The organism is Spirillospora sp. NPDC052269, from assembly GCF_040679435.1.
Lineage (GTDB): Bacteria > Actinomycetota > Actinomycetes > Streptosporangiales > Streptosporangiaceae > Spirillospora.
Genome location: NZ_JBFAUU010000028.1, coordinates 1 through 93389 on the forward strand (window position 1 = coordinate 1; position 93389 = coordinate 93389).

Annotated in this window: 79 protein-coding genes, 1 tRNA gene and 1 pseudogene; 46 read left to right on the plus strand and 35 right to left on the minus strand. The window is 71.5% G+C overall.

What is annotated here, in order from left to right; all coding sequences use genetic code 11:
• Positions 1-230: 230 nt before the first annotated feature.
• Positions 231-1592 (plus strand): SMI1/KNR4 family protein, encoded by a 1362-nt coding sequence (locus AB0L06_RS39715; RefSeq protein ID WP_500236486.1) that lies wholly within the window; start codon positions 231-233, stop codon positions 1590-1592.
• A 180-nt stretch (positions 1593-1772) separates the two neighbouring features.
• Here AB0L06_RS39715 and AB0L06_RS39720 read toward each other — a convergent pair whose 3' ends face one another.
• Positions 1773-2369 (minus strand): DUF1707 SHOCT-like domain-containing protein, encoded by a 597-nt coding sequence (locus AB0L06_RS39720; RefSeq protein ID WP_500236487.1) that lies wholly within the window; start codon positions 2367-2369, stop codon positions 1773-1775.
• 220 nt (positions 2370-2589) lie between these two features.
• Here AB0L06_RS39720 and AB0L06_RS39725 point away from each other — a divergent pair, with 220 nt between their 5' ends.
• Positions 2590-3846 carry an MFS transporter gene (locus AB0L06_RS39725; protein WP_500236488.1) on the plus strand — a complete coding sequence of 419 codons (1257 nt, stop codon included), beginning with the start codon at positions 2590-2592 and terminating at the stop codon, positions 3844-3846.
• Positions 3847-4268: 422 nt separating this feature from the next.
• Here the strand turns inward: AB0L06_RS39725 and AB0L06_RS39730 are convergent, their stop codons facing one another.
• Complete coding sequence (locus AB0L06_RS39730; RefSeq protein WP_500236489.1) at positions 4269-4499, minus strand: hypothetical protein; 231 nt, start codon at positions 4497-4499, stop codon at positions 4269-4271.
• A gap of 96 nt (positions 4500-4595) precedes the next feature.
• The gene (locus tag AB0L06_RS39735) at positions 4596-6245 is read right to left on the minus strand and encodes an aminotransferase-like domain-containing protein (RefSeq protein ID WP_500236491.1); all 1650 of its coding nucleotides are present in this window, start codon (positions 6243-6245) and stop codon (positions 4596-4598) included.
• Between the two features lie 143 nt (positions 6246-6388).
• On the opposite strand from AB0L06_RS39735, the gene AB0L06_RS39740 reads away from it, so the two are divergent.
• The 4 genes from AB0L06_RS39740 (at position 6389) to AB0L06_RS39755 (ending at position 12374) form a co-directional block, all read left to right on the plus strand.
• A complete protein-coding gene (locus tag AB0L06_RS39740; RefSeq protein ID WP_500236493.1) occupies positions 6389-7573 on the plus strand; it encodes a DMT family transporter in 1185 nt (394 codons plus the stop codon).
• Positions 7574-7608: 35 nt separating this feature from the next.
• A complete protein-coding gene (locus AB0L06_RS39745; RefSeq protein WP_500236494.1) occupies positions 7609-9249 on the plus strand; it encodes a fumarate hydratase in 1641 nt (546 codons plus the stop codon).
• A 299-nt stretch (positions 9250-9548) separates the two neighbouring features.
• A complete protein-coding gene (locus AB0L06_RS39750; RefSeq protein WP_500236496.1) occupies positions 9549-10844 on the plus strand; it encodes a serine/threonine-protein kinase in 1296 nt (431 codons plus the stop codon).
• Positions 10845-10982: 138 nt separating this feature from the next.
• Complete coding sequence (locus AB0L06_RS39755; RefSeq protein ID WP_500236497.1) at positions 10983-12374, plus strand: class II fumarate hydratase; 1392 nt, start codon at positions 10983-10985, stop codon at positions 12372-12374.
• A gap of 61 nt (positions 12375-12435) precedes the next feature.
• Here the strand turns inward: AB0L06_RS39755 and AB0L06_RS39760 are convergent, their stop codons facing one another.
• Positions 12436-12723: an antibiotic biosynthesis monooxygenase family protein gene (locus tag AB0L06_RS39760; protein ID WP_500236499.1), complete on the minus strand. Its 288-nt coding sequence runs from the start codon at positions 12721-12723 to the stop codon at positions 12436-12438.
• Positions 12724-12956: 233 nt separating this feature from the next.
• Here AB0L06_RS39760 and AB0L06_RS39765 point away from each other — a divergent pair, with 233 nt between their 5' ends.
• From AB0L06_RS39765 to AB0L06_RS39775, 3 genes are all read left to right on the plus strand, one after another.
• Positions 12957-14138 carry a helix-turn-helix domain-containing protein gene (locus AB0L06_RS39765; protein WP_500236500.1) on the plus strand — a complete coding sequence of 394 codons (1182 nt, stop codon included), beginning with the start codon at positions 12957-12959 and terminating at the stop codon, positions 14136-14138.
• Between the two features lie 351 nt (positions 14139-14489).
• Complete coding sequence (locus AB0L06_RS39770; RefSeq protein WP_500236501.1) at positions 14490-14957, plus strand: glycine-rich domain-containing protein; 468 nt, start codon at positions 14490-14492, stop codon at positions 14955-14957.
• Between the two features lie 12 nt (positions 14958-14969).
• On the plus strand, positions 14970-15773 hold the full coding sequence (locus AB0L06_RS39775; RefSeq protein WP_500236503.1) for a phosphotransferase: 804 nt from the start codon (positions 14970-14972) through the stop codon (positions 15771-15773).
• A 117-nt stretch (positions 15774-15890) separates the two neighbouring features.
• On the opposite strand, the gene AB0L06_RS39780 is transcribed toward AB0L06_RS39775, so the two are convergent.
• The 4 genes from AB0L06_RS39780 to AB0L06_RS39795 all read right to left on the minus strand — a co-directional run bounded on the left by AB0L06_RS39780 (position 15891) and on the right by AB0L06_RS39795 (position 19294).
• A complete protein-coding gene (locus AB0L06_RS39780) occupies positions 15891-16358 on the minus strand; it encodes an ATP-binding protein (protein ID WP_500236504.1) in 468 nt (155 codons plus the stop codon).
• A 73-nt stretch (positions 16359-16431) separates the two neighbouring features.
• Entirely contained in the window at positions 16432-16770 is a 339-nt protein-coding gene (locus AB0L06_RS39785; RefSeq protein WP_500236505.1) for a hypothetical protein, read from the minus strand.
• Between the two features lie 85 nt (positions 16771-16855).
• Positions 16856-18016: a helix-turn-helix domain-containing protein gene (locus tag AB0L06_RS39790; RefSeq protein WP_500236507.1), complete on the minus strand. Its 1161-nt coding sequence runs from the start codon at positions 18014-18016 to the stop codon at positions 16856-16858.
• Positions 18017-18187: 171 nt separating this feature from the next.
• Positions 18188-19294 carry a methyltransferase domain-containing protein gene (locus AB0L06_RS39795; RefSeq protein WP_500236508.1) on the minus strand — a complete coding sequence of 369 codons (1107 nt, stop codon included), beginning with the start codon at positions 19292-19294 and terminating at the stop codon, positions 18188-18190.
• Between the two features lie 290 nt (positions 19295-19584).
• Between AB0L06_RS39795 and AB0L06_RS39800 the strand changes: the two genes are divergently transcribed.
• Both AB0L06_RS39800 and AB0L06_RS39805 read left to right on the plus strand, forming a co-directional pair.
• Positions 19585-20673 (plus strand): methyltransferase domain-containing protein, encoded by a 1089-nt coding sequence (locus tag AB0L06_RS39800; protein ID WP_500236510.1) that lies wholly within the window; start codon positions 19585-19587, stop codon positions 20671-20673.
• Positions 20674-20809: 136 nt separating this feature from the next.
• The gene (locus AB0L06_RS39805; RefSeq protein WP_500236512.1) at positions 20810-21100 is read left to right on the plus strand and encodes an NUDIX domain-containing protein; all 291 of its coding nucleotides are present in this window, start codon (positions 20810-20812) and stop codon (positions 21098-21100) included.
• Positions 21101-21215: 115 nt separating this feature from the next.
• On the opposite strand, the gene AB0L06_RS39810 is transcribed toward AB0L06_RS39805, so the two are convergent.
• From AB0L06_RS39810 to abmR, 7 genes are all read right to left on the minus strand, one after another.
• On the minus strand, positions 21216-22016 hold the full coding sequence (locus AB0L06_RS39810; protein ID WP_500236514.1) for an aggregation-promoting factor C-terminal-like domain-containing protein: 801 nt from the start codon (positions 22014-22016) through the stop codon (positions 21216-21218).
• Positions 22017-22251: 235 nt separating this feature from the next.
• Entirely contained in the window at positions 22252-22707 is a 456-nt protein-coding gene (locus AB0L06_RS39815) for an aggregation-promoting factor C-terminal-like domain-containing protein (protein ID WP_500236515.1), read from the minus strand.
• Positions 22708-23121: 414 nt separating this feature from the next.
• A complete protein-coding gene (locus tag AB0L06_RS39820; RefSeq protein WP_500236517.1) occupies positions 23122-24108 on the minus strand; it encodes an aggregation-promoting factor C-terminal-like domain-containing protein in 987 nt (328 codons plus the stop codon).
• A gap of 581 nt (positions 24109-24689) precedes the next feature.
• Positions 24690-25931, minus strand: a complete 1242-nt coding sequence (gene phoH2, locus AB0L06_RS39825) for an RNA 5'-3' helicase PhoH2 (RefSeq protein ID WP_500236607.1) — start codon at positions 25929-25931, stop codon at positions 24690-24692.
• Positions 25932-26381: 450 nt separating this feature from the next.
• Entirely contained in the window at positions 26382-27143 is a 762-nt protein-coding gene (locus AB0L06_RS39830; protein ID WP_500236609.1) for an isoprenyl transferase, read from the minus strand.
• Positions 27144-27301: 158 nt separating this feature from the next.
• Positions 27302-27880: a hypothetical protein gene (locus AB0L06_RS39835; protein ID WP_500236519.1), complete on the minus strand. Its 579-nt coding sequence runs from the start codon at positions 27878-27880 to the stop codon at positions 27302-27304.
• A gap of 209 nt (positions 27881-28089) precedes the next feature.
• On the minus strand, positions 28090-28611 hold the full coding sequence (abmR, locus tag AB0L06_RS39840) for an ATP-binding transcription factor AbmR (RefSeq protein WP_500236521.1): 522 nt from the start codon (positions 28609-28611) through the stop codon (positions 28090-28092).
• A 116-nt stretch (positions 28612-28727) separates the two neighbouring features.
• Between abmR and AB0L06_RS39845 the strand changes: the two genes are divergently transcribed.
• Both AB0L06_RS39845 and AB0L06_RS39850 read left to right on the plus strand, forming a co-directional pair.
• Complete coding sequence (locus AB0L06_RS39845; protein ID WP_500236523.1) at positions 28728-30239, plus strand: DHA2 family efflux MFS transporter permease subunit; 1512 nt, start codon at positions 28728-28730, stop codon at positions 30237-30239.
• Positions 30220-30861: an acyl-CoA-like ligand-binding transcription factor gene (locus AB0L06_RS39850; RefSeq protein ID WP_500236524.1), complete on the plus strand. Its 642-nt coding sequence runs from the start codon at positions 30220-30222 to the stop codon at positions 30859-30861. Before AB0L06_RS39845 ends, AB0L06_RS39850 begins: the two co-directional genes overlap by 20 nt.
• 34 nt (positions 30862-30895) lie before the next feature.
• On the opposite strand, the gene AB0L06_RS39855 is transcribed toward AB0L06_RS39850, so the two are convergent.
• Both AB0L06_RS39855 and AB0L06_RS39860 read right to left on the minus strand, forming a co-directional pair.
• Positions 30896-32065, minus strand: a complete 1170-nt coding sequence (locus AB0L06_RS39855; RefSeq protein WP_500236526.1) for a C40 family peptidase — start codon at positions 32063-32065, stop codon at positions 30896-30898.
• 214 nt (positions 32066-32279) lie between these two features.
• Positions 32280-34283 (minus strand): annotated as a pseudogene (locus tag AB0L06_RS39860) (thioredoxin domain-containing protein).
• Between the two features lie 85 nt (positions 34284-34368).
• Here AB0L06_RS39860 and AB0L06_RS39865 point away from each other — a divergent pair.
• The 7 genes from AB0L06_RS39865 (at position 34369) to AB0L06_RS39895 (ending at position 41448) form a co-directional block, all read left to right on the plus strand.
• Positions 34369-35874, plus strand: a complete 1506-nt coding sequence (locus tag AB0L06_RS39865) for a recombinase family protein (protein ID WP_500236528.1) — start codon at positions 34369-34371, stop codon at positions 35872-35874.
• A 70-nt stretch (positions 35875-35944) separates the two neighbouring features.
• The gene (locus AB0L06_RS39870) at positions 35945-36502 is read left to right on the plus strand and encodes an RNA polymerase sigma factor (protein ID WP_500236529.1); all 558 of its coding nucleotides are present in this window, start codon (positions 35945-35947) and stop codon (positions 36500-36502) included.
• Between the two features lie 75 nt (positions 36503-36577).
• Positions 36578-37489: a hypothetical protein gene (locus tag AB0L06_RS39875; protein ID WP_500236530.1), complete on the plus strand. Its 912-nt coding sequence runs from the start codon at positions 36578-36580 to the stop codon at positions 37487-37489.
• A gap of 12 nt (positions 37490-37501) precedes the next feature.
• Positions 37502-38374 carry an ABC transporter ATP-binding protein gene (locus AB0L06_RS39880; RefSeq protein ID WP_500236532.1) on the plus strand — a complete coding sequence of 291 codons (873 nt, stop codon included), beginning with the start codon at positions 37502-37504 and terminating at the stop codon, positions 38372-38374.
• A complete protein-coding gene (locus AB0L06_RS39885) occupies positions 38371-39975 on the plus strand; it encodes a hypothetical protein (RefSeq protein ID WP_500236533.1) in 1605 nt (534 codons plus the stop codon). Before AB0L06_RS39880 ends, AB0L06_RS39885 begins: the two co-directional genes overlap by 4 nt.
• 119 nt (positions 39976-40094) lie before the next feature.
• The gene (locus AB0L06_RS39890; protein ID WP_500236535.1) at positions 40095-40736 is read left to right on the plus strand and encodes a hypothetical protein; all 642 of its coding nucleotides are present in this window, start codon (positions 40095-40097) and stop codon (positions 40734-40736) included.
• Between the two features lie 46 nt (positions 40737-40782).
• Positions 40783-41448: a 3-keto-5-aminohexanoate cleavage protein gene (locus AB0L06_RS39895; protein ID WP_500236537.1), complete on the plus strand. Its 666-nt coding sequence runs from the start codon at positions 40783-40785 to the stop codon at positions 41446-41448.
• Here the strand turns inward: AB0L06_RS39895 and AB0L06_RS39900 are convergent.
• The 3 genes from AB0L06_RS39900 to AB0L06_RS39910 form a co-directional block, all read right to left on the minus strand.
• Positions 41441-42799: a dihydrolipoyl dehydrogenase family protein gene (locus AB0L06_RS39900; RefSeq protein ID WP_500236539.1), complete on the minus strand. Its 1359-nt coding sequence runs from the start codon at positions 42797-42799 to the stop codon at positions 41441-41443. The two genes, AB0L06_RS39895 and AB0L06_RS39900, sit on opposite strands and share 8 nt — an antisense overlap.
• A gap of 49 nt (positions 42800-42848) precedes the next feature.
• Positions 42849-43700 carry a glycoside hydrolase family 16 protein gene (locus tag AB0L06_RS39905; protein ID WP_500236542.1) on the minus strand — a complete coding sequence of 284 codons (852 nt, stop codon included), beginning with the start codon at positions 43698-43700 and terminating at the stop codon, positions 42849-42851.
• Between the two features lie 85 nt (positions 43701-43785).
• Positions 43786-44730: a ribonuclease Z gene (locus AB0L06_RS39910; protein WP_500236543.1), complete on the minus strand. Its 945-nt coding sequence runs from the start codon at positions 44728-44730 to the stop codon at positions 43786-43788.
• A gap of 84 nt (positions 44731-44814) precedes the next feature.
• Between AB0L06_RS39910 and AB0L06_RS39915 the strand changes: the two genes are divergently transcribed.
• Complete coding sequence (locus AB0L06_RS39915) at positions 44815-45291, plus strand: pyridoxamine 5'-phosphate oxidase family protein (protein ID WP_500236545.1); 477 nt, start codon at positions 44815-44817, stop codon at positions 45289-45291.
• A gap of 24 nt (positions 45292-45315) precedes the next feature.
• Here AB0L06_RS39915 and AB0L06_RS39920 read toward each other — a convergent pair whose 3' ends face one another.
• Genes AB0L06_RS39920 through mca form a run of 3 tightly spaced genes read right to left on the minus strand, consistent with a single transcriptional unit; the run spans position 45316 to position 47817 of the window.
• Complete coding sequence (locus AB0L06_RS39920; protein ID WP_500236547.1) at positions 45316-46665, minus strand: low temperature requirement protein A; 1350 nt, start codon at positions 46663-46665, stop codon at positions 45316-45318.
• 13 nt (positions 46666-46678) lie between these two features.
• On the minus strand, positions 46679-46960 hold the full coding sequence (locus tag AB0L06_RS39925) for a hypothetical protein (RefSeq protein WP_500236549.1): 282 nt from the start codon (positions 46958-46960) through the stop codon (positions 46679-46681).
• Positions 46960-47817 (minus strand): mycothiol conjugate amidase Mca, encoded by an 858-nt coding sequence (mca, locus tag AB0L06_RS39930; protein WP_500236612.1) that lies wholly within the window; start codon positions 47815-47817, stop codon positions 46960-46962. Before mca ends, AB0L06_RS39925 begins: the two co-directional genes overlap by 1 nt.
• 186 nt (positions 47818-48003) lie before the next feature.
• Here mca and AB0L06_RS39935 point away from each other — a divergent pair, with 186 nt between their 5' ends.
• Both AB0L06_RS39935 and greA read left to right on the plus strand, forming a co-directional pair.
• Positions 48004-48534, plus strand: coding sequence for a DUF4307 domain-containing protein (locus AB0L06_RS39935; RefSeq protein ID WP_500236551.1), 531 nt, complete (start codon positions 48004-48006; stop codon positions 48532-48534).
• 224 nt (positions 48535-48758) lie between these two features.
• Positions 48759-49259, plus strand: a complete 501-nt coding sequence (greA, locus tag AB0L06_RS39940; protein WP_122194588.1) for a transcription elongation factor GreA — start codon at positions 48759-48761, stop codon at positions 49257-49259.
• 174 nt (positions 49260-49433) lie between these two features.
• Here the strand turns inward: greA and AB0L06_RS39945 are convergent, their stop codons facing one another.
• Positions 49434-50804 (minus strand): helix-turn-helix domain-containing protein, encoded by a 1371-nt coding sequence (locus AB0L06_RS39945; protein WP_500236553.1) that lies wholly within the window; start codon positions 50802-50804, stop codon positions 49434-49436.
• A gap of 213 nt (positions 50805-51017) precedes the next feature.
• On the opposite strand from AB0L06_RS39945, the gene AB0L06_RS39950 reads away from it, so the two are divergent.
• The 3 genes from AB0L06_RS39950 to AB0L06_RS39960 all read left to right on the plus strand — a co-directional run bounded on the left by AB0L06_RS39950 (position 51018) and on the right by AB0L06_RS39960 (position 53446).
• Positions 51018-51413 carry an ATP-binding protein gene (locus tag AB0L06_RS39950; RefSeq protein ID WP_500236555.1) on the plus strand — a complete coding sequence of 132 codons (396 nt, stop codon included), beginning with the start codon at positions 51018-51020 and terminating at the stop codon, positions 51411-51413.
• A gap of 150 nt (positions 51414-51563) precedes the next feature.
• On the plus strand, positions 51564-52811 hold the full coding sequence (locus AB0L06_RS39955; RefSeq protein WP_500236557.1) for a sensor histidine kinase: 1248 nt from the start codon (positions 51564-51566) through the stop codon (positions 52809-52811).
• Positions 52799-53446 (plus strand): response regulator transcription factor, encoded by a 648-nt coding sequence (locus AB0L06_RS39960; RefSeq protein WP_500236558.1) that lies wholly within the window; start codon positions 52799-52801, stop codon positions 53444-53446. The genes AB0L06_RS39955 and AB0L06_RS39960 overlap by 13 nt, the downstream gene beginning before the upstream one ends.
• A gap of 25 nt (positions 53447-53471) precedes the next feature.
• Here the strand turns inward: AB0L06_RS39960 and AB0L06_RS39965 are convergent, their stop codons facing one another.
• A complete protein-coding gene (locus AB0L06_RS39965; RefSeq protein ID WP_500236560.1) occupies positions 53472-53939 on the minus strand; it encodes an Lrp/AsnC family transcriptional regulator in 468 nt (155 codons plus the stop codon).
• Between the two features lie 116 nt (positions 53940-54055).
• Between AB0L06_RS39965 and hppD the strand changes: the two genes are divergently transcribed.
• The 9 genes from hppD (at position 54056) to AB0L06_RS40010 (ending at position 65034) form a co-directional block, all read left to right on the plus strand.
• Positions 54056-55147, plus strand: a complete 1092-nt coding sequence (hppD, locus tag AB0L06_RS39970; protein ID WP_500236561.1) for a 4-hydroxyphenylpyruvate dioxygenase — start codon at positions 54056-54058, stop codon at positions 55145-55147.
• A gap of 287 nt (positions 55148-55434) precedes the next feature.
• Positions 55435-55980: a DUF4190 domain-containing protein gene (locus tag AB0L06_RS39975; protein WP_500236563.1), complete on the plus strand. Its 546-nt coding sequence runs from the start codon at positions 55435-55437 to the stop codon at positions 55978-55980.
• An 82-nt stretch (positions 55981-56062) separates the two neighbouring features.
• A complete protein-coding gene (locus AB0L06_RS39980) occupies positions 56063-56815 on the plus strand; it encodes an RDD family protein (protein WP_500236564.1) in 753 nt (250 codons plus the stop codon).
• Positions 56816-56921: 106 nt separating this feature from the next.
• A complete protein-coding gene (locus AB0L06_RS39985) occupies positions 56922-58574 on the plus strand; it encodes a M1 family metallopeptidase (RefSeq protein ID WP_500236566.1) in 1653 nt (550 codons plus the stop codon).
• Between the two features lie 126 nt (positions 58575-58700).
• Positions 58701-60122, plus strand: a complete 1422-nt coding sequence (locus AB0L06_RS39990) for a M1 family metallopeptidase (RefSeq protein ID WP_500236568.1) — start codon at positions 58701-58703, stop codon at positions 60120-60122.
• Positions 60119-61624, plus strand: a complete 1506-nt coding sequence (locus tag AB0L06_RS39995; protein WP_500236569.1) for a M1 family metallopeptidase — start codon at positions 60119-60121, stop codon at positions 61622-61624. Before AB0L06_RS39990 ends, AB0L06_RS39995 begins: the two co-directional genes overlap by 4 nt.
• 77 nt (positions 61625-61701) lie before the next feature.
• On the plus strand, positions 61702-63132 hold the full coding sequence (locus AB0L06_RS40000; RefSeq protein ID WP_500236571.1) for a M1 family metallopeptidase: 1431 nt from the start codon (positions 61702-61704) through the stop codon (positions 63130-63132).
• A 142-nt stretch (positions 63133-63274) separates the two neighbouring features.
• Positions 63275-64261 carry an ATP-binding cassette domain-containing protein gene (locus AB0L06_RS40005; RefSeq protein ID WP_500236572.1) on the plus strand — a complete coding sequence of 329 codons (987 nt, stop codon included), beginning with the start codon at positions 63275-63277 and terminating at the stop codon, positions 64259-64261.
• Positions 64258-65034: an ABC transporter permease gene (locus AB0L06_RS40010; protein ID WP_500236573.1), complete on the plus strand. Its 777-nt coding sequence runs from the start codon at positions 64258-64260 to the stop codon at positions 65032-65034. The genes AB0L06_RS40005 and AB0L06_RS40010 overlap by 4 nt, the downstream gene beginning before the upstream one ends.
• 90 nt (positions 65035-65124) lie before the next feature.
• Here the strand turns inward: AB0L06_RS40010 and ilvA are convergent, their stop codons facing one another.
• The 3 genes from ilvA to AB0L06_RS40025 all read right to left on the minus strand — a co-directional run bounded on the left by ilvA (position 65125) and on the right by AB0L06_RS40025 (position 68807).
• On the minus strand, positions 65125-66402 hold the full coding sequence (gene ilvA / locus AB0L06_RS40015) for a threonine ammonia-lyase (RefSeq protein ID WP_500236575.1): 1278 nt from the start codon (positions 66400-66402) through the stop codon (positions 65125-65127).
• Between the two features lie 189 nt (positions 66403-66591).
• The gene (locus AB0L06_RS40020; RefSeq protein ID WP_500236577.1) at positions 66592-67644 is read right to left on the minus strand and encodes an ROK family protein; all 1053 of its coding nucleotides are present in this window, start codon (positions 67642-67644) and stop codon (positions 66592-66594) included.
• Positions 67641-68807: an FIST signal transduction protein gene (locus AB0L06_RS40025; protein ID WP_500236578.1), complete on the minus strand. Its 1167-nt coding sequence runs from the start codon at positions 68805-68807 to the stop codon at positions 67641-67643. The genes AB0L06_RS40020 and AB0L06_RS40025 overlap by 4 nt, the downstream gene beginning before the upstream one ends.
• Before the next feature lie 151 nt (positions 68808-68958).
• On the opposite strand from AB0L06_RS40025, the gene AB0L06_RS40030 reads away from it, so the two are divergent.
• From AB0L06_RS40030 to AB0L06_RS40045, 4 genes are all read left to right on the plus strand, one after another.
• Positions 68959-70347 (plus strand): sigma 54-interacting transcriptional regulator, encoded by a 1389-nt coding sequence (locus AB0L06_RS40030; RefSeq protein WP_500236579.1) that lies wholly within the window; start codon positions 68959-68961, stop codon positions 70345-70347.
• A gap of 29 nt (positions 70348-70376) precedes the next feature.
• Positions 70377-72410, plus strand: a complete 2034-nt coding sequence (locus AB0L06_RS40035; protein WP_500236581.1) for a vWA domain-containing protein — start codon at positions 70377-70379, stop codon at positions 72408-72410.
• Positions 72411-72530: 120 nt separating this feature from the next.
• Complete coding sequence (locus AB0L06_RS40040) at positions 72531-72800, plus strand: hypothetical protein (RefSeq protein WP_500236583.1); 270 nt, start codon at positions 72531-72533, stop codon at positions 72798-72800.
• 133 nt (positions 72801-72933) lie between these two features.
• Positions 72934-73419, plus strand: coding sequence for a hypothetical protein (locus tag AB0L06_RS40045; protein WP_500236585.1), 486 nt, complete (start codon positions 72934-72936; stop codon positions 73417-73419).
• A 64-nt stretch (positions 73420-73483) separates the two neighbouring features.
• On the opposite strand, the gene AB0L06_RS40050 is transcribed toward AB0L06_RS40045, so the two are convergent.
• Positions 73484-74593, minus strand: coding sequence for an alpha/beta hydrolase (locus AB0L06_RS40050; RefSeq protein WP_500236586.1), 1110 nt, complete (start codon positions 74591-74593; stop codon positions 73484-73486).
• Between the two features lie 133 nt (positions 74594-74726).
• Positions 74727-75893: a cystathionine gamma-synthase gene (locus AB0L06_RS40055; protein WP_500236588.1), complete on the minus strand. Its 1167-nt coding sequence runs from the start codon at positions 75891-75893 to the stop codon at positions 74727-74729.
• Positions 75894-76055: 162 nt separating this feature from the next.
• Between AB0L06_RS40055 and AB0L06_RS40060 the strand changes: the two genes are divergently transcribed.
• Complete coding sequence (locus AB0L06_RS40060) at positions 76056-78221, plus strand: MMPL family transporter (RefSeq protein WP_500236589.1); 2166 nt, start codon at positions 76056-76058, stop codon at positions 78219-78221.
• Positions 78222-78462: 241 nt separating this feature from the next.
• Here the strand turns inward: AB0L06_RS40060 and AB0L06_RS40065 are convergent, their stop codons facing one another.
• Complete coding sequence (locus tag AB0L06_RS40065; RefSeq protein WP_500236591.1) at positions 78463-79845, minus strand: cystathionine beta-synthase; 1383 nt, start codon at positions 79843-79845, stop codon at positions 78463-78465.
• Between the two features lie 186 nt (positions 79846-80031).
• On the opposite strand from AB0L06_RS40065, the gene AB0L06_RS40070 reads away from it, so the two are divergent.
• The 4 genes from AB0L06_RS40070 to AB0L06_RS40085 all read left to right on the plus strand — a co-directional run bounded on the left by AB0L06_RS40070 (position 80032) and on the right by AB0L06_RS40085 (position 84799).
• Positions 80032-81045 (plus strand): SGNH/GDSL hydrolase family protein, encoded by a 1014-nt coding sequence (locus AB0L06_RS40070; RefSeq protein ID WP_500236593.1) that lies wholly within the window; start codon positions 80032-80034, stop codon positions 81043-81045.
• A 404-nt stretch (positions 81046-81449) separates the two neighbouring features.
• Positions 81450-82913, plus strand: a complete 1464-nt coding sequence (locus AB0L06_RS40075) for a PQQ-binding-like beta-propeller repeat protein (RefSeq protein ID WP_500236595.1) — start codon at positions 81450-81452, stop codon at positions 82911-82913.
• Positions 82914-83123: 210 nt separating this feature from the next.
• Positions 83124-84341, plus strand: coding sequence for an acetyl-CoA C-acetyltransferase (locus AB0L06_RS40080; RefSeq protein WP_500236597.1), 1218 nt, complete (start codon positions 83124-83126; stop codon positions 84339-84341).
• A gap of 230 nt (positions 84342-84571) precedes the next feature.
• The gene (locus tag AB0L06_RS40085; RefSeq protein WP_500236598.1) at positions 84572-84799 is read left to right on the plus strand and encodes a DUF4287 domain-containing protein; all 228 of its coding nucleotides are present in this window, start codon (positions 84572-84574) and stop codon (positions 84797-84799) included.
• 383 nt (positions 84800-85182) lie between these two features.
• On the opposite strand, the gene AB0L06_RS40090 is transcribed toward AB0L06_RS40085, so the two are convergent.
• The 3 genes from AB0L06_RS40090 to AB0L06_RS40100 all read right to left on the minus strand — a co-directional run bounded on the left by AB0L06_RS40090 (position 85183) and on the right by AB0L06_RS40100 (position 88505).
• Positions 85183-85258, minus strand: a tRNA-Leu gene (locus tag AB0L06_RS40090).
• A gap of 363 nt (positions 85259-85621) precedes the next feature.
• Entirely contained in the window at positions 85622-86869 is a 1248-nt protein-coding gene (locus tag AB0L06_RS40095) for a class I SAM-dependent methyltransferase (RefSeq protein ID WP_500236600.1), read from the minus strand.
• A 265-nt stretch (positions 86870-87134) separates the two neighbouring features.
• Entirely contained in the window at positions 87135-88505 is a 1371-nt protein-coding gene (locus AB0L06_RS40100) for an NAD(P)/FAD-dependent oxidoreductase (protein ID WP_500236602.1), read from the minus strand.
• A gap of 205 nt (positions 88506-88710) precedes the next feature.
• Here AB0L06_RS40100 and AB0L06_RS40105 point away from each other — a divergent pair, with 205 nt between their 5' ends.
• A complete protein-coding gene (locus AB0L06_RS40105; RefSeq protein ID WP_500236603.1) occupies positions 88711-89364 on the plus strand; it encodes a DUF4232 domain-containing protein in 654 nt (217 codons plus the stop codon).
• Between the two features lie 1675 nt (positions 89365-91039).
• Here AB0L06_RS40105 and AB0L06_RS40110 read toward each other — a convergent pair.
• Complete coding sequence (locus AB0L06_RS40110) at positions 91040-91861, minus strand: uracil-DNA glycosylase (protein ID WP_500236604.1); 822 nt, start codon at positions 91859-91861, stop codon at positions 91040-91042.
• 638 nt (positions 91862-92499) lie between these two features.
• Between AB0L06_RS40110 and AB0L06_RS40115 the strand changes: the two genes are divergently transcribed.
• Positions 92500-93156 (plus strand): DUF2510 domain-containing protein, encoded by a 657-nt coding sequence (locus AB0L06_RS40115; RefSeq protein WP_500236605.1) that lies wholly within the window; start codon positions 92500-92502, stop codon positions 93154-93156.
• Positions 93157-93389 lie beyond the last annotated feature (233 nt).

Here is a 93389-nt window from a genome sequence, read left to right on the forward strand (position 1 = left end):
CCGCATCCGCAGCCAACGCCAGCAACGCTGGGGACGCCCACACCCCAAAGCCGCATGAACAAACCAGGCAAACGTATGTGGTCAGCGCACTAGCGAATCGTCGGTCACCGCCCGGCCGGCGCCGCGGACGCTGCCCGACCGACGCCGGGGCCCTCGGCGATCGTCCGGAATGTCGGGACGGGCGGGCACAATCAGCCCATCAAATGATCACTGATCCCGGAGGCCGTCCCATGCCCGCCCTCGAAGACTTCGCGACCTGGGAACCTCTGCTGCGGCTCATCCGGGACGGCATCGGCGCCGGGAAGAGCGGCCGGGCGGCCGGGGACATCGGCCGGCACAGCTGGAGCGTTCCGGTGCCGCGTCGGCCGCCCGCCCCCGGCCAGGCCTCAATGATCAACGACATGCAGGAGGAGTTGGACGCGGTCGAGCTGCTCCGGAACTCGCTCGGCGACCTCGACGGCATCTCGTTCGTCGTCGACATCGAGCCGGACGGACGGACCACGCTCCGCCTCATCGACACCGGCCCCGCCGCCGACCAGGCCATCGGGAGCCCCGGGCCCGGCGACCTCCGCTTCGTCGAGGGCGCCGTCCCGGAGCCGTGGCGCCGCCTCCCCGAACCGTCCCCCGACGCGACGCCCGCCCCCACGGCCGACGCGGCACTGCTGGAGCGGACGCTCCGCGAGCGCCTCCCGAACGCGATCGGCGCGACCGACGAGGAGATCGCCGCCGCCGAGGCCCGGCTCGGTCTTCCGCTTCCCGACGAACTCAAAGCGCTCTACCGCGTCACGCGCGCCCGGCTCGACGACCTGAACGGCGACGACGAGGCCATGGACGAGTACGAGGACGCCGTCCGCTGCGAACTCCTCCCGCTGGACTCCCTCTACATCGCGAACGCCGAGTCCCGTCCGACGCGGTGGAAGTTCGGGGCGGCCGAGGCGGTCGTGACGGGCCAGGAGTCCGCCGTCCAGAGGCTGGTCGGCTCGCCGGGTTGGATCGCGTTCGGCGACAACGGCGGCGGCGACCGCTACGCCATCGACCTGACGCCCGGCCCGAAAGGACACCTGGGCCAGATCATCATGATCGAACACGAGTGGAACATCGGCGCGATGCTCGTCGCCGACTCACTCACCGACATGATCGTCCACGACGAGTACGGCGACATCGTCCACGGCAGAGGTGTGTCCGGCGACCCGGCCAAGGCGGTGGCGTACCTCAACGACCCGAGCGTGGGGAGCGTCGAAGCCGCGGCGAACCCAGGCCTGGAGGTGCTGCGCATCGGCGTGTGGGAGGGTGAGCCGCTCAGCCTCGCACCGGTCTTCGACTGCCCGCGCCTGCGGACGCTGACCGCCGACCGCCACACGCTCGCCGACCCGCTGGAGATCAAGCGGCTCAAGCACCTGGAGTACCTCTCGCTGGCGCCAGAGGACTGGCGCGTCCTGCTCAACGCGGGGGCCGTCCCCCGAACCCTGCTCGCGGCCGGGTTCGAGGGCTACCAGCACGACCCGCTGGCCCTCGCGTCCCTCGCGAACGAACTGCTCGCGCTGCGCGAACGCCCGCTGATCACCGTAACCGTCCTCGAAGGCGTCCTCTAGAACCACCGCGCGAGACAGACGGGCGTATGCCGAGCAGCCGCGCCGGGCGGGCGCGGGCCGTCCTTTAGGAGCGGCGGCCGGACGCGGGCCGTTCCTAGGAGCAGCGGTCGGGCGCGGGCCGTTCCTAGGAGCGGCGGCGGCGTGTGTTGAGCGGCCACGGCGGTTGGGCGCGGGCCTTCCCTAGGAGCGGCGGCGGGGGAGGCGGGCTCGGGCTCGTTCGCGGAGGGTTCGTTTCGGGGCGCGGGCCGTCACGGAGCCGAAGATCAGGGTTCCGCTGATCTCGACGGTCGGGCCGTCCTGTTCGGGACGGGTGCGCAGGTCACGGGTGGTGAGCGCGGTGCGTCCGGTGACCGTGACGTGCACGCCGTCCGGGACGAGCAGGCGGACGCGCCCGGCCACAAGCAGCGAGTCGAGGACGATGTGGCGGCGTTGCAGCACGGCGTCGCGCAGGTCGAGTTCGACCGTGCCGAACAGCGCGACCAGCGGCAGCTTCACCGGGACGACCCACCGGCCCTCGCGGCGCGTCCGCCCGAAGACCACCGACACGGGACGATCGTCCACCAGGATCGGCTGGGACTCCTCGGGGCTCAGATCGGTCGTGATCCCGGTCAGCTCGCCCAGGGTGCGGGCGGCGTAGGCGCGAGAGGTGCGCTCGGCGTGCTCCTCCATCGTGATCCGGCCGTCGGCGAGCGCCTCGCCGAGGACCGCGACCACGCGCTCCCGGTCGGTGTCGGACGCGCGCAGATCACGCACGCGGGGCGGGCGGCTGCTGTCCACGCCGCCAGCGTATCCCGCCCGCCCCGCCACCCCCGAGGCCCGGACGCCCCGCCCGCTGGGTGGGGGTGTTCGTCCGGTGCGGGGGGCTGTGGCCGAAGAGCAACCTTTTCGCTATGTTCGCGGGCGTTGACCGCCGTGCGTCCGGCTCTCTACCCTCATGCGAAACTCTTTCATGTTTCGGCCGCCCGGACCCCGGATTCGCGGTTGAGGAGGGGCGGATATGCCAACGGAAGCCGCCACGGCAGGGGCAGGGGCCGTCACCGGCCGGGACCGCCAAGCCCGGCTCGCCGCGTACGCCGCGTTCGCCGTCCAGGGCCTGTGCTTCGCCACGCTGGTCGGACGGGTCAACCAGCTCCGCGACGCGCACCACATGACCGACGACCAGATCAACATCCTGGTGCTCTGCGTCCCGATCATCGCCGGTGTGGGCAGCGCGATCGCCGCCCCGCTGATGGGACGGTTCGGCAGCGGCCCGGTGCTGCGGATCTCGCAGCCGCTCGTCTGCCTGACCGTCCTCAGCGTCGGCCTCACCGGGGACGCCAACCTCCCGCTCTACGTGCTGATCGGGCTGTTCGGCCTGGCCGTCGGCGCGGTGGACGCGTCGATGAACGCGCAGGCCGTCCGCGCGGAGCGGGCGTACGGGGTCAGCATCCTCACCGGCTTCCACGCGCTGTGGAGCGCGGCGGCAGGGCTCGGCGCGGTCTGGGCGTGGGCGGCCAACGAGTACGTCTTCCCGCACTCGCTGACCAAGTCGCTCGCCGTCGGGTTCGCGATCCCGGCCGTCCTCGGGATCGCGGTGTCCGCGGCCACCGGGACGCGCCTGTACCGCCGTGCCGAGGAGGCCGCGAACGTCGCCGCGGAGGCGGTGAAGTCGGCGGCCAAGCTCGTCCCGTGGCGGCCCGTCCTGATCATCGGCATCGCGATGGCCTGCTTCTACATCGCCGACTCGATGCTGTCGAACTTCGGCACGCTGTTCTTCGACAAGGACCTGCACAGCAAGTCCGTCGCGCCGCTCGGCCTCGCCGCCTACCAGGTGATGATGGTCGCCAGCCGCGCCGTCGCCGACCTCGGCGTCCGCCGCTTCGGCGCGACCAAGGTCGTCCGGGCCGGGACGGTCGTGGGCGCGCTCGGTCTCATCCTGGTCTTCGCCGCGCAGAACGCCCCGATGGCGATCGCGGGCTTCGCCGTCACCGGCCTCGGCCTGTGCGTGGTCGCCCCGATCTCGTTCTCGGCGGCCGGCAAGGTGGACGCCAGCGGACTCGGCATCGCGGTCGCGCGCGTCAACATCTTCAACTACGTCGGGTTCGTGGTCGGCGCGGTCATCGTGCTGATCGTCCAGCCGATGTCCAGCTACCAGACCAGCTACATCGTGCCCGCCGTGCTCACGCTCGTGATCATCGCGCTGGCGCGCGGGTTCGAGCCCGCCGGATCCGCGAACGAGCCCGCTCCCGTGGCGGCCGAACGCCCCGTGGCCTGAGCCCTCACTCCGCCCGGCGGTCTGAACATCCGGTGGTCTGAGCCTCGTCCGCCCGGCGTCCGAACGCCCGGTGGCCTGAACGCCCGGCACCTGAACGCCCGGCGGGCTGAGGGCTGGGTGGGCTGAGCGCTGGGTGGTTTGGGGCTCTCGCTCCGCCCGGCACCCTGTGCGCTCGGTGGCTCGAGTCCTCACTCCGCCCGGTGGGCTGAGCGCCCGGCGGCCTGAGCGCGGGGTGGGCTGAGCGCGGGGTGGCTTGGGGCACTTGCTCCGCCTGGCACCTTGAGCGCTTGTCTCGTCCGGTGGCCTTGGCCCGCCCCGTGTCCGTCGCGCACGATCCCCGCTCCGTGCGCGACGGACGTGGTCTATGCGGGGTGGGCCTGATCAGAGGGGCTTGTTCGGAGTGGGGTCGACGTGGTCGGGGGTCAGTCCTTGCCGATGGCCATGATCGCCTTCTCGCCCGCGTCGCGCGCCTCGTCCGGGCTCATGTCCTCCGAGGCCCGGTCGAGCGCCGTGATCGTCGCGTCTATCGCCGCGCGGGCGGTGACCGCGTTCTCCTGCGCGCGGTCGAGGTCGCCGAGGCCGATCAGGTCGAACGACACCTGTGCGTCGTGGACGGCCATCTTCAGCTGCCGCGCGGCCTCGTCCAGAGTCATCTGTACCTCCTATGACGGGAACCCCGTACCTACCCTCGACCTCCCCCGGTAACCGTCCGGTGAGCGCCGTCACCCCCGCGTGACGGGCCGGCGCCGTCAGGTTCGGGCGTCGGCCACGGCGGTGCCGAGGATGCGTGCGGCCTCGTGCAGGCGGGTTTCGGTGAGGGCCGCGTACCCGAGGACGAGCGCCGGACGGCGTTGATCCGTGCTCCACATCTCACTGGCGCCCGAGACGCGGACACCTGACTCGGCCGCCACCTCGACCACGGTGGTCTCGGACGCCCCCAGGGGCAACTCCAGGTACAGGTGGACGCCCGCGGAGATGCCTCGGACCACGGCGTCCGGGATGTGCTCGTGGAGCGCCTCGACCAGGGCGTCCCGCCGGGCCCGGTAGCGGCGTCGCATGGCCCGCAGGTGCCGGTCGTACGCGCCGTCCGCGAGCAGGCGCGCGAAGGCGTACTGGTCCAGGACGGGCCCGCCAAGGTCGCTCAACTCACGATGTTCGCGCAGTTCAGAGGCTATCCAGGACGGCGCGACCGCCCAGCCGAGCCGCATCCCGGGAGCGAGCGCCTTGCTGACCGAGCCGAGCAGGACGGTCCGCTCGGGCGCGACGCCCTGGAGGCATCCCACCGGGTCGCCGTCGTAGCGGAACTCGGCGTCGTAGTCGTCCTCGACGATCACCGCGTCGGCGGCGCGCGCCCAGTCCACCAGGGCCGCGCGGCGCTCGGGGGCGAGGACGACGCCGGTCGGGTACTGGTGCGCGGGGGTCACGAGCGCGGCGTCCGCGCCGGTCCGGGCGAGCGCCGCGACGTCCAGGCCGTCCGCGTCGACGGGCACCCGGACGATCCGCGCGCCCGTCGCCAGCAGCATCGGGAGCTGGCGCTCGCTGGTCGGATCCTCCAGGGCGAGCGTCGTGCGCCCGGCCGCGACCAGCGCCCGGACGGCCGAGGACAGCCCCAGCGCCACCCCGTTCATGATCACGACCTGAGCGGCGTCCGCGTGCGCGGCCCGGACCCGTCCCAGATACGCCGCCAGCTCGGCCCGCAGCTCCGGAACGCCACCGGGATCGGGATAGGTCAACGCCTGGTGCGGGACGGCCTGCAACGCCGCCCGATAGGCCGTCAACCAGCGAGAACGCGGAAACGCCGACAGGTCGGGCCGTCCAGGCGTCAGATCGAACCGCACCGTGCGCGGAGCGGTCCCGGTCCGTCCGTCCCGCGCGGCGGTCCCGGTCCGTCCGTCCTGCGGGGCCGCCCCGGTCCATCCGCTCAGCGCGACGGCCTCGGTCCGTCCGTTCAGCGCGGCCGTCTCCGCCCGGCCACCCTCTGGCCCGTTGATCTTTGTTCGCCTGTCCGGGCCACCGGCTCGCGTCTGTGCGCCCTGCTCGGCTCCCCCTCTCTGCCCGTTCTGAAGGGTGGTGGGCTTCGCACGGTCGGGTCGGCTGGCTCGCGGGTGCCCGTCCGGCTCGGCGGGAGTCGGGGCCGGACTCGAGACGGGACGGGCGTTGGGAGCGACGCGGGTGCCGTCGCCCCGGCGCGCGACGAGGAAGCCCTCGGCGATCAGCTGCTCGTACGCGGTGACCACCACACCCCGGGAGATCCCCAGGTCACGGGCGAGATCACGACTGGAGGGCAGGCGCGTGCCCGCCACGAGGCGTCCTGTCCTGATCGCGTCCCGGCAGTCCGCCGCCAGTTGCGCCGCGAGGTGCCCGGCCGAGCGGTCGAGGCTGAGGTACAGGTCCGTCACGGCTTCGCCCCCGGGGAGGTCGGAAGGCTCATCCACGGGGAGGTCGGGGGGCTGATCCTCGGAGAGGTCAAGGGCGTGGTCCTCGGAAAGGTAAGGGGATTGGCCCTGTTTCGGGGACCAAAGCACTCTTAGCGTTCCATGTCATGACCTCTCCGGCCAACACCCGCGATATCTCGCAGGCCGCCATCGCGATGTCCCTCGTCGGGTCGCTCACCGCCGTCTCCGCGACGATCGCGAGCTTCCCCGTGTTCGGCGGGCAGGCCGTCCGCTACGCGGGCGCCGCCGCCCTGCTCTTCGCCGCCGCCCGCCTGGACGACCGCCGCAGAGCCCGGCGAGGCGGACGACCCCCACGGCCAGGCGCTCGACCGGACGCCCAGCCGGTCGCGCGGGCGAATGCTCGGTCGGACGCTCGGCCGGGCACTCGGCCCAACGCTCGGGCGGACGCGCGGCCGGGCGCTCGGCCCAACGCTCGGACAGGTGCTCGGCCCGACGCGCGGCCGGGCGCTCGGGCGGGTGGGGGTTTTCCGTCGGTGCGGGAGTTCGGGTTTCTGGTGGCCCTGGCGGCGACGGGGCTGGCGGCGTTCAACGTGTGCATCATCTTCGCCACGCGGGACACGAGCCCGGCGACGATCGGGACGGTCGTCGCGACCGTCCCGATCGTGCTGGCGCTGGTGGGGCCGCTGCTGTCCGGGCGGCGGCCCGCCGTGATGACCGTCTTGGCGGCGTGTGTGGTGACGGCCGGGGCGGGGCTGGCGAACGGGTTCGGCGGCGGGACGGTCCAAGGGCTGCTGCTGTCGCTGGGGGCGCTGGGCGGGGAGATCTGCTTCTCGCTGCTCGCCGTGCCCGTCCTGCCGCGACTGGGGCCGATCCGGACGTCGGCGTGGTCGGCGGCACTCGCGTCCCCGATGCTGCTGGTCACGGGCTTGATCACGGACGGACGGCACGTCCTGCGCCTCCCGACCGGGGCCGAGCTCGCCGGGCTGCTGTACCTCACGGTGATCGTGACCTGCGCCGCGTTCCTGCTCTGGTACGACGCCCTGGGACGCATGGGCGCCGACCGGGCGGGCCTGTTCGCCGGGATGATCCCGGTGAGCGCCGTCCTGACGACCATGGTCCTCGGCATCGCGACGCCCCGTCCGGCCGAGATCGCCGGGGCCGCGCTGGTGGCGGTCGGCGTCGTCCTCGGCCTGCGTCCCACGGGCCCGCCGCGACCGCTGCGACCCCTTCCAGAGCCCGGCGGACCCGGTGGACGCGGGCTCCGGGAGCCGCCGGCGGCCTCCGGGGAGCACTCCGAGCCGGAGGGTTCGGTGACAGGTCGTACCCTGTAGGGCGGCCCCACCCGGATACCTCCTGAGGATCTTCGATGCCTGAGTTCTCCTACACCGACCTGCTGCCGACCGGTCCGGACGAGACCGAGTACCGGCTGCTGACCACGGACGGCGTGTCCACGTTCGAGGCCGGCGGGCGGACCTTCCTCCAGGTCGATCCGGAGGCCCTGCGGCTGCTCACCGAGACCGCCATGCGGGACATCGCGCACCTGCTGCGGCCCACGCACCTGGCGCAGCTGCGGAAGATCCTGGACGACCCGGAGGCGTCCCCCAACGACCGGTTCGTGGCCCTGGACCTGCTGAAGAACGCGGGCATCGCGTCCGGCGGCGTCCTGCCGATGTGCCAGGACACCGGGACCGCGATCGTCATGGGCAAGCGCGGCCAGCACGTCCTGACGTCCGGGCGGGACGAGGAGGCCATCTCGCGCGGCGTGTACGACGCGTACACCAAGCTGAACCTGCGCTACTCGCAGATGGCCCCGGTCACCATGTGGGACGAGAAGAACACCGGCAACAACCTCCCCGCGCAGGTCGAGCTGTACGCGACCGACGGCGACGCCTACAAGTTCCTGTTCATGGCCAAGGGCGGCGGCAGCGCCAACAAGTCGTTCCTGTTCCAGGAGACCAAGGCCGTCCTGAACCCGAAGCGGATGATGTCCTTCCTGGAGGAGAAGATCCGCTCGCTCGGCACCGCCGCGTGCCCGCCGTACCACCTGGCGATCGTCGTCGGCGGGACGTCCGCCGAGTACGCCATGAAGACCGCGAAGTACGCCTCCGCGCACTACCTGGACACGATGCCGACCGAGGGCTCGCCGCTCGGCAACGGCTTCCGGGACGTGGAGCTGGAGCAGCAGGTGTTCGAGCTCACCCAGAAGCTCGGCATCGGCGCCCAGTTCGGCGGCAAGTACTTCTGCCACGACGTCCGCGTGATCCGGCTGCCGCGGCACGGCGCGTCCTGCCCGGTCGCGATCGCCGTGTCGTGCAGCGCCGACCGGCAGGTCCTCGGCAAGATCACCGCCGAGGGCGTGTTCCTGGAGAAGCTGGAGACCGACCCGGCCCGCTACCTCCCGGAGACCACCGACGAGCACCTGTCGGACGACGTCGTCCGGATCGACCTGAACCGTCCGATGGACGAGATCCGCGCCGAGCTGACCAAGTACCCGGTCAAGACCCGGCTGTCGCTGACCGGCCCGCTCGTCGTCGCCCGCGACATCGCGCACGCCAAGATCAAGGAGCGGCTGGACGCGGGCGAGCCCATGCCGCAGTACCTACGCGACCACGCCGTGTACTACGCGGGCCCCGCCAAGACCCCTGAGGGCTACGCGTCCGGCTCGTTCGGCCCCACCACCGCCGGACGCATGGACTCCTACGTCGAGCAGTTCCAGGCCGCGGGCGGCTCCCTGGTCATGCTCGCCAAGGGCAACCGGTCCCAGCAGGTCACCGACGCGTGCGGCGCGCACGGCGGCTTCTACCTCGGCTCCATCGGCGGCCCCGCCGCCCGCCTCGCCCAGGACTGCATCAAGAAGGTCGAGGTCCTGGAGTACCCCGAGCTGGGCATGGAGGCCGTCTGGAAGATCGAGGTCGAGGACTTCCCCGCCTTCATCGTCGTCGACGACAAGGGCCAGGACTTCTTCGCCGACACCACCGGCCCCGTCCTGACCATCGGACGGCGTTAGCCGACAAACCCACCGATCGACGGAAGGTCTCCGTCTCCGAGGACCCCTCGGAGACGGAGACCTTCCTGCTCTGCGGGGGGCGCGGGCGGCGTGTCCCCGGGCGGGTCGCGGGGGTGGGTCGCGGGGGTGGCGAGAGGTGACTTTCGCGGTTGATCCAGCGGGTTTGGGCGGGGTCGATCCTGGGACGGGAGGGTACTGGCCGGGCCTTTGGTGACAGAGCGGATACATTCGGCGGAAAATCCAAGTTGGTGCCTAGGTGTAGCCGCTCGGAACCTGGTCACTCCGGTATCTTTTCCGCCATGTCTCAGTCAGAGCGCCTCGTGCTGGCGACGCGCTACCGGCTGGTCTCGGAAATCGGTCAAGGCGCCAACGGAACCGTCTGGAGAGGCCACGACGACCTCCTCGATCGCGCGGTGGCGATCAAGGAACTGCGGCTGCCCGCGGACCTCTCCGAGGACGACCGGGTGGTGTTCTACCGCCGGACGCTGCGCGAGGCGCGCGCCCCGGCACAACTGCGCTCGACCTCGATCGTCGAGGTCTACGACGTGGTCATCGAGCAGGGCCGTCCGTGGATCGTGATGGAGCTGATCGAGTCCCCCAGCCTGGAGGACCTGATCGAGCGCGACGGCCCGCTCCCGCCCGAGCGCGTGGCGGACATCGGCCGCCAGCTCCTCACCGCGCTGGACGAGGCGCACCGGGCCGGCATCGTGCACCGCGACCTCAAGCCGTCCAACGTGCTGCTGGACGGCGACCGGGTGGTGCTGACCGACTTCGGCCTGGCGTTCTCGTCGGGTTCGGTGAAGCTCACCAAGACCGGTCACTTCATGGGCTCCCCCGCCTATGTCGCGCCCGAGGTCGCCGCCGGGGAGAAGGCGACGCCCCGCTCCGACCTGTGGTCCCTCGGCGCGACCCTGTACGCCGCGGTCGAGGGCAAGCCGCCGTTCGAGCGCGAGAACGTGATGGCGACGCTCAGCGCCCTGGCGAACGAGTCCCCGCCGCCGCCGCTGCGCGCCGGGCCGCTGGCCCCGGTGATCGACGGCCTGCTCGTGAAGAACCCCACGCGCAGGCTCACCCACGCCCGTGCCACCGACCGCCTGGAGCGCGCCCTGAACGGGCCGCGGTCGGCCCGGCGCGCGGCGCCCGCCACGCCCCGCCTGCGGCTCATGATCGTGATCGCGCTGGTCAGCGCGACCGTCGCGTCCTGCGGCATCGGCGCGGCCGCTCTGATCTTCGGGATGATGAAGGAGAAGTCCAGGCCGTCCTCCACCCAGCCCTCGCCCAAGTCCAACGGCGCGGGTTCGCCCTCCGACGTCCCGGCGGGTGCGGAGTCCGCGACCCTTCTCGTGCGCGCGCGCGAGGACGGCTGCAAGATCTTCGTCTCGGTGCCCGGTTCCAAGCTGACCGTCATCGCGGACGAGACGCTCTCCCAGGGCGACGCCCGCAAGTACAACCAGCCGAAGCTGACGGCCGTCGTGAGCAACGCGGCCGCCTGCGACGTCTGGGTCAACGGCGAGCACAAACCGGCGGGCCGTCCCGGCGAACGCCGCACCTACACCGTGGACCGCTTAGCGACCGACGGCGGCACCGGCGGCTGAGGCCTCGGCCCCCAACCGCTTGGGGGCCGGGGTGTCTGGTCGATCACGTCCGGGAATGGACGGGGCGCCCGGGAGGCTGCGAACCGACGAGAGTTAACGTCGGTTACAGGGGACGCGTCACAGCGGAGGTGGCTTTCCATGGACTACCGGATCGAGCACGATTCCATGGGCGAGGTTCGGGTCCCGGCCGAGGCGAAGTGGCGGGCGCAGACGCAGCGCGCCGTCGAGAACTTCCCGATCTCGGGACGCGGCCTCGAACCCACGCATATCGCCGCACTCGGCCAGATCAAGGCCGCCGCCGCGGCGGTGAACGCCGAGCTGGGCGTCCTGCAGAAGGACATGGCCGAGGCGATCCGGGAGGCGGCGCTCGAGGTCGCCGCCGGGAAGTGGGACGACCAGTTCCCGATCGACGTGTTCCAGACGGGCTCCGGAACGTCGTCCAACATGAACACCAACGAGGTCGTCGCGACCCTCGCCACCGAGCGCCTCGGACGGGACGTCCACCCGAACGACCACGTCAACGCGTCGCAGTCGTCGAACGACGTGTTCCCGTCGTCCATCCACATCGCCGCGACGGGCGCGGTGCTCAACGACCTGATCCCGGCGCTGCGCCACCTGGAGGCGTCCCTCGCGCGCAAGCAGGCCGAGTTCGCCGAGGTCGTGAAGTCGGGCCGCACCCACCTGATGGACGCGACGCCCGTCACCCTCGGCCAGGAGTTCGGCGGGTACGCGGCGCAGGTCCGGCTCGGCGCGGAGCGGCTGGAGGCCGTCCTGCCGCGCCTGGCCGAGCTGCCCCTGGGCGGGACGGCCGTGGGCACCGGCATCAACACCCCGCCCGGCTTCGCCGCCCGCGTGATCGCGGAGATCTCCCGCGCGACCGGCCTGCCGCTCACCGAGGCCCGCGACCACTTCGAGGCGCAGGGCGCCCGGGACGGCCTGGTCGAGGCGTCCGGCGCGCTGAAGACGATCGCGGTCTCCCTCACCAAGATCGCCAACGACCTGCGCTGGATGGGCTCCGGCCCCCGCGCCGGCCTCGCCGAGATCCGCCTGCCGGACCTGCAGCCCGGGTCGTCCATCATGCCGGGCAAGGTCAACCCGGTGATCCCGGAGGCCGTCACCCAGGTCGCCGCCCAGGTCATCGGCAACGACGCCGCGATCACGTTCGGCGGCGCGTCCGGCGCCTTCGAACTGAACGTCATGCTGCCGATGCTCGCCCGGAACGTCCTGGAGTCGATCAGCCTGCTCGCGAACGTCTCCCGCCTCCTCGCCGACCGCACGGTCGACGGCATCGAGGCAAACGTCGAGCGCGCCCGCGAGTACGCCGAGTCGTCCCCATCCATCGTGACCCCGCTGAACCGCTACATCGGCTACGAGGAGGCCGCCAAGGTCGCCAAGCAGGCCCTCGCCGAACGCAAGACCATCCGCCAGGTCGTCATCGAACGCGGCCACCTGCAGAACGGCAACCTCACCGAGGCCCAACTGGACGCCGCCCTCGACGTCCTCTCCATGACCCGCCCGCCCCAGGCCTGACTCTCAAAGGACCTCGCTCCGCTCGGGCAGCCCCTTGTGGGGGCGCCCGAGCGCGCGGACGTCACTCGACGGTCTCGAACGACCGCAGCTTCGCGCTGGTCGCGGTGTCGCCGCGCCAGTTCCCTGTCCGCACCTTCTCCGACGCTGCGGCCGCGTACGCCTGGAAGGCCTCCTCGCTCTCCCAGCGGGACACCGAGTAGTAGGGGCCGTCGTCCGTCGGGCGCAGCAACTCGTACCCGAGGAACCCCTCAACCCCCTCCACCTCGTGGATGTTCTCGGCGAACCGCCGCTCCAACTCCGGCCCGGCGCCCTCGGCAACCTCGATCACATTGATCTTCACAACCGCCATGAACGCCACCCTACGAACCTTTCCCCCTCCCGCCCCCGTCTCCGACAGAAAGGTCCTCGCTCCGCTCGGGCAGCCCCCTTGGGGCTCCCGCCCCAAACCCCAAGCTGGGGGCTCCGCCCCCAGACCCCCAACCGACAACCGACAACCGACAACCACCAGGCGTCGACCGGAACGCCGCTCCTTCTTCGTTCAGTGGTCTGAGAGTTCAGCCGTTCGGTACCTACGATGGGCGCATGAGCGCGCCCACCGTTGGTGAACGTCTCCAGTCCATCAGGAAGCGCAGGGGCCTCACGCAGAGAGAACTCGCGCATGCGTCCGGCGTGTCCGTGTCCTTGATCCGGCAGTTGGAGCAGGGGGTTCGGGACGACACGCGCTTGGAGACCGCTCGCAAGCTGGCGGTGGCCCTGCAGGTGCGAACGAGCGAACTGATCGTCCGCCCGGACGCCGATGACGCGGACACGGGCACCATCGAGCAGTGGTCCCAGGTCAGACGCGCCCTGGAGAGAAGACCGAACAGCCAGCCCGCCGAGGCACCGACGGTGGAGGGGGTCAACGGGGTCCTTCTCCAGGACGCGGTTCCGCTCTACCGGGAGACGCGGTGGCGAGAACTCGCACGAATCTTCCCCTCCCTCCTGAGAGACGCCGACCTGCTCGCCGAAGAAGGCCCCGAAGCCCGGTCGCTGCGTTTCCGGCTGCTCTACATGGTGGGCACCGTTCTGACGCAGACCAGGCAGTATCGGGTTGCAGAGCTTGCCCTGCAGCGTGCCCTGGACAGCGCCACCGGTCGCCTTGAGAGCGCGGCGGTGGTGAACACGATGGCCTGGCTCCTGATCCGTCAGGGGAAGCTCGCGGAGACGCGAGACCTCGCCACCCGGTGGGCGGACGACGTCGAGCCGAAGCTCTCCAGAGCGACGCTGGATGATCTGGCGGCATGGGGCATGCTGCTGATCCGGGTCTCGGCGTCGGCCGTTCGCGACAACCGGCCTGGCGAGGCCGAGGACACGATGCGGTACGCCCGCACGGCGGCCGTTGCGATGGGACATGAGTACGCCCCGCATGCGGACTATCTTCGGACGTTCGGCCCGACCACATGGCACTTCAAGCGTGCCGAGAACTTGATGATCGTCGACCGTCCCGACCGCGTGATCGCCATGGTGGACCGTGAGCCGAGGAGCGGCCGGCAGGTGACCGCCAGCAACAGAAACCGGCATCGGCTTGATGTCGCCAATGCCCATGTCCGACTCCGTCAGTACCCGGAGGCGTTCGAGATCCTCCAGGGCATCAGGCGCGACAACCCCGAGTGGCTGCCGCACCAGAGGTACGCGCGAGATGTGATGAGCAGGATCGTCGATCGACGGCGCACGCTCACGCCAGAGATGCGGGAGCTCGCCGACTTCGTCGGACTACCCTACTGATCTGGGACGACATCCCTCGTTGTTACTTCGTGCAGCTGGTCGTTCAGACTGCCAATGACAGGCATGTCGACCAGCTCTACTTTTCTTGTCATGAGCTTGGACAGGCCACTCGGCCTATACGCCAAAGAGGATCTCGCGACCCTGGAGAACGAGTCAGGGGATATGCCCGCTGAGGCGCGCGCGCACATCCTCGGCGACTGTTCCGGGTGCGCGCTGGACGGATAGCCCCCTGTAGCTCCTTCGGGCGGGCGGCGTCCACGCTCCAAGCGGGAACCCTGTGACCTGTCCGCCCGGAGGCACCATGCACGGCGACCGGCCGTGCCCGAGGCTCTTGGAGGAGCCATGACCGTCATGTCCGAACGTACGGCGCAGGTCGTGAAGGACCCGCGCGAGTTGGTCCCAGCGGAGGTGTTCGACCTGCTCGTGGCGGACATCGTGCGCTACAACCACGTCACCCGGCACTACGCCGAGCGGATGATGGGCCAGGCGCTGGTGTTCCTCAAGGCGCATGCCGACCTGCTCCGGAAGGCCAAGGAGAGCCCCGGGTCCTGGGTCAGGATCGTCCCCTCGGTCCCGGTGGACGAGGGCTGGCACGCCTTCCTCAAGCGGACCGGGCCCTACTTCGACTTCGGCATGGAGCACGCCGGGTCCTACCTGCACCACGTGCCGGTCATGGACGACGACATCCGGTCGGGCACCGCGCTCGCCCGGACCGTCCCGATCCTGGAGGCCACGGGCTACCAGGTGGACATGGAATTCTGGGAGGCCGGAGCGGGCGCGGGTTGCTGTCCGCCCGAGTGCAGCACCATCGCCGACTGACGGAAGACTTTGATGCGTTGCGCCTGGACTGATCTCCCGCCCGAGCTCCGATCGGCGATTGCCGCACAGACCGGAACCGTCAGCGACACGCGTACGGCACCCGGAGGCAGCAACACCGCCTTCGCCGCCACGCTGACGGCATCGGCGCGGCGGGTGTTCGTCAAGGCCGCACCGATACGACCGGACGGCCAGGACGGTCCCCAGGTCCGGGCGCTACGCAGAGAGGCCGCCGTCAATCCGTGCCTGCCCGACTTCGCCCCCCGGCTCCTGTGGACCGCAGAGGCCGGGGGGTGGCTCGCGGTCGGCTTCGAACACGTCCAGGCGCGCCACGCCGACTACCAGCCCGGATCATCCGACCTGCACGCACTCACCGCACTGCTTCACAACCTCCAGGAAACCCCGCGTCCGGTAGTCGTCGTGATGGCCGTGGAACGGCGATGGGAGCCCCTGGCCGACGACGCTTCCGCCATGGCCGGCGACGCGCTCCTCCATACCGACCTCAACCCGCACAATCTGTTGATCAGCGAAACTGGACGCGCTGTCGCGGTGGACTGGGCCTTCGCTTCCAAAGGCGCACCCTGGGTCGAACTGTGCCAGGTCATCCCATGGTTGCTGCGCGCGGGACACCAGCCCGCCGAGGCGGAGGCTTGGGCGCGGCAGTTCCCGTCCTGGACGGCAGCCGAACCGCGGGCCATTACCCAGCACGCGATCCTCTCGGCCGAACGATGGCGACGCCGCCACTCCGCTCATGCGTCCCCCGGCGTCCATGCCTCTCTGGCGGTCGCCCAACAGTGGGCACAGCACAGGCTCCACTGACACCCCGCGAAAACGCTGTTCTGTGACGCCTTTCCGGTCGTCCTAGCACCACCATCGGCGCCCGATTCGGATCCGTCGAAAGAGCCCAAGGCATTCAGGTGTGCGTGGAAGGAGCGATCAGAGGGTCATCCGACGACCGTTCCCATCCGTTTCATGTGAGTCGCCGCAACGGTCCAGGCTGACATCGATGGTGAACCAGACGACGTGGCCCACGCTGCCGGGAGCTTGACGACAGCCCCAATCTCCGTTCGAGAGAGCGTCGATGATGTGGAGCCCCCTCCCCTCCTCCGCATCGAAGTCGGCGGTGCCGAGCCTCGGACGTTCGCCCTTGCCGCCCTGGTCGCAGACCTCGACGTAGATGGCGAACGGGCTCGTCAGCAGGTAACTCACCCGGACCGCGCTACTGGTCGTGTGCTGAACGACGTTGGTCACCGCCTCACCGAGAGCCTGCCCTGCATCATCCAGAACGGGGTGAAAGCTGCCGATCTGCCGAGCCAGCCACCTACGGGCCATGCCGGGGACCTGCGTGGCGTGCCGATCACCCCGTCTGCCAATCGGCAGTCTGGTGGGGCCAGAGGCGTTCACGTGAATTCACTCCTTGGTCTTCCGGGCCATGTACATCGGCTGAGCTCGATGGCTTCATTCGGCGAATCGGCGATCACGCCCTCGGATTCGGCGAGGCGCGCAAGGTGCGCGCGATCATCTGCGCAACCCCGTGGACGTCGTGGACCGGCCCGATCAGCCATCCTTCGGTGGCCCAGGTGAACGACCACCCCACGTCGGCGTCGAAATCACAGCCGACTTCGGCGCTGCGTGCCACATGGCCGACATTGACCACGAACAGCACCGGGCAGCCCTGGCGCGTCACCAGGCCCGATCTCAGTCCTGGATGCCGCTCGCCGATCACCTGGTCGAGGACCTCCAAGAAGGTCCGACGCTGATTGGACGGCAGGGACTGGCCCGGAATCCGCGCGTGCCGCGACCTGTCAAAGCTCATGACAGGAAAATTAGAAGGGCATCAGCCGTCTGTCATTGGCAGTCTCAGAGCGGGATCTCCGAAAGTGCCACAGGCTGTTATCCGCTCAATATTCGAGCCGAATGAAATCGGCCATGTCTCGCATCTCGGATGTCAGAGTTCGGCGCTTCGTCACGATCTTTCCGAGAATATCGCGAGCCATCCTCTGGTTGACGATCCACTCGGGGCTGACGGCCCTGATCTCCTGAAGGATCTCGAACGCGTCGGTGTACCGCGTCAACTGCGCGCTCGCCTTGGCCACGTCCAGGCGATGCCGGTTCCGGCTTGACGACCTGGCCCGGAACCCGGCTCTCGGAATGCGTTCGGAGAGTGCGAGCACCCTGTCCGGCCTGTCCTCGATCATGTAGTTCTCGACGCGACGCGTAGCGACGGCGATGGGTCCGAACGTGCGAAGCGGGTCGGACGGTGGAGCCCACTCGCTCCTCAGAGCGACGGCGGCCGACTGAGCGAACCGCAGGGCGTCCTCGGCCTCTCCGGGCTCGTTGTTCCGCGAGGCGGCCGTGGAGACACGGAGCATCAAACCGCCCCAGGCGGCCAGCTCCTCCGCAGTCGCGCGGGAGAGGCGCGGCTCGATCCCGTCGGCCTCCTCGGCGGCCAGCCTGAGCGTCCCCGCCAGGTCACCGCACCTCATCAGCAGCCAGCAGCGGGTGTTGACGATCGCGGCCTCCTCGAGTCGCCCTGGCGCCTCGTCCTGTGCACGCCGCAGGGCGATCTCCGCCGCGTCGAACTGCCGCGTGGAGATCATCAGCAGCGCGGCGAGGTGAAGGACGCGTGAGCGGACGCGGCGTCCGGGGCCCCCGAGCGCGTCGGCGTCCCGCAATATCGCGGGAAGCAGGGTCCCGAGCTCGCGGTACTTGTTGTCGGTGAAGAGCGGCTCGGCCATCTCGACTGCACCGAGCACGCCCCGCACGGACGGCGCCTCGTCCGACGGAACGCCGCCTCTCCGCAGGAGGGCGTCACGAACCGGCGTCCAGTCGCGAACCGTGCCCTCTGCCAGGCCAGGCCGGACGATCAGGTCCGAAGTCGAGACCCCGAGGGCCTTCGCCAGCCTGCGCAGCGTCTCGAGCCGGGTGTCCTCGCGCTCTCCTTGTTCGAGTTTCCGGATCAAGGAGAGCGAGACACCGGAATGCGTCGCAAGATCCTTCTGAGTGAACCCCCGCCGTTTACGCACGGCCTGGAGGCGTTCCGCGAGGTTCGGCGCGCTCATGCACCCATCGTAAGTACGAGCAACCCGCTTCTTCAGGCCCAACGGCGAACCCTCGTCTCTCCCCAAGCCGAAGGTTCACCAGAAGCGATAGAGAGGTTTCTGGCTCTTGTTCGCGGAACGGAATGGAGCGTCCCCCGCGACCCGTCAATCCCTGCAACGGCGCGGCCAGGCTCAGCCTGACGTAGGGCCTTCCGGACGGTCGAGCCAGACGTGTTCGCCTGTGGGGGTCACGGTCAGGCCGAAGCGGTCACGGCCTGGGTTGCGGCTGGTGATCCAGCCGAAGTAGGCGGACACCGCGCCGTCCCACAGCGCGCGTTCTCCGGCCTGCTCGACGTCATAGGTCTCGCGGCCAGGTTCGTAGCGGGCGGTGGCCCATGCGTCCGGACTCCACAGGCGCAGGATGTAGCCGTCCCCGTCGCGTTCCCCTTTGGCGCATACACCAGGCAGGGCAGCCCCCATCGCCAAGTCCGCGCCCGCCGGGGCGTAGCCGATCGTCCGGGGGTCGATGTCGGTCGTCGAACGACTGCCCGCCTGGCCAGACGGGTTCCATTCAGGGTGACGTTGTGCCCGCATCATCATGTACGAGGCATAGCCGGTGAGGCGGCCGACCGCCGTTCCGTCCGGCATCACGACGAGCCGCAGCTCGTGGCTGGATCCGAACCCCGGATCGTAGGGCGTCACGATCACCCCACCGGGACGCGTCTGCTCGATCCACGTGTACGGCACACGGGCGACCGCGCATGTGGCGTGCACCCGGTCGTAGAGCGCTCCCTCCGTCCAGCCGTGCGCTCCGTCCCCGACGACCAGCCGAGGTGAGGCACCCGCCCGTTTGAGGTTGGCGGCAGCCCACCCGGATACCTGAGGGTCGACCTCCACCGTCGTGACGTTCTCCTCGCCGACCAGACGCGACAGCAGCGCGGCCGTCCATCCGGTGCCGGTGCCCACGTCCAGGACGCGATGCCCCGGCTCCACGTCCAACAGCTCCAAGAGGGACACGGCTGTGCTCGGGGCGGAAAGCGACGAGGTGAACCTGCCGTCGCCGGACGCGATGTCGGTCGTTCCGTCGTCAAGCTGAGTGATGATCGCGTCGTCCCCGTAGACCAGGTCGAGCCAGCCTTCGGGATCGGTCGGCTCGCTCACCTGGTCGCCCTCACCTGCCCAGGCCAGGGATGGCGCGAACAGGTGCCGGGGGACGTCACGCAGCGCTGTCCTGACAGGGTCCTGTGTCAGCCACCCGGACACGGCCAGCCGCTCGACCATCGCCTCGATGCGCCGCATGACGCCTCCTGTCATCCGATCACTTCCCCCGCGTGCCGTCGCCCTCGTCGTCCTTGGTCGGCGGCGGAATCGGCTTGTGGCCGTTCTTCTCGGCCGGATCCTCGTACCTCCCCATCGTGCTGCACCTCAAGGTCAGTTGGAGGGAGTTGCGGAATGGGCAAGCATGAGGGAGACAATCCGAGGGAGAAGCCGGTGCAGCCGAGCCAGAACGGGGATCGTCCGGACAAGGGCGGCAGGCATGAGAGAGGCAAGTGAACCGGACTGAGCGCTTCACTGCCCTCATCGACCAGATGGCGGGAGTGAATGACGAGTGGCGGGGTGCGGCACACGCCGCGCCTCGCCATCTGTTCGTCCCTGAGCGCGCCTGGTGCGTCCCGGAGCAGGACGGCGATGGCCATCTCATCGACCGAGCGGAAGATCCGGAACAGTGGCTGCGCGCGGCCTACTCGAACTCGGCGATCATCACCCAGACGTCCGACGGTTCGCCGGACGTCGCATCGGGAGGGAGTAAATACTCGTCCTCCCTGTCGGCCCCTGGCATCGTCTTCCCGTTTCTGGATCTGCTCGACCCCTACGACGGCGACGAGGTGCTCGAGATCGGCACGGGCACTGGTTGGACGGCTGCTCTGCTGGCGTCCCGGCTTCGGGACGACAACCTGTACAGCATCGAGATCGACCCGGCTGTGCTGGCCGAAGCGAAGCGCAACCTCCGCGCGGCCGGACGAGCACCGCATCTGATCCTGGGCGATGGCGTCAAAGGGTGGCCGGACGGCGCGCCCTACGACCGGGTGCACGTCGCCGTCGGCGTCCGCGAGATTCCGCATGCGTGGGTGGAGCAGACTCGCCCGGGCGGAATGATCGTGCTTCCGTGGATGCCCGAGTGGGAAGGCGGTCACCGGGTCAGGCTCACCACGATCGGCGACGGAACCGCGGTCGGCCGCCTCCACGGTGGATGCCGGTTCATGATGCTCCGAGGGCAACGGCCTCCGGAGAACCTCCCGGAGAGCAGGGTGCGCGAGTCTTCGACCTCGCTCGACCCGCGCCGCGTCGTTCGTGCTTCGACCGGCGCCGATGTGGCGGTGTCCGGAATGCTTCCCGGCGTTTACGGCAGCAACCGAACCGAACACGACGGGTCCTTCGACATGTGGCTTTGGAACAAGGATTCAACGGCACATGTCCACTACGACCCTGGTTACAAGCGATCAGCCGTCACACAGTCCGGGCCCCGCGACCTCTGGGACGAACTGGGTGATGTGTTCCTGCGTTGGGTCGCGATGGGAAGTCCCACTCGAGACCGCTTCGGATTGACCGTCTCCCCCCAGGGGCAACACCTCTGGCTCGACTCACCGGACAATCCCGTCCGTCCCGCCTTCATGTGAGGGCGGAATTCGTCCACGCTTGGAAGCCGGGGGTCTGGGGGCGGAGCCCCCAGCTTGGGGTTTGGGGCGGGAGCCCCAAGGAGGCTGTCCGAGCGGAGCGAGGGCCTTATGGAAAGCGCGAAGGTGCATGAGCCGGGTGGCCGAGGGCGAGGTCGTCGTCAAGCGGAGTGCTCGGGTTCTGGTGGTGGACGACGGGCGGTTGGTGCTGATCAAGCGGATCAAGCCCGGTCACGCCGTGTACTACGTGACGCCGGGCGGGACCGTTGAGGACGGCGACGACAGTGCGGAGGCGGCGCTCCATCGGGAGGTTCGGGAGGAGTTGGGCGGTGCCATACCGAGCCCTTCAGGTCCGGAGTTGGCTGAGTTCGTTGTCCGGAACTGTGCGGCCGTGGCTGCTGAGGCTCGGCGTGGGCGGATGACGCGGTAGTGGCCCGTGGCCCTTGGGGGTCTGGGGGCGGAGCCCCCGGCTTCGGGGTTTGGGGCGGGAGCCCCGAGGGACTGCCCGAGCGGAGCGAGGACCTTTGTCCCACGCGCGGGCTCGGTTAGTACCAGGCGGCGGCTTGCCAGTGGGCCCAGGCGGTGCAGGGGGCGCCGTAGCGACCTCGGATGTAGCGGAGGCCCCAGCGGATCTGTGTTTGAGGGTTGGACTCCCAATGCGGGCCTGCGATGGCCATCTTGGCGCCTGGGAGGGCCTGGGGGATGCCGTGGGCACCGGACGGGCTGTGGGCGTGTTCGTTCCAGTGGCTCTCGTGCGCCCAGAGTTGTTCGAGGCAGCGGTACTGGCGGGTGGCGCGCCAGCCGAAGCGGTTCATCAGCGTGCGGGCCGTCGCCTTGTTGCGGCTCAGGCGGCTCGCCCGGCGGGACGGCGCTCGGCGGACCAAGACGCGGCGGGACAGCACACGGCGGTCCGAGGCGCGGCGGAGCAGGGGGCGGCGCTCGGCGGCGACGGGGAAGGCGGCGCTGGTGGCTCGTTCGGCGGCGGACGAGATGGTCTTCACCGGGGTTGTCAGCAGTGGTGTGGTGACCAGGGCCGTCGCTGCGCCGACGGCGGCCAGGCGGACGGCGGCGCGGATGCGGCCTCCGTGGCCAGGCGCGGGGTCGAACTCCGGGCCGTCCCCCAGCCCGTCCCCCCGTCCGTTGACCGGGCCGTCCCTCAGCCCGTCGACCGGGCCGTCCCCCAGTCCGTCGGCCGGGCCGTCCCCCAGTCCGTCGGCCGGGCCGTCCGCCAGTCCGTGGACCAGGCCGTTCGCGAGTCCTTCGCCCGGGCCGTTCGCGAGTGCGAGTGCGTCGGCGCGGCGGGGCCGGGTGCGGGTGGCGCGGGCGGTGCTTCGGTGAGTGGACACGGGTCGTAGCGTGCTCCGGTTCCGCCGGGGGACGCGGGGAGATTCCGGAGCCGTGCACCGGGCTTTTGCCGACCCATGGGCTCGCGCTTTCCGAGCGGGCGGACAAAAGGGGACGGACCGGAGTCCGTCCCCTCGCGTCCACGTCAGGGCATAAGCCCCATTCCACGCACTGCCCTACGGATCGGACGTCACAAACGGGCAGTGTGGAGCGCACCGTCCGATCCGGACGAAGTGGTTAGTACCAACCGCGCGAGCTGGAGTGCCCGAGGGCGCGGCACGGGGTGCCGTAGCGGCCCTTGATGTAGCGCAGACCCCACTTGATCTGGGTCTCCGGGTTCGTCCGCCAGTCCTTGCCGGCGCTGCGCATCTTGCTTCCGGGGAGCGCCTGCGGGATGCCGTACGCGCCGGACGTCCGGCCCGCCTTGTGATTCCAGTGGCTTTCCCGATTCCAGAGCTTCACCAGGCACTTGTACTGCCGGTTCGACCAGCCGCGCTTGGCGACCATGCGCTTCGCGATCGCCTTGTTGCGCTGGGCCCGGGTGAGCCGCTGCGCCGTGGTCTTCGCCGTCACGACGGACGCGGTCCGGGTCGGGGCCGCGGCCTGGGCCGGGACGGCCTCGGCGACGACCCCGAAGGTCAGGGACGCGGCGAGGACGACCGTGGCGGAGCGTCGGAGGGGCTTGACAGCCAATGCAGACCTTTCGTCGTGCCGGACGGACCGGTCGGTCCGGCGAAGGGTCACCTCGGGCGGGTGCGGCCCCGTCCGCCGTACGGCGGACGGGACGACCGGGCACCAGGGGGGCGTCCAAGGACGCGATGGCCATGCGGACGGACCGCCCCGCACGGGGACGGACCGCATGGTTTGCCGAGGTGGGTGACCGACCCTCAGGAAGTGGGGTCGGTCTGAGGGCGCGAACTTCGCGCGCCCAAGGAACTCCTCCGAGACGGGGAGGACGTCCCACGCGGACGGCCGAGCCGAAGGGTCGTCCGAAACCTGTGGAGTTGGAACCGGCCGAAGAGGCGCCGGTCAGAGTGGCCGACCACGATGTCGGCCGTCAGAGCGAACGGCCGGCGCGAGGTAATGCGCCGGCCGTTCGTCCGGATGTCAGTACCAGCCGGTGGACTGGCTGTGCGCCCAGGCGCCGCAGGGGGTGCCGTAGCGGTTCTTGATGTAGCCGAGGCCCCACTTGATCTGGGTGGAGGCGCTGTTCTGCCAGTCGGAACCGGCGCTGGCCATCTTGTTTCCGGGGAGCGCCTGCGGGATGCCGTAGGCGCCGGACGACGAGTTGGAGGCGTGGGTGTTCCAGCCGCTCTCCCGGTTCCACAGCTTGACCAGGCAGCCGAACTGCCCGGAGCCGGAGAACCCGAAGCTCGGCAGCATGCCCTTGGCGATCTGCTGCGCCTGTCCGGCGGGAACGGGGTCGCCGCTCGGGCCACCGCCACCGCCGTTGCCACCGCCGCCGCCACCGGACGGGTCCGCGGACTTGGACGGGGTGGGCGACGGGACGGGCTTGCCCTTGGGCATCAGCTTGGCGCTGTCGCCGCCGTCGCGATTGGCGCGCGAGGCGCGGTCGATCGCGAGCTTCTTGCGCTGCGCCTCGACCTTGGCCGGGTCCAGGGCCGGCATCGCGGCCTTGGCCTGGTCGGACGCGATGTTCGTGCTGCCCGAGCTCGAGGCCTTGCCCTTGGACGAGCCCGAGTCGGACCCGGTGAGCGCGAACGCGGCGGCGCCGCCGCCGAGCACCACGACCGCGCCCGCCGCGGCGACCGCGACCTTCAGGCCGGTGCGGCCGGACGAGCCGGAACGGGAAGAACCTGACACCGACGCGGGACGACGACCGGCGCTCCTGCGACCCTGGCGAGGACGGCGCGCGCTCGGGGCGGCGGGCTCGTCACTCGAGATGACCTCGGTGGCTCCGGGGAAGGCGGACCCGAGCGGCGGCAGATGGCCGGTGTCGCCCGCGCCGCCGGAACCCGGCCGTGCGGCCGACCCGGCCACCCGGACGTCGTCCTCGGCGATCTCAGCGCCCTCCGGCGCCATGCCGAAGGCCGCGGGCGCCGCGAAGGGCTCGGAGCCGACCGGCCCGGACACCGGCGCACCGCCGGCCGACGCGTGGCCGTCCTGTCCGAGAGGGTCGGAGCTGTGTCGATCGTCTCGCCAAGAGGAGCCGAAACGGTCTCCGGACAAGGCGGTCCTTCCGACGAACGTCCGCGCATGGACGCGCGGACGAGGCTGTCACCCCTGGGCCGTCACGGGACCCCGCCGTCGGCGGTCGTCCCGGGCCCGGAGCGGCGGTGGACGGGGCGCTTCAGGGGATCGCCCGCCGTCCGCACACCGCTCGGGAGTGCTTACGGGGAGACACAATGCCCGACGAGATCGGGTGGTTCGCAACCAAATCGAGATTGATGGTCTATGTGGGACGGTTGTCAACTCGTCACCGAAATGGCCCGATGCACCGTCGGAGCTGGGGTTCTTAACGATCGCCCTAGGTTCTGTGACGTTCGTCACACATATACAGAACGGGGTTTAGTGATCACTTTATGTAGAAGAAATGCAGACGCCCCGGCGGCTTCGAAACCGCCGGGGCGTCCACGTGGCGTCATCGCCGGATCACCCTCCGCCGAACCTGGGTCCCCCTCCGCCGAACTCGGGCGCCCGACCGACCGGCCGTCTCACGCTCCCCCGACGTCGCCGAGCATGTCGGTCACCAGTGCCGCGATCGGCGAGCGTTCGGAGCGCGTCAGGGTCACGTGCGCGAACAGCGGATGGCCTTTCAACCGTTCCACGACGGCCGCGACGCCGTCGTGGCGTCCGACCCTGAGGTTGTCCCGCTGCGCGACGTCGTGGGTGAGGACGACCCGCGAGCCCGACCCGATCCGGGACAGGACGGTCAGCAGCACGCCTCGTTCGAGCGACTGCGCCTCGTCCACGATCACGAACGCGTCGTGCAGCGAACGGCCGCGGATGTGGGTGAGCGGCAGCACCTCCAGCATCCCCCGGTCGAGCACCTCCTCGATGACCTCGGGCGTGGTGACCGCCGAGAGGGTGTCGTAGACGGCCTGCGCCCACGGCGACATCTTGTCGTTCTCGGTCCCCGGCAGGTAGCCGAGCTCCTGCCCGCCGACCGCGTACAGCGGGCGGAACACCAGGACCTTGCGGTGCGCCCGCCGCTCCAGGACGGCCTCCAGCCCCGCGCAGAGCGCGAGCGCGGACTTGCCCGTCCCGGCCCGTCCGCCGAGCGAGACGATGCCGACGGACTCGTCCATCAGTATGTCCAGCGCGATGCGCTGCTCGGCGGACCGGCCGCGCAGCCCGAACACCTCCCGATCACCCCGGACGAGCCGCACCGACTTGTCCGGCGCGGTGCGCGCCAGCGCCGAGCCGCGCTCCGACAGGAGCCGCAGCCCGGTGTGGCAGGGCAGGTCGCGCGCCTCCTCCAGGTCGGTGTGCCCGCCCTCGTACAGCTCCTCGACGGCCGCCGCCGTCACCTCGATCTCGCGCATCCCGGTCCAGCCGGACTCCACGACCGCGAGTTCGGCGCGATACTCCTCGGCCGCCAGCCCGACCGCCGACGCCTTCACCCGCATCGGCAGGTCCTTGGAGACCAGGACGACCTCGCGGCCCTCGTGCGCGAGCCAGCTCGCCACCGACAGGATCCGGGTGTCGTTGTCGCCGAGCCGGAACCCGTCCGGCAACACCGACGGGTCGGAGTGGTTCAGCTCGACCCGCAGCGTGCCGCCGAGGTCGCCGATGGGCAGCGCCTCGTCCAGCCGTCCGTGGGTGAGCCGCAGGTCGTCCAGCGTGCGCAGGGCCTGGCGTGCGAAGTAGCCGAGCTCGGGATGGTGCCGTTTGGCCTCGAGCTCGGAGATGACGACGATCGGAAGGACGACCTCGTGCTCGGCGAACCGGGTCATCGCCCCCGGGTCGGCGAGCAGGACGCTGGTGTCGAGGACGTACGTGCGCCGGTCCGGCAGGCCCTCGGAGGCGTCTTCGAGGATGGCGTCTTCGAGGATGGCCTCCTCGAGGAGGGCGTCTTCGAGGGTGGTGTCACCGGTGGTTCCGGCGAGGGTGCCGTCCGGCGCGCCGTCGGCGGCTCCGGACAGGGCGCCGTCCACAGCGCCGGACGGGCCGCTGTCACGGCCCGCCGGGGCTCCGCTGACGTGGCTGCCGCCGACAAGGCTGCCGGACGGCCCGGCGGGCTCGCCGGACTCGGGACGGCGCGGGAGGGTTGTGGCCACTCGATCTCCCTGATCGTGGGGGATGAACTCGTGGCGCGTTGGTCCGCCCCCAAGACATGCCGAAACCGGCCACGCGGGTGGCCGGTCATGCCCGGGGCGGTGATCGCGGGAGTGGGGCGGCGACCGTCAGGAACCGTAGCGCCGGTGCCGCGCGGCGTAGGAGCGCAGGGCCCGCAGGTAGTCCACCTTGCGGAAGTCCGGCCAGTGGACCTCGCAGAAGTAGAACTCCGAGTGCGCGCTCTGCCACAGCATGAAACCGGACAACCGCTGCTCACCCGAGGTTCGGATGACCAGGTCGGGATCCGGTTGGCCGCGCGTGTAGAGATGCTCGGCGATGTGCTCCACGTCGAGGATCTCTGCGAGCTCCTCGATGCTGGTGCCCTTACCCGCCTGCTCGAGGAGCAGTGAGCGCACCGCATCAGCGATCTCACGTCTACCTCCATACCCAACCGCGACGTTCACAATCAGGCCGGGACGGTCAGATGTCTCTTCACCGGCCTTCTTGAGGACCAACGCGGTCTTGTCGGGCAGAAGGTCGAGCGCGCCGACCGGCTTGACGTGCCATCCCTCGGCGGCCAGGCCCACGACGGTGTTCTCGATGATGCGCAGCAGCGGCTCCAGCTCACCGGCCGGACGGGACAGGTTGTCGGTGGACAGCAGCCACAGCGTGACCACCTCCACCCCGGCCTCGGTGGACCAGTGCAGCAGGTCGGAGATCTTGTCGGCGCCGCGCTGGTGGCCGCGGTTCACGTCGTCCATGCCCATCGCGCGGGCCCAGCGGCGGTTGCCGTCCAGGATCACGCCGACGTGCCGCGGGACGACCTCGTTCGGGATGTACCGCTCCACGCGCCGCGCGTATAGCCGGTAGACGAAGTCACGGAACCCCACATAGGGGGCGCTGTGCCGGATCGCCCCGATCAGGCCGTCCTCGGCCGGGGCACGACGCGGACGATGCCGCCGGATGGCCCGGTTCCTCCCGGTCCCCCGCTCGTCCGCCATGTATGGGCACCCCCTTTTGCGCGACCGTTTCTTGACGGAAACGACGCTCAATTATGGCCCACGGTTGGCCCGAGACGATCGGCCTCGGCGAGGAGATCCGCCAGGAATTCGGCGAGTTGTCCCGCTGTGAGGACGGCCCGGACGCCCCGTCCGCCCGCTCCCCACGCCTCCACGACCGCCCGCCGGGCGAGCCGCCACCGGCCGTCCGGCGACCGGTGCGGGCCGACCCAGGCGGCCGACGTGCGCACACTGCACCGCAGCTCACCGGTGCCGGCGAGGTCGCCGCGGTCGCGGTACCGGAAGGCGAACAACTCGGGCTCGCAGCCCGTCCCGGGACCGGAGATCCAGCGCGCGTCCGCGGGGTCGGGGAACCCGTCCGCGGGGCCCGGGAACCGGTCGTCCGGATCGGGCCACGCCAGGGCCTGCGGGGAGTCGTCCGCGCGCGCGACGGCCAGGCGCCGCGCCAGGTCGTCGAGGAAGTAGCCGCAGCGCTCTCCGACGCGTCCGAACAGGTCGCCGTCGCGCCGCAGCTCGAGCGTGACCTCGTAGGCGAGACCGCGCCGGTCCCGCGCCGCGACCGGCACGACCGCGAGCGCCGACCCGTCCAGGCAGCGGAGTCCTCCCACAAAGATCACCCTAGGCAGGGGCTTCCCAAAACCCCCACCACCCGCTCGCGAAGATCGGGCAAATCCCGGTTACGCCTCGTTGACCTGCGACAACGAGGGAGCCAGCCCCGCGGGCCCACGACCCGCGGCCCAGAGGTGAGTCCGGTCAGGCGCACGTGAGCAGCGCGCCCGCCGCCCGCAGCCCCGCGGCCGCCTGGAGTGGGTTTCGGTCAGGCTTGGGGGCCGGCGGCGCGGGCGCGTTCGACGTGTTCCAGGGCGGAGCGGAGCTCGCTGAGCCACTCGTCGGTGTTCTTGCCGACGAGGCGGACGCACCAGGCGAGGGCGTCGCTGCGGCTGCGCGCGACGCCGGCCTCCACGAGGGTGTCCAGGACGCGTCGCTCGGGCTGGCGCAGGCGGGTCATGACCGGCACCGACAACGTGGTGAACATCTCGCGGTGGTCGCCGCAGGCCGCGCCCCAGGAGACCTTCTGCCCGAACCGGTGCTCGGCCTCGCGGGCGATGGCGATGCGCTGGTCGCGGGTGCCCTCGCGGAACCGCTGGACGTGCCCGGCGAGCATCTCGGCTCGCTCGGTGGGCGAGACGTCGGCGGCGGCGGCCGGCTCCGGGAGGCGGCCGACGACGCCGATCTCCTCGCGGTCCAGCACGATCTCCGGCGCGCCCTCGAACCAGCCGTCGGGCAGCCGTCCCGCGAACCATCCGCGCACGCCCTCGACCGCTTCACTAGTAGTCATGTAATCAAAATTACATCGCCACCCCGGACTGACGCCAGACACGAACTGCATTGACAGTCGCCATCTTTTGAGAGTTACTCTCATTTCATAGCTACCTTCAAAGAAGGGTGACCGTCATGATGTCCGCGAAGACACGCCGCTGGTCGGGGCTGGGAGCGCTCGCGCTCGCCCTGCTCGCGCTGGGGTTCGACCTGACGATCCTGAACGTCGCGCTGCCGACGCTCTCCGTCCGGCTGCACGCCGGCACCAGCCAGCTGCAGTGGATCGTGGACGCCTACGCCCTGGTGTTCGCCGCGCTGCTGCTGCCCGCCGGGCTGCTCGGCGACCGGTTCGGCCGCAAGCGGCTGCTGCTCCTCGGGCTCGGCCTGTTCGGCGCCGCCTCGCTCGCCGGAAGCCTCGTGAAAGGCGCGGACGGCCTGATCGCCGCCCGGATGGTCATGGGCATCGGCGCGGGCATGGTGATGCCGCTGTCCATGTCGATGCTGCCCGCGATCTTCCCGCCCGAGGAGCGCACCCGGGCCATCGCCGTCTGGTCCGGCTCGATGGCGCTCGGCCTGCCGCTCGGACCGCTCCTCGGCGGCGTCCTGCTCCAGCACTTCTGGTGGGGCTCGATCTTCCTGATCAACGTCCCCATGGTCGTCATCGGCATGATCGCGGTCGCGGTGCTGCTGCCGGAGTCCCGCGACCCGTCCGCGCCGAAGCTGGACCTGGCCGGCGCGGCCCTGTCGGCGTCCGGGCTCGCGCTGCTGGTCTTCGGCGTCATCCAGGCCCCCGAGAACGGCTGGACGGACCCGGTCGTGGTCTCCTCCATCAGCGCCGGAGCCGCGCTGCTGGGCGCGCTCGTCGCCTACGAGTCGCGGATCCGCGAGCCGCTGATGGACCTGCGACTGTTCCGCTCCCCCTCCTTCCTCTGGGGGACGGTCGCGGGCGCCGTCGGCACCGTGGTGATGTCGGGCGCGCTGTTCGTCCTGCCGCAGTACCTGCAGGCGGTGCGCGGCGCCGACGCGTTCGGCACCGGGCTGCGGATGATCCCGCTGATGGCCGGGCTCCTGGTCGCCGGGATCGCCGTCGACCGGCTCGCGCCCCGGGCCGGGCACAAGGCGCTCATCCTCGCCGGGCTGCTCGTGCTCGTCCCCGGACTGGTGCTCGGCGCGTTCAGCGAGCCCGGCTCGTCCTACGCGTTCATCGCGACGTGGCTCACGATCACCGGGATCGGGACCGGGTTCACGCTCGTCCCGGCGATGGATCTGGCCCTCGCCGGCCTCCCGGACGACCAGGCCGGACGCGGCTCGGGCCTGGTTCAGACCATCCGGCAGACGGGCGGGGCGCTCGCCGTCGCCGTGCTCGGCAGCGTGTCGTCCGCGGTGTACCGGAACCAGCTCGGACCGGACGTCCCGCACGCCGCCCGCGAGTCCGTCGGCCAGGCCGCGGCGCTGGCACAGAAGACCGGCGACCTGACACTGCTGCACGGCGCGCGGGACGCCTACGCCTCCGGGATGGCCGCCGTCCTCATCGGGTCCGCCGCCGTGTCGCTGGTGATGGCCGTCCTGGTGTGGCGCCTGCTGCCCCGTCCGGCGAAGGACACGGCCGATGCACGAGAATCGGACCATGAGCGCATCGCTTCCTGATCAGCAGGCCGCCCGTTCCGACGATCCGCTGGACCGGCTGCCGCTGCGGGAGCGCAAGAAGCTGAAGACGCGGAGGGCCATCCAGAACCACGCCCTCCGCCTCTTCGAGCGCCAGGGCTACGACGACACCACGGTCGAGCAGATCGCGGCCGCCGCCGAGATCTCGCCCAGCACGTTCTTCCGGTACTTCCCCACCAAGGAGGACGTGATCGTCACCGACGAGTACGACCCGGTCATGGTGGAGGTGTTCCGCCAGCAGCCGCCGGAGCTGTCCCCGATCGAGGCGCTCCGGCGCGTGTTCGGCGAACTGATCCCGGAGATGTTCGCGACCGACCAGGGGCTCGTCATGGCCCGGCTGCGGCTGACGGCGAGCGTCCCGTCCGTCCGGGCGCGGATGATCGAGGCGATGCGGTCCGGCACGCAGGGCGTGCTCAAGGACATCATCATCGAGCGCACCGGACGTCCCGCGGGCGACCTGGACGCCGACGCGCTCGCGTGGGCGGTCACCGGCGTCCTGATGTCGGCGATGTACGCGTGGATGGACGGCCTCGTCGACATCGACGACATGGCCGGCCTGATCGACCACAACCTCGCCTTCCTCGCCGCGGGCTGCCCCCTCTAGGAGGCGGCCCGGCGGACGAGCGGGAGGGCGGGCGTCAGCCCGCGGCGCGGGCGGCCATCTGCGGGCTGACCCGGACCGCGCCCTTGAAGTTGCGGAAGTACACGCTCTGGATCTGGACGTCCGTCCCGGTGTGCGGCGCGACGATCATCTTGCCGTTGCCGATGTAGAGCGCGATGTGCGAGATGTAGCCGGGCGCGGTCGGGTCGTTCGCCCAGATGAGCAGGTCGCCCGGCTGCGCCTGGCTGAACGGCACCACCCAGCCGGTGCGGGCCTGGTCGGCCGCGACGCGCGGCATCCGGATCCCGGCCTTGTTGAAGGCGTAGAGCAGCAGGCCCGAGCAGTCGTAGCCGCCCTCGGACTCCGACTCGCCGCCCCACACGTACGGCCAGCCGATCCGGGACGCGGCGGCGTGGATCACGGCCTGCACCTGCGCCCCGGTCATGACCTTGCCGGGCGGGCCGGAGACCTTGCCGGGCGCCGGGTAGTCGATCTTCGGGTCGACCTCGACCGCCTTCAGGCCCTTCGGCAACACCTTGCGGACCGCCTTGAGCAGCTTGGCCGAGTCCGTCTTCTGGGCGCTGACCAGCATCGCGTTGCCGGACGGCAGGCCGAGCGACATCGCGGTCTGGTGCGAGACGACCGCGTCGACGTCGCCGATGCCCATCGTCGCGTACGCGCCGACGCGCAGCTCGGACGGATGGTCCTTACCGCCGGCCGGGACACGGCTGCCGAGCGCGACGCCGCCGTCGCTGCCCATCGTGAACGAGATCGCGACGTCGCCGCCCGCGATGTTGCGCCACAGCGCGTCCGACTTGGCGGTCGGCTCGGGCGTGTAGTCGCGGAACGTCGAGACGTTCACGCCCATCAGCCCGACCTGCTTGCCGCCGATCAGGGCCTGGACGGCGTCCACCGTCTCGACGCCCTGGACGCCCTTCATGGCCTTGACCTTGGCGACGACGTCGGCGGGCAGCGTGGTGGCCCCGGCGACCAGCACCTGCGGCTCGAGCCGCTTGCTGAACGGCGCGACGGCCTGCGGCGAGAGCGCGGAGTCGCTGGACGCGGCGACGTACCGTCCGCTCATCGTCCCGGGGGCGTGGTGCCCGCGCCCGCCGTAGGCGACCACGACGGCCGAGTTCACGGCCAGGGTGGTCACGACCGAAACGCCGATGATCGTCGGTAGAACCCGGCGGTTCGGCTTGCGCACGGCATCGCTCCCTCGTCGTTCGGCGGCCCCTGGCTCAGGGGAATCCACCGACTATGGCGCAGATACGCGACCAGAGTCCAGATACCCGGCGTCTCCACCGGCACCCTGCCCCGACGGGCCGCTTTGGGTCAGTCCCGTCTCCGCTACCAAGAGGTAACACCAACCACACAGGAGATCAAGGTCACGTCGCAACAAAAGTGGACTCGAAGTCCAATTACTCCTGTAGTTCGCGTCCGAGCGCGGCGGTGGACGTGACCGGCAGCCGGCACACGAACCCCTGGCAGACGTACGCCGTGGGCATCCCGTCGACCAGCGGACGGCCGTCCAGGAGCGGGATGTCCTGGACGCCCGGTTCGCCGATGCTCACGACCGCGCCGGGCGAGGTCGCCATGAGCGCCGTCCGGTGCAGCTCGTGCGTGCGCGGGTCGTCCGCCTCACCGATGATCCCGATCTCCAGCGGGCCCGCGAGATTCGCCTCGGCGACCGCGAGACCCCACCCGGCGAACCGGGCCGCGCCCCGCTCGACGAGGACCCTGGCCGGAGCGAGCGCTCCCCCGGCCGCCTGGCGCGCCCACGGGGAAGCGGTCAGCGCGGCGTACGAGAGCAGCGCGCCCGCCGCCGCGAACTGCCCGGACGGGGACGCGTTGTCGGTCGGATCCTTCGGCCGCTGGAACAGCTGCTCGGCGTCGTCGGCGGTGTCGTAGAAACCGTCCTGACCATCGGAGAAGCGCTCCAGCACCGTCTCCAGCAACTCACCGGCCAACCGCAGATGCGTCGGGTCGCCGGTGACGCCGTGCAGGGCCAGTAGCCCTTCCGCCACATTTCCGTAGTCATCAAGCACGCCCGCATTGGCCCCGGCGACACCATCACGGGACGTCCTGGTCAGCCGCCCGTCCCGCAGGTGGACGTCCACCAGCAGCCGGACCGTCTCCTCCGCCGCCCTGACCAGATCAGGCCGCTCGAACAACGCCCCGCACTCCGCGAGCGCCGCCACCGCGAGCCCGTTCCACGACGCGACGACCTTGTCGTCCCGCGCGGGCGGAACCCGCCCCTCCCGCGACGCCAGCAACGCCGCGCGGATCTGCTCGTAGCGCGCGCGATCGTCCGGGTCGTGCAACAGCTGCAGGACGGACGTCCCGTGCTCGAACGTCCCCGTCACATCGAAAAGCTCAACGGCGAACGCCGCGTCCTCGGCGCCGAGCACCTCGTCCAGTTGCTCAGGCGTCCAGACGTAGTACCGGCCCTCTTCGCCCTCGCTGTCGGCGTCCAGCGCCGAGGCGAACCCGCCCTCGGCCGTCCGGAGGTCGTGCAGCATCCAGTCGCACGTCTCCAGCGCGATCCGCCGCGCGAACGGACTCCCGGTGATGCGCCACCAATGCGCGTAGACCCGGGCGAGAAGCGCGTTGTCGTACAGCATCTTCTCGAAGTGCGGAACGACCCACGACGCGTCCACGGAGTACCGCGAGAAGCCCCCGCCGATCTGGTCGTACATCCCGCCCCGGGCCATGGCCTCCAGCGTCCGCCCGGCCATGGCGAGCGCCTGGTCGTCCCTCGTGCGCACGTGGTGCCGGAGCAGGAACTCCAGAACCATCGACGGCGGGAACTTCGGCGCACCCCCGAACCCGCCCCGCGCCGCGTCGAAGTCATCGGCCAGCGACTGGGCGGCCACGATCAGGAGGTCACCGTCCGGCGCCGCCCCACCGGCCAGCCCCGCCCCGTCCTTGGACGTCAACGCCTCGACGACATGCCGCCCCTGCTGCTCGACGTCGTCCCGCTGCTCCGTCCACGCCTTGTGGACGGCCCGCAGCAGCGCCTGGAAATGCTCCCGCGGGAAATACGTCCCGCAGTAGAACGGAGCCCCATCCGGCGTCATGAACACCGTCATGGGCCATCCGCCCTGCCCGGTCATCGCCTGCGTGGCCTCCATGTAGACCGCGTCGATGTCCGGCCGCTCCTCGCGGTCCACCTTGACGTTGACGAACAACTCGTTCATCAACCCCGCCGTCGCCCCGTCCTCGAACGACTCATGAGCCATCACATGGCACCTGAAGGGTCAGCGAAGCTACCAGTGGCAGGATGCGTACCCCACTGAAAGCAGTAGGGGCACGTCCCGCCTCTTCGCTTCGCTGATCGCCCCCTCTCCCCACTCCCACCAGTCCACGGGATTGGTGGCGTGCTGGAGCAGGTACGGAGACGTCGCCTGCGCTAGCCGGTTCATGCCGCCACCATCTCACACCCGTGATCGGATACGAAGAGCGACCACCCGAAAGCGGAATGTCAGAACCTTCTGCTGCACTGTCACCATGAAGCACCCCCGGCTCATCGCCTACGCACGGATCAGCGACCTCTCGGGCAAGCGCGGTACGACGAAGGCCGAGTTCGGTGTCCAGGCCCAGCACAGCCTGATCGACCGGATCGTCCGGCGCGAGAACGGCTCGATCGTCCGGCGGTACACCGACAACGACCGGTCGGCGAGCCGCGGCGCCCCGCGGCCGGGCTTCGACGCGCTGCTCCTCGACCTCTACCGGGGCCGGACCGGCGACGGCCTGCCCGTGGACGGCGTGGTGTGCACGGACGAAGATCGTCTCTTCAAGACCTCCGCTCAACTCGAGCGCCTCCTCTGTGCCCTCCGCGCCCACCCCGGCCGCCTGCTCGTCGTCGAGCACGGGCACGTGGATCTCTGCTCGCCTGAGGGCTACTCGTCGGCTGCGGAGAGCGTCGCGGTGTCCGTGGGCGAGAACGTCCGCCGCAAGGGCCGCACGAGACGCTGGCATCGGGCGCAGGCGGAGAGGGGAGCCGCCCATACGGGCGGACGCCCGTTCGGCTACCAGGCCGCTCCGGAGTCCGCCGAAACCATCCTCGTCGTCCCCGAGGAGGCGGCCATCGTCCGCCAGGCCGTCGCCGCGTGCATCGCGGGCGAGTCGTGGGCGGAGATCACCCGGATCTTCGACCACTCGGGGATTCCGACCCGGCGCGGCGGTCCATGGCGTCCCCAGACGGTCAAGCAGATCGTGTCCAGCCCGCGCAACGCGGGTCTTCGCCTCTTGGACGGGGAACTGGTCTGCGACGATGCCGGTCACCCGGTCCTGGGCACGTGGCAGGCCATCATCGACCCGGCCGACTGGGAGAAGGTCCGAACCCGATACGAACCTCGCCGCCGCCTCCCGGGTGGCCGATCCGCCAACACCGAGGCCGCGACCGCCAGGCGGTATGTGCTCAGCGGTCTGCTGCGGTGCGGAAACCCGCTCACGACCGGAGCGTGCGGGACGATCCTTGCCGCGAGTGCGACCAGCATCGGCGCGTCCAGGTACCGGTACGCCTGCCGCCCGAAGGGCGATGGCGGGTGCTCAGGTGTCGGCGTCAGTGGCGAGTGGATCGACGCGAGGATCGGTGACCTCGTCCTCGCCGCGGCCGACCACGGCGTCCTCGCCTCGCCGGACGGCTTGCTCTGGGCTCATCAGGTGGAGCTCGACGCCCTTCTCGAACGTCGTTCCGAGTTGGAGACGCAGTGGCGATGCGGCGACATGGGTGACGCTTCCTTCTACCGGACGGCCGCCGCGATCGCGGATGCCATCGATGTACTGCGCCGCGAGAGGGACGACTGGTCCATCCGGACGGCCCCCTCCACCGACTCGGCCCAGGAGCGCCGGCGACGCTGGGAAGCCGGTTCCGGCCCCGATGGATACTCCCTGGCCGCCCGCAGGGCGCTGATCTTCGGCATGCTCGAATCCGTGGTCGTGTTCCCTGTGGGCAAGGGCACGAAGTCGCGTCGGGACGATTCGTTCCGGCTCATCTGGAAGTCCCCTTGAGCCCGCACAGATGATCAACTTCACATGCGTGAACCGAACGGGCCGGTCGTCGCGATGTAGGGGCGTGACAGTGACGAAGGAACAGCCGGAGAGTGATGCCGTGCTGCTCCGCGCCGCTTCGGAGGGCGACCGCGCCGCCTTCGAAGAGATCTACCGCCGGTATGCGCCATGGCTGACGGTCACGCTCCAACGCCGGTGCCCCGATGCCGCGCTGGTGGACGACGCCGTACAGGAAACCTTCCTCGGCATCTGGCGCGGCAAGGCCCACTACCGGGAGCAACCGGGCGGCGAGGTCGCCGGCTGGCTGTGGCGGATCGGGTCACGCCGCCTGGCGGACGCGACGCGTCGCCAGGGCGCCGGGCGACGGCTGCTCCAGCTCCTCGGCGGTCTCGGAGACCATCGGCTCCGGGCGTCCTCCGCTGAGGAGGAGTTGCTGAGCGGACTGCCGCACGGAGACCTGAACGACGCGATGGAGCGCCTGCCCGCGGAGCTCCGGACCGTTCTGCACGCGACCGTGGTGGACGGCCTGTCGACACGCGAGGCGGCTGTGGCGCTGCGCATCCCGGAGGGCACGGTGAAGACCCGGGCGATGAGGGCGCGCCGCAGGCTTCAGCAGGAACTGGCCTGACAACGCCCCGCTCCACTGTCGCGAGACGCCGAACAGCCATCAAGAACCGCCGTAGCCCGAGAAAGAGGTGACCAGGTGCAGCCCCACGCGTCCTCGCCGTTGCCCCGTCCGCCCGCGGCCGACCCGTCGCAGCACCTTACGAACCTGCAGCTGGGCGCCTTCGCCGCTGAAGGCGGCCCGGTCTCCGAGCCGCCGACAGCCCAAGAGGCCCATCTGCGGTCCTGCACCGAGTGCCGAAGCGCGCTCGCCGAACATGTCGGGCCGTCCAGGCTGGCGGCCAACTGGTCAAAGATCGAAAACGTGCTGGACGAGCCGTCCCGCGGCCTGTTCGAGCGTTCGGCAGTGCGGCTCGGAGTCCCCGAACACATCGCCAGGCCGGCCGTCGCGTCCCCCGCGCTCCGCCGGTCCTGGCTGGCCGGGGCGACACTCATCCTGTTGCTCGCCGCGATCGCGGCCCGGCTCACTCACGGCAGCGGCGGTTCCTCGCTGTTCCTGGCAGCGGCCCCGCTGGTCTCGCTGGCCGGGGTGGCCGTCTCCTACGGGCCGGCTTTCGATCCCACGTACGAGCTGACGATCACGGCTCCCGTGAACGGCTTCCGCCTTCTGCTCTTCCGGACGCTGGCCGTGCTCGTCACCAGCACGGCGATCGCGGGGTTGAGCAGCCTGGTACTGCCGGAGCAGGGCCCGGCCATGTTCGGCTGGCTGTTGCCGTCCCTGGCGCTGGACCTGGCCGCGCTCGGACTGTCCACCAGGGTCGAGCCTGTCAGGGCCGGCTGGATCACCGGTGCCGGCTGGATCGTCTGCGTGCTTCTCACAGCACGTCCCGCCACGGACTCCTCCCTGGTGCTCTCGCCAGCCGGCCAGTCGGCCGCCGCGGCGGTGGCCGGCTGCGCGGCCGTGCTCCTCGTCCTGCGCCGGCCCGCCTTCGAGCACGCGCACGACTTCCGAGAGCCGCGGCCCCACCGGCGGACCATCCGATTCCCGTAAGGAGACCCACCTGTGTCTGACCTCGGCACGCCAGTGAGAGCGCAGGACGTGACGCTCGCCTACCGCGGCCGTCCGGCGCTCGCCGGCGTCTCCTTCGAACTGGGCCCGGGCGTCACCGGACTGCTCGGCCCCAACGGCGCGGGCAAGACGACACTCCTGCGGGTCCTCGCGACCGCGATCGCTCCCAGCAGCGGCTCGCTGTCCATCGGGGGAGAGGATCCCGCGAGCGCGCACGGCCGGCTCTCCATCCGCCGGCGCCTCGGATACCTCCCGCAGGACCCCGGGTTCCACCTCAACTTCAGCGCGTTCGACTTCATCGACTACATCGCCATCCTCAAGGAGATCACCGACCGGTCGCGACGACGGGCCGAGGCCCTCAGGGTGCTGGAGGCCGTCGGCCTCGCCGACCACCGCAGCAAGCGCATCAAGACGCTCTCCGGCGGCATGCGGCAACGCGTGGCACTGGCCGCGGCGATCGTCGGGGACCCGGCGCTCCTCATCCTCGACGAACCGACCGTCGGTCTCGACCCCGAGCAGCGGCTGCGGTTCCGCGAACTCATCGCCAACCTCGGGGAGGGGCGGACGGTCCTGCTCTCGACTCACCAGACCGAAGACGTCTCCGCCCTGTGCCGACGAGTCATCGTCCTCGACCGGGGGCGGGTGAAATTCGATGGCGAACCCGCCGCACTCGCCACCGTGGCGCAGGGGCGGGTATGGAGCAGTGCCGAACGGGACTCTCATGCCCTTGCCGGATGGCGCACCGGCCTGGGGACGTTCCGGAACATCGGAACACCGCCTCACGCGGCGGACGTGCTGGAACCCACGCTGGAGGACGGCTATCTGATGCTCCTCGATGCCACTGCCGCCCACGGGACCACCGCATGAGCAGCACCACGACCGTGAACCGTTCCCAGACACCTCCCACCCCGCGCACCGTGCCCGGCGCGGCGCGACGGGCCGTCATCGCCCTGGCCGCGGTCGAGGCGTTCCGGCTGCTTCGCCACCCCGCGGTCCTCGGCGCTTTTGCGCTCTACCTGGCGCCCTGGGCCTACGAGGCCTCCACCGGGGATGCCGCTCACCGCTTCCCTGTGCTGCAGGACGCGTCCTGGTCGAGCCAGCCGATCCTCCTGGTGGTCGCCGCCGGGACGCTGCTGGCCGCCAACCTCGCGGCGCTTCGCGCGCAGCGTCATGGCGTCGCGGCCCTCTATGAGGTCCTGGTGCTCACCAAGGGGCAACGGACCACGGCCCATCTGCTGTCCCTGCTGCCCGTGACCGTCCTCTCCGGTGCGGTGGCCGTTGGGCGGATGTTCTATCTGGCGGGGAAGGCGGGAGCCGTCGGCCATGTCCAGCCACTGGAAGTGGCGGCCGGACCACTTTGCGTACTGCTGGCCGGGGTGATCGGGATCTTGCTGGCCCGGCTCTCCACCTCCGCGGCGGTGGCTCCGCTCGCCCTGGCCGGTCTGGGCATCATGAGTTTCGTGGCGGCGGTGAACAACACCGCGTCGTGGCGCTGGCTCGGTCTGATCGCCATTGAGAGCGAGATCGCGGCGCCGTTGCCCGCCGACCTGGCAGGTCGCCCCGCCGGCGCCCACGCCCTTTGGCTCAGCGCCTTGGCGGTCCTGCTGGCCGTCGTCGCCCTGATGCGGTCCGGCGTCCGTTCGCTCACGCTGAAGGCGACCGGCTCCCTTGCTCTGGTGGCCGCCGTGGCCGCCGCCGGCGTCCAACTCGGCGGCGTCCCGGCAAGTACGTTGCGCGCTCGCGCGGAGGCGACCCGGCATCCCGTCAAGTACGAGACATGCAGCACCATCGGAAACGTCTCGTACTGCTCATTCCCGGACTTCTCAGGTTGGGGAGCGCAGTGGGCCCACGTCGCCCAAGGCATCTTGAGCCGTACACCGCCCGACGTCTCCACCGCGCACTACTTCATACGACAGCGGATCTTCTCCGGTGGTGATGCTGGGACGCCGCTCCCTCCGCCCCTGTCCACCTGGCAGCAGGACGACCTCGCCGCTCACACACCCGACGCCGTGACGGTGGGCACCGACTGGGGTGAGGGCTCCGCCGCCGGAGACCGGTCCAGCGACGCCGTGATCGACTTCGCCGCGGAGTTCGCCTTCCGGGTCGTCACCGGGAAGGTTCCCGGGCAGTCGAGGCTGACGATGCTCTGCCGGTCGCCGTCGGTCCTGGTGCTCTGGCTCGCGGCGCAGTCGACGGCCGGCACTCAGGACGCGTTCATGTCGATGGTGCGCCGGTCGTCCGGCGGTCTCAGCCTGCCGCTGCTCGGGTCGGCGGCCGGCCTGACGTTCAATGCTCGCGAGGAGGCCCTGGTGCTCGACTTGCTGCATCGTCCGGCAGGCGAGGTCGCAGCGCGCGTCCGGGCATCCTGGGCCGAGCTCGCGGCCTCCGCGACCAGCACGGATCGCGCCGCCGAGATCCTCGGCGTCCCGGCTCCCGACCGCGCGCTCGCGGAAGGGAGCCGATGCTGACCCGGCGGTCGTCGCCGGACGGGACCGACCCGGGAGCCGCAGCGGCCGCCAACACCCCGGTCCGAGCCCCCAGCCGCTCGACTTCCTCAGGACCCGGCCGTCTCCTGATTCTGCGTGCCATGCTCATCCCCACACTGCGAGCGGCACGGTTGTCCCCGATGCTGGGCGGAGCGCTGCTGGGACTCTTGGTGGCCGTCACCCCGAGCGTCGCCGACCTGCGTCTGAGCCTGTCCATCGCGATCAGCATCATCAGGCTGGGAGCGATCGCGATCGCCCTTGGCACGGCTTTCGTGCTCGACGACCCTGCGGCCCCGAGCACTGTGGTCGTCCCGGTCTCCCCCCTGACACTCCGGGCTGTGCGGGCGGTGCCCGCCCTCCTGGCCGGGACCGCCCTGTGGTGGACGGTCGTGGCGGTGACCTGGCTCAGGACCTCCGCCGACGCACGCACACTTCTGCCGCTGGGTGGGCTGGCCATCGAGGCCGGCGCCCTGCTTCTACTGTCCCTCTGCCTGGCCGCACTCGGACTGCGGCTCAACGCCGGCGAGGCCGGCGGAGTCCTGGCCGCACCGGGGGTGCTGCTGTTCGTCCTCGGGACGATGTTCCTGCCGGACGGCGCCGCACTCTTCGTGGACGCGCAGGACCCGCACTGGGCGGCCGCCCACCAAGCATGGGCGGCACTGGCCGTTGTGGCGCTCACCGGCGCGCTGCTGCTTGCCCGTGGCAACGGCAACGTCTGGAAACGTCAGTGGGGGCGGGGATGATGGCCGGGTGCTTCAGGGGTGTTTGAACGGGGTTCGTGTTGAGGGTGTGCCGGTCACTGTGAGGGAGGTGGCGGCGGAGGCTGCGCGGGCGGTGCGTGCAGGGGCTCGTGAGCTGCATGTTCATCCGAAGGATGGGGACGGGCGCGACTCGTTGGCGCCGGAGGTCGTGGGGGCCTTTGTCTCGGCGGTTCGGGCGGCGGTGCCGTCCGGGGTGCGGGTCGGGGTGACGACGGGGGCTTGGGCCGCGCCTGAGGTGGACGACCGGCTCGCGGTGATCGGGGGGTGGCGGGTTCTGCCCGACTACGCGTCCGTGAACTGGCATGAGGACGGGGCCGAGGAGGTCGCCGCCGCCTTGCTCGACCTTGGTGTCGGCGTGGAGGCCGGGGTCTGGTCGGGGACGGACGGGGCTCAGCGGTTCTCGGGTTCCGGGCTGGTGGGGCGGGTGCTGCGCGTCCTGGCCGAGGTCGTCGACACCGATCCGGCAACGGCGGCCGACACGGCCGACGAGTTGCTGGCGCAGTTGCCCGGCGGGGTTTCCGTGCTGCTGCACGGCGAGGACGGTGGGGCCTGGCCTGTGCTGGAGCACGCCGGACGGCTCGGGCTCGACACGCGCATCGGGCTGGAGGACACGCTGCTTCTGCCGGACGGCACGAGAGCGGACGGGAACGCCGCGCTGGTGGGCGCGGCGCTCTCCGTGCCCGGGGTCAGCTGAGGTCGGCCAGGGCGGACTCGATGGCGCGGTGGAAGGTGGGGTAGGCGTAGATCATCGTGCGGAGGGTGTCGGTGGGGACGCGGGCGTGGACGGCCGTGACCAGGGCGCCGAGGATCTCGCCGCCGTAGGGGCCCGCGGCCGTCGCGCCGACGAGGACGCCCTTGTCGGCGTCCTCGACGAGCTTGATGTAGCCCTCGTTGCCCGGGGCGCCGTGGATCCAGCCGCGGGTCGAGTCGGCGATCCTCGTGGTGCCGACGCGGACGTTCAGGCCCTGCTCGCGGGCCTGGGCCTCGGTGAGGCCGACCGCGCCGATCTCCGGGTCGGTGAAGGTGACGCGCGGGACGGCGTGGTAGGCGGCGGGCGGGCCGTCCTCGCCGAGGATGGAGCGGACGGCGATCGCGGACTGGTACATCGACATGTGCGTGAAGGCGCCCTTGCCGGTGATGTCGCCGATCGCCCAGAGGCCGTCGGTGACGCGCAGGCCGTCGTCCACCGGGAGGGCGCGGACGGTCTCGTCCACGCCGTAGTGCTCGAGGCCGAGGTCGCGGATGTTGGGGCGGCGGCCGGCGGCGACGAGCAGGCGCTCGGCGGTCAGGTCGCCGTCCGGGAGGGACAAGGTGAACGTGGCGCCGTCATAGGACGCCGACGTCACCTTCGCGGCCGTCCGGACGGTGATGCCCTCGCCCGTGAAGACCCGCTCGATCAGCGCGGACGACTCGGGCTCGTCGAGCGCGAGCAGGCGGTCGGCGACCTCCACGATCGTCACGCGGGTGCCGAACCGGGCGAAGATCTGCGCGAGCTCCGCGCCGACCACGCCGCCGCCGAGCACCAGCATCGACTCGGGCGCGGTGGTGGCCTTCACGATGTCCCGGTTCGTCCAGAACGGCACGTCGGCGAGGCCCTCGACCGGCGGCGCGGTCGGGCTGGTGCCGGTGTTCAGCAGGACGCCGCGGGACGCGCTGAAGGTCTCGTCCCCGACGGTGACCTCGCCGGGCGCGGTGATCCGGCCGCGGCCCTTGACGACGCGGACGCCCCGGGCGTTCAGGCGGTCGACGGCGGCCTGGTCGTTCCAGTGGCTGGTGGCGTCGTCGGCGATGCGCGCCTCGACCGGGGCCCAGTCGGGCGTCACGGTCGTCGTCCCGGCCCGCCCGTCCGCGCGGCGGGCCTCGGCGAGCAGGTCGGACCCGCGCGCCATGATCTTCGTCGGGACGCAGGCGAAGTACGGGCACTCGCCGCCGACCAGCCGCGACTCGACGGCCACGACCGACAGGCCCGCGTCCGCGAGGAGGCCGGCGGCGTTCTCACCGCCCGGTCCGGTTCCGATCACGACGACGTCCACCGATGTGCTCATGCGGCCATCCTGCCCTATCGGGACCGGGTCGTCCGGGGCCGGGTGCCGGTCAGGACGGGGCGCGGAAGATCTTGATCCAGTCGACGTACATCGTCACCCATTTCGGGGTGGTGGCGTTGCGGCAGAAGTTCGCGCCACGGTCGCAGACCTGGTCGTTCTGGAGGGCGAGCCCCATCTGGGAGCGTTCGGGGGTGAGGTCGCCCGTGTAGTCCCAGACCTTCCGGCCGTCCAGCCAGAAGGTCAGGCGGTGCGGCAGCCAGTCGAGCGCGAAGACGTGCCACTGCGTGAAGTCGGCCTTCAGGACGTGGTGCTTCTGCGTGTCGTTGGGCCCGTAGTGGATGTACTGGTCGGCGCTCTGCTTGGTCGGGTCGATCATCTCCGCGAAGTCGATCTCGGCCTTCTCCGGGACGCCGAACACCTTCGGCCACAGCAGCGCGACCGCCGAGTAGCCGACGCCCTTGTCCGCCCGCATCCGCACCTCCCAGCGGCCGTGCGTGAGGGTGAGCCTGGACGCGATGCCGCCCGAGAGGTCCTTGCCGTTGTAGATGCCGCCGGTGAGTTGCAGCGTCCCCGCGTCCACCTTGGTCGCCGCGGACGTGCGCGGGTTCACGCGGTCGGTCGGGCTGTTGTAGACGATCCATTTGGACGTGTCGACCGACGTGCCGTCGAACCCGTCCTGGACGACCGGCTTGCCCCATTCGGACGGGGTCGGCGGGTCGGTCGTCCCGGCGGGGCCGGGCGTCCCGGCGGGACCCGACGTCCCGGGGGAACCGGACGTCGGGCCTCCCCCTGCCACGGGCGGCCGGACGTGATCGTTCGAGCCGGAGTTCGAGCACGCCGCGGCGAGCGCCGCAACGAGCACAGCCGCCGCCCCGGCCCGGGCGGTCGCGGAGATCCCCATGTGCTCATCAGATCGTTCTCCGGGCGGCGAGTCAGCAGAAATGCCGATTGTTGCCGTGCTCTTGCATTCGTCCGGCGAACGTCGTTCAATCCCCCGCCACGGCCGCGCGGCGGGGTGGCAGCGGGATGCGGTCCAGGTCGTGGACGAGCGTGATCTCGCCGTCGAAGACGCGCGCGGCCTGCTCGACGAAGCGCGGCTCGTCGGACGGCCGGTACCGCTCGGAGAAGTGGGTCAGGACGAGCCGTCCGACCCCGGCCCGTTTGGCGACCTCGGCGGCCTGGCCGGCCGTGAGGTGGCCGTAGTCGGCGGCGAGCTCGGCCTCCTCGTCCAGGAAGGTCGACTCGATGACCAGCAGGTCCACGCCGTCCGCGAGTTCGTAGACGCCGTCGCAGAGCCGGGTGTCCATGACGAACGCGACCTTCTGCCCGGGGCGGCGGACGGCGCACTCCTCCAGCGTGACCGTGCGCCCGTCCGGGGTGACGACCTGGCCGTCCACCTGGAGGCGGTGCACCAGCGGCCCGCGGACGCCCAGCTCGGCGAGCCGCTCGGGCAGCATCGTCATGCCGTCCGGCTCGGCGAGGCGGTACCCGTACGCCTCGACCGGATGCGACAGGAGGCGCGCGGTGAGCGTGAACGGGTCGCCGGTCGCGAGCGTCGCCCGCTCCCCCGCGACGGGCATCTCGACGATCACGTCGCTCTCGCGGTGCGGGGTCGCGTGCCGCAGCCGCTCCCAGTACCGCGCGCCGGACGCCGGGAACACCGCGTGGACGGGATGCGCCACGCCGTCCCGCGCGATCCGCTGGACCAGGCCGGGCACGCCGAGGCAGTGGTCGCCGTGGAAGTGGGTCACGCACATCCAGGTGATGTCGTTCGCGGCCAGCCCGGCCATGATCATCTGGCGCTGCGTCCCCTCTCCGGGGTCGAACAGGACGCCCTGCCCGTCCCAGCGGAGCAGGTAGCCGTTGTGGTTGCGGTGCCGGGTGGGGACGGCGCTGGCCGAGCCGAGGACGACGAGTTCGCGAACGGACATCCGCCCATGATGCCGGTGAGGGCCTGAAATAAGTGCCTGATTATTCTGGGCGGGTCCGTTCCGTCCAGGACCCGGGAGGCCGCCGTGGCGAGCAGCAAGCGCGAGAAGATCAGGATGAGTCCCGACGAGGTCGCGGCGTTCCTCGGCGAGAGCCACCGGGTGCAGGTCGCGACGGTCGGCGGGGACGGCGCGCCGCACCTGGTCACCATGTTCTACGCCCTGCTGGACGGCCGGATCGCGTTCACCACGTACCGGTCGTCCCAGAAGGTGCTGAACCTGCGCCGGAACCCGGTCATGACCTGCCTGGTCGAGGACGGCGTCCAGTACGGCGAGCTGCGCGGCGTCACCCTGTACGGGCGCGGCCTGGTGATCGAGGACCGCGAGCCCCTGCTGAAGATCGGCGTGGTCGTCGGGTCCCGGATGGCCGGGCTGCCCGTCCCGGAGGTCGGCGAGCCGGTCGACCCCGCGTTCGCCGCCGGACTGGAGCAGGCGATGGCCAAGCGCGTCCTGATCGTCATGGAGCCCGACCGCGTCGTCAGCTGGGACCACGGCAAGGCCTGACCCCGGCGCGACCAGGCCGGACGGTCAGTCCGCCACGCGTGGTCCGAAGCCCAGATCGGCCTCCGGGCACGTGCCGCCGCTCAGCCCGGCTTCGGGACGCGGCGCCGGGATGTGGAAACCGGCCGCCTCCGGGTCCGGGAGGCCGAGCGCCGCGGCCTCCCTCTCGTGGCGGAAGCGGCGGTAGGCGCGGACGTCCCAGAGGGCCAGCGCGGCGATGATCAGCGTCGTCGCGAAGCTCAGCAGGAGCGGGGTGAGGTGCTTCGCGACGAGGGCGAGCGAGGCCAGCGCGATGATCGTGGCGACGCGGGCGACGGTGAACGTCCCGAACACGACCCGCTTGAACAGCGCGTGCCCGGCGACGAACAGCATCGGGCCTCCGAGCGCCACCGCGACCATGCCGCCCGAGACGTGCCCGGACGGGTGCGCGATGGCCAGCTCGTCCGCGACCGCCCCGACGATGATCCCCGCGATCATCGGGATGTGCATGAACGTGTACGCCGAGCGGCCGAGCCGTCCGGGGTCGTCGGACGCGGCGATCCGCTCGGACGCGACGTCGGCGGTGTGGTCGAAGTAGATCCACCACAGCGCGACGCTGCCGACGAACGCCGAGGCGAACGCCGTGACGTTCGCCGCGTCCACCGCCAGGCCGCTGATCGTCGCGCCGGTGACCAGCACCGACTCGCCCAGCGCGATGATCACGACGAGCTGGGAGCGCTCGGCCATGTGCGAGCCGTCGATGTCCCAGTCCGTGGTGGACGAGCGGCCGAGGCCCGGCACGCGGAACCCGGTCCACGGCGCGATCTGCTCGACCGCGATCGCCGCGACCCAGATCAGGGCGCGCCGGCGAGGGTCGTCCACCAGGCCGCCGACGATCCACAGCGCGGATCCGGTCGACAGCCACACCAGGACGCGTTTGAAGTTGGGGCCGAGGGCGTGCCCGTGGGTGACCCACGCCACGAACAACGTCCGGCCGACCTGGATCGTGGCGTACGTCGCGGCGAACCAGACCCCGCGCGAGCCGAACGCGCCGGGCAGCGTCGCCGCCATCAGCAGCCCGGCGACCATCACGCCGACCAGCATGATCCGGATGGCCGGATGGTCCGGATCGAACCAGTTGGTCGTCCAGCAGGTGTACATCCACGCCCACCAGACGGCCATGAGCAGGATCAGCGTCTCGAACGCGCCGCGCCAGGTCAGGTGCTGGAGCAGGCTGTGCGAGAGCTGGGTGACCGCGAAGACGAAGACCAGGTCGAAGAACAGCTCGAAGAAGGTGACCTTGCCGCCCTGGCCGTCGTCCCTGGTCCGCATCACCCGCATGACGGGGATCGCGGACACGACGCCGTCCGGGCGCGCCTGAGGGGAGGGCGCGTTCATCCGGACGGGGTCGTCAGGACTCGGAGGCCGACTTCGCGGAGGTCTTCGCCTCCGGCGTCTCGGCCTCCGCCTTGGCGGCCTCGGCGCGCTCCCACTCCTGCTGCTTCAGGTCGGCCTCCTTGGGGGCCTGGATCCGCCTCATCTGCTTGTTCATCGAGCGGATGAGGAAGACCAGCGCCACGCCGATGGCCAGGAACACGCCGAACCCGAGGAATCCCGGGGTGACCGTGTCGTTGTTCAGCGGCAGGTTCTTGTCTGCGAGAACCGTGGCGGCGGTGGTGGCGAGGGCGAGCATCAGACGGACACCTTCTCCCGGATACCGGCGAACAGATCGTCCTCCGGCAACTCCGTGTCGACCAGGGACCTAGCCAGATGGTAGTCCTCGGTCGGCCAAGCCTCGCGCTGGACGTCCAGTGGGACGGCGAACCAGAAGCCGTCCGGGTCGATCTGGGTGGCGTGCGCGAGCAGCGCCCGGTCCCGGGTCTCGAAGTGCTCGCCGCACGGGATCCGGGTCGTGACCTCCCACTGCTCGGGGCGCTCCTCGGCGCGCTTGCGCCAGTCGCCGTAGGGGGACGCGAGGCCCGCGGCCTTCATCGCCTCGTCCAGCGCCTGGATCCGGGCCGTGTTGAAGGTCATGTGGTAGTAGAGCTTGAGCGGCTGCCACGGCTCGCCGCCGACGCCCGGGTAGCGGTCCGGGTCGCCCGCCGCCTCGAACGCCTCGACCGAGACCTCGTGGGTCTTGACGTGGTCCGGGTGCGGGTAGCCGCCGTTCTCGTCGTAGGTGAGGATCACGTGTGGACGGAACTCGCGGACGGCCTTGACCAGCGCCTCCGCGGCCGTCTCCAGGGGCTCGAGCGCGAAGCAGCCCTCCGGCAGCGGCGGCAGCGGGTCGCCCTCGGGGAAGCCCGAGTCGACGAAGCCGAGCCAGCGCTGCTCGACGCCGAGGATCTCGCGCGCCCGCGCCATCTCCTCGTTGCGGACCTTGCCGATGTTCTCCTTGACCTCCGGACGGTCCATCGCCGGGTTCAGGATCGAGCCACGCTCGCCACCGGTGCAGGTGACGACGAGCACGTCGACGCCGTCGGCGACATAGCGGGCCATCGTGGCCGCACCCTTGCTCGACTCGTCGTCCGGGTGGGCGTGCACGGCCATCAGGCGCAGCCGGGGCGCGCCGGGGCCCTCCTTCTCGGACGGGCCGGTGGTGAGCTCGGACACCTGGTCGGACACCTGGGGATCTCCCTCGCAGCACGGTTCGACGGGACCCGGTGCGGAGCATCACCCGGGACCGAAGAGAATTGTTCCTGACAACACCGCCACCCCGCACGGAGATTCCCCGCCATGAGCGCCAGCGTCCCAGCAGACTCCGCGCCCGAGCCGTCCGCCGCCGAGGCCGCCGCCGAAACGGCCGCCGCGACCGGCACGGACGCCGGTTCGGCGGCGGAGCCGTCCACGCAGGGTACGGAATTCCAGCCGGAGGTGGAGGAGGCGGTGCCCCTCTCGCCGTTCCGGCGGAGGCCGGACCGGCCCGGTCTGGGCAAGCTCGGCTGGGTCGTGATCGGCGTCCCGACGGTCCTCATGGGCGTGGGCTGGGCGATCATCATGGCGCATGTCGGGCAGACTCCGGGAATCTCCATGCAGACCCGTGTCGTTGACCTCCGGGAGAACGCCGCCGTCGTGACCTACGCCGTCGGCAAGCCGAAGGACGAGCGGGTCCAGTGCGTCGTGGACGCCTACGACGACAAGCTGAACGTGCTCGCCCAGCGTGAGATCACCGTCCCCGAGGGGACGGCCAAGGTCACCGCCCAGGAGACCCTGGAGACCCCGCACAAGGCGACCGGCGGGCGCATCCGCGACTGCCACAAGGTCTGACCCGACCCGTCTGACCGGCGAGAACGCCTAGCAGGTCGGACATACCAGGATTAAACAGGACCCGCCGAAGCCGAAACCCGCGCTGCAGATTGCGGAGCCCGGCTTCAGGGAAGCTTTACCGCACACACCGGATAGGCTAGAGGTTTAACCCGGCCGCACTTCATGTCGATGTGTCGCACGTCCGCCGGGCGAGCGAGATCGCAACATGTGGATGAGGAGTACCCGTGACCGAGACCCGCGCTGACAACGTCACCTGGCTGACCCAGGAGGCGTACGACCGGCTCAAGGCTGAGCTGGACCACCTGTCGGGCCCGGGCCGCATCGAGATCGCGCAGAAGATCGAGGCGGCGCGGGAGGAGGGTGACCTGCGCGAGAACGGCGGCTACCACGCGGCCAAGGAGGAGCAGGGCAAGATCGAGGGCCGCATCCTTCAGCTGAAGCACATCCTCGAGAACGCCCAGGTCGGCGAGGCCCCGCGCTCGGAGGGTGTGGTCGGCCCCGGCATGACCGTCACCATCTCCTTCGAGGGCGACGACGAGGAGGTCACCTTCCTGCTCGCGTCCCGCGAGGAGAGCGGCGTGCCGATCGACGTGTACTCCCCCAACAGCCCCCTGGGCTCCGCGATCAACGGCAAGAAGGTCGGCGAGAAGGCCACCTACTCGCTGCCGAACGGCCGCTCGATGAGCGTCGAGATCCTCGACGCCACGCCGTACGGCGCCGCCTGAGCGAGCCCCGCCGGGCCGAACAGACGAACGCACGCCCCGTCCCGCACCCGGGACGGGGCGTTCGCGTGTCTCCCGGACGGGAGCGGCCACACGCCTCCCGGACGGGAACGGCCACGCAGCTCCGGACGGAACGGCCCCACCGACCCGGGGTTCCGCGCGGCGCGACCGGGCCGGTCAGCCCTCCTCGGTGACCTGGTCGCGGAACTCGCGGGCGACCCGGTCGTCCGGGAGGTGGTCGAGCAGCAGGCGCAGCTCGCCGCAGGCGCGTCCGGAGTCGACGGACTTCAGGAGGCGCAGCGCCCGGCGTCCGGTGGCCACCGCGGCGTCCACCTGGCCCATCTGGATCTGCGCCGCCGCGACGACGGTGAGCGCGAGGGCGTGGTCGCGCGGGTACTCGTCCCGGTCGAGGCCGACCCACCGGGCCAGGTTCCGGGGCACCTCGGCGGGCCGCCCGAGCTCCAGCATGGCGAGGTTCGTCTCGATCGTGGTCGACGGGCGCCGCATCCAGTAGATCCAGGCGGGGTCGTCCTCGGGACGGCGGCGCTCCCAGTGCGCCTCGGCCCGCGCGAGCGCCCGCGCCGCGTCCGCCCGGCGCCCCAGCTTCGCGTGCGCGCGGACCTGCCAGGTGTCGAGCATCGCCAGGACCGTCCGGCCGAGCCGTCCGCGGGACGCGCGGGACGCCTCCAGCAGCGCGAGGGACGCCGCGCCGTCGCCCGCGTAGAAGCGCTGCATGGCCATGTTGGACAGGATGTAGACGCCGCCGTCGATGTCCCGCGCCTCCTTGGCGGCGCGGAGTCCGGCGTGCCAGTAGCGCTCGGCCGCCGCGGGCCGCCCGCTGTCGAACGCGCCCCAGCCCGCCTGGCGGCACAGGCCCCCGGCCACCCGGAACAGCCGCCGCTCCACGGCCTGCGAGTAGGTGCTGTTGTTCAGCAGGCCGGTGACCAGCTCCAGGTCGTTCACCGCGAGCCGGGCGGTGGTCTCGCCGCCGACCAGGTCGTCCAGGATCCACAGGTCGGCGAGCCGCTTCTCGATCGCCGACACCAGCTCGTGGTCGGTGCGCCCGCCGCCCAGCGTCCGGACGACCTTCTCCTGCGGGACGAACCGCCACGGCTCGGTCCAGCCCGCGGCGAGCGCGCCGATCGCGGCGCCGCTGAGGATGAGGAAGCCGCGCCGGTCGGTGAGCGCGGACACCGTGCCGGCCAGGGTCGTCCGCGCGTGACCGGCGGACCAGGACGCCGAGACGGGCGCGTCGCCGGCGGCGATGGGCACGTCGCCCAGGGCGACGGGCGTCCCCTCGGAGTAGAGGAGCCACTCCGGCCAGGGGTGGGCGTCCACGAGCCGGGCGGGGACGCCGAGGGCCTCGGCGAGGGCGTGCTGGGCGGCGGGTTCCGGGCGGACACCTCGCCGTTCCCAGCGGTAGACCTTCTGTTTCCAGGTGGCCATGTTCCGGCCGCGGGCGACGAGCGAGGCGACGTGCGACTGCGTCCAGCCGCGCTGCTCGCGAACATAGGTGAGGGGGTGGGTGACCAGGTCGAGACGGGTCATGGAGCACGTCCCTTCGGGACCACGGGAGGCGACTTGAGGCTACTCTCGTCGCATTGCCCGTCACGGGCGGTCACGCTTTTCTGGCATAGGCGCGCACCGGCCCGGACACCCGGACGTTTCGTGCACCACCTGTCTCGTGCACCACCCGCTTCGTGCACCACCCGCTTCGAGGAATCACCCGCATCGCGCCCGAGGACCAGGCGATGGCGACCCATGACGATGAACGCGCGGCAGGTCCTGCTGTCGATGAACTACCCGGCCGTCCCGTCGGCCGTCGGAATAGCCCGCAAGTCCGCCGAGCACGTGCTCGGCTCCCGCGGCTTCCCGACCACGCTGGTCGAGGACGCCGGTCTCGTCGTGTGCGAACTGGTGACCAACGCGGTGAAGGCCGTGGGCGGGACCACCGTCCGCCTGACCGTCGCCGTGGACGCGCCCGGCTCGGTCACCCTGGAGGTCCACGACTCCTCGCTCACCGTGCCGCACCGCAGGTCGCCCGCCCCGGACGACCCCGGCGGCCGGGGGCTGGTGATCGTCGCGGCCCTGGCCGACAGCTACGGCGTCCGGCCCGAGCCTGACGGCAAGACCGTGTTCGCCGTCCTGCGGACCTAGGCGGGTGGGGTCAGGCGCACGGGTGAGTGGGGCTGGCCCCACTCGGGCCCCGAAACCCTGGGATTCGCGTTCACCCAGGTGCAATGTGGGTGCTCTAGGCCGTAACGTCCGATTCGCGGACTGAACGGGCCGTGGAGTGAAGGAAGAGTCATGCGTCATCTGGGGTCGTGGGTTCGGGACGCCGGCGTCGGGTTCGCCCGCGCGGCCGTCGTGGCGGTCGCCGGACTGCTGGCGCCAGCGGTGTGGGCCGGGATCGCGGCCGGGATGTGGGAGTTCGGCAACCCGTGGGCGTGGACGGCGCCGATCGTGCTGTCGGCCGTCGGGACGCTCCTGTTCTCCCGTCCGCTCTGCCGGATCTTCCGGGTGCTCGTCGCGCGCTGGACGGGCGCCGACATTCCCGGCGGCCACTGGGAGGCCATGCCGCCGCTGCGCATGTCGACCGGCTACTGGTGGAACGGCTACTCCTACTCGAAGTCGAGCAAGGAGGCGGCCGAGGACCAGCGGCTGCGGATGCTCTGGTCCGACCCCGCCACATGGCGTGACCTGCGGTTCGTCGCGTTCGCGTCGCTCGCCGGGCTCGTCGCGGCCGTCCCGCTCGCGGGGACCTTCGCAGCGGTCGCCGGGTTCGCCGCAGGCGGCGGGGCGGGGACGGCGCTCGGGGTGGGCGGGCTGGTCGTGGCGGTCGCGAGCGCGCCCCACGCCTGGCGGGCGACGCCGCCCGTGGCCGTCCGGTTCCTGGGTCCGTCGCGGGCGATGCGGCTCGCCGGACGGGTGGACGAGCTGACCGCCCAGCGCGCGGACACGACCGTCGCGCAGGCCGCCGAGATCCGCCGCATCGAACGGGATCTGCACGACGGCGCGCAGGCGCGGCTCGTCTCGCTCGGCCTCTCGCTGGCGACCGCCGAGAAGCTGATGGAGACCGATCCCGCGCGGGCCAGGGCCCTGATGCGGGAGGCGCGGAGCGGGGCCGCCGCGTCCCTGAGCGAGATCCGCGACCTGGTCCACGGCATCAGCCCGCCGCTGCTGAGCGAGCGCGGCCTCGTCGACGCCGTCCGGGCCCTGGCCCTGGACACGCCGCTCGACGTGACCGTGACCGCGAACGTCCTGTCCCGGATGGACGCCCCGATCGAGTCCGCCGTGTACTTCGGGATCGCCGAGCTGCTGACCAACACCGTGAAGCACGCCCGGGCGACGAGGGCGCGGGTCTCGATCACCTGGGACGCCCCGAACCTGGTCGTCGACGTCGAGGACGACGGACGCGGTGGAGCCGACCCGACGACCGGCGGCGGCCTCGCCGGGCTGCGCCGCCGCCTCGCCGTGTTCGACGGGACCGTGGAGATCACCAGTCCCGAGGGCGGCCCGACCCGCGCGAGAATGACGGTGCCATGCGAATCCTGATCGCCGAAGACCTCTACCTCCTGCGGGACGGGATGGTCCGTCTCCTTGAGGCCTTCGGGCACGAGGTGGTCGCGACCGCGTCCACCGGCCCGGAGACCCTGAAGGCCCTGCTGGAGCACCGTCCGGACGTGTCGGTCGTGGACGTCCGGATGCCGCCCGGCCAGTCCGACGAGGGGCTGCGGGCCGCCCTCGCCGCCCGCCGCGAGGTCCCCGGCCTGCCGATCCTGATCCTGTCCCAGCACGTCGACCAGCTCTACGCGCGCGAACTCCTCGCGGACGGCGCGGGCGGCATCGGCTACTTCCTCAAGGAGAGCGTCTTCGACGCCGACCAGTTCGTCGAGGCGCTGGAGCGCGTCGCCGCGGGCGGCACGGCCATGGACCCGGGCGTCATCGCCAAGATCCTGTCCGGCGGGCCGGCGGGCCGGCACCTGGACCGGCTCACCGAACGCGAGCGCGAGGTCCTCGCGCTGATGGCCGAGGGCCTGTCCAACCAGGCGATCGGCCGCCGCCTGTTCCTCAGCGAGAGCGCGATCGGGAAGTACACGACGTCGATGTTCGGCAAGCTCGGCATCACCGACGACGACAACGGCAACCGTCGCGTCCTGGCCGTCCTGGCGTACCTGAACCGGGCCTGAACCGCGTCGGGGCCGGGCCCGGGGATCAGTCGCGGCTGGTGGCCCTGACCAGGGGCAGGGTGCGGGTCGGGATCCGGTTGGCGAGGGAGATGACCGAGGAGGCGCGCTGGACGCCGTCGGTCGCGACGATCAGGTCGATGACGCGCTGGAGGTCGGCGTTCGAACGGGCCACGACGCGGCAGAGCATGTCGCCGGGGCTGGTGATGGTGTGGGCCTCGAGGACCTCGGGGATCGTGGACAGGCCCCGCGCGACCGGTTCGTGGCCGCCCGCCTGGCGGAGGTGGAGGGTCACGAACGCCGTGACCGCGTAGCCGAGGGCCGCCGGGTCGATCTCCGGGCCGTAGCCGCGGATGACGCCGTCGCGGACCATCCGGTCCAGGCGGGCCTGGACCGTGCCCCGGGCGACGCCGAGCCGCCGGGACGCCTCCAGGACGCCCACCCTCGGCTCGGTCGTGAACAGCTCGATGATGCGGCCGTCTAGATCGTCGATCACTTCTGACCTCGTCAGATTGCTCGGTTTGTGTAGGCCGACCCCGGTTTCGCCATACAGATTGCCCAGTGATCTGGACCACTCTTGCGCATTCTGCGGTGGCTGTCGAGATTGGCGGTATGGACGAGTTTCCGGTTAAGGGCATGGACGCGGTCGTGTTCGCCGTCGGCAACGCGAAGCAGGCCGCGCACTTCTACTCCACCGCCTTCGGAATGCGCCGGGTCGCCTATCGCGGACCCGAGACGGGGCACCCGGACGAGGCCGTCCACGTGCTCGAGTCGGGGTCGGCGCGGTTCGTGTTCCGCGGGCCGGTGCGCGCCGGCACCGACATCGGACGGCACGTCGCCGAGCACGGGGACGGCGTGGTCGACCTGGCGATCGAGGTCCCCGACGCCGAGGCCGCCTACCGGCAGGCCCTCGCCAAGGGCGCGCGCGGGCTCGAGGAGCCGCACGTCCTCGAGGACGAGCACGGCAAGGTGACGGTCGCGGCGATCGCGACGTACGGCCAGACGCGGCACTCGCTGGTCGACCGGTCCAACTACCACGGACCGTACCTACCCGGCTTCGAGGCCGCCGCGCCGGTGGCCGCGCCGCCGGAGAAGCGTTTCTTCCAGGCGATCGACCACTGCGTCGGCAACGTCGAGCGCATGGACGAGTGGGCCGACTTCTACCACCGCGTCATGGGCTTCACCGACATGGCCGAGTTCGTCGGCGACGACATCGCCACCGAGTACTCGGCGCTGATGTCCAAGGTCGTCGCGGACGGCTCGCGCAAGGTGAAGTTCCCGTTGAACGAGCCCGCCGAGAGCCGCCGCAAATCGCAGATCGAGGAGTACCTGGAGTTCTACGGCGGGCCGGGCGTGCAGCACATCGCGCTGGCCACCAACGACATCCTCACCTCGGTCGACCGGATGGCGGCCGCGGGCCTGGAGTTCCTCGAGACCCCCGACTCCTACTACGAGGACCCGGAGCTGCGCGAGCGCATCGGCACCGTCCGCGTCCCGGTCGAGGAACTGCAGAAGCGGAAGATCCTGGTCGACCGCGACGAGGACGGCTACCTGCTGCAGATCTTCACCAAGCCCGTCCAGGACCGTCCGACGGTGTTCTTCGAGCTCATCGAGCGGCACGGCTCGCTCGGCTTCGGCAAGGGCAACTTCAAGGCCCTCTTCGAGGCCATCGAGCGCGAGCAGGAGCGCCGCGGCAACCTCTGACACGGCCGCTCCGCACCATCCCTGCCGCCCTTCGCACCACCTCCGCGGACCAGCGCGGCGCGCCCCCTCCCGGCGCGCCGCGCCACGCGGTGGGACGTCCGCGCGGGACTGATGTCCACCAGACCCGTCCCGTTCGCGCGGACGGCCCACCACCCCCTGGCCCGGCGGCCCGCCGACCCTCGTCCCCGGCGGGCCGCCGGGCCGCCGGACCGTTCGACCAGGTGATCATGTCCGGGCCGCCCGTCCGGACAGGTTTGAGGAGCCGTCCGTGTGCCGAGATTGAGGTCATGACGCAACCGCCGCAAGAACCGCCCGGCGAACCGCCCGAGGACAGGCCGTCCGGCCACGGCCCCTATGGCGGGCCGCCGCCCGGCCAAGGTCCGGGCCTGGGCCCCGGTCCGGGAGAGCCAGGTCATCACTACGGCGAGGCGTACGGCGATCCGTACTCCTGGCAGAACCAGCAACAGCAGTACGGGTACGGGCAGCAGCCACCACAGCAGCAGCAGCCGTACGGACAGCAGGAGTACGGACAGCAGCAGCCGTACGGGCCCTACGGCGTGCCGCCCAGCGGCGCCCCGGGGGCGACGAACGGCATGGCGATCGCCTCGCTCGTCACCGGCGTCATCGGGCTGTTCTGCGGTATCTCGGCGATCCTCGCGGTCGTGTTCGGCCACATCTCGCTCAGCCGCATCAAGCGGACCGGCGAGGGCGGACGGGGCATGAGCATCGCCGGGCTCGTCCTCGGCTACATCGGGCTGATCGGGTGGATCCTGTACCTGACCAGCGCCATCGTCATCGCCGCCAGGCACTCCGGATCCGGCACCACCTACTGACTTCTGCAAGCAGGGGCAAAGATCGCCTCATGAGGCGGCGGGGTGGTGTTTGCCCCCGTCCCGTCCGGCACACCTTGACGGCATGACGCAACCGCCTTCCAACCCGCCGCCGGGCGACGACCAGCCCGGACGGCCTCCGCAGGAACCGCCCCATCCGCAGCAGCCGCCGCCCGGCGGAGGCGGCGGCCAGGGACCGGGACAAGGCCCCGGCCCCTACGGCGGAGGGGGTCAGCAGCCCTACGGCGGCCAGCAGCCCTACGGGGGAGGCCGGCAGCCTCACGGCGGTGGCCCGGGGCACGAGCCGTACGGGTCGCTGCCCGGCTACGGCGGTCCGGCCGGCGGCTACTCCGACCCGGCGGCGGGGCTCGCGAGCCCGTGGCGGCGGCTCCTCGGCATCATCGTCGACTACATCATCCTGGGGATCATCGGCTGGCTGGTCACGCTGCCGTTCAACCAGATCGTCGAGGTCTCCGGGCCGAGCGGGAACCAGAGGGTCGTCTGGCACGCGGGCGGATTCTTCGCGAACCTGCTGGTCACGGCCATCACGCTCGCCTACTTCACGATCCTGCAGGGCAGGTTCGGGCAGTCGGTCGGGAAGATGGCGGTCGGCACCCGGGTCGTCCGCGCGGAGGACGGCGGCGCGATCAGCTACGGCACCGCGTTCCTGCGCATCCTCGTCATGGACGTCCTGTGGGCGATCTGCTGCATCGGCGGGATCGTCGACAGCGCCTGGCTCCTCGGCGACAGGCGGCGGCAGACCCTGCACGACAAGGCCGCCAAGACCGTCGTCGTCCGGGTCGAGCCGGGGGCGCACAACCCGTACCAGGGCCGCTGACCGTCCGCCGCGCGCGTCCACCGGCCGTCCTTGAGGGGTGGCCGGTCCGGGACGTGGCCTTTGCGCGAGTTGCCCAGTCCGCCACCGGACGGGCAGGCTGGGGCCCGTGCCTCAGGACGCCCGTTCCCCCCGATTCGTCCGTTCCTCCCGCGCCGTCCGGCCCGGACGGTCCACACCGCTGGTGCGCGGCGTCGCGGGACTGGCGGCATGCGCGCTGGTCGCGGGCTGCTCGGTGTCGATCCGCACCGGCGGCAAGAGCTCCGGTCCGACGGCCGCGAACGCCCCGAGCGGCCTCGCCTCGATCGGCGACCCGTACACGCCCGGGGACGGCAACGTCGGCTACGACGTCCAGCACTACGGGCTGAAGCTGACGATCGTCCCGGACGACGAGGCCAAGCAGCTGGACGGCACGGCGGAGATCACCGCCCTCGCCACGCAGCGCCTCACCGAGTTCGACCTCGACCTGACCGGGCTCACGGTCGCCGAGGTCCGGGTGGACGGGCAGCCCGCCAAGTACCGCCGGGACGGCTCGGAGCTGGTCGTCCAGCCCGCCAAGGCCCTGGAGAAGGGCGCGAGGTTCGTCACGGCGGTCCGGTACTCGGGGACGCCGCAGCCCGTCCAGGACAAGGTGCTCGGCAAGTACGGCTGGATCCGCACCCGCGACGGCGTGTTCGTCGCGTGCGAGACGAGCGGCGCGCACACCTGGTTCCCGAGCAACGACCACCCGAGCGACAAGGCCACGTTCGACATCCAGGTCACCGTCCCGAAGGGGCTGACCGCGATCTCGAACGGTGAGCCGACGTCCGGCACGGTCGGGGGCGGCGGCAAGGGCAACGGGCCGGACGGCGGGAACCCGAGCGGACCGGACGCGCCGTCCATCCCCGACGGTCCGCCGCCCGGCGAAGGGCCCGGCGGCGGTCCGGGGAACAAGCCCGGTCCCGGGCAGCCGCCGACCTCGCCGCAGCCGACCGTCACGACGATCGCGTACAAGCAGCGGGCGATGACGACGACGACCTGGCACGTCGCGCAGCCGATGGCGACCTACCTCGCGACCGTGGACGTCGGCCGCTTCGACGTGCGGCGCGGGCGGACGCCCGGCGGCATCCCGTACCTCACGGCCGTCGACCCGACCGTCCGCGGACCGGGCGTGGACGCGATCGCCGCCAAGACCGCGCAGATCACCGACGCGTGGGTGAAGCTGTTCGGGCCGTACCCCTTCTCGTCGACGGGCTCGATCGTCGACGACGCGGACGTGGACTTCGCGCTGGAGACCCAGACGCGGCCGGTGTACGGCGGGTTCACCGCCGAGACGATCATGGCGCACGAGCTGGCGCACCAGTGGTTCGGCGACAGCGTCAGCGTGACGCGCTGGAAGGACATCTGGCTCAACGAGGGCTTCGCCACCTACGCCGAGTGGATGTGGGCGGAGCGCATCGGCGGGGGGCCGGTCCAGCAGCGGTTCGACCGGCTCTACCAGCAGGGCGGCGCCGACATGTGGGGCGTCCGGATCGGCGACCCGGGCCGCACCGACCTGTTCGGACGCGCCGTGTACGACCGGGGCGGGATGACCCTGCAGGCGCTGCGCACGAAGGTCGGCGACACGGCGTTCTTCAAGATCCTGCGCGCCTGGACGGCCGCGAAGCGCGGCTCGAACGGCACGACGCCGGAGTTCATCGCGACCGCCGAGCGCGTCTCGGGGATGAAGCTCGGCCCGTTCTTCGACGCCTGGCTGTACCAGCCGAACCGTCCGGCTCGCTGACCCGGCGGCCGCCGTTCGTCCGCTCCGGACGGCAGCGTCCGGGCGTGGTGAACGGGGGGCAAGGGCTGGTCAAAGACCCGGCCTAGCGGCGGGACCACGATGCCCGCGCCGTCCAGTCTGGGGCGGGTGAACGGTCAACGAGCACGTGCGGCGTGGTGGCGGCCGGCCGCGGCGGCCACCGCCACGACGGCGGCGGCCTTATTCGCGGGTCCTCCCGGCCTCGCGGGCGCGGGCGCCGGGGCGAGCGGTTCGCCTGGTTCGTCCGGACTCGGTGACGCCTACTTCCCCTCGGCGGGCAACGGCGGCTACCACGTCTCGCACTACGACGTGGCGCTGGCGTACGCGGGCCACGCGTCCGGACGGGTGGACGCGACCGTCACCCTCACCGCGAGCGCGACGCAGCCGCTGACCCGCTTCGACCTCGACTTCCGCGGCCCGAAGGTCACCGCGGTCACCGTGGACGGCAGGCCCGCCACGTTCACCCGGAGCGGCCAGGAGCTGGTGGTGACGCCGTCCGCCACCGTCGCCAAGGACGCGCCGTTCACCACCGTCGTCCGCTACGCGGGACGCCCCCACCCCCTGAAGGACGGCTCGCTCGGCACCTACGGCTGGATCCCCTCCAAGGACGGCGCGCTCGCGCTCGGCGAGCCGGACGGCACCCCGACCTGGCTCCCCGTCAACGACCATCCGCGCGACAGGGCCACCTACGCGTTCCACATCACCGTCCCGTCCGGCCTGCGCGTGGTGGCGAACGGGACGCCGGGCCAGGTCGTGGACAAGGGCGCGACGACCACCTACGACTGGTCCGAGACCTCCCCCATGTCCACCTACCTGGCCATGATCGCGATCGGGCGGTTCAAGGTCAGGCGGACGACCGCGGACGGCATCCCGGTGATCACGGCCGTCGCCCCGAAGTACGCCGGGAAGGCCGGGAGGCTGGAGCGGACGACCGTCGCCGCGATCCGGTGGGGCGCGAGGACGTTCGGCCGCTACCCGTTCGCGACGGCGGGCGGCGTGATCGACACCCCGGGCCTCGACTACGCGCTGGAGACCCAGGAGCGTCCGGTCTACGGCGGTTTCGTCCCGGACGACCTCTTCATCGTGCACGAGCTGGCCCACCAGTGGTTCGGCGACCGCGTCGGCCTGCGCGACTGGAAGGACATCTGGCTCAACGAGGGCCTCGCCACCTACGCCGAGTGGATGTGGACCGCGCGCGGCGGCGGCGACTCCACGAGGAAGACCTTCAAGCGGTACTACTCCCAGCCTGGCGGGTCCCCCGTGTTCGCCCCTCCGCCCGGCTCCCCCGGCCGCCGCGACATGTTCGGTTTCTCGGTGTACATCCGGGGCGCGATGTGCCTGGAGGCGCTGCGCGAACGGATCGGCGACAGGGCGTTCGGCCGGCTGGTGCGGACGTGGGCGGCGCGTGGAGGCGCCGGCCCGGTGACCACCGCCGACTTCGCCGCCTTGGCCGAGAGGATCTCCGGCCGGAAGCTGGACGGGCTGTTCAGGGTCTGGCTCTACCAGAAGGGCAAACCCAAGAAGTGGTGACCAAACGGGCGGCGACGGCGCTGCTGATGTCTCCGGTCATGGCGTGCGCTCCGGTGGCGGGCGCGGGCACGGGCTCCGGTATCGGTGTGGGGTTCCGCGCGCCCGCGCGGAACGTCCCCGCCGGCCACCGGTTCACGCCGGGCGCCGCGGGCGCCGGGGATCCGTACTTCCCGCAGGCGGGGAACGGGGGCTTCCGCGTCGCGCACTACGACATCGCCCTCGCCTACCGGCCGAAGGGCAGGCGGATCAGCGCGACGACGACGGTCACCGCGACCGCGACGCAGGACCTGTCCCGGTTCGACCTCGACTTCGTCGGCAACACGATCTCGGACCTGCGGGTGGACGGCCGTCGCGCGACCTACGCCCGGCGGGGCCAGGAGCTCGTGATCACGCCGCCCGCCGGGATCGTCAAGGGCGCCCGGTTCCAGGTCGCGGTGCGCTACGCGGGCAGGCCGCGCGTCCTGCAGGACCCGATCCTCGGGAAGACGGGCTGGCTGCCGACCGGGGACGGCGTCATCACGCTGTCGCAGCCCATCGGGTCCGAGACGTGGTTCCCGCTGAGCTCCCATCCGTCCGACAAGGCCACCTACGCGTTCCACGTGACGGTCCCGAAGGGCCTCAGCGCGGTCGCGAACGGCGAGCCGCACGGAACGGTCAGGAAGGGCGCGACCAGCACGTTCACGTGGTCGTCGCCGTATCCGATGGCGAGCTACCTGGCCATGGTCGCGATCGGGCGGTTCACCCTCCGCGACGGCCGGACGCCCAAGGGCGTGCGCTCGATCAGCGCGGTCTCCACGTCCCTGGCGGGCGCGCCGGTGACCAAGATCAAGGGCAGGGCGGGCGCCGACGCCGCCGCCAAGGGCGGGAGCGGCGTCGCGGCCATGGCGGACCGGCTCCAGAACACCACCGCGACCGTCACCGACTGGGAGAGCTCGATCTTCGGCCGGTTCCCGTTCGGCTCGACCGGCGGCGTCGAGGCGGGCGTCCGGGTCGGGTACTCGCTGGAGACCCAGGACCGGCCCGTCTACCACGGCGACGCCGACCAGCTGCTGATCGTCCACGAGCTGGCGCACCAGTGGTTCGGCGACAGCGTCGGCCTCGCCCGCTGGAGGGACATCTGGCTCAACGAGGGCTTCGCGACCTACGCCGAGTGGCTCTGGCAGGAGCGGCACGGCGGGCCGACCGCCGCCCACTCCTTCGACGAGGCCTACAAGCGGGCCGCGACCGACTCCGCCTGGCAGCGCGAGACCGGCGATCCCGGACGCGACCAGCTGTTCGCCTACTTCCCCGTCTACACGCGCGGCGCGATGACGCTGCACATGCTGCGGAGGACGGTCGGCGACCGCGCGTTCTTCAGGATCCTGCGGACGTGGGCCCGCGAGCGCGCGCACAAGACCGGCACCACCGACCAGTTCATCGCGGTCGCCGAGCGCGTCGGGCGCCGGAACCTCCACCCGATGTTCCATGACTGGCTCTATACGGCGGGGAAGCCGAAGATTTGAGATCATTTCGCGCTTGATCACATGGTGACGGCGGGGAAATTCTGGGACAGACGATATTCCTCGCAAGGATGAGGCGCATGAGCAGACTTCCCAGAGCGCTCACGACCACCGCCGTCACCGCGGGCCTCGCGCTGACCGCCACCATGGCGTCCGCGCTGCCCTCGGACGCCGCGCCGCCCAGGTTCACGCCCGGCGCCGCCGGGGCGGGCGACCCCTACTTCCCGGAGATGGGCAACGGCGGGTACGCGCCGATCCACTACGAGATCGGCCTGAAGTACGACCCGGCGACCAAGGGCATCGACGCCGTCACGTCCGTCCAGGCGCGCGCGACCCAGAACCTCTCCCGCTTCGACCTGGACTTCCAGGGCCTGAAGATCAAGAAGCTCACGGTGGACGGGCGCAAGGCGCACTACACCCGGCAGGGCACCCAGGAACTGGTGATCACGCCGCCGAAGGGCCTGCGCAAGGGCAAGCGGTTCACGGTCACGGTCGCCTACTCGGGCGTCCCGCAGACCATCGACGACCCCGCGCTCGGCATCTCCGGCTGGATCCCGACGGCCGACGGCGCGGTCATGCTGAACCAGCCGATCGGCGCCGCCGCGGTCTACCCCGTGGACGACCACCCGACCGAGAAGGCCACCTACGGCTTCACCCTCACCGCGCCCGCCGCCCTGACCACCATCGCCAACGGCGACCTGGTCGGCAAGCGCTCGCACGGCGGCTGGACGACCAGCCGCTGGGTCATGGACCGGCCCATGGCGAGCGAGCTGGCGATGATCGCCATCGGCAAGTACGACCAGGTCAAGGGGCGGACGGCGTCCGGTCGCCCGAACCTGACCTACACCGATGTCAACATGAAGATCCCGGCGGACAAGGCCCGCCAGTTCAACACCCAGACCGGGCAGATCACGGACTGGGAATCGTCCATCTACGGCCGCTACCCCTGGTCGTCCACCGGCGGCGTCACGGTCGCCGCGAAGGTCGGCTACGCGCTGGAGACCCAGGGCCGTCCGGTCTACGACCTGTACAAGCACCCCGGGTCCATCCCGTCCGGCGACCTGCTCGCGCACGAGCTCGGCCACCAGTGGTTCGGCGACAACGTCGCCCCGCACCGCTGGTCCGACATCTGGCTGAACGAGGGCTTCGCCACCTACTCCGAGTGGCTCTGGCAGGAGAAGTTCAACAAGACCCCGATCGAGAAGAGCTTCCAGGGCGTCTACTCCACCGCCGCCACCGACGAGCTGTGGAAGGGCGTCGTGTCCAACCCAGGACGCGACCACATCTTCGACAGCCTCGTCTACGACCGTGCGGGCGCGGCCATCCACGTCCTGCGCAAGCAGATCGGCGACAAGGCGTTCTTCCAGCTTCTGCGCACCTGGCAGCGCGTCCACGGCGGCGGCACCGGCTCCACCGCCCAGTTCGTCCGGCTCGCCGGGAAGATCTCCCACAAGGACATCTCCAAGTGGGCCCACGACTGGATCTACAGCGAGGGCAAGCCTGCCCTCTGAGCGAGCACTGAGAATGCGCTGACCTGCACTGAGGCGCGTTGAAGAGCGTTGAGGGGCGGCCCACCGACATCGGGGGCCGCCCCTTCATCATGGCCACCTGTAGTCGACTCGTGACTCTATGATGTCTCCCCAAGGGGGCAACGTGACCGAGAACGTGATCGTCGCCGAGGGGCTGGTCAAGCGGTTCGGAAAGGTCCATGCGGTGTGCGGGGTGGACCTCGCCGTCCCCGCCGGGACCGTGCTCGGCATGCTCGGACCGAACGGCGCGGGCAAGACCACGACCGTGCGGATGCTGACCACCCTGCTGCGTCCGGACGGCGGACGGGCCCTGGTCGGAGGGCACGACGTGGTGGCCGAGCCGGACGCCGTCCGCACCATCATGGGGCTGTCCGGGCAGTACGCGGCGGTCGACGAGTACCTCACCGGACGCGAGAACCTGGACATGTTCGGCCGCCTGTACCACCTGCCGAAGCGGGTGGCGGCGGCGCGGGCGGAGGAGCTGCTCGAGCGGTTCCGGCTCACCGAGGCCGCCGACCGCCCCACCAAGACCTACTCCGGCGGGATGCGCCGCCGCCTCGACCTGGCCGCCGCGCTGGTCGTCCGGCCGAGGATCATCTTCCTGGACGAGCCGACCACCGGCCTCGACCCGCGCGGCCGCAGGGGCATGTGGGAGATCATCCGCGACCTCGTCCGGGACGGCGCGACGCTGCTGCTCACCACGCAGTACCTCGAGGAGGCGGACGAACTCGCCGACGACATCGTCATCATCGACCACGGCGAGGTGATCGCGCGCGGCACGTCCGACCAGCTCAAGGCGCAGGTCGGCGGCGAGCGGGTGCAGGTCACCCTGCCCGGTCCGGCGCTGGTGCGCAGGGCCGCGGCGGCCGTCCTCGGGGTCACCGGCGAGCCCCCGGAGGTCGACGTGCAGACCAGCACGGTGTCCGCGCCCGTCCGGCAGGGCACGCGCAGCCTGGTCGCCATCGTCAACGCGCTGGACAAGCACGGCATCGAGGCGCACGACGTCGGACTGCGCCGCCCCACCCTGGACGAGGTGTTCCTATCGCTCACCGGACACAAGGCGGAAGAAGCCGAGGAAGCCGAGGAAACGGAAGCGGCGACACAGGTGTGAGCCACGTGCTCACCGACGGCTGGGAGATGACCAAACGGCACCTGCGGCAGGTCCCGCGCATTCCTGAGCTCATGTTCTTCTCGCTGGTCCAGCCGGTCATGTTCGTGCTGCTGTTCCGGTTCGTGTTCGGCGGCGCGCTCCGGATGCCGCCGGGCGTGGACGCCGTCCAGTACCTCATGGTCGGGACCTTCGCCCAGTCGATGACGTTCGCGACCGCCGGGATCTCCACCGGACTCGCCGACGACATGCAGAAGGGCCTGATCGACCGGTTCCGCTCGCTGCCGATGGCGCGCTCGGCGGTGCTGGTCGGCCGGATGGGCTCCGACCTGGTCCGCAACATGTTCGTCGCGGCCGTCATGGTGCTGGTCGGCCTGCTGGTCGGGTTCCGGTTCACCGGCGGGTTCTGGGGCGCGCTCGGCGGGTTCGGGATGTTCGCGGCGACGGTCCTGGCGTTCGGGTCGATCGGCGCGTGGATCGGGCTGTCGGTGCGCAACACCGAGGCCGCCAACATCGCCGGGATCATCTGGCTGTTCCCGCTGACCTTCACCAGCAACGCGTTCGTCCCCCTGGAGACGATGCCGCACTGGCTGCGCGCGTGGGCCGAGGTCAACCCCGTCACCAAGATCGTGAACGCGACGCGCGGGCTGTTCATCGGCCCGCCCGTGTTCCACCCCTTCCCCGCGGTGTGGGAGGCGCTGGCCTGGTGCGCCGGGCTGATCGCCGTCTTCGGGTTCCTGGCCGTCCGCCAGTACCAGCGCGCCAACTCCCGCTGACCCCGCCCGGACCGGACGCGCGGTCAGGGCGAACGCCGGGTCAGGGCGAACGCGGGATCAGGGCGAACGCGGGATCAGGCGGGCGCGGGGTCAGTTGCCGATGGTGAGGGTGTAGCCGCGTTCGCGGAGGCGGCGGGTGACCTCTTCGCTGTGCTCGGTGCCGCGGGTCTCCAGCTGGAGCAGCACCTCGGCCTCCTCGACGGGGAGGCGGGCGGCGATGCGCTCGTGCACGACGTCCAGCACGTTCACGCCGAACCCGGCGAGCTCGCCGAGCAGCGTGACCAGGGCGCCCGGACGGTCCTTCAGGCGGCAGCGGACGACCAGGTACCGGCCCGCGCCCGCGAGGCCGTGCCGCAGCACCTTCGCCATCAGCAGCGGGTCGATGTTGCCGCCGGAGAGGATCGCCACGACCGGCGTCCGGACGGCGTAGGAGTGCTCCAGCAGCGCCGCCACGCCCGCCGCGCCGGCCGGCTCGACGACCTGCTTGGCACGCTCCAGGCAGAGCAGCAGGGCCTGCGAGATGGACTCCTCGGTCACCGTGACGACGGCGTCGAGCAGCTCGCTGACCAACTCGTACGTCAGGTCTCCGGGGCGTCCGACGGAGATCCCGTCGGCCATCGTCGGCTGGAGGTCGATCCGCACCGGGTGCCCGGCGGCCAGCGACGCGGGGAACGCGGCGGCGCGCTTGGCCTGCGCCCCGACGATCTTGACCGGATGGTCGGCGGCCTGCTTGATCGCGGTCGCGACCCCGGACATCAGCCCGCCGCCGCCGACCGCGCCGACGACCGTCCGGACGTCCGGGCACTGCTCCAGGATCTCCAGGCCTATCGTGCCCTGCCCGGCGACCACGTCTTGATGGTCGAAGGGGTGGATGAACACCGCGCCGCGTTCCTCGGCGTACTCGGCGGCGGCCTCCAGGCAGTCGTCGACCGTGGGGCCCGGGAACACCACCTCGGCGCCGTAGCCGCGGGTCGCGGCGACCTTCGGCAGCGGCGCGCCCACCGGCATGAAGACCGTGGCCTTCGCTCCGAGCATGGACGCGGCGAGCGCGACGCCCTGCGCGTGGTTCCCGGCGCTGGCCGCCACGACACCGCGCGCCCGCTCCTCCTCGGAGAGCCGGGCGATCCGCACGTACGCGCCGCGGATCTTGAACGATCCGGTGCGCTGGAGGTTCTCGCACTTGAGCAGGACCGGCCCGCCGATCGCCTCCGACAGCGCGCGGGAGGGGATCAGCGGCGTCGGCACGGCGACGGCGGTGAGCAGCTCACGCGCGTCCTGGACGTCTTCGAGCGGGACGGTGACCACCCCCGCATCCTGCCACGCGCCCCACCCCTCGCAGCACCCCGGATGATCGTTCTTCTCGATCACCCCCGCACCGCCTCACAGAGCCGCGGCCGAATACGCGCCGGGTGACCCCAAGGGCACCCCGTGGCACGCGAGCCCGAGAACACCTCTGGCACGCGAACTCAAGGGACCCCTGCCACCTCACGTCTCAAGGGGCCCCTGCCGCCTCACGTTCTTCGGCGGTCGGGCCCGCTTCGGTTCGCCCCCGGGCGGTCAGTCGGCGGACCAGTACTTCTCGGCCTCGACGACGAGGGCGGCGGCGCCGACCAGGCCGGCGGTCTGGCCGAGGGCGGCGGGGACGACGCTGACCCGGCGGGCGTAGTCCATGCGGGCGTAGGTGCGGAGGGTCTCCTCGAGGGGGTCGAACAGGAGGGCGCCCGCCTGGGAGATGCCGCCGCCGATCGAGACGACCTCCAGGTCGCAGAGGTGGGTCGCGGACGCGATGGCGAGGCCGAGGGCCCGGCCCGCGCGGCGCATCGCGGCCTGGGCGACGGGGTGGCCACGCCGGGCGTCGTCGGCGAGGGCGACGCCGGTGGTGCCGGGCCAGCCCTGTTCGCGGGCCCAGTTCACCAGGGCCGGGCCGCGGGCGATGGCCTCGAGGCAGCCGCGGCCGCCGCAGCCGCAGGGCGGGCCGTCCGGGTCGACGACGATGTGGCCGATGTGCCCGGCGTTGCCGCTCGCCCCGTCGATGAGGTGGCCGTTCATGATGAGGCCGCCGCCGACGCCGGTCGACACGACCATGCCGAGCATGTTGTCGCGGCCCCGGCCCGCGCCGCGCCAGTGCTCCCCGATCGCCAGGCAGATCGCGTCGTTGTGGACGCGGACGGGCATCCCCGGATAGGTCTCGCTCAGCCGGTCGCGGAGCGGGAAGTCGCGCCAGGCGGGGATGTTCAGCGGGGAGACGTGCGCGTCCGGCCAGGTCATCGGGCCGCCGCAGCCGACGCCGACACCGGCCAGGTCGGGCCCGCCCGCCTCGGCGAGCAGCTTCTCCAGCAGCGCGGCGAGCGTGCGCCACAGGCCCTCGGCGTCCATCGACGGGTTGTTCGGCGTCGGGACGCGGTCGTACACCGCGATCCGCCCGCCGGGCTCCACGACGGCGGCGGCGAGCTTGGTGCCGCCGATGTCGATCGCGAGGACGGGCGCGTCGGCGTCCCGCGCGGGGACCGCCTGCGGGGCCGTCTCCCGGATGGGCGCGGGCACCGCCGTGAGGACCGCCTCCCCGCCGGCCGTCTCCACCGAGGGACGCGGGACGAGCGTGCTGGTCACTGGACGTCTCCCGAGGGTCCGAAGGCGAGGATGGAGGCGGTGAAACCGTGCACGTGGTTGCGTCCGCCGACCGGCCCGATCTCCCCGGCGGCGAAGAACCCGCCGACGCCCGCCGTGCCGCCGAACGCGCGTGCCAGCAGCTTCGCGTCGTGGTCGGAGTCGGGGAACATGGCCTGGCCTCGCCCGTTGCAGGAGAACAGCAGCGCGCCCTCGACGGGCGCGAGGTCGAACCGTTCGAGCAGCTCGGCCAGGTCGGCCTCGGCCGCGTCGGCGTCACGGACCTGGAACCGGACCGTGCGGCCGATGTCGACGACGTCGCCGATCGCGATGGCGCCGGTGTCCTCGTCCGCACCGACGACGCCCCGGACGAGGAAGTCGCCCTGCTCGTGCTCGTCGGCGTACTCGTCCATCGCGACGCCGATCAGCAGGCCGCGGCCGGCGAGCTCCTGCTCGTCCGGCGAGAGCGCGAGCACGACCTCCTCCAGCTTCGACAGCGCGGGCGCGCCCGCCAGCTCGTAGAGGACGTTCTCGTCGGCCTTGGTCACGACCATGTCCGGGCCGATCGGACGCGCGCCCTGGCTGACCACGGTCGCCGCGTTCACCTCACCGCCGAGGACGACCCCGACTGCGCCCTCGCTGAACGCCTCGCCGTTGACGAACACCCGGGTGGAACCGCGTTCGGGACCGTCCGCCAGGCCGCCGACCAGCGGCAGCCCCGGCATCGCCTCGCCGGACCGCTCGACGAACGCGTCGACCGGGAAGGTGAAGGGGTCGGCCAGCAGCACGCCCACCACGTCGTCCTCGCCGGTCTCGGGCATGCCGACGACGATCAGCCGGTCCTCGCCCTTCAGCGTCTCCAGGCGGAACGGCGTCAGCAAAGCGTCCGGCAGGACCGCGGCCCAGGCGCTCACCGCGCCCCGCCCCTCGACGCCGCGGCCCGCGCCGATCACCCCGGCCGCCGAGCAGCCGAGGAACACCCGCGCCCCGGCCGTCTCGTACGCCCGGCGGGCCGCGGACTCGATCTCGTCCGGATCCCCGCCGGAGACGAAGACGCAGACCAGGTCGGGTGCGGCGGACAGCTCGGCGCGGGCCTGACGGACGGCGGTCTCGGCCGCCTCGGTCAGGTCCGGGCCGGACGCCAGCCCGTCACCGAATCGGGCCATCGGTCCCCCCTATCTCCTACGGTCACCTTCCAGTCTCCCCGCTCGACCGGGTGCGACGCGAACCCCGCGCCGCCCTGTGGACGACCAGCGCGTCCGGACGTCCTGCCACAAAGGGGTTCCGGACGGCCGAAGGCGACGTAGGGTCGTTCGCGTGCGTGCATCCACACCTCGCGAGAGCACACTGGGCGAGCTGCGCACCAGCGGCCACCAGTACGAGACCGTGAAGGAAGAGATCCACCGGAACCTCCTGGTCCGGCTGAGATCCGGCGAGCCCCGTTTCCCGGGCATCGTGGGCTTCGACGACACCGTCCTGCCCCATCTGGAGCGTGCCCTGCTGGCCGGGCACGACCTGGTGCTGCTGGGCGAGCGGGGCCAGGGCAAGACCCGGCTGATCCGCACGATCGCCGGGCTGCTGGACGAGTGGACCCCCGTCGTGGGCGGTTGCGAGATCAACGACCATCCGTACGCGCCCGTGTGCGTGCGGTGCCGCCGCCTCGCCGGCGAGCTGGGCGAGGCCCTCCCGGTCGCCTGGCTGCACCGGGACGACCGGTACGGCGAGAAGCTGGCCACCCCCGACACGTCCGTGGGCGACCTGATCGGCGACGTCGATCCGGTGAAGGTCGCCGAGGGCCGGACGCTGGGCGACCCCGAGACCGTCCACTTCGGGCTCGTCCCGCGCACCAACCGGGGCGTGTTCGCCGTGAACGAGCTGCCCGACCTGGCCGAACGCATCCAGGTGTCGCTGCTGAACGTCCTGGAGGAGCGGGACGTCCAGATCCGCGGCTACGCGCTGCGGCTGCCCCTGGACGTGCTGCTCGTCGCGTCCGCCAACCCCGAGGACTACACCAACCGCGGCCGCATCATCACTCCGCTGAAGGACCGGTTCGGCGCGGAGATCCGCACCCACTACCCGATCGAGCTGTCCGACGAGCTGGACCTGGTCCGCCAGGAGGCCGAGCTCGGCGCGGGCGTCGAGGTCCCCGAGCACCTGCTCGAGGTCGTCACCCGGTTCACCCGGCTCGTCCGGGAATCGACGGCCGTGGACGCCCGTTCCGGCGTGTCGGCGCGGTTCGCGCTGGCCGGGGCCGAGACGGTCGCGGCCGGGGCGGTCCGGCGCGGCGCCCTCGCCGGAGAGGACCGTGCGATCGCCCGTGTCTGCGACCTGCCCGCCATCGTCCCGACGCTGATGGGCAAGGTCGAGTTCGAGGTCAGCGAGGAGGGCCGCGAGCAGGAGGTGCTGGAGCACCTGCTGCGGCGCGCGACCGCCGAGACCTTCCGGCGGACGCTCGGCGGCGCCGACCTTTCCGGCCTGCTGGACAAGTTCGACTCGGGCGAGACGGTCGAGTCGGGCGAGCTGGTCTCCGCCGAGGAGCTGCTGCGCCGCACCGGCCCGGTGCCCGGCCTCGGCAAGATCGTCGAGCGGCTCGGCATGTCCGGGGAGTCCCCCGGCCAGGCCGCGGCCGCACTGGAGTTCGCGTTGGAGGGGCTGTTCCTGACCCGGCGCCTGTCGAAGGACGACACCGGCACCTACTCGTTGTGAGACACAGCCCGTGACCCTTTGAGGTTGGCATGAGCCGTTACCGGTACGGGGCGTACACCGAGGGCCCGGACCCGCTCGCCCCGCCCTACGACGTCCGGGAGGCGCTGGACGCGCTCGGCGACTCGGTGCTGGAGGGCACCCGGCCCGGCGACGCCCTGCGCGAGCTGCTCCGCCGCGGCCTGCCCAACGACGCCCGGAACCGGCGCGGGCTGGACGACCTGCTCCGCGAGGTCCGCGAACGGCGCCGTGAGCTGCGGCAACGCGGCCGGGTCGACGGGACGCTGGAGCAGGTCCGCGCGCTGCTCGACACCGCGATCGGGCAGGAGCGGGCCGAGCTGTTCCCGGATCCGTCCGACGACGCGCGCCTGCGTGAGGCCGAGCTGGACGCGCTGCCCTCCGACACCGCGCAGGCCGTCCGGCGCCTGTCGGACTACCAGTGGCGCTCGGACGCCGCGCGCGAGACGTTCGGGCGGCTCAAGGAGCTGCTGCGCAGCGAGATCCTGGACTCGCAGTTCGAAGGCATGAGGCAGGCCCTCTCGAGCCGGGATCCGGCCGCCATGGAACGCGTCCGGGACATGATGGCCGAGCTCAACGGCATGCTCGACAAGGACGCGCGCGGCGAGCACACCCAGGACGACTTCGACCGGTTCATGCGGGAGTACGGCGAGTTCTTCCCGGAGAACCCCTCCGATCTGGAGGAACTGGTCGACTCGCTGGCCCGCCGCGCCGCCGCGATGGACCGGCTCATGGCGTCCCTGACGCCCGAGCAGCGCGCCGAGCTGTCCGAGCTGATGGACCAGGTCATGCGGGACGCGGGCCTCTCCCTGGAGATGACCCGGCTGTCGGAGTCACTGCGCGCCCGCCGTCCCGACCTGGCCTGGGGCACACCCGAGCGGATGACCGGGGACGAACCGCTCGGCATGGGCGACGCCACCGGGGCGCTCGCCGAGCTCGCCGACCTGGCCGACCTGGAGGCGTCGCTCGGCCAGGACTACCCCGGCGCCCGGCTGGACGACGTGGACGAGGAGGCCGTCCGGCGCGCGCTCGGCCGGTCCGCCGTCGACGATCTCGCCGCCCTGCGGAGGCTGGAGGCCGAACTCGAGCGGCAGGGCTACCTGCGGCGCCGCCGGGGCGAGCTCGAACTGACCCCCAAGGCCGTCCGGCGGCTCGGCGAGACCGCGCTGCGCCGGGTGTTCTCGCAGCTCACCGCGGGCCGCTCCGGCGACCACGACCGGCACGACGCGGGCCAGGCAGGCGAGCTGACCGGCTCGACGCGCGAGTGGCGGTTCGGCGACGAGCAGCCGATCGACGTCGTCCGGACGGTCTCCAACGCCGTCCGGCGGTCCGCGATGACGCCCGCGGAGCCCGCAGAGGCCGCGGAGCCCACCGGGCCCGGCGCGCGCGACAGGCGGGGGGAGCGTGGCGGGCTGCGCGCGGTGAAGCTCAGCGTGGACGACTTCGAGGTCAAGGAGACCGAGCGGCGCAGCGCCGCCGCCGTCTGCCTGCTGGTCGACCTGTCCTACTCGATGGTGCTGCGCGGCACCTGGGCCGCCGCCAAGCAGACCACGCTGGCCCTGCACACGCTGGTGACCAGCAAGTTCCCGCAGGACGCCATCCAGATCATCGGGTTCTCCAACTACGCCCGCGTGCTGCACCCGACCGAGATGGCGGGCCTGGACTGGGACATGGTCCAGGGCACCAACCTGCACCACGCCCTCATGATCGCCGGACGGCACCTGGACCGGCACCCCGACTTCGAGCCGATCGTCCTGGTGGTCACCGACGGCGAGCCGACCGCCCACCTGCGGCCGGACGGCCGGTCCTGGTTCGACTACCCGCCGTCCGCCGACACCCTCGTCCTCACCACGGCCGAGGTGGACAAGATGACCCGGCGCGGCGCCGCACTGAACTTCTTCATGCTCGCCGACGACCGCCGCCTGGTCGCGTTCGTGGACGAGGTGGCCCGCCGCAACGGCGGCCGGGTCTTCGCGCCCGACGCCGACCGGCTCGGCGAGTACGTCGTCAGCGACTACCTGCGCGTCCGCCGCGGCGGACGCCGCTGAACCCGACCGTCGGACGTTGACCCGGCTTTGCCGAGGAACAGGGTTACCCGCCGATCACACCGGGGAGTCAATACCCGGAGTGACCATTAGGGCACCGCGAGTGCCATCGGAGGGGAAATAGTGACGACGTACCGACGACCGCTCCTCAGCGTGATCGCCACCGGGTTCGGCGCAGCCGCCCTGATCGCGCTCGGCTCCGGACCGGCGCTCGCCAGCGACGGGCCCATGGGCCACCATGGGCACCACATGCACATGTTCATGCATCACATGCACATGCACCACCACGGCATGGGCCACCACGGCATGGGCCACTGGGGCTGCCCGCCCGGCCCGATCAAGGACGGCGGCCACTGCCGGCCGCACTACCCGCCGCTGCCTTCCACGCGCTAACGGGGATGCCCCATTCGGCCGGTTCCGCCTGACGCGGTTCCGTCCGGGCGGCCGCCCGGCGCTCCCGCGCCGGGCGGCCTCCACTGGTTCCAGGGTCCCCGCCCTCAGGATCCCCGCAGGTTAGGGTCGGGGCATGTCGAGTTCCGACCGTCTGCTGCTGACCCTGCACATCGGTTCCGCGATCTTCGCCCTCGGGCCGCTCACGGCCGCGACCATGTCCACGCCGCGCTACATCCGCAAGCGGGACGTCGCGATCGTCCGGTACCTGAACCGGACGACGACGATCTACGCCTTCGGGTCCCTGGCCATCTTCCTGTTCGGGCTGATCCTGGCCAGGGGCGACCTCGCCAAGGTCTGGCTGTCGGCGTCCATGACGCTGTTCATCGTGGCGCTCGTCCTGCTGTTCCTGGTGGAACGCGACCAGCGCAAGGCCATCGGCCTGCTGGAGGCCGCGGCCGCCGGAGCGCCCGCCGCGTCCGAGGCCGAGGAGAAGGCCAAGGGCAAGGGCAAGGGGACGTCCGGCGAGGTCGCCGCCGTCGAGCGCGGACGCATCGCCGCGCTCTCCGGGCTGATCGCCCTCATCTGGATCGTCATCCTGATCCTGATGGTGTGGCACTGACCCGCACGACGACGAAGGGGCCGCGCCCGGAAGCGCGGCCCCTTCGACGTTGGTCGAGCGCCGGTCAGGCGGTGCGGGCCTTCAGCCAGGCCAGCAGCGTCGGGTAGACGGTCGGGTCGATCAGCAGCGCGCCGCCGTGCATGCGGCCCGGGACGGTCTTGACCGTGACCGGCACGCCCGCGGTGCGCAGCGCGCCCGCGAGGGCGGTGCTCTGCGTCGCCGGGACGAAGTCGCGGCTGCTGTGGAAGAGCAGCATCGGCGCGTCCCCGCGCGAGACGTGCGAGGCGGCGTTCGCGTCGTCCAGCTTGTTCCAGCAGGACGTGGCGGCCGCGTTCGGCTCGCAGCCGACGAGTTTGTCGACCGCGCCGCGCAGCTTGCGCTGGGAGGCCGTCGCGTCCGGGGCGCCGCCGTCCTGGAAGGCCAGGTAGGGCGTGTTCACCGGGGAGAGCGCGGCCACGCCGCGGACCCGCTCGGCCCCGTCGCCCAGGGTGCCGAGCTGGGTCGCGAGCAGCCCGCCGGCGGACGACCCGAGCACCGCGACGCGGTTCGGGTCGAGGTTGAAGTACTTGGCGTGCTTGCGCACGTAGGAGAGCGCGGCGACCGAGTCGTCGCGCTGCGCGGGCCACTGCGCGGCGCCCGCCAGCCGGTAGTTCGCGGCGAACACGGTGAAGCCCTGCGAGGTGAGGCGGCGCGCGAGGTACTTCCAGGAGCCCTTGTCGCCCTCCAGCCAGTACCCGCCGTGCAGCAGGAAGACGCCGGGACGGGCCTTGGCCTTCTTGTCCTTGGCGCTCGCGGCCTGCCAGTAGACGTCCACGCGCTGCCGGGCGTCCTTGCCGTAGGCGAACGTCCTGAACTTCGGCAGCTTCGGCGTGACCATGACGGCCTTGCCGGTCACGGTCGCGCTCGGGTCGGCCGAGGGCGCGCCGGAGGGCGTCGTCGCCGGGGAGGACGTCCCGGTCGACGGGGTCTCGGAGGGCGTGTCCGTCGGCGACTGCGACGGGTTGCCCGCGTCGTCGTCGTCCGGCGCGGTCGGGGGCGGGGACGCCGGCGGGGACACGGGCCCGACGGACGTCGAGGGAGTGGGAAGCGGGGACGCGTCCGCGTTCCCCGGCACCGACGCGGCGGACACGCACGCCGCGGCGAAGGCCGCGCCGCCGACCAGAACTCTGCGCACTCCAACCCCTTCCGGACACCCGCTTCCGGGCGATCCCGGGCACATCATACGACTTTGATCATCCGCGCCGGCCGTCCCCGGCCCACCCTCCCGGCGGGCCGGGGATCTACCTGCGCCTCAGCGGAGAAGAAGATCAGCCGAGCGCGCGCTCCAGGTCGGCGAGCAGGTCGTCGACGTCCTCGATGCCGACCGACAGCCGGACGAGGTCGGACGGTACCTCCAGCGGCGACCCGGCCGCGGACGCGTGCGTCATCCGTCCCGGGTGCTCGATCAGCGACTCGACACCGCCGAGGGACTCACCGAGGGTGAACAGCTTGGTGGCCTCGCAGATACGGACGGCTTCCTCTTCCGACCAGGTGCGGAACGAGACCATGCCGCCGAACCGCTTCATCTGCTTGACGGCGACGTCGTGGCCGGGGTGGTCCGGCAGGCCCGGGTAGAGCACCTGCTTGACGGCGCGGTGCGCGGTCAGCATCTCGACGATCTTCTCGGCGTTGTCGCTGTGCCGGTCCATCCGGACGCCGAGGGTCTTGATGCCGCGCAGCGTCAGCCAGGCGTCGAACGGTCCGGCGACCGCGCCCATCGAGTTCTGGTTGAACGCCAGCCGCTCGCCGAGCTCGGTGTCGCGGACGGCGAGCGCGCCGCCGACCACGTCCGAGTGCCCGCCCATGTACTTGGTCGTCGAGTGGACGACGATGTCGGCGCCCAGCGTCAGCGGCTGCTGCAGGTAGGACGAGGCGAAGGTGTTGTCCACCACCAGCAGCGCGCCCGCGTCGTGCGCGACGGCCGCGAGCGCGGCGATGTCGGAGATGCCGAGCAGCGGGTTGGTCGGGGTCTCGACCCACACCAGCTTGGTCTCCGGGCGGATCGCGGCCCGCACCGCCGAGACGTCCCCCAGCGGGACGGGGTCGAAGGAGACCCCCCACGGAGCGGCGACCTTCGCGAACAGCCGGTAGGTGCCGCCGTAGGCGTCGTTCGGGATGACCACGTGGTCACCTGGGCGCAGCAGCGTCCGCAGGATGGTGTCCTCAGCGGCCAGGCCGGACGCGAACGCCATCCCGCGCGTCCCGGCCTCGATCGCCGCGACGCACTCCTCCAGCGCCGTGCGGGTGGGGTTGGCGGAGCGCGAGTACTCGTACCCCCCGCGCAGCCCGCCGATGCCGTCCTGCTTGTAGGTGGAGACCTGGTAGATCGGCGGAACGACCGCGCCCGTCGTCGGGTCCGGCTCCTGGCCGGCGTGGATCGCCAGCGTCTCGAATCCCTGCTCAGGGGCGTTGCCCTGGGGTACCTCGTTGTCCATAGGCATGAGGTTATCCACCCCGCCCCCCTCCCAGAGGAGGAGGCCATCCCCCCCAGGTATGGCCCGCCATTTCGGCTCACCGGGTGACCAAACCGGCTCGCGGGATCCCTACCGTTATGGAGTAGATCCCCGGTCACTTACCCCTTCTTCAAAGGATTCTGCATGTTCGCACGTCTTGGGCGCGTGGTGGTCAGACACCCCGTGTGGACGATCCTCGCCTGGCTGGTGGTGGCCGGTGCGCTCATCGCCCTTGCCCCGAGCCTGAAGACGAAGTCCGACCAACAGGACTTCCTGCCCACCAAGTACGAGTCGATCCAGGCCGCCAAGCTGGGCGAGTCCGCGTTCGCCAACAAGGACGACCAGAAGACGACGCCGGCCATGATCGTCTTCAAGCGGTCCGACGGCGGGAAGCTCCAGCCGGCGGACACCGCGAAGATCAAGCAGGTCGCTCAGGCCGTGCAGGCCAAGCACATCCCGGGTGTGACCGTGGCGCAGGCGATGCCCGCCGCGGCCAACGGCAAGATCCAGGTCATCGCCGTCCCGCTGCGCAACGACTTCGACCAGAAGATCCGCAAGCAGGGCATGGAAGCGGTGAAGCAGGTCCGCACCGAGACCACCGCGCAGCTGCGCGGCTCCCCGCTGTCCTACGGCGTGGCCGGTGACCTGGCGTCGCAGGTGGACAACGAGAAGTCCGACAGCAAGACCATGGCGATGATCGGCATCGCCACCGTCGCGCTGATCGTCATCCTGCTCGGCATCATCTTCCGCGCGCCGCTGGCGGCGCTGCTGCCGATCATCATGATCGGCCTGGTCTCGGCGGTGTCGAACGCGGTCACCGCGATCGTCGGCAACGCGTTCAACCTGAACTTCGACAAGGGCTTCAGCGAGATCATCATCGTCGTCCTGTACGGCATCGGAACCGACTACATCCTGTTCCTGCTGTTCCGGTACCGGGAGCGGCTGCGGCTCGGCGAGGACAAGAAGACCGCCATGATCACGGCGGTCGAGCGGGTCGGCGAGGCCATCGCGTCCGCCGCGGGCGCGGTCATCGTCGCCTTCCTCGTGCTGCTGCTGGCCTCCTTCAAGGCGTTCGGCGGTCTCGGCCCGCAGCTGGCCATCGCGGTCGCGGTCATGTTCGTCACGTCCCTGACCCTCGTCCCGGCGGTTCTCTCGCTGATCGGCACGGCCGTGTTCTGGCCGTCCAAGTCCTGGAAGAAGCAGGCCCGCGAGGGCATCTGGGCCAAGCTGGGCAACGGCGTCGGCCGCCGTCCGGTCGTCGCGGTGGTCGCGTCCGGCATCGTGCTGGTCGCGCTCGCGGTCTCTGCGCTCGGCTTCAAGGCCGACTACGACTTCGAGGGCAGCGCCCCGCAGAACACCGAGTCCGCCAAGGCCATGAAGGACCTGCGGTCCGGCCTGCCCGCGGGCATCCTGAACCCGACCGAGGTCTTCGTCAAGAGCAGCTCGCCGCTGGCCAAGCCCGCCCTGACGGCCTACCAGGCCAAGCTGAAGACCATGCCGGGCGTCGGCGAGGTGCGCCCGCCGCAGCTCAACGGCGACCAGACCGTCGCCAAGTACGACGTCCTGCTCACCAAGAACCCGAGCTCGAACGAGGCCATCAGCATCGTCAAGGGCCCGTTCCGGAACGCGGCGCACGCCGCGGCCCCGGACGGCACCAAGGTCCTGGTCGGCGGCACCACCGCGGTCTTCGCCGACATCAACAAGATCAACAACCGGGACCTGTCGGTCATCCTGCCGGTCGCGGTGGCGCTCATCGGGATCATCCTGATGCTGCTGCTGCGCTCGCTGGTCGCCCCGATCTACCTGGTCGCGGCGGTGCTGCTCGGCTACGCGGCGACGCTGGGCGCGAGCGTGCTGCTGTTCCAGAACATCGAGAACAAGCCCGGCCTGATGTTCCAGCTGCCGATCATCCTCTACCTGTTCGTGCTGGCGATCGGCACCGACTACAACATCCTGATGATCGCCCGGCTCCGTGAGGAGGCCCGCGAGGGCAACGACCCGCGGCGCGGCGCGGCCCTCGGCATCCAGCACGCGGGCCCGACCGTGGCGGCCGCGGGCGTCATCCTGGCCGGCACCTTCGGCGTCCTGGTCCTGTCGCCCCAGTCGATGACCGCCCAGATCGGCTTCGGCGTCGCGATCGGCATCCTGCTCTCGGCCTTCGTGATGTCGGCGTTCTTCGTCCCGGCCATCACCGCCCTGCTCGGCCACAAGGCCTGGTGGCCCGGCCGCACGGACGCCACCCGCCCCGTCCAGCCGCCGCAGGACCCGATGGCCGGCGCCCCGTACGCCCCGACGGGAAGCCGCTACTAGAAGACGTCGGGACGCGCGCCGGGACCATCCAAGCCGCCCACACCCCCGGCGCGCGCCCCGACCCGGGGAAGGCCAAGGCCCCGGAACCCATAGGGTTCCGGGGCCTTGTCGCACCCACACCCCACCCCGCGTACGCGCGGGGGGTGGAGGAATGGGGACGGCCCTCCCCTTGTGGGGAGGGCCGTCTTCACGCCGTGCGGCCTGGAGCGCTGGCGGAGGGCTGCGCGGCCGGGGTCTTCGATCAGTGGGCGGCCAGGAAGGCGATGAGATCCTGGCGGGTGATGAGGCCCTTGGGCTTGCCGTCCACGAGGACGACGGCGGCGCCGGACTTCTCCAGGACCGGGACGGCCTTGGTGACCGGCTCGCCGGAGCCGATGGTCGGCAGGGGCGCGGCCATGTGCGACTCGACCGGCTCGGAGAGGCGGCCGCGGTCGCGGATCAGCAGGTCGAGCAGGTCGGACTCGCTGACCGAGCCGATCACCTCGGCGGCCATGACCGGCGGCTCCTCCTTCATGACGGGGAGCTGCGAGACCTCGTACTCGCGCATGATCGCGACGGCGGTCTGGACGGACTCGTGCGGGTGGGTGTGCACGAACTCGGGGAGCGCGCCGCCCTTGCGCAGGAGCACCTCGCCGACCGTGGACTCCTCGGTCGGAGCGGCCAGGAAGCCGTAGTTGCTCATCCACTCGTCGTTGAAGATCTTGGAGAGGTAGCCGCGGCCGCCGTCCGGGAGCAGGACGACGATGACCGCGTCGTCCGGGGCCTCCTCGGCGACGCGGAGGGCGGCGACGACCGCCATCCCGCAGGAGCCGCCGACCAGCAGCGCGTCCTCGCGGGCGAGGCGGCGCGTCATGGTGAAGGAGTCCTTGTCGGACACGGCGATGATCCGGTCGCAGATCTCGCGGTCGTAGGCCTCGGGCCAGATGTCCTCGCCGACGCCCTCGGTGAGGTAGGGACGGCCCGTCCCGCCGGAGTAGACCGAGCCCTCCGGGTCGGCGCCGATGATCTGGACCTTCCCGCCGGAGATCTCCTTGAGGTAGCGGCCGGTGCCGCTGATCGTCCCGCCGGTGCCGATGCCCGCGACGAAGTGCGTGACGCGGCCCTCGGTCTGCTCCCAGATCTCCGGGCCGGTCGTCTCGTAGTGCGAGCGCGGGTTGTTCGGGTTGGTGTACTGGTTCGGCTTCCAGGCACCCTCGATCTCGGTGGCGAGCCGGTCCGAGACCGAGTAGTAGGAGTCCGGGTGCTCGGGGGAGACGGCGGTCGGGCAGACCACGACCTCGGCGCCGTAGGCGCGCAGGACGTCGATCTTGTCCTTGGCGACCTTGTCCGGGCAGATGAAGACGCACCGGTAGCCGCGCTCCTGCGCGACGATGGCGAGGCCGACGCCGGTGTTGCCGGAGGTCGGCTCCACGATCGTCCCACCGGGCTTGAGCTGCCCCGACTTCTCCGCGGCGTCGATCATCCGGACCGCGATGCGGTCCTTCACCGAGCCACCGGGGTTGAAGTACTCGACCTTCGCGAGCACCTGCGGCCCGGCCGGCCGGGTGATGCCACGGGTCACGTTGCGCAGCCGGACCAGCGGCGTGTTGCCCATCAGTTCGACGAGCGAGTCATGCACCTGCATCGCGACATCCTTGTCGTGATCAACGAAGCGAAATCCGGATGACATCCCAGCACGGCAGTGTTTACCGAAGTAGGAGGGAATACGGTTTCGGATGGATTCCGGTTCCCGACGGTAGCCCAGTTGGACCTGGCCGGGTATCTCCACCCTACGGGGGCGGAGGCCCTGCTCTGACGGAGGGTGACGACGATGGCGGGAGCGTTCACCGCGCGACGCGTGGCGGCCGCGGCGGCCTACGGCGGCGGAGGGATCACCGCGCTGAGCGGGATCACGGTCGGCCTGGTGGCCATGGAGGTCAGGTTCGCCCGCCGGCTCATCCAGGCCACGCCGAACGGTGATCCGCCGCGTGCGGACGGCGTGTACGGGGCCAGACTTCCAGGCGAGCCGCTGTCGTTCGCGATGCTGGGCGACTCGACGGCCGCCGGCCTCGGCGTCCACTCCCCCGGTGAGACCCCGGCGGCGCTGCTGGCGGACGGCCTGTCCTCGATCTCCGGGGCGCCCGTCCTGATGGTCAACGTCGCCAAGTCCGGCGCGCGCTCGGAGGCCCTTGCGGACCAGGTCGAGCGGGCGCTGGCCGCGGCCCCGCAGATCGCCGTGATCATGATCGGCGCGAACGACGTGACCTCGAGGGTGCGCTCGGCCGACGCCGTCCGGCACCTGGCGCGGGCGGTCGAGCGGCTGCGCGAGGCGGGCGCCCAGGTCGTGGTCGGCACCTGCCCGGACCTCGGCTCGGTCAAGCCGCTGATGCAGCCGCTGAAGTGGATCGCGCGACGCGCCAGCCGGCAGCTCGCCGCCGCCCAGACGATCGCCGTCGTGGAGCGCGGCGGACGTTCGGTCTCCCTCGGCGACCTGCTCGGACGCGAGTTCGCCGCCGATCCGGCCGGGATGTTCAGCGAGGACAGGTACCACCCGTCCGCGCGGGGCTACGCGGCCGCCGCGATGGCGCTGCTGCCGTCGATGGCCGCCGCCCTCGCCCTCGAGTCCGAGCATGAGCCGCTGCCGGACGCGCGGCGCGGCGAAGGCGTCCTGCCCGTCTACCTGGCCGCCGCCGAGGCCGCCGAGAAGCCGGGCACCGAGGTCAGCGGCGCGCGCGTCGGCGGCCACGACCGGGGTCCGCGGGGCCGCTGGGCCACGCTGCTCCGTCGTGCCAGGCGCGTCCACCGCACACCGCCCGCGTCCGCAGCCGGCCCCCGCGCCGCCTGACCCGCACCCGCAAGTCCGACCAGCGAATCCCACTGGGCTGGGGGTCCCGCTGGGCTGGGGGTCCCGCTGGGCTGGGGGTCCCGCTGGACGGGAGTTCCCGCTGGCGGGGTTCCTACTGGTCGGTGGTTCCTACTGGTCGGTGGTTCCCGCTGGGCGGGTGGTTCCCGCTGGGCGGGTGGTTCCCGCTGGGCGGCGATCCCTGCTAGGCGGGGTCCCGCTGGGCGGCGGTCCCCGCTGGGCGGCGGTCCCCGCTGGGCCGGGGCTCCCGCTGGCGGGGGTCTTGGGGAATTCGGGAAAGTGCCTCCGTTGTGTGTTCGCGCTGCTACTTTCCGCACCGATCGGTCCGTCCGGTGTGGGAGTGAGGAGCCGCCATGGGCTCGTGCGGGATGCGGAAGGCGCGTTGGGTGGGAGCCACGGCGGTGTGCGCGGCGCTCGCGGGGTGCTCCGGCGGCGGCTCGAGCGATGCGACGGGGTCCCGGGGCTGGTCGGCGGCGGGGCTGGACGTGGTGAGCAAGGCCGAGATCCGGGACGGGATCGCGGCTGTGACGGCGCTGCGTCCGGACGGTGCGCTGGAGACCGACACGTTCGACCTGGCCAGGGGCAAGCGGCTGTGGGCCAGGCCGGCGACGATGCTCGGCCGGACGCCGGACCAGGGCGTCCAGCCTCCGGCGATGCCCGGACGGTTCGTCGCGACGGTCGAGCCGGAAGGCCGGGGCGTGCCAGAAGGCCGCAGCAGGGCAGAAGGCCACGGCGAGGTGGAAGGCCACAGCGGCCCGGAAGGCCGGGCCGAGGCGGAGGACCGGGGCGCACGGGAGGGCCGGGCCGGGGCGGAAGGCCCCAGCGGGGCAGAAGGCCGGGGCGGAGCGGACGGCCGGGGCGGGGTGCTTGTTGCGCGCGACGCTCGGACCGGGGTGCTGCTCTGGACCAGGGACGTTCAGGGGACGTTCGGTCCGCAGGCGTGCGGACCGATGCTGTGCCTCACCGAGCGGACGGGCGGGAAGGACACCCGTTTCGTGGCGCTCGACCCGTCCGCGGACGGCAGGGAGCTGTGGCGCATGGACGGCGTCGCCGAGGTCGAGTGGGCGGACGCGTCGCGCGTGGTCGTCCTCCGCATGACGAGGCATCCGTCGCTGGAGGCCCATGACCTGCGCGGCGGCGGGACGCTCTGGACGTTTCCGGTCGAGGCGGCCGTGGGGAACGGCGTGGACCTCTCGGGCGGGTGGGCGTTCGGGTCGCTTGGCGCGTCCATCGTCGGCTACATCGGCCCTGACCAGGGCGAACGTGGTCAGGCGCCCGCCTCGTTCGGGTTCTTCTCGGTGCGGCTGGCGGACGGCGTCCTCGTCTGGAGGCGTCCGAGGCGGCTGCGCGTCTACCCGAGCGCCAGCCCCGCGGTCGGGCTGATCACGCGTTCGGTCACGGCGGACGGCGGGGACGGCGGATTCGAACGGCTCGACCCGGCCACCGGCCGGACGTCCGCGACCGTCCCGGCGGACCGCGCGCCGCGTTCGGCCTGGTCGCTGTCCCTGTCGTCCGATATGACCCGAATCGGGTTCCTCACTCCGGACCGTCCGGGACGGGCGGTCGCGCTGGACAACGCCGCCCCGGTCCAGGCGCGCGGGCTGCGCACGTGGTCGTTCTGCGCGGTCCGGCCGTCCGCGCTGAAGATCACGGGGCAGCCCGGCTTCTACCCGACCGCCCCGCTCTGCGGCTACGACCTGGGCAGCGGCCGGCGGCTCGCCGACCCCGGCCCGCCACCCGGCTGGTACACGGGCTCGACCGACGGCTGGCGCGTCTGGCGGGACGAGTCGGGCACGCTGCACGCCCTGCACGACGCGAAGGGCACCTCGCCCGGTATGTACGGCCCCTGACCCGTCCCGGACGCTCCGCGCTCAACGTTCGCTTCCTCCCGGAATGAGTGTTCGGACGAAGCCGTCGCTCACTTCGGAGGAAGGGTCGGACCCGGCGTGTACGCGTCCCGGCGGCAGCGGCTACATTGCGGAGGTGACCGGCGAGTAACCAGGCAACGCCGGCCGGTACGAGACCGGACCGGAAGGTCCCGCAGAACAGGGAGTCACGCAATGCCCGAGGCAGTCATCGTCGCCACCGCGCGTTCCCCCATCGGACGGGCCTTCAAGGGGTCGCTGAAGGACCTGCGCCCCGACGACCTCACCGCGCGCATGGTCCAGGCGGCCATGGCCAAGGTCCCGCAGCTCGGCCCGGACCAGATCGACGACCTGCTGCTCGGCTGCGGCCTGCCCGGCGGCGAGCAGGGCTACAACATGGGCCGCGTGGTGTCGGTGCTGCTCGGCTGGGACAACGTGCCGGGCGCGACGATCACCCGGTACTGCTCGTCCTCGCTCCAGACCACCCGGATGGCGCTGCACGCGATCAAGGCGGGCGAGGCCGACGTGATCGTCTCGGCCGGCGTCGAGATGGTGTCGCGCTTCGCCAAGGGCAGCTCGGACGGCCTGCCCGACACGCAGAACCCGCTGTTCGCCGACGCCGAGGCGCGCACCGCCAAGCTCGCCGAGGGCGGCGGGGTGTGGACCGACCCGCGTGAGAGCGGCGCGCTGCCGGACGTCTACATCGCGATGGGCCAGACCGCCGAGAACGTCGCGCAGGCGTACGGCGTGACCCGCCAGGCGCAGGACGAGTTCGGCGTCCGCTCGCAGAACCTCGCCGAGAAGGCCGCGGAGAACGGCTTCTGGGCGCAGGACATCACCCCGGTCGAGCTGCCGGACGGCACGGTCGTCAGCAAGGACGACGGCCCACGCGCCGGCACCACCTACGAGAAGGTGTCCCAGCTCCAGCCGGTGTTCCGGCCGGACGGCACGGTCACCGCGGGCAACTGCTGCCCGCTGAACGACGGCGCCGCCGCCGTGATCGTGATGAGCGACACCAAGGCCGCCGAGCTGGGCATCACCCCGCTCGCCCGGGTCGTGTCGACCGGCGTGTCCGGGCTGTCGCCGGAGATCATGGGCCTCGGCCCGGTCGAGGCGTCCACCCGGGCCCTGGCCAAGGCCGGGCTGAGCATCGGCGACATCGACCTGGTCGAGATCAACGAGGCGTTCGCGGCGCAGGTGCTGCCGTCCGCCGAGCAGCTCGGCGTCGAGATGGACAAGCTGAACGTCAACGGCGGCGCGATCGCGGTCGGCCACCCGTTCGGCATGACCGGCGCGCGGATCACCTCCACCCTGCTGAACAGCCTGAAGTTCCACGACAAGCAGTTCGGCCTGGAGACCATGTGCGTCGGCGGCGGCCAGGGCATGGCGATGGTCGTCGAGCGGCTTTCCTGACCCTCGCCCTGGCGCGGAGTCGGACGCGCCGTCCGGCCGCGTGAACGTGTGTCGTCGAACCAGCGTGGCCCGGGTTTTCACGGAGAACCCGGGCCACCTGCATGTTCACCCGCGTCCATCACTTTGCGAATGATCTACGTTACGTGATGGATAGGTCCGCGTTAGGGGGTTGTCACATCCGGGCAGGTGTTGCACAGTCGGCTGAAGAGCCCCGCGACATGGAGGTGCCTATGACACTGAACCACTCGCCGGAGACGCACACCAAGCTCATCGCACGCATCCCCAAGGTCACCGGACGTGACATCCCCGAGTGGTTCACCACCATCGAGAACGGTCCCTCGTTCCTGCGCTGCGACGAACGCACGACGTGGCTCGCCGCGGAACACGGACTTTCTCACGGCTACGCCGCCGCCCTCGTGCGCGAGCATGAGCGTGCCCGGCGCGAGCGCCACTACTGAAGAGCTCCCGACACAGAGACGACCGAAGAACTTCGCGGGAACCCGCCACCGGACAGCCCCCGCCGTCGCGCCGCTACGCGAGCGCGACCGTGGCGCCGAGTTCCCGTAGACGAGCAGCCCCTCGCCGGTCTCCGCTTCCGGCGAGGGGCTGCTCGCCGCTTCCGGCGAGGACTGCTCGTCCGGTTCCGGCGAGGACTGCTCGTTCGGTTCCGGCGAGGACTGCTCGTTCGGTTCTGCGGGTGACCTGACTTTCGGCGCGAAATGCCGGGAATGGACGCGTCGCACGTTCGTCCAGACGCCTTCGAAGGCGTGGCTCGCAGGGCGCGCCCCGAGGTTCCGTGATCCCTGGAGGCCCCCGGCCGCCGAGGGGGCCGGGGGCTCACTGGTGCCCCTGGTCGGATTCGAACCGACACAAAAGCTCTTTTAGGGAGCCTGCCTCTGCCGTTGGGCCACAGGGGCGCGCGTCAGCATACCGGCGGTACGTGGAATTCACCGGAAGTAATTCACGACCGTGACCCGTTCAACGTCCAGAACCACCGGTTCGCCGGGTGAAAACGCACGTTCAAGGTCCATTGACCGACTTCGGCGCCGCGAAAACCGGCCCGGTTCAACGAACCGGCACCGGCGAACGGAGGCACCGACACGACCGGCGGACGGGTCGATGGGATCGACGGACTCGGCGGACGCGGCGGACGGACGAACGCCGGTCGGAGACGAACGCGATCAGGGCGAACACGGTCGGGGCAGACGCGGTCGGGGCGGGGCGGAGTCGGCGGACGGGGCGCGGTGGACGTGTGGGGTGGACGTGTGGAGTGGGCGGGGTCAGCGGCGGAGGACGGCGCGGTCCTCCACGAGAGTGGTTCCGGCGCGGCCGTCGCGGTCGCGGCGGACGGCGGTGATCGCGTGGACGCCGACCCGTCCGCTCTCGCAGGCCAGGGCGGACGCGGCGAGATAGAGAAGCCATACGCGGGCGCGTCCGGCGCCGGCGCGCTCGACGGCGGTCGGCCAGTGCAGCCGCAGGGCCGCCGCCCAGGCCCGCAGCGTCCGGGCGTGGTGCTCGCGGAGGGCGGCCGTTCCGCGCACTTCGAGACCGGCCTCTTCAAGTCCGGCGACGATCGACCCCAACGTTCTGAGCTCGCCATCCGTTGGAAACATATAGGAGGTGGTGAAGGTGCGACGGATCTGGTGCGGCCCCGGGCGGCGCGTCTGCTGCTGGAGGAGCAGGCGGCCGCCGGGCGCCAGCAGCTCGTACAGGCGGGCGGACGGCGGGTCGAGCGCGTCCACGCCGGCGAGCCCGGCGATAGCGTCGAACGGGCCGTCCCCGGCGACGCTCAGGTCACCGACGCGCGCGTCCACGGGCAGGTCGGCGCACCGCTTACGGATGTGCTCGGCCTGCTCCGGGGTCCGGACGAGCGCGACGACGCGCGCGCCGTGCTCGGCGGCGGCGTGGTGGGCGAACGCTCCCCAGCCGCCGGAGAGATCCAGCACGCGCGCGCCGGAGAAGAGGCCGAGCCGTTCGCCGACGGCCCCGATCGCGGCGCGCTGGGCGTCCTCCAGATCGACGGCCTGGTCCCACATCCCCGTGGAGGTCGCCAGGCACGGTCCGAGCATCTGGGTGAAGAAGTCGGCGGGCGCGTCCAGCGGCCCGGACACGTCCCGCGTGTCCCCGGCGGGGAACTCCTCGGCGGGCGGGCGCGGCTCGGTGCCGACCGCGCCGAGCATGACCGCCGTCCGGACGATCTCGCGCTTGTCCTCGCCGCTCAGCCGGATCGGCTCGTCCCCGATCCGCATCACCTGCTGGACGGCCTCCAGCGCGTCGAACACGTCACCCTCGATGTCGAGCTCCCCCGCGACGTACGCGCGCACGAGCCCGATCTCGCCCGGCTTCCACAGCATCCTGCGCAGGGCCCTGCGGTGCCTCACGACGAAGGCGGGAGCCCCCTCAGGGCCGACCGAACTTCCATCCCACGCCTTCACCCGGATCGGCAGCTCCGCGGCAGGCGAGTCCGCCTCCCCGAGCAGGATCCGCGCCAGCAGCGGCCCCAGCCGCCCGGCGACGCCCTCACTCACGCACGTCCTCCCTCACGTCCGCCGACCAAGCCGTCCCCAACGCCCCGTCCGCACCATCCGACCCGATCAACCCATCCACCTCGATCGCCCCGTACGCCCCGATCGACCCGTCCACACCGATCGCACCGTCTGCACCGATCGCCCCGCCTGGAACAATCGACCCGCCCGGGACGATCGCCCCGGCGAGGCCCGCAGGCCCGACCACCTCGACCGCCTTCTGGAACGTTTCGACCGTGCCGGTCGGCTCCGTCGGCCGCCTGGATGGTCAGCCGCCCTCGGGCCGACGCTCGGTCGCGAGTTCGAACTGCGCGCGCGGGCTGGACAGTTCGCCCAGGGACACGATCTCGCGGCGGAAGAACAGGGCGAGCGTCCAGTCCAGGGTGATCCGGAACTTCCGATTGGTCGTCGGCATTCGAGACAGATGGTATGTGCGGTGCATGAACCAGGCGACCAGTCCGCGGAGTTTCACGCCGTAGACGTTCGCCACCCCCTTGTGCAGGCCGAGGCCCGCGACCGACCCGACGTAGGCGTGCTTGTACGGGGTCAGCGGCCTACCGCGCAGGCCGGCGGCCAGATTGTCGCCGAGCGTGCGGGCCTGCCGGACGGCGTGCTGCGCGTTCGGCGCGGTGAAGTCCCCGAACCCGCTCAGGTCGGGAACGCGCGCGTTGTCACCGGCGGTGTAAATGTCGGGATGGCCCTCGACGGTCAGCTCGGCGGTGGCCTTCACCCGGCCCTTGTCGTCCAGGGGAAGGTCGGTCTCCCGGAGCATCGGGTGGGGCTTGACCCCGGCCGTCCAGACCAGGGTCCCGGTGTCGAACTCGTCGCCGTCGCTGAGCACGATGTGCCCGTCCTCGGCGGACTTCAGCAGCGTCTCGAGCTTGATCTCGATGCCGCGCCCGCGCAGCGCCTCGACCGTCCAGCGCCCCATCTCGGGCCCGACCTCGGGCAGGATCCGGTCGGCGGCCTCGACCATCATCCAGCGCATGTCCTCCCGCCGGACGGTCGGATACCAGCGGCACGCGTCGCGCGCCATGTCCTCCAGCTCCGCGAGCGCCTCCACCCCGGCGAACCCGCCCCCGACGAACACGAAGGTCAGCGCTCGCCGCCGCACCTCGGGGTCGTCGTTGGAGACGGCGATGTCCAGCTGGTGCAGCACATGGTTCCGCAGGTAGATGGCCTCCTCGACGGTCTTGAACCCGATCCCGCACTCGGCCAGTCCGGGGATCGGCAGCGTCCGCGAGATCGATCCGAGCGCCACGACCAGCCGGTCAAAGGGCAGCTCCATCGCCTCGTCCGCGCCTTGTCCCGAGGCGGGAGAGCCCGCTGGACGAACGCGAACGACATGGCGCTCGGCCGAGATGCCGACGACGTGGCCGTTCAGCACGCGGCAGTGCTTCAGGACGCGGCGGAGCGGCACGACGACGTGGCGGGGTTCGAGGTTGCCGGCGGCGGCCTCCGGCAGGAAGGGCTGGTAGGTCATGTACGACTGCGGGTCGACGACGGTCACCACGACCTCCCCGCGCCGGAGCTCTCGACGCAGTCGGCGCTGGAGCCGGAGCGCGGTGTACATCCCTACATAGCCGCCGCCGACGATCACGATGTGTTCGGCGGACGGGGGGATCTTCTCAACAGCCATAACGCTCCGGTACCCTGCGGGCCGCCCCCTTCACCCCATGCGTCGCACATCCGAACAACTCAAGCCAGTCCGGCATCTCAGTATGTGCATCGCGAAAACGGCGGGACAGGGCCAGACGGGGGCGCCAAGCGGCCACTTCGGGGAGTCGCTCGGCCACGGCCCTGCCCCGCCACCACAGGACCATCACAGTCCAGGGGAGACGTATATGTCACGGATCGTCCAGGGGTCGCTCGTCGCCGCTGTCGTCGCCATCATGGCGACCGGCTGCACGTTCTCCCTCAACGGAAAGGGCGACGGCAACACCACCGGCTCGGCAGGAAGCACGTCCACCCCGGGCGACGGCGGCGACGACGTGAGCGGCGGAGCCCATGGCGGCTCGGGCGGCGGTACGGGTGGTGGTTCGGGCGGTGGCTCAGGTGGTGGTTCGGGTCGTACCCCCATCGGACGCTGCCCGGCTCCCGTCTGGAACGCCAGCCTCGGAGGAATCGAAGGCGCGGCGGGCAGCCGCTCCGCCCGGCTGACCCTCACCAACGTCTCGGGCCACGCCTGCCGAGTGTACGGATTCCCGGGCCTTGGCCTCGCCAACCCGCAGAACTCGGCCATCCCGACGTCCACGAGCCGCCAGGGCACGCCCCAGGCCTTCACCGTGTATCCGGGCGGGCACGCCTACACGCTTCTGCGCTGGACGGTCGTCGCGAGCGACGGCGAGAGCGAGACCGGCCAGTGCGAGCCGACGCCGACCGCCCTCCACGTCATTCCGCCCGACGAGCGGGTCTGGGTCCGCGCGTCCTGGAACTTCGGCCCCGTTTGCGGCCACGGCCGGTTCGACATCGACCCGTTCACCGCCAAGGCCCCCTAGCACCAGGACGCAACGGGCCGCCTCCCAGACCGCACCCCGGCCCGCCGCGACACGAGCACACCGGGCAAGACCACGCCCCCAGGCCCCCCGCCGCCCATCACAACGGCCTGACACCCCCTCCGCCGCCGCTGACCAGGCACGTTCCAGTCCAACAAGCGGAACGACTCACCAACCCGCCCACGGTGCGAGACCAGGGCTCCGGCCTGTCCCGGGATACCGCGGGCCCCCGGCGTAGACCGCGCTCCCGCATCGCGCAACATGCGAGCAAGCGCCCCGATACCGCTGGACACGTTGACGATCTCCAGCGATCCGAGGCACGACGCGTCCCACGCCAACCCACCAGAACGTGGCGCATCCACGAGGGCAGACGCGGCCGAAGCAGACCAGCAATGTCGTCTCGGGGCATCACGACGCCTCAGCATCGGCCCCCCGGAACCGACCGTCCAACCAGACCCCGCGCTCACCAGCAGACGCGTCCTCGAAACCAAACCAGAGCCACCTCCGCCAACGCACGCCTGTCCCCGAAGCACCGGACACCTCAAACCTCGGACGGCACATGCCATGCCGTTCCTGCGACCAACAGGCACAGGGCGGACCCTGCGGAGCACCGTCGGCGGAACGGGGCACGCACCGTGGGGCATGCGACGCGGACCAGCACCGCGGGGCGCGCGACGCAAGGTGTGCGGGGGCGGGGCATGCGGAGTGGGCGCGGACCGCAGGGCGTGGGAACGCAAGACCTGCGCAGCAGGGCATGCACGGCAAGGCGTGCAACGCGAGGCCTGGACGGCAGGGCCCGCGACGCGGAGCCTGGGGGGGGCGGGGTGGGGCGCGCGGAGCGGGGCGTGCACCGCAGGGCGTGGAATCCGAGGTCTGTACATCGTGGCCGCGACGCGGACCTGCACGGCAAGGGCCACGGAGCAGCGCAGGCGGAGCAGGGCACGCACCGCAGGGCGTGCAACGCGAGGACTGCACGGCAGGGCGCGCAACGTGGGGCGTGCGAAGGCGGGGCATGCCCCGCAGGGTGTGGAACGCAAGGCCTGCACAGCGGGGTATGCGACGCGAGCTTGCACGGCAGGGCATGCGACGCAGGCCTGCACGGCAAGGCATGCGGAGCGGGGCGTGTACCGCAGGGCACGCGACGCGAGCCTGCACGGCAGGGCGCGCGACGCGGGGCATGCGGAGCGGAGCCTGCACGGCTGGGCCTGTGATGCGGGTCTGCACGGCGGGGTATGCGACGCGGATCTGTGCGGCAGGGCCCGCGGAGCAGCGCAGGTTGAGCGGGGCGCGCACTGGAGAGCGTGCGACGCGAGGCATGCACGGCAAGGCGTGGAACGCGAGGTCTGCACAGCGGGGCCCGCGACGCGCGGGCGTACGGGGGTGGGGCATGTACAGCGGGGCCCGCGACGCGGCGCATGCGGGGGCGGGGCATGCACCGCAGGCCGTGCACGGCGGGGCGTGCACGGCGGGGCGTGCACGGCGGGGCGTGCACGGCGGGGCGTTGAGGCGGGTGTGTACGGGGGGCCTGTGATGCGGGGGTGGGCGTTGGTGTTGGCGGCTTGGGGGCTGGAGGCTCAAGTGTTGCGGGACGGCGTTTGCGCAGGTGGTGTGTCTATCGGGTTGCATGGCCTCGGCGTTGTCTTGGCGGCGCGAGGCGGTTGCGCGGGCGTTGGGTGGGTCAGCGGGGGGTGGCGAGGGTTTTGGCTCGGGTGAAGAGGGTGTCGAGCATGTCCTCGGTGACGCGGCCGGTGAAGGTGTTCTGCTGGCTGGGGTGGTAGCAGCCGAGGAGGGTGACGGGGGTTCCGTCGGGGGCGGTGATCTCGGCTTCCGTGCCATGGCCGAACTTGGGGCGGGGGCGGGGCAGGGTGTATCCGGCCTGGTCGAGGGCGGGCCAGACGGCCTGCCAGGCGAAGCCGCCGAGGCAGACCACGCAGCGGACGGACGGGGTGACGTCGGCGATCTCGCGGGCCAGCCATGGGCGGCAGGTGTCGCGTTCGGTGGGGGTCGGCTTGTTGTCGGGTGGGGCGCAGCGGACGGTCGCGGCCACGCGGGCGCCGATGAGGCGCAGGCCGTCGTCCGCGTGGACGCTGGTGGGCTGGTTCGCGAGGCCGACGCGGTGGAGGGAGGCGAAGAGCCAGTCGCCGGAGCGGTCTCCGGTGAAGATGCGCCCGGTGCGGTTGCCGCCGTGCGCGGCAGGGGCCAGACCGACGATGAGGATCGCGGGTTCGGGGTCTCCCCAGCCGGGGACGGGGCGTCCCCAGTACGGCTCGTCGGCGAACATGCGGCGTCGCTCGACCGCGACCTTCTCGCGCCACTCGACGAGCCGGTCGCAGGCTCGGCAGACGGACTGGCGGGCGACGAGCTCGTGCAGCGAGGGTGCGGACGCGGCGAGTCCGGCGACCTCGGCGGCGTCGTGCGCCACGGGCGTGTCCAGCCCGGCGGGGTCGTCCGGCCAGCCGGTTCCGGGCAGGACGTAAGGCGCGTTGGCGGCGTCGCTCATGTTGCGATCCTCGCACGTCAGAGCGGCCGCATGCGGCCCGGACGCCGATCACGACACCCTGGGACGAAACGCACATGACGGACACGCCTCGTCGGTACGCTGCCTCCACGCTGGAGAGATCACAAGGCCGTGAGTCATGCGCAACACGCGCGGAGCCCGCACACGAACTCCGCCGTGGAACCGCGCACAAGCGTCCGCGCGAGAGGCCCTGCACTCCGCCGTTCGCGTGGTCGAGCCAGGTCCTCGCACAGCCCGCGGGGACTTGTGCACGACCCACGCGCGAGCGTGGCGCGGGCCTGTGCATGCGTGACGTGTGCGGGGCCGCGCGAGCGTAGCGCGGGCCTGTACATGCGTGACGTGTGCGGGGCCGCGCGAGCGTAGCGCGGGCCTGTACATGCGCGGCGTGTGCGGGGCCGCGCGCGAACGATGCGCGGGGGCGTGAACGCGCGGCGTGCGTGGGCCGCGCGAGCGTGGCGCGGGCTTGTGCATGCATGCGGCGTGTGCGGGTCCGCGTGAGTTCGGGTGGGTCGGGCGCGTGGGCGTGTGGGGAACTGGCGGGGGGTTGGGCGCGTTGCGGGGCGAGTGGGGGCGGTTCGGGTGGATGGGGCGTGGGGGTTGGGCGGAGTGGAGGGTGGGGGATGACGCGGCCTGGGTGGTATCCGGATCCGTTGGGTGAGAGCAAGTTGCGGTGGTGGGACGGGGAGGCGTGGACGGAGGCGCTCAATCCGCAGCCGGCTCGGGCCCGGGTCGTCGCGCAGCGGGTCGCCGAACCGGTCACCGCTGAGGTGCGGGGACTTCCGCTTTCTGTGGACGACCGGGTCGTCTCGTATGGGAACAGTGCTCTGGCCTGGACGGACGTCGAGTGGACGGCGTACTGGAAGACGGCCCTGCCGACGCAGTGGATCTTTCGGGTCGGCCGTCATCCGGTTCAGGCGGGGCAGCGGGTCGAGGTCGTGCTCGACTCGTCCGGGGGGTATGACGCGCAGGGGCTCTGGACGCGGCTTGTCGAGACCTGCCGTGAGCGGGCCGAGACGCGGCTGGTCGCCGGGATCGCGGCTCGGGTCCGGGGCGGCGGGGCCGTGGAGGTGGCGCAGGGGCTGATCGTCCATCCGGGCGGGTTGCGGAGTGGGCGGACCTCGGTGTCGTGGGAGATGGTGGGGGACGCCGTCGTCGAGCAGGGACGGGTCTGGATCCGTCCGGCGGGGGGCGGGGCGGCGGTCCTGTTCGTCCCGCAGCAGAGCCCCAACGCCGTGCTCGTCCCGGCCTTGATCGCGACGCTTCGGGGCGGGGGCTAGGGCGCGTCTCAGAGTCGGCGCCCGGGGCGAGCGGCGGCCAGGTGCGTGCATCGCCGGGGGCGGAGGAGGGAGTCGGCCCGGGTTTGGCCGTCGGCCGACGGCAGCCGTGCCTGGGTGTCGCGCAGTGGGGCAGGTGACGTCCTAGGCCGTGTCCGATGGATCATGTGTTGATCCAGAGCAGGGCGGTGACCAGGACAATCGCTGCCCGGTAGTTGCGGGCGAGTTTGTCGTAG

What these genes read in the sequence shown, in the direction of transcription:
- AB0L06_RS40045 (WP_500236585.1), top strand. Translation starts at nt 72,934, where the DNA reads ATGTCGAGTTCCGACCGTCTGCTGCTGACCCTGCACATCGGTTCCGCG.
- AB0L06_RS40025 (WP_500236578.1), bottom strand. Translation starts at nt 68,807, where the DNA reads ATGGCCCGATTCGGTGACGGGCTGGCGTCCGGCCCGGACCTGACCGAG.
- AB0L06_RS39730 (WP_500236489.1), bottom strand. Translation starts at nt 4,499, where the DNA reads ATGACTCTGGACGAGGCCGCGCGGCAGCTGAAGATGGCCGTCCACGAC.
- AB0L06_RS40070 (WP_500236593.1), top strand. Translation starts at nt 80,032, where the DNA reads ATGGCGGGAGCGTTCACCGCGCGACGCGTGGCGGCCGCGGCGGCCTAC.
- AB0L06_RS39865 (WP_500236528.1), top strand. Translation starts at nt 34,369, where the DNA reads ATGAAGCACCCCCGGCTCATCGCCTACGCACGGATCAGCGACCTCTCG.
- AB0L06_RS39925 (WP_500236549.1), bottom strand. Translation starts at nt 46,960, where the DNA reads ATGCTCGCCCTCGCCACCACCGCCGCCACGGTTCTCGCAGACAAGAAC.
- AB0L06_RS39955 (WP_500236557.1), top strand. Translation starts at nt 51,564, where the DNA reads ATGCGTCATCTGGGGTCGTGGGTTCGGGACGCCGGCGTCGGGTTCGCC.
- AB0L06_RS39945 (WP_500236553.1), bottom strand. Translation starts at nt 50,804, where the DNA reads ATGACCCGTCTCGACCTGGTCACCCACCCCCTCACCTATGTTCGCGAG.
- AB0L06_RS39800 (WP_500236510.1), top strand. Translation starts at nt 19,585, where the DNA reads ATGGCGGGAGTGAATGACGAGTGGCGGGGTGCGGCACACGCCGCGCCT.
- AB0L06_RS39795 (WP_500236508.1), bottom strand. Translation starts at nt 19,294, where the DNA reads ATGCGGCGCATCGAGGCGATGGTCGAGCGGCTGGCCGTGTCCGGGTGG.
- AB0L06_RS39890 (WP_500236535.1), top strand. Translation starts at nt 40,095, where the DNA reads ATGCTCATCCCCACACTGCGAGCGGCACGGTTGTCCCCGATGCTGGGC.
- abmR (WP_500236521.1), bottom strand. Translation starts at nt 28,611, where the DNA reads ATGACTACTAGTGAAGCGGTCGAGGGCGTGCGCGGATGGTTCGCGGGA.
- AB0L06_RS39745 (WP_500236494.1), top strand. Translation starts at nt 7,609, where the DNA reads ATGCCTGAGTTCTCCTACACCGACCTGCTGCCGACCGGTCCGGACGAG.
- AB0L06_RS40085 (WP_500236598.1), top strand. Translation starts at nt 84,572, where the DNA reads ATGACACTGAACCACTCGCCGGAGACGCACACCAAGCTCATCGCACGC.
- AB0L06_RS39950 (WP_500236555.1), top strand. Translation starts at nt 51,018, where the DNA reads ATGACGATGAACGCGCGGCAGGTCCTGCTGTCGATGAACTACCCGGCC.
- AB0L06_RS39740 (WP_500236493.1), top strand. Translation starts at nt 6,389, where the DNA reads ATGACCTCTCCGGCCAACACCCGCGATATCTCGCAGGCCGCCATCGCG.
- mca (WP_500236612.1), bottom strand. Translation starts at nt 47,817, where the DNA reads ATGGCCGTGCACGCCCACCCGGACGACGAGTCGAGCAAGGGTGCGGCC.
- AB0L06_RS39885 (WP_500236533.1), top strand. Translation starts at nt 38,371, where the DNA reads ATGAGCAGCACCACGACCGTGAACCGTTCCCAGACACCTCCCACCCCG.
- AB0L06_RS39905 (WP_500236542.1), bottom strand. Translation starts at nt 43,700, where the DNA reads ATGGGGATCTCCGCGACCGCCCGGGCCGGGGCGGCGGCTGTGCTCGTT.
- AB0L06_RS39725 (WP_500236488.1), top strand. Translation starts at nt 2,590, where the DNA reads ATGCCAACGGAAGCCGCCACGGCAGGGGCAGGGGCCGTCACCGGCCGG.
- AB0L06_RS40000 (WP_500236571.1), top strand. Translation starts at nt 61,702, where the DNA reads ATGAGCAGACTTCCCAGAGCGCTCACGACCACCGCCGTCACCGCGGGC.
- AB0L06_RS39845 (WP_500236523.1), top strand. Translation starts at nt 28,728, where the DNA reads ATGATGTCCGCGAAGACACGCCGCTGGTCGGGGCTGGGAGCGCTCGCG.
- AB0L06_RS39935 (WP_500236551.1), top strand. Translation starts at nt 48,004, where the DNA reads ATGAGCGCCAGCGTCCCAGCAGACTCCGCGCCCGAGCCGTCCGCCGCC.
- AB0L06_RS40065 (WP_500236591.1), bottom strand. Translation starts at nt 79,845, where the DNA reads ATGCAGGTGCATGACTCGCTCGTCGAACTGATGGGCAACACGCCGCTG.
- AB0L06_RS39775 (WP_500236503.1), top strand. Translation starts at nt 14,970, where the DNA reads ATGCGTTGCGCCTGGACTGATCTCCCGCCCGAGCTCCGATCGGCGATT.
- AB0L06_RS40080 (WP_500236597.1), top strand. Translation starts at nt 83,124, where the DNA reads ATGCCCGAGGCAGTCATCGTCGCCACCGCGCGTTCCCCCATCGGACGG.
- phoH2 (WP_500236607.1), bottom strand. Translation starts at nt 25,931, where the DNA reads ATGACCCGGTTCGCCGAGCACGAGGTCGTCCTTCCGATCGTCGTCATC.
- AB0L06_RS40055 (WP_500236588.1), bottom strand. Translation starts at nt 75,893, where the DNA reads ATGGACAACGAGGTACCCCAGGGCAACGCCCCTGAGCAGGGATTCGAG.
- AB0L06_RS39770 (WP_500236501.1), top strand. Translation starts at nt 14,490, where the DNA reads ATGTCCGAACGTACGGCGCAGGTCGTGAAGGACCCGCGCGAGTTGGTC.
- AB0L06_RS40115 (WP_500236605.1), top strand. Translation starts at nt 92,500, where the DNA reads ATGACGCGGCCTGGGTGGTATCCGGATCCGTTGGGTGAGAGCAAGTTG.
- AB0L06_RS40110 (WP_500236604.1), bottom strand. Translation starts at nt 91,861, where the DNA reads ATGAGCGACGCCGCCAACGCGCCTTACGTCCTGCCCGGAACCGGCTGG.
- AB0L06_RS39750 (WP_500236496.1), top strand. Translation starts at nt 9,549, where the DNA reads ATGTCTCAGTCAGAGCGCCTCGTGCTGGCGACGCGCTACCGGCTGGTC.
- AB0L06_RS39980 (WP_500236564.1), top strand. Translation starts at nt 56,063, where the DNA reads ATGACGCAACCGCCTTCCAACCCGCCGCCGGGCGACGACCAGCCCGGA.
- AB0L06_RS39850 (WP_500236524.1), top strand. Translation starts at nt 30,220, where the DNA reads ATGAGCGCATCGCTTCCTGATCAGCAGGCCGCCCGTTCCGACGATCCG.
- AB0L06_RS39755 (WP_500236497.1), top strand. Translation starts at nt 10,983, where the DNA reads ATGGACTACCGGATCGAGCACGATTCCATGGGCGAGGTTCGGGTCCCG.
- AB0L06_RS40105 (WP_500236603.1), top strand. Translation starts at nt 88,711, where the DNA reads ATGTCACGGATCGTCCAGGGGTCGCTCGTCGCCGCTGTCGTCGCCATC.
- AB0L06_RS39785 (WP_500236505.1), bottom strand. Translation starts at nt 16,770, where the DNA reads ATGAGCTTTGACAGGTCGCGGCACGCGCGGATTCCGGGCCAGTCCCTG.
- AB0L06_RS39960 (WP_500236558.1), top strand. Translation starts at nt 52,799, where the DNA reads ATGCGAATCCTGATCGCCGAAGACCTCTACCTCCTGCGGGACGGGATG.
- AB0L06_RS40100 (WP_500236602.1), bottom strand. Translation starts at nt 88,505, where the DNA reads ATGGCTGTTGAGAAGATCCCCCCGTCCGCCGAACACATCGTGATCGTC.
- AB0L06_RS39790 (WP_500236507.1), bottom strand. Translation starts at nt 18,016, where the DNA reads ATGAGCGCGCCGAACCTCGCGGAACGCCTCCAGGCCGTGCGTAAACGG.
- AB0L06_RS39900 (WP_500236539.1), bottom strand. Translation starts at nt 42,799, where the DNA reads ATGAGCACATCGGTGGACGTCGTCGTGATCGGAACCGGACCGGGCGGT.
- AB0L06_RS40035 (WP_500236581.1), top strand. Translation starts at nt 70,377, where the DNA reads ATGAGCCGTTACCGGTACGGGGCGTACACCGAGGGCCCGGACCCGCTC.
- AB0L06_RS39715 (WP_500236486.1), top strand. Translation starts at nt 231, where the DNA reads ATGCCCGCCCTCGAAGACTTCGCGACCTGGGAACCTCTGCTGCGGCTC.
- AB0L06_RS39765 (WP_500236500.1), top strand. Translation starts at nt 12,957, where the DNA reads ATGAGCGCGCCCACCGTTGGTGAACGTCTCCAGTCCATCAGGAAGCGC.
- AB0L06_RS39975 (WP_500236563.1), top strand. Translation starts at nt 55,435, where the DNA reads ATGACGCAACCGCCGCAAGAACCGCCCGGCGAACCGCCCGAGGACAGG.
- hppD (WP_500236561.1), top strand. Translation starts at nt 54,056, where the DNA reads ATGGACGAGTTTCCGGTTAAGGGCATGGACGCGGTCGTGTTCGCCGTC.
- AB0L06_RS40060 (WP_500236589.1), top strand. Translation starts at nt 76,056, where the DNA reads ATGTTCGCACGTCTTGGGCGCGTGGTGGTCAGACACCCCGTGTGGACG.
- AB0L06_RS39910 (WP_500236543.1), bottom strand. Translation starts at nt 44,730, where the DNA reads ATGTCCGTTCGCGAACTCGTCGTCCTCGGCTCGGCCAGCGCCGTCCCC.
- AB0L06_RS39760 (WP_500236499.1), bottom strand. Translation starts at nt 12,723, where the DNA reads ATGGCGGTTGTGAAGATCAATGTGATCGAGGTTGCCGAGGGCGCCGGG.
- AB0L06_RS39920 (WP_500236547.1), bottom strand. Translation starts at nt 46,665, where the DNA reads ATGAACGCGCCCTCCCCTCAGGCGCGCCCGGACGGCGTCGTGTCCGCG.